This window comes from Microbacterium jejuense (assembly GCF_039544225.1).
Classification (GTDB): domain Bacteria; phylum Actinomycetota; class Actinomycetes; order Actinomycetales; family Microbacteriaceae; genus Microbacterium; species Microbacterium jejuense.
In genome coordinates, this window is the sequence record NZ_BAABLG010000009.1 from 111,795 (window position 1) to 218,797 (window position 107,003).

A 107,003-nucleotide genomic window follows, 5' to 3' on the forward strand; every position below is an offset into this window, starting at 1 on the left:
GGGCTTCCGCACGCTCGAGAAGCGCGTCGGCAAGCCGCTCGTCGACCTCGCCGAGGGGTCGGAGGAGAAGCGGATCACGTTCGCGATGACCCAGGCCGCCCCCGTCCCGGTCATCACCTCGCCGGAATGGTCGGGCTCCGAGACGGGCGGCCGCCGGTACGCGCCGTTCACCGTCAACATCGAGCGCCTGAAGCCCTTCCACACCCTGACCGGTCGCATGCACTTCTATCTCGACCACGCCTGGATGCGCGACCTCGGCGAGGCGCTGCCGATCTATCGCCCGCCGCTGGACATGCACCGCCTGTTCGGCGAGCCCAAGCTCGGCCCGGACGGCTCGCAGCAGGTCGTGGTGCGCTACCTCACGCCGCACTCGAAGTGGTCGATCCACTCGGAGTACCAGGACAACCTGTTCATGCTGTCGCTCTCGCGCGGCGGCCCCACGGTCTGGATGAGTCCGGCCGATGCCGCCGCCATCGGCGCCGCCGACAACGACTGGGTCGAGTGCGTCAACTCCAACGGCGTCCTCGTGGCCCGGGCGATCGTGTCGCACCGCATGCCGACCGGCGTGGTCTACGTGCACCACGCGCAGGAGCGCACGATCGACGTGCCCAAGTCCGAGGCGACCGGCCGGCGTGGCGGCATCCACAACTCCGTCACACGCCTGCTCGTGAAACCGACGCATCTCATCGGCGGGTACGCGCAGCTGTCGTACGCGTTCAACTATCTGGGGCCGACCGGCAACCAGCGCGACATGGTGGCCACGGTGCGCCGCCGCAGCCAGGAGGTGGTGTTCTGATGCGCGTGATGGCCCAGATGGGCATGGTGATGAACCTCGACAAGTGCATCGGATGCCACACCTGCTCGGTCACGTGCAAGCAGGCGTGGACGAACCGGGCGGGCACCGAGTACGTGTGGTTCAACAACGTCGAGACCCGTCCCGGCCAGGGCTACCCGCGCCGGTACGAGGACCAGGAGCAGTGGCGCGGCGGCTGGACGCTCAACAAGCGCGGACGGCTGTCACTGCGCACCGGCAGCCGTGCGAAGCGCCTGTTCTCGATCTTCTCGTCGCCCGTGCAGCCGAAGCTCGAGGACTACTACGAGCCGTGGACGTACGACTACGAGACGCTGATCGACGCGCCGCTCGGCGACGACTTCCCGGTCGCGCGGCCGAAGTCGCTGATCACGGGTGAAGACACGCAGATCACGTGGTCGGCGAACTGGGACGACGACCTCGGCGGCGCGAGCGAGATGGGCCATCTCGACCCGATCGTCCAGAAGGTGCGGCGCGAGTCCGAGGACGCCATCAAGCTGCAGTTCGAGAAGACGTTCATGTTCTACCTGCCGCGGATCTGCGAGCACTGCCTGAACCCCTCGTGCATGGCCTCATGCCCGTCGGGCGCGATCTACAAGCGCGCCGAGGACGGCATCGTGCTCGTCGATCAGGACCGCTGCCGCGGGTGGCGCCAGTGCATCACGGGCTGCCCGTACAAGAAGATCTACTTCAACCACAAGACCGGCAAGGCCGAGAAGTGCACGCTGTGCTATCCGCGCCTGGAGGTCGGCATCCCGACGGTGTGCTCCGAGACGTGCGTCGGTCGCCTGCGCTACCTGGGACTGTTCCTGTACGACGCCGACCGTGTCACCGAGGCCGCGGCCACGCCCGATGAGAAGGACCTGTACGAGGCGCAGCTCGACCTGATCCTCGACCCCGACGACCCCGAGGTGATCGCGGCGGCCCGGGCGCAGGGCGACATCCCCGAGGACTGGATGGATGCCGCCCGCCGGTCGCCGGTGTACGCCCTGGCCAAGAAGTACCGGGTCGCGCTGCCGCTGCACCCCGAGTACCGCACGATGCCGATGGTCTGGTACATCCCGCCGCTGTCGCCGATCGTCGACCTGCTGCGCGATCAGGGTCATGACGCCGAGTCGGCGGGCACGCTGTTCGGCGCGATCGAGGCGCTGCGCATCCCCGTCGAGTACCTGGCGGAGCTGTTCACGGCCGGCGACACCGACATCATCACGGCGGTCCTGTGGCGGCTCGCGGCCATGCGCTCGTACCTGCGCGACATCACGCTCGACCGCGAGCGCGACGAGTCGATCCCCGAGGCGGTGGGCATGACCGGCGAGTCGATCTACGCCATGTACCGCTTGCTCGCGATCGCGAAGTACGAGGACCGCTACGTCATCCCCACCGCGCATTACGAGCGGGCCCATGAGCTGGAGGAGCTCGGCTGCTCGCTCGACTTCGACGGCGGCGCGTACGGATCGGAGTCCGGACCCTTCGGGGAAGCGAGCGGCCGGCCGGTGCCGGTCGCGGTCGAGACGTTCCAGGCGCTGAAGGACCGCCAGACGGCCGATGTCGCCGCCAGCAGCGAGTCGCTGCGCGGCCGCGTCAACCTGCTCAACTGGGACGGCAACGGCACGCCCTCGGGGCTGTTCCCCGCCAAGGGCGCGAAGGACTCCGCCGACGGAGGGTCGCCATGAGCTCCGCGGTGGTGCACCAGGCCGCATCGCTGTGCCTGAGCTATCCCGACGACACCGTCCTCGGCTCGGCACGCCTGGTGGAGCGGGCGCTGCGGGAGTCAGCGCCCCGGGCTGCGGCATCCTTCGCCCCGCTCCTGGAGTGGTGGGCGGGCACGCCTGCATCGCAGGTGCAGGCCGCCTACGTCGACACATTCGACATGTCGCGACGGCACGCGCTGTACCTCAGCTACTGGACCGACGGCGACACCCGGCGCCGCGGCGCCGTGCTCGCCGACCTCAAGCGCCGATACCGCGAGACGGGGCTGCAGCTGGACGGCACCGGCGAACTCCCGGACTACCTGCCGCTCGTGCTGGAGTTCGCCCGGCACGCGCCGCGCGAGGGCACCGCCGTGCTGCAGGAGTACCGCCCGAGCCTGGAGCTGATCCGCATCGCCCTCGCCGAACGCGGCTCCCCGTACGCCGGCGTCGTCGCGGCGGTGTGCGACACGCTTCCCGGCCGCTCCCCCGCCGACCGCCAGCAGGCGATGGCGATGGCCGCCGCGGGCCCCCCACGCGAGACGGTCGGGCTCGACGCGCACGACCCGCGGCTGCTGCCGCTCCACCCGGTCGGAGGACGCTGATGGATCTGTTCCTGTGGGGGATCCTCCCCTACATCATGGTGGCGGTGCTGGTCGGCGGCACCATCTGGCGCTACAGATACGACCAGTTCGGCTGGACCACCCGGTCATCGCAGCTGTACGAATCGCGGCTGCTGCGCATCGGCTCGCCGCTGTTCCACTTCGGCATCCTCGTCGTCGTGATCGGCCACGTCGCGGGCCTGGTGATCCCCAAGGCCTGGACGGACTTCTTCGGCATCTCGGACGAGATGTACCACCTCGCCGCTCTCGGCCTCGGCTCGGTCGCCGGCTTCGCGACGCTCGTCGGCGTCGGCATCCTGATCTACCGGCGCCGCACCACGGGCCCGGTGTTCATGGCGACCACGAAGAACGACAAGACGATGTACGTCGTGCTGGTCGCCGCGATCGTCGCAGGCCTGGCCACCACGGTGCTGGGCGTCATCGGCCCGCACCAGGAGCTCACCTACCGCGACACGGTGGCGCCCTGGTTCCGGTCGCTGTTCGTGTTCCAGCCCGACATCGCGTCGATGAGCCAGGCGTCGCTCGATTTCCAGCTGCACACCCTCATCGGCATGGTGCTGTTCATGCTGTGGCCGTTCACCCGGCTCGTGCACGCGTTCACGGCGCCCGTGCATTACCTCTTCCGCCCCTACATCGTGTACCGCTCGCGCGACGGACGGCCGACCACGGCGCGCGGCATCCAGCGCGGGTGGGCGCCGGTCGGCACGCGCGACCGCACGTCCGACAAGTCCGCGAAGAGCGTCACGAGCGGCAGCACGAACACCAGGAAGCGCTGACGCTCGCTCGCGTCCACCTCAGGAATCGGGGATGCCGCGCCGGGCGTTCAGCGGAATCCGCGGTGCCGCGACACCGAGGACGACAGCATCGCGGTCGACGCGCGCCACACACTCCCACGGGATCAGGCGGGACGCGCGATGAAGCCACTCGATCACGCGGGCCACGACGGCGGGCCCATTGACCCGGCCGCGCTCGTACCCGTACATCGACAGCCGGCTGTGCGGGCTCACGATGAGCGCGATGAGCGCGATGTCGCCCTCGTGGTCCCGGCGTCGGGCGCCGCGGCGGAACCGCACGTCCACGACGGTGCCGAGCCGTGTGCCGTCCGCGTCGATCACCGGCATGTCGAGCAGTTCACTCAGGAGCATGGCGGCCTCCGGGGATGCGGGCGATCACGCGGTCGCGGATCCAGCGCTCGAGCCACGTGGCATCGAGTTCGTCCGCCTGTGCGTCGATGCGGATGACGGTGCCCAGGCGGCGGACGTGACTCCATTCGATGCGGTCCCATCGCGAGCGGGGCATGCTCCCGCCGAACACCCGCGGCAGCACCGCGGCGCCGACGAGGATCGCCGCCACCGTCGGGGGTCGCTCATGATCGACCGGCTCCCCCATCTCCACCCCTTCGATCTCGACGTCGTCGACGGTGCTGACGGGAAGATCGTCGCGGTCGAGCATCTGACGGTCCAGCAGGTGCAGCCGTGCGTCGACGGCGCGGCCGTCCGGGTCCTGGTACCAGTCGAGGGGATGCTGCGGCGCGCGTGCTCGTCTCATGAGCCCATCCCCGTGATGATCATGAGCGGGATCGCTGCGGTCGCGGCGACCAGGATGACCGCGAGGAACACGACGGCCAGTCCGTTGCGCACCCGGCCGTTCACGGCGTCACCCATGTACTCCGGATCGTTCGCGACGACGAGGATCGGGAAGTAGGTCAGCGGCAGCGCCACCGCCGAGAACACGACCGAGACCTCGGTCACCGCCACCGGGTCGACGCCTGTGGCGAGGATCCCGCCGCCGACGAGGAGGCAGATGATCATCGACAGATGGAACCGGGCAGCCTGCGCGGGACGGCGGAACTTGCCCCAGCTCCATCCGAAGAACTGCGCCAGCGTGTAGCCGCTGGAAAGGGTGGTCTCCAGGGCGGCGCCGAACGTCGCGGCGAGGATTCCGACGATCACGAACGCGAGGGCGAGCTTTCCGCCCGCCTCGGCGACCGGCAGGACGAGCTGCGACAGCGAGGTCACCTCGATCGCCTTCGGCAGCAGCACGACGGAGGCGCACGCGGCGATCGCGAGCGAGAGGATGCCGCCGAGCGGGAACCCGACCAGCACGTTGGCGCGCTCCGTGGAGAGGTCCTTCACCGTCCACCCCTCTTCGACCGCCCCCGACGAGAAGAAGAACACCTCGTACGGGGTCATGGCGGCGCCGAACAGCGCGACGGCGAAGTACCAGTACGACAGCGGATGCCCCGACGACTCGGTCCATGGCTGCACCGCCTGCGTGGCCAGCGTCCCCCAGTCGGGCTTGAGCAGGAACAGCGCCACGACGAACACGATGAGGCTGAGGCCGAGGATCCCCGCGACGTTCTCCATGATCGAGAACTTCGTGCGCCAGACCACGATCCACACCGCGAACAGGGCGACAGGGATCCACATCCCCGGCCCCACCCCCGCGGCCAGTTGGAGAGCGAGCGCGATGCCGCCGATCTCGGCGGTGAGGGTCAGCAGGTTGATCAGGAACGACGCCGCAAGGTTGGCGAGACCTGCTCGAGGTCCCAGCCGTTCGCGGATGACCTCGAACGTGGCTCGTCCGCTGACCGCGGCGACGCGCCCTGACATGTCGGCGTAGACGCAGATGCCGACGATCCCGATCAGCACGACCCAGGTCAGTCCCATCCCGAAACGCGATCCGACGACCGCGTTGGTGACGAGGTCGCCGATGTCCACGAAGCCGCCGATGGCGGTCAGGATGCCCAATGCGACGGCGAAGAGCTTCTTCATCACTCCCCCGCCAGCTCGTCCAGCACCGAGATGGCCGCGTTCAGCGCGTCCACGGCGGCCGCTTCATCCCCCTGCTGCGCACGGTGGACGGCGTCGACGGCTTCACGGGAGGCAGCGAGCGCCTGGGTCCGTGCGAGCTCCGCCGCGGCATCCGCCGTCTGCGTCTGCTCCAGCTGCGCGATCACTTCGCCGAGCCGGGCCGCCATGTCGTCGAGCAGGACCCGGGCAGTGGTGGCGAAGGTCCGTCCCGCCTCGTCGATGCGGATGCCGAGCTCCGCGGACCGTGCAGCCGAGAGCGCGTCGGCGGCCATCGGCTGGATGTCCGCCGCGGAGGCCGCGCATCCCGACGCGAGTGCGCCGACGATGACGAGCCCGACCAGCGACCGCCTGATGCGCTTCACTCCACCGGTCCCTTCGTGTGCACCACACACGATGGCACCGGGCGCGCTGACGCGAACCGGTCTTGACGGGGGTCCGGCGGATGGTCTAGTCCCGTCGCCTCGCTGTCGCGCGGTGCCGGATGCGGGGCGTCAGCGGGCGAGCGCGAGCGCGATGAGCCACACGACGAGGCTGAGCACGAGGGCGATCAGCGGGTACCAGAACGCCAGGCGCCTGCGCGAGAGCGCCACGATGCCGCCGATGCTGCCGAGCACGCAGAGCGCGAGCGGCACGTAGCCGCCGAGCACGATCGCGAGCGTGTTGTCGTACGCGCCGACAGCCCACAGCAGCGAGACGAAGAACATCACCACGGCGACGCCCACCGAGAAGCCGATGAGCAGCAGCGTCGCGATGAGGTCGCCGGTGCGCCGTTCCGGCGCAGCGGCCGGCGTGCTGTCGGTCATGCGCCGAGTCCGATCTGGTAGTGGACGTAGCCGGTGTGCGTGGCGACGCTCTCGTACAGCGTCCGCGCCGTCGCGTTCGTCTCCTGGGTGAGCCAGTAGACCTTCGGCGAGCCGTGGGCGTCGGCCCACGCCGCGACGTGCGCGATGAGTGCGCGCCCGGCTCCGGCTCCGCGTGCGGCGGGGTCGACGAACAGATCCTCCAGATAGCAGTACGGCTCGGCCGCCCACGTCGCCGCATGGGTGAGCCAGTGCACGAGCCCGTGGGCGGTGCCGTCGTCGCCGATGGCGAGGGCACCGTGGATCGGGAACTGCGGATCGACGAGCCGGTTCCATGTGAGCGCCGTCTGCTCGTCGGAGAGCTCGGTCTCGTAGAACTCGAGGTACCCGCGCCACAGCGGCAGCCAGGCGTCGCGATCGGCGGGGAGCAGCGCACGGATGGTGGTCACGATCCAGAGGCTAGCGGTCCGGCGGCGCATCGATCCATAACCGGCGCATAGGCACCGGATCGGCCGCTCACGGCGTCCGGTGCTGCGATGGAGTCCTGAGAGAGCGAGGGCATCATGTTCACACACCGCACACCCGAGCCGAGCGCCGACCGCACACCCTCGGCGTCCGCCGCACCGTGGTACCGACGACGCACGGCGCTCGCGTGCGCCGGTCTCGTGATGGCGGGGTCGCTCGCCCTGGCCGCCCCCCTCGCTGCGGCCGCGAGCACCGGGAGCGCCGCTGCGACGACGGTGGCAGCATCCCTCCCCTCCTCTCCGGGCACGGGCAGCTCGCCGTACGGCTCATACGGGTCGCACGGGTCCCGGTACGGCGGCTCGTCGAGCACCGGCGGGTCGACGCAGACACTCGCATCGACGGCGGACTCGTCCGAGGCCACCGGGGTCGTGATCATCGAGACCTCACTCGGGTACGAGGACGCGCAGGCCGCCGGCACCGGCATGGTGCTCACCGCCGACGGGCTCGTGCTGACCAACAACCACGTGGTCGAAGGCTCGACCGAGATCTCGGTGACGGTCGCGGCGACCGGCCAGACCTACACCGCGACCGTGGTCGGCACCGACTCCACGAACGACGTCGCCCTGCTCCAGCTGCAGGGCGCGAGTGGCCTGCAGACAGTCACGATCGACGACGATGCCGAGGCGGTCGGCGATGCCGTGACCGCGGTGGGCAACGCCGAGGGCGGCGGCGTCCTGATGGCCGCCGACGGGCGCATCACCGAGCTCGATTCCACCGTGACGACCTCTTCCGACGGGCTGACGGCGGGCGAGACACTCGACGGGATGATCGAGTTCGCCGCCGATGTGGTCTCGGGCGACTCGGGCGGCGCCCTGCTCGACGACGAGGGAGAAGTGGTCGGCATGACGACGGCGGCCTCGAGCGGCTCGGTGACGACCGTGGCCTACGCGGTCCCGATCGAGGACGCGCTGACGATCGCCGATCAGATCCTCGAGGGCACCGAGACCGACGGCGTGACGATCGGCTACCCGGCGTTCCTCGGCGTGCAGGTGGCGCGCGTGCCCGCCGGGTACCGGTACGGCGGCTCCGCGACGGCGGGCGCGCTGATCGCCGGGGCGATCGACGGCACCCCGGCGGCCGCCGCCGGGCTTACCGCCGGCGACACGATCACCGCGATCGACGGCACCGCCATCGCGGACGCGGATGCCCTGACGGCAGCGCTCGGCACCTCCGAGCCTGGTGCCACCGTGACGCTCACCTGGATCGACGCGTCCGGCGCGTCGCACTCCGCCGCGGTCACGCTGGTGGCGGGTCCGGCGGCCTGAGGCCGGCCGGCCCGCCGCACGGCACCCGCCTCAGACGCCGGCCGCCGACGCGAGCTCGGCGCCGGCATGGGCGAGCTCGGCCAGCGCGGCCTCGCTCGACCCGGGCGCGACGCCGGCCACGAGGTCGGTGAGCACGCGGACGTGGCGGCCGTGCTCGATCGCATCCAGGGCGGAGGCCCGCACGCAGTAGTCCGTCGCGATGCCCACCACATCGACGTCGACCACGCCGTGCGCGTCGAGCAGCTGTGAGACGGTCTCGCCGTCGTCGGTCGTGCCCTCGTACAGCGAGTACGCGGGCTTGCCCTGCCCCTTCTTGACGTGGTGCGTGACCGCGGCGAGGTCGAGTCCCGGGTCGTACTCGGCGCCCTCGGTGCCGGACACGCAGTGGACGGGCCACGTGTCGACGAAGTCCGGCTCGCCGGCGGCGAAGTGCCCGCCGTTGTCGTTGTCACCGTCGTGCCAGTCGCGCGAGGCGATCACCACGGCATAGTCCTCGGAATGCGTCACCAGGAACTGCGAGATGCCTCGGGCGACCGCGTCTCCGCCCTCGACGCCCAATGCGCCGCCCTCGGTGAAGTCGTTCTGTACGTCGACGATGAACAGTGCCTTGCTCATGGTTCGAGCGTACGCCGGTACTCCTCGCGGGTGAGGGGATGGCCGTCGTCGGCCGTCGTCGAGGGCGCATCCGGGGCGCTCTCGGCGGGGACCGCATCCCTTCGCCACAGCCTCGAGGGCCACCAGATCGCCCGGCCGATGTCGTACGACAGCGCGGGCACCAGCAGCGACCTCACCACGAATGTGTCGAGCAGCACGCCGAAGGCGACGATGAAGGCGATCTGCGCGAGGAACAGGATCGGGATCACCCCGAGCGCCGCGAACGTCGCGGCCAGCACGAGACCCGCTGAGGTGATGACCCCGCCGGTGGCGACGAGGCCTCGGAGGATGCCGGGTCTGGTCCCGTGGACGAGCGACTCCTCGCGCACCCGCGACATCAGGAAGATGTTGTAGTCCACGCCGAGCGCGACCAGGAACACGAACCCGTACAGCGGTACGGCGGGATCCGCGCCCGCGAAGTGGAACACGCCGTCGAAGACCAGCGCGCTGACCCCGAGCGCAGTCGCGAACGACAGGATGACCGTCGCGATGAGCAGCACCGGAGCGAGGATCGACCGCAGCAGCAGCATGAGGATCACCAGGATCACCGCGAGGATCACGGGGATGATGAGCGTACGGTCGCGTGTCGAGGTGTCGTTCGTGTCGATGTCGGTCGCCGTCTCGCCGCCGACGAGCGCGGTGCCGGCCCCGAGCTCGTCGTCCAGGTCGACGCGGAGCGCGCGCACGGTCTGCTCGGCGGCCACGGAGTCGGCGGCATCCGTCAGCGTCCCGATCACGAGCACGTCGCCGTCCGAGACGGTGGGCGCAGGCGCCGGGGTGCCGGGCGGCCCGGCCGGGGTGAACACCGGCTCGCCGCCCTCGAGCTCGACCGCCGCCTGTCCGGTCGGCGAATCGGCCGACGCGACCGAGACCGACTCGACGCCGTCGGAGTCGTCGAGCACGCCGACGGTCGCGGCGAGATCGGCTTCGGGCACGACGACGTACACCGGCGACCCCGAGCCCGCCGGGAAGTGCTCGGCGAGCACCGCCTGGCCGTCGCGCGCCTCGGACGTCCCGAGGACCAGGTCGCTGGTCGGCACGCCGTCGGCCTTCAGCTGCGTGATGCCCACGGCGCCGGCCAGGAGCACGATCGTGCACACGACCCACACCGCACGCGCATGGCGCGCGATGAAGCGCGCCTGACGCGGCCAGAGGCCCTTGACCGGCTGCGTCAGGTCGTCGGGGATGCCGGACGCGGCGTGCTTCGGGATGAACGGCCAGAACGCGGCACGGCCGCACAGGGCCAGCAGCGCCGGCAGGAAGGTGAGAGCCGACAGCACCGAGAACGCGATGCCGATCGATGCGATCGGTCCGAGCGCGCGGTTGGTGGCGAGGTCGGACAGCAGCAGGCACAGCAGGCCAGCGATGACCGTTCCGCCGGAGGCGATGATCGGCTCGAAGGCACCGCGCCACGCCGTCAGGGTGGCGTCCCATCTGCGCGCACCGGTGGCGACCGCCTCACGGAAGCGCGCGACGTACAACAGCGCATAGTCGGTCGCTGCGCCGATCACCAGGATGAACAGGATGCCCTGCACCTGCCCGTTGAGCACGAAGATGCCGGCGTAGGCGAGCCACCACACGGTCAGCAGCGCCGCGCACAGGGCGAACATCGACGTCGCGAGCACGAGGACGGGCAGCAACGGCGATCGGTACACGATCACGAGGATCAGGAACACCGCGCCGAGGGCGACTCCCAGCAGCAGCCCATCGATGCCCAGGAAGCCTTCGACGAGGTCCGCGGTGAACCCGGCAGGGCCGGTGACCCACGCGGTGAGGCCGTCAGGCAGATCGTCCGCGGCCATCGCACGGATCTCGGCGACGGTGTCGCCCACCTCGCCGGACGCATCGATCGGCACGAAGACCTGCACCGCCTCCCCGTCCTCGGAGGCGATCGGCGGCGAGACGTCGCCGGTGACATCGTCCAGGGCCGCGACGTCGTCGACGAACGTCTGCACGTCTGCGATGTCCTCGTCCGAGAGCGCGCCGTCGCCGGTCACGACGACGACAGCCGGAATGCTCTCCTCCCCCAGGAAGTCCGCGAGACGCCCATTCACCTGGGTCGCATCGGCGCTCTCGGGCAGGAACGTCGATCTGTCGTTCGACGAGACCTCGTCGACCTTCCCGAAGTACGGCCCGCCGATCGACGCGGCTGCCAGCCAGATGAGAACGAGAAGGACCGGGATGCCGATCCGCAGCCATCTCGTCGGTACTCGTCTCGCGTGGTGAGGCTGCGTCATATCGCTAGCTTATCTAGCTTTCCAGTCCGGCATGCAACTCGCGCGGACATGCCGTCCGAGGGCTCGCCGGCGCACCGTTCGCTAGGCTCCCCCCGATGCTCTCCGCCGCCCTCGCCCTGATCGGCGCCCTCGTCTACGGTTCGGCCGATTTCCTCGGCGGCCTCTCTGCCAAACGCCTCCGCTCGATCGTGGTGACCGCGGTCGCTGCGGCATCGGGACTGGTCGCGCTCGCGCTCGTGCAGCCGCTGATCGGCGGCCAATGGCGCACCGCCGACCTCGTGTGGGGCGTCCTCGGCGGCGTCGTCAGCGTGGTCGCGATCGCGCTGCTGTACGCGTGCCTCGCGATCGGGCCCATGAGCATCCTGTCGCCCCTGACCGCCGTCGTCTCGGCGATCGCCCCCATGCTGTGGGGACTGCTCGTGAAGGGCGACACGCTGGCGCCGATCGGCTACGCCGGACTCGGCCTCGCGCTCGTGGCCGTCGTGCTCGTGGGGTTCATCCCGGGCGAGAAGATCGTGCGCCCCACTGCTCGCGGAATCGCGATGGCCGCCGGCGCCGGCCTGTCGATCGGCGCATTCCTCATCATCATCGATCAGACTTCGCAAGACAGCGGCCTGGCCCCGCTCGTCGCGAGCCGGGCGACGAGCACCGTCGTGACCGCCGTGGTGGTGGGTGTGCTGGCGCTGGCCGCAGTGCGCCGCGGTGCTCGGGCACGTTCGGTCCTGCGGGTGTCGGGTCCACAGCTGGGCGCGACACCCAGCGGCCATGCCGACCTCGAGCACGCGACGACCGGGAGCGTGGCGGCGATCCCGTCACTCGCCCGGGCGTGGTGGCTCGCGATCGCCTGCGGAGTGGCGGATGCAGCGGCCAACGCGCTCATGCTGCTCGCTCTGCGTGAGGGCGACCTGTCGATCGTGTCGGCACTCACTGCGCTCTACCCGGCGGGCACGATCCTGCTGGCTGCCGTCGTGCTGCGCGAACGCGTCGCCGCGGTGCAGTGGGCCGGGCTGACGCTCGCACTCATCGCCGGGGGCTTGCTGGCCGTCGCCTGATCGCGTCGGTCACGCCCGCGCAGCTGCGGCTCAGCCGCGTACGAACAGGAGGATCAGCGAGGTCGCGAGGGCGATCACGCCCAATGCCAGCAGACCGGCCGCGAGCAGCGTCACGGCACGCACCGCGGGCGAACCGGCGGTCAGCCGCATCCGATCGGGGCGACCCGGGCGCACATAGATCTCGGCCGTCTGGGACGCGCCGATCCGATGCTCCTGCTCGTGGGTCAGGTACGCCGACCCGACACCGCCGGCGTGGTCGTCGAACCACCGCACCAGCCGGCCGTGAGGACCGTCGTCGACGACGCCCTGCGTGCGCACCCACGTGCCGTCCGCGAGGCGCATGATCAGCGCGACGACGGCGAGCAGGATGCCGAGGCCGAAACCGATCCACGAGAAGATCTCGGCGATGGCGTCGATCGCGTCGGGCACCGCGCCTCCCCCTCTGGGATACGGAAAACGGCCGCAGATCTGCGGCCGTTTTCACATCGGAGCCACCTGTCAGGATTGAACTGACGGCCTTCCCATTACGAGTGGGATGCTCTACCACTGAGCTAAGGTGGCGCGCTTCGCTTGCGCGATGCACAAGCAACGATCTTACAGGGTTTGCGGAGTGCTCGCGAACCACGGCGGGTCGCGGCATCCCCCTCCCCTCGATGACGGCGCCGCGCCCGCAGGGTGTCGACGTGTTACGCCTCGGTTCGGGGAATCCGGACAGCGCCTCGTACGGTCGAATCGGCCCGCGACGAAGCGTGCGCGGTCCGGTGGATCGCGCGCGCGGTCACAAGCCCCGACGGGCCTCGATCCACAGGAGCACGCACACATGTCCACGCCCAAGAAGCTCATCGGCGCCGCAGCACTCGCACTGCCCCTCGTCGTCGCCCTCGCCGGCTGCGCCGGAACCGGGACGGATGCCGCGGCCGGCACCGCCGGCAGCACCGATGAGCAGAAGCCCGTCCGCATCGGCGTCGTCAACTCCGGCGACCCCTACTGGGAGACCTTCACCGAGGCCGCCGCCGACGAAGGCATCGACGTCGAACTGGTCAACTTCACCGAGTACGCGCAGCCGAACCCCGCGCTGTCGGCGGGCGAGCTGGACCTCAACCAGTTCCAGCACGTCATCTATCTCGCGACCTACAACGTCAACAGCGACGACGACCTGCAGCCCATCGGCGCGACGGCGATCTACCCGCTCGGCCTCTACTCGTCGCAGTACGACTCGGTGAAGGACATCCCCGCCGGCGCGACAGTCGCGGTGCCCAACGACGAGTCCAACCAGGCCCGCGGTCTGCTCGTGCTGCAGTCGGCAGGCCTGATCGAGCTCGAGGACGGCGGCTCGCCCTTCTCGACGGTCGCCGATGTGCTGCCCGACTCGAAGGTGAAGGTCGAGGCGCTGGATGCCTCGTTCACCGCATCCTCGCTGCCCGATGTCGCGGCGGCCATCGTCAACAACGACTTCCTCGAGGACGCCGATCTGACCGCGGAGGATGCGATCGCACAGGACGACCCGTCCGACTCCGCGGCCATCCCGTACATCAACATCTTCGCAGCCAAGGCCGAGGATGCCGACAACCCGACGTACCTCAAGCTCGTCGAGATCTACCAGAACACGCAGGCCGTGCTCGATGGCGTGGTCGAGGCATCCGGCGGCACCGCCGTGCTCGTCAAGACCCCGGTCGACGACCTCGTCGCGTCGCTGTCCGACGTCGAGGACGACATCCGCGCCAACTCGTAACACCCGCACCACCGCCGCGTGCGGCCCGATCGCGTCCGAGCGAACGGGCCGCACACGCGTGTTTCCGGAGGAGCCCGAATGACCCTCATCCGCCTCACCGGCGTGACCAAGACCTTTCCGCCGTCGTCGAAGGACGGCTCCCCTGTCGTCGCCGTCGACGACGTCTCCCTGACCGTCGCCGCCGGCGAGGTGTGCGGCATCATCGGATACTCCGGTGCCGGCAAGAGCACCGTGCTGCGCCTGGTGAACGCGCTGGAGACGCCGACCGCCGGCACCGTCGAGATCGATGGGCGCGACATCACGCACCTGCGCGAGCGCGAGCTGCGCGCGCTGCGCGGCGACATCGGCATGATCTTCCAGCAGTTCAATCTCTTCGACTCGCGGACTGTCGCGAAGAACGTCGCGTACCCGCTCGAGGTCGCCCGGCGTCCTCGGGCCGAGATCGCCGCGCGCGTCGACGAGCTGCTGCGGTTCGTCGGACTCGCCGACAAGGCCGGAAGCTTTCCCGAGCAGCTGTCGGGCGGGCAGAAGCAGCGTGTCGGCATCGCCCGCGCCCTCGCCACGAGCCCCCGCATCCTGCTCGCGGACGAGGCGACCAGCGCCCTGGACCCCGACACCACGCAGGAGGTCCTGGCGCTGCTCAAGCGCGTCAACGACGAGCTGGGCATCACGATCCTCGTCATCACCCACGAGATGGACGTCATCCGCACGCTCGCCGATCGCGTCGTCGTGATGGAGGACGGGCGCATCATCGAGAGCGGCGACGTGTTCGACGTCCTCTCGGCGCCGCAGCACGGCGCCACCCAGCGGTTCGTCGCCAGCATCATCGAGGACGTCCCGTCGGGCCCGCAGCTGCGCACGCTGCGGGAGCGCCACCCGGGCCGCATCGTCACGCTGCAGATCGGCGACGGCGGCAGGATCGGCGACCGCGAGCGCAGCCGGGAGGCGGCGGACCCGCGCCACGCGGCCCCGACGCAGGCTGACGTGTTCGCGGTGCTCGCCGCGCACGGTGTGCGGTTCGAGCTCGTCCACGGCGGCATCAACGACATCCGCGGCCGCGTGTTCGGCCATCTCACGCTGGCGCTGACCGGAGAGGCGGATGCCGTCCAGCGGGCGATCGACGCCGTGTCGGCGTTCGCACCGCTCATCGAGGAGGACGCCCGTGGATAGGCTCATCGACCTGCTCCCCGACCTGTGGGAGGCGACCGCCGAGACCCTCTACGTCGTCTCGCTCAGCCTCGTGTTCGGCGGCATCGCGGGCCTCTTCGTCGGCCTTGCACTGTACGCCACGCGGCCCGGGAGCCTGTTCCCGAACAGGTTCCTGTTCGGCACGCTGAACGTCGTCGTGAACTTCTTCCGGCCGATCCCGTTCGTGATCCTGCTGGCGGCGGTCCAGCCGCTCGCCCGTGCGCTCGGCATCCCCGGCATCGGACCCGAGTTCGGCATCTTCGCGATCACGATCGCATCGCTCTTCGCGATCAGCCGCATCGTCGAGCAGAACCTGCTCACGGTGCGTCCCGGCGTGATCGAGGCGGCGCGCGCCACCGGTGCGAGCCGCTCCCGCATCCTGCTGCGACTGCTGCCGCGCGAGGCGCTGGGCCCCCTCATCCTCGGCTACACGTTCATCGTGGTCGCGCTGGTCGACATGACGGCCATCGCCGGCGCCGTCGCGGCCGGGGGCCTGGGCGAGTTCGCCATCGTCTACGGATTCAAGCAGTTCAATCCGTGGGTGACGTGGGCGGCCGTGCTCGTGATCATCGTCATCGTGCAGGCCGTGCAGTTCCTCGGCAACGGGCTCGCGCGGCGCGTGCTGCGGCGCTGACGAGCCGACGGCTCGACGATGGCGGGTGGATGCCGCGACGGCATCCACCCCCTTCACATGACGGCGATCACTCGCAGCGCAGACCGTCCTCGGGCGGCGTGCCGTCCAGCAGGTAGGTGTTTACGGCGTCGTCCACGCACGAGTTGCCCTTGTTGTAGCCGGTGTGACCCTCGCCGACGCGCGTGACCAGCACGCCCGATGACAGCTGGTCGGCCAGCGACGCGGCCCACTGGTACGGCGTCGCGGGATCGTTCGTGGTGCCGACCACCACGATCGGCGCCGCGCCGTCCGCGGTGATCCGCTCGCGCACACCGGTCGCGGGATAGGGCCACACCTCGCACGGGTCGGGTCCGTCCCAGTAGGGCGCGATGGTCGGGGCCTCGGCCGCGAGCAGCGCGTCGGCGTCGGCCTGCTCCTGGTCGGTCGCGTCGACCGGGTAGTCCATGCAGTTGTAGGCGCGGAAGGCCTCGGTCTGGTTGTCGAGGTACGCCCCGTCCTGGCGGTTGTAGTAGAAGTCGACGAGCTGGAACGCCACCCCGGCCTTGCCCGCGAGCACGTCGGTCAGCGCCTGCGTCAGGTACGGCCAGCTGTCCTGCGAGTACAGCGCCGCCACGATCGCCGTCATGAGCGAGTCGGCGCCGAGCTCGCGCCCGTCGGCGTTGCGGATCGGATCGGCGTCCACGCTCGCCAGCAGCGTGCCGAGGTCGGCCATCGCGTCGTCGACGCTGCCGCGGAACGGGCAGTCCTTGTCGGTCAGGCAGTCGGCCATGTAGGCCCGCAGGGAGGACTCGAACCCGACGGCCTGCGACACGCCGACGTCGAGGCCCGGGATCGACGGGTCGATGGCGCCGTCCAGCACGAGGCGGCCGACCTTGTCGGGGAAGAGCTTCGCGTACGTCGCGCCGAGGAAGGTGCCGTACGAGTACCCCAGGTAGTACAGCTCTTTGTCGCCCAGCACGGCGCGCATGAGATCCATGTCGCGCGCCGAGTTGTCGGTCGTGATGTACGGCAGGATGCCGTCGCTGTTCGCGTCGCACGCCTCGCCGAACGCCTTGTGGTTCGCCAGCAGCTCGTCGGTCCACGCCTGCGTCCCCCGCTTGTTCTGCGGAAGGTCGAACAGGTACGCGTCCATGTCTGACGCGTCGTAGCACGTCACCGCGGTGGACTCGCCGACACCGCGCGGGTCGAAGCCGATCACATCGAACTTGTCACGCACCGGCTGCCCGACGGCGTAGCTGACCGAGTCGCGCACGAGCGCGATGCCGCTCGCGCCCGGGCCGCCCGGGTTCGTCAGCAGCGACCCGATCGGCTCGCCGCCGCCCTCGGCGCGATGGCGGATCAGGGCGAGGTCGATGTCGCCCCGGGACGGGTCAGACCAGTCCAGCGGCGCGGTGATCGTGGCGCAGTCGAACGAGCCGTTGCACGTCGACCAGTCGATCTTCTGCTCGTAGTACGGCAACAGATCGTCCGCGACCCCCTCGGAGTCGGGCGACTTGCTCGTCGTGGGGCGCGGCTCGGCGTCGGGGATCATCGAGTAGAGGCATCCGCTGAGGACGAGGGATGCCGCGACCAGCCCGGCCAGGACCGCTCCGGTGCGGGCGATCAGTCGGGTGCGGGCGCTGCGGGGGCGGGTCGGGTTCACGGGATCCTTCCGCTCGCGACGGTCACGAGCAGGCTCTCGAGTGCGAGAGCCGGGGCGGCGTTGAGTTCGAGGTTCTCGCGCGTGACGCCGATGCGGTCGACGACCGTGAGGGTGCGGTCGGGCGTCCACGCAGCGGCGAGCGCGCGCAGGTCCGGTTCGAGCTCGCGGTTGATGAGTGCGCCGCCGGACGCGTCGTCGCGCCCGAACTGCAGCATCAGCACGTCTCGGTACATCGACTCCAGGTCGGTGAGCACCCGATCGATGCCGTCGCGCAGGCTGCGCGTGGCGCGGCGCTTCTGCTCATCTTCCAGCGCCGACAGCTGGGAGCGCACGGCGGGCGGGATCGCCGCTCCTTCGGCGATGCCGACGGTGCGCAGCAGGGTCGTCCGCTCGGCCTCGTCGCGCTCGGCCGTGAGCGCTTTCGCGTCGTCGGTGGCGGCGGCCACGATGGCCCCGGCGACCTCGACGGCGTCGCCGACGCCGCGGACCCCCAGCACGCCGCGGAGCGTGGCGTCGCGGCGTGCGCGCGCGTCGGCATCCGTCGCCAGTCGCTGAGCCATGCCGATGTGCCGCTGCGCGTGGCGGGCGGACTGCTCGGCGATCGCCGGATCGACGTCGCTGCGGCGGACGATGAGCTCGGCGACATCGGCCACGTCCGGCTCACGCAGGCGCAGCGTCCGCACGCGCGAGCGGATGGTCGGCAGCAGGTCGGCGTCGCTCGGCGCGCACAGCACCCACACGGTGCGCTCCGGCGGCTCTTCGAGCGCCTTGAGCAGCACGTTGGAGGTGCGCTCGGCCATGCGGTCGGCATCCTCCATCACGATGACCCGGTAGCGCCCCAGCGAAGGGGCGAAGTACGACCGCTCGACCAGAGCGCGGGCGTCCTTGATCGAGATGATCACGCCTTCGGTGCGCAGGGCGGTCAGATCGGGGTGGGTGCCGGCGAGCACCTGGTGCATCGTGCGCTCGTCGCCCGGCTCGGCGATCAGCGCCGCGGCGAACGCGTGCGCGAGCGTCGACCGACCGGAACCCGGAGGCCCGGTGATCAGCCACGCGTGCGTCATCGCGGCAGGATCGGATGCCGCCTCCCGCAGCGCGGCGACGGCGGCGTCCTGCCCCCACACGTCGCCCCACGGCGCATCGGCGGACGCGGTCACGGGTGAGGTCGCGGCATCCATCCCGCTCAGCCTAAAGCGTCCCGACGACAATGACGGTCGTCTCCCGGCGCCTCCCGGGTCCCCGACGGCGCCGTCAGCCGAGCAGGTTCTCGACGCGCGCCCGCACGTCCGCGGCGAGCTCGTCCGCGGGGCGCGACGCGTCCAGCACCAGGAACCGCCCGGGCTCCGCCGCCGCGAGGGCGAGGAACTCCTCGCGCACCCGCGCGTGGAAGTTCTCCTTCTCGGCCTCGAGGCGGTCGAAGGGCTTGTCGTCCGCGTCGAGGCGGGCCCGCGCGACGACCGGGTCCAGGTCGAGCAGCACCGTGAGGTCGGGCAGCAGGCCCCCGGTCGCCCAGAGCGACAGCTCGCGCACCTCGTCGCGACCGAGCACGCGTCCCGCACCCTGATAGGCGACGGACGAGTCGAGGTAGCGGTCCTGGATGACGACCTCGCCGCGCGCGAGCGCCGGCCGCACGAGCGTCTCGATGTGGTGGGCGCGGTCCGCGGCGTACAGCAGCGCCTCGGCCCGCGGCGACACCTCGCCGCGGTGGTGCAGCACGATGTCGCGGATGAGGATCCCCACCTCTGTGCCGCCCGGCTCGCGCGTGCGCACGACGGTGCGCCCGGCATCCTTCAGCCACTCCTCGAGGAGCGCCGACTGCGTCGTCTTGCCGACGCCGTCGCCGCCCTCGAGGGTGATGAACAGACCTGCCGCACTCACTTCTTCGCCGCGGGCTTGCGCGTCGTGGTGCGTCGCGCGGCGGGACGCTTGGCGGGTCCCTTCGCGCGCTTGTCGGCGAGCAGCTGCACGGCGCGCTCGAACGTGACCTCCATCGCGTCCTCGCCGCGCGGGATCGTGGCGTTCGTCTCACCGTCGGTGACGTACGGGCCGAAGCGGCCGTCCTTGAGCTTGATCGGCTTGCCGCTGGTCGGGTCGGCCTCGAACTCCTTCAGCGCCGAGCTCGCCCCGCGGGCGCCGTACTTCGGCTGCGCGTAGACGGCCAGGGCCTCTTCGAGCGTGATGTCGAAGATCTGCTGCTCGCTCTGCAGCGTGCGCGAGTCCGTACCCTTCTTGAGGTACGGGCCGTAGCGGCCGTTCTGCGCCGTGATCGGGGCTTCGGTATCGGGATCGATGCCGACGGTGCGCGGCAGATCGAGGAGCTTCAGCGCCGTGTCGAGGTCGATCGTGTCGACCGACATCGACTTGAAAAGCGACGCGGTGCGTGGCTTGGGCGCGACCTCTTTCTTGGCACCCCGCTTCTTCGGCGCGGGCTCCTGCTCGACGACCACGACCTCGCCGGTCGCCTCGTCGACCTCCTCCGCTGCGGGCGGGTCGGCCTCCTGCACATAGGGGCCGAAGCGGCCGTCCTTGACCACGACGAGCTTGCCGTTCGCGGGGTTCTCCCCCAGCACGCGGTCGCCGGCGACGGGGGCGTCGATGAGCTCCTGCGCCTTCGCGGGCGTGAGCTCGTCGGGTGCGAGGTCTTCAGGGATGTTCACCCGGCGCGGCTCACCGGCCGGGTCGGCAGCATCGGGCACCTCGAGGTACGGGCCGTACTTTCCGAACCGCAGCGTCGCCACATCGCCGATGGGGGTCGAGTTCAGCGCACGCGCATCGATCTCGCCCAGGTTGTCGACGATGTTGCGCAGGCCCACGTGATCGGTCGAGCCGAAGTAGAACTCCTGCAGCCAGTCCTGGCGCTTCTGCTCGCCGCGCGCGATGGCGTCGAGGTCGTCCTCCAGCGCAGCGGTGAAGTCGTAGTCCACGAGATCGGCGAAGTGCTGCTCGAGCAGACGGACGACGCTGAACGCCAGCCAGCTCGGAATGAGCGCCTGACCGCGCTTGGTGACGTAGCCCCGGTTGATGATGACGTCGATGATACTCGCGAACGTCGAGGGGCGTCCGATGCCCTTCTCTTCGAGAGCCTTCACCAGCGACGCCTCGGTGTAGCGGGGCTTCGGGCTCGTCGAGTGACCCTTGGGCTCGACCTCGCGCAGCCGCAGCACGTCGCCCACGGCCATCGCGGGCAGCGACTGGTCGTCGGACTTGTCGGCGTCGCTGCGCTTCTCGTCGCGGCCTTCTTCGTACGCCTCAAGGAAGCCCTTGAAGGTGTAGACGGTGCCGGATGCGGTGAACTCGGCGCGGCGGCCGCCCGCCGTGACCTCGAGGGTCACGGTCGTCGTCTCGTACTTGGCGTCGGCCATCTGGCTGGCCATCGTGCGCTTCCAGATGAGGTCGTACAGGCGCAGCTCGTCGCGGTCGAGCTCGCCCGACACCGTCGACGGGGTGCGGAACGTCTCGCCCGACGGGCGGATCGCCTCGTGCGCCTCCTGTGCGTTCTTGCTGTTGTTGCGGTACGTGCGGGGGTTGAGGGGCACCGACTGCGCGCCGTAGAGCGTGACCGCCTGCTCGCGCGCGGCCTGGACCGCCTGCGTCGACAGCGCGGTCGAGTCGGTGCGCATATAGGTGATGAACCCCTTCTCGTACAGTCGCTGCGCGACGCCCATGGCGTGCTTGGCGCTCATCGAGAGCTTGCGTCCCGCCTCCTGCTGGAGCGTCGAGGTCGTGAACGGGGGCTTGGGGCTGCGGGTTCCGGGCTTGGACTCCAGAGCGGTGACGGATGCCTCTGCCGCCGCCTCGATGGCCGCAGCGAGCTCGCGCACCTGGGCCTCGTCGAGGACCAGCACCGCCTTCTTCAGCTCACCGCGGTCGTCGAAGTCGGTGCCGCGGGCGAGGACCGCGCCGTCGACGCGCGCGAGGCGGGTCGAGAAGGACTCGTCGAGGCCCTGCGGGCGGTTGGGCGCGGCGAGCGCCTCGATGTCCCAGTACGACGCCGATACGAACGCCATGCGCTCGCGCTCGCGGTCGACGACCATGCGCGTCGCGGCGGACTGCACGCGCCCGGCGGACGTGCCCTGCTGGACCTTGTACCAGAGCACCGGGCTGACGTCCCAGCCGTACAGGCGGTCGAGGATGCGACGGGTCTCCTGCGCGTCGACCAGTGCGAGGTCGAGCTCGCGCGTGTTGCCGACGGCGGCCTGGATCGCGTCCTTGGTGATCTCGTGGAACACCATGCGCTTGACCGGGACCTTGGGCTTGAGCGTCTGCAGCAGGTGCCACGCGATGGCCTCGCCCTCGCGGTCTTCATCGGTGGCGAGCAGGAGCTCGTCCGCCCCCTTCAGCGCGCGCTTGAGTTCGGCGACGGTCTTCTTGCCGCGCTCGCTCTCGACGTAGTAGGGGTCGAAGCCGTTGTCGATGTCGATCGAGTACTTCCCGTACGCCTCCTTCTTGTCGGCGGGGATGCTCTTCTTGTCTGCCAGGTCGCGGATGTGCCCGACCGAGCTGAGCACCTCGTAGCCATCGCCGAGGTACCCCTGGATCGACTTCATCTTCGTCGGTGACTCGACGATGACGAGCTTCTTGCCTTCTGCCAACGGGGGCGTCCTTTCTTCGACGCAAACCATACACGCCAGTTATCCATGAGCGGACTGTGAGCGACGGATCACGGCGGCGGGCCGGCACGGGCGGTGGCCTGCGCGGCGACGGGGCCGAACCGGATGGCGACGGTCACGGTGGCGATCAGCCCGTCCAGTGCGCACGCGTCGACGCGAGCACCGAAAGTGGCCGCGACCTCGGCCGCACGTTCGCACGGGATGCCGCCCACCGCCCCCGATGCGGCGTCCGCGGCGGCGAGCGCGCCGGCGTCGGCGGACGACGCCAGCCGTTGTCCGACGACCGACGCGGATCCCGCAGCGGCGAGTCCGACGGCGAGGATCGCGGCGCCCGCCACGACGCCCACCGCCGCGATCGAGCCGGCCATCAGCGGTCGCCCTCGGCACACACGGCGCCGTCGCGCCGGAGCGGGCTCACAGCCCGCCCGCCAACGCGCAGCCGGTCGCACTCACGCGCAGTCCGAGCAGTGCGGGCGCCGAGGCGGTGACGCAGACGAGCTCCCCCTGCGAAGAGATGTCGACGGATGCCTCGGCCACCGCCGCGGTCACGGCCCCGGTGACGCGCGACGACTGCTCGCCCCGCGCGCTCAGGCGTGCGGCATCCGCGACGGCATCCTGCAGACGCACCTGACGCGACGCCCCGGCGAGCGCCCCCACACCGACGGCCAGCACGACGGCGACAGCCGGAAGGGCGATCGCGAACTCGGCGACGACGGAGCCTCGATCGTCCGCAGATCGCCGGCGCCGGCCGCCGCCGAGTCGCGCGTGGATCATGCGACGGTGAGGGCTCGGCGCACGAGATCCGTCAGGATGCCGCGCACTTCGTCGGAGCGCATGATGACCACCAGCAGGCCGGCGAAGGCCACCGCGGCCATGGTCGCGATCGCGTACTCGGCCGTCGCGGCGCCGGCGTCGTCGGCCAGCGCGCCCTCCGCAGTCCGCCGCCGGAAGAGGCGTTCAGCGCGACGCCGCGTGAGGCGGGGAAGGGTCGAGGGGTGTCGAGAGGACATGGGTACTCCGTTCGTTCGGTTCTGTGTTCGCGGGCACGTCGTGGTGGGCACGGTCTTCAGAGCGACAGCGACATCGTCGACATGACGCCCAGCAGCATCGGGGCGACGCCGAGCAGCAGGAACGCGGGCAGCGTGCACACGCCGAGCGGCACGAGCAGGCGCGAGGAGAGCTTCGCCGCGCGCAGCCTGCCGTCGACGCGCGCACGGTGGCGGGCGTGGGCCGCGCAGGCCCGCAGCAGTTCGACCGCGGGCACCCCGGCCGAGCGCGAGAGCGACAGCACGGATGCGACGTCGTCGTGCGGTGCGGGCGCCGCGTTCTGTCTGCCCGGCGTGCGCAGGGCACCGGCGTCGGCGACGACGGCCAGGGCGCGGTCGATCGAGACGCCACCGCTCAGCGCGATCGCGACCAGCTCGGCCTCGAGTCCGGGCACTCCCGCCGCGTCGGACGCGGAGCGGACCAGTCGCGCCGTCCAGCGCTGCGCGACGACGATGAGGATGCCGCCGGCAGCCAGGCACGCGATGCCCAGCGGCGACCCGAACAGGGTGCCGAACGTGTCGAATCCCAGCGCTGCGCCGAGCGCGACCGCGAGGAGCGGCAGCCAGCCCATCAAGCGGGCGGTGCCGGCCGGCTCTGCCAGGGCCACCCGCACGTCGTCGGCGGCCTCCTGCGCATCGCTCAGGGCGGTGGCCAGTCCGCGCAGGCATGCAGCCAGCGGCGCTCCGACGGTCGAGGCCACCTGATACGCGACCGCGACCTCTCGCCAGGCGTCGGATCCGACCGCGGCGATGGCGGCCGGCAGCGGCATGTCGTGGGCGGTCGCCGTGACGACCCGCGCCGCCGCAGAGTCGCCCACCCCGGCAAGATGCTCCCATGCCCGCGCCGGGGCGACGCCGGCCTGCAGCAGCACAGCCAGCTGCAGCACTGTCGCGGCGGCCGCCTCCGTCTCGGCCTCCGGGGTCGCCCGCCGAGAGCGGAGGCGCCGCAGCACAGCGGTCACGAGATGCTCCCCGCGTCCGTGTCCATCGCGAGCCGCCCCGCCGCGTCGATCACCGGACACCCGATCGCCGCGATGCGGCGGACGCCGTCCGCGCCGCGCTCGACGTGCACGACGAGGTCGATCGCGCTCGCGACCTGCCGGGCCAGCGCCCGATCGTCGAGCCCGGCCAGCGCGCCGAGGGCCTCCAGTCGCGCCGGGACGTCGAGAAGACTGTTGGCGTGCACGGTGCCGGCACCGCCGTCGTGGCCGGTGTTGAGCGCCGACAGCAGTTCGCGCACCTCGTCGCCGCGGCATTCGCCCACGACGAGGCGATCGGGGCGCATCCGCAGCGCCTCGCGCACCAGTCGGGCCAGCCCGATGCCGCCCGCACCCTCGAGGTTCGGCTGCCGTGCCTCGAGGCGCACATGGTGCGGATGCGCGATGCGCAGCTCTGCGACGTCCTCGATCGTGACGACCCGCTCATACGCCGGCGCCCGGCTGAGCATCGCCGCGAGCAGGGTCGTCTTGCCGGCGCCCGCGGCCCCCGACACCAGCAGGTTGGCGCGGCGCTCGATCGCCTCGTCGAGCCGCCGCCGCGTCGCCGCGTCGAACATGCCGTTCCGGCCGAGTTCGTCCAGGGTCGGGTCGGCCATCCGCGGGACGCGGATCGAGATCGCGGTGCCGCCGGGCGCGATCGGCGGCAGGACGGCGTGCACGCGGATGCCGCCCTCCAGCCGCACATCCACACAGGGCGACGCATCGTCGATGTGTCGTCCGCCATGACCGATGAGCGACACCGCGAGGTCACGCACCTCGTCCTCGGTCGCCCGCCACTCGCGCGCCGGCGCGACGCCGGCCCCGCGGTCGACGAACAGCCCTGCCGCGCCGTTGACGAAGAGATCGGTGACGGCAGGGTCGTCGAGGTAGGCAGCGAACGGGGCGAGCGAGGGATGCCGCTCCCCCGGCTCGACCGTCGGCACCGCGTGTTCACGTCCGGTGCCGGCCGGAGCACGCGACGCCTCGGCATCGGCCGGCGCACCGGACCGCGGCACCCACGCGACACCGCCGACCAGCGGCGCCGGTTCCTGCCGGGGGCGCGGCTCGACAGCCGGCTCGGGGAGCGCCGGGATGCCGGCATCCATTCGTCCGCCCGGAGGCCGCACGACCGCGGCTCCCGGACGGGGTGCGACGGTGAACGGCGTGGCCATGGGTCCGACGCTAGGAGCCCTCGGGCAGCGTCATGGGCCGGGGCAGCGCATCGGTGGAGGAGCGCACCGATGCCGTGGCTGGGGAGGAAGGAGCACCCGGCGCGGAACCGCTCCCAGACGAGTGAAGGCGGCATCCCATGGGGGGAATGGGATGCCGCCGTGCGCGGACCCGAATTCGGGGGGTGACGTCGGGTGCCGCAATGCCAGAATCGAATGTTCGGCCAACGGTCAGCATAGGCGAGGTAAGGGTCCGAACAAAACGAAAAGGAGAGGATTCTCACTGATATATCGGTCGTGTCGCGTGTCGGCCGGGCCACCTACTATCGGGGGTAGTCGTCTGGAGGCGCCGTGGGTACATTTCCTGGCAGACTCGCCGACATCCCTCGGCCTTCCTCAAGCCCGCAAAGGAGCGCGCTCACATGAGCGAACAGAACCCGATCACGCACGCCGGCAGCAGCCAGATCGACCACCTGCTCACCGAGGATCGGCGTTTCGCTCCCTCGTCCGAGTTCGCCGCGAACGCCGTCGCCACCGCGGACCTCTACGACCGTGCGAAGGCCGACCGCGAGGGCTTCTGGGCCGACCAGGCGCGTGAGCTGCACTGGCACAAGCCCTTCACCGAGGTGCTGGACTGGTCGAACCCGCCGTTCGCGAAGTGGTTCGCCGACGGCGAGCTCAACGTCGCCTACAACTGCCTCGACCGTCACGTCGAGGCCGGCAACGGCGACCGTGTCGCACTGCTGTGGGAGGGCGAGCCCGGCGACGAGCGCCGCGTCACCTATGCGGAGCTGACCGACGAGGTCAAGCGCGTCGCCAACGTGCTCGAGGGCCTGGGCGTCGGCGCGGGCGACCGCGTCGCGATCTACCTGCCGATGATCCCCGAGGCTGTCGCCTCGATGCTCGCCGTCGCGCGCATCGGCGCGATCCACTCCGTCGTCTTCGGCGGCTTCTCCGCCGACAGCCTGCGCGCCCGCATCGACGACGCCGGCGCCAAACTCGTCATCACCGCCGACGGGGGCTACCGCAAGGGCAAGGTCTCGCCCCTGAAGCCCGCCGTCGACATGGCGCTCGCCGACCGCGGCACCGGCGTGCAGGAGACCGTCGAGCATGTGCTCGTTGTCAAGCGTGGCGACAACGAGGTCGACTGGGCCGACGGCCGTGACCTGTGGTGGCACGACGTCGTCCCCGCGGCATCCGCCGACCACGAGGCTCAGGCGTTCCCCGCCGAGAACCCGCTCTTCATCCTCTACACGTCGGGCACCACCGGGAAGCCCAAGGGCATCCTCCACACCTCGGGTGGCTACCTCACGCAGGCGACGTTCACGAACAAGGTCGTGCACGACATCCACCCCGAGACCGACGTGTTCTGGTGCACCGCCGACATCGGCTGGATCACCGGCCACAGCTACGTCACGTACGGCCCGCTCGCGAACGGCGCGACCCAGGTGATGTACGAGGGGACCCCGGATGCCCCGCACCCCGGCCGCTGGTGGGAGATCGTGCAGAAGTACGGTGTCACCGTGCTGTACACGGCGCCGACCGCGATCCGCTCGTTCATGAAGCTCGGCCGCGCGATCCCGAAGCAGTTCGACCTGTCGTCGCTGCGCCTGCTCGGCTCGGTGGGCGAGCCCATCAACCCCGAGGCGTGGATGTGGTACCGCGAGATCATCGGCGGCAAGACCGCGCCGATCGTCGACACGTGGTGGCAGACCGAGACCGGCGCGATCATGGTGTCGGCGCTTCCCGGCGTCACCGAGACCAAGCCCGGTTCGGCGCAGGTGCCGCTCCCCGGCATCTCGATCGACGTCGTCGACGAGGACGGTACGCATGTCGGCAACGGCAATGGCGGCCTGCTCGTGATCACCGAGCCGTGGCCGTCGATGCTCCGCGGCATCTGGGGCGACCCGGAGCGTTTCGTCGAAACGTACTGGGAGAAGTTCCAGAAACAGGGCTTCTACTTCGCCGGCGACGGCGCCCGCCTCGACGACGACGGCGACGTGTGGTTCCTCGGCCGCGTGGACGACGTCATGAACGTGTCGGGCCACCGGCTGTCGACCACCGAGATCGAGTCTGCGCTCGTCGGCAACGAGGCGGTCGCCGAAGCCGCCGTCGTCGGCGCCTCCGACGAAACCACCGGCCAGGCGGTCGTGGCCTTCGTGATCATCAAGCAGTCTTACCTCGACGCCCACTCCCCCGACGGCCTGGCGCAGGGCCTGCGCCTGTGGGTCGGCGAGCAGATCGGCCCGATCGCCCGCCCCCGCGACGTCTACATCGTCGGCGAACTGCCCAAGACCCGCTCGGGCAAGATCATGCGCCGTCTGCTCCGCGACGTCGCCGAGGGCCGCGAGGTCGGCGACACCACGACGCTCGCCGACACCGCCGTGATGTCGGTGATCTCGGCGCAGGTCAAGTAAGGACGAGAAGAGGGGATGCCGCAGCCTCGGGCTGCGGCATCCCCTCTGTCGTTCCTGACGAGCGGAGGCTCAGGCGAACGAGAAGACGACCTCGACCTCGACGGGGGCGTCCAGCGGCAGAACGGGGACGCCCACCGCCGAGCGCGCGTGGCGGCCGGTGTCGCCGAAGATCTCGCCGAGCACCTCGCTCGCCCCATTGATGACGCCAGGCTGACCGGTGAACTCGGGCACCGAGGCGACGAAGCCGGTGACCTTGAGCACGCCCGTGAGGCGGTCGACACCGCCGACAGCCGCGGCAGCCGCGGCGATCGCGTTGAGGGCGCTCTGACGCGCGTAGGCCTTGGCGTCGTCGGCGGGCACGAGCCCGTGACCGTCACCGACCTTGCCGGTGGCCGGCAGCGCACCGGCCACCATCGGCAGCTGGCCGGCGGTGTAGACGAGGTCGCCATGCGCCTTTGCGGGAACGTACGCGGCCACCGGCGGCACGACGGACGGAAGCTCGATGCCGAGCTCGGCGAGGCGATCGCTGACGGCCACTGTCACTCCCCCTCGAACTGGCGGGCGGCCTGGGCTGCGGCATCCAGTCCGGCGTTCTGCTGCCCGCCGCCGGAGGGGCGCTTGAAGTATGCGACCAGCCCGCCCTCGGGGCCGGGGACGATCTGGACGAGCTCCCAGCCCTGCTTGCCCCAGTTGTTGAGGATGGCGGCGGTGTTGTGGATCAGAAGGGGCGTGGTGAGGTACTCCCACGTCGTCATCGCGACTCCTCGAGTGTGCGGGAACAGACGGCTGGTGAAGGCTGGGAAACCCCTTTGCGGGCTGAGAGTCCTTGATGGATCGCCCAGGTATCTCCCCTACGATCAAGCCTATGCCTGATACCAAACGCACGGCCACCGGCGTGCTCGGCGGACTCGCCGGACTCGTCGGACTCAGTGCCGCAGCCGGTGTCCTCATCGCCGCGACCGTCACCCCCGCGGTCGCGATCACGAGCACCGCGGCAGAGCGCGCGATCACGATGTTCGACAACCTTCCGAGCGTCCTCGAGATCGACCAGCTCATGCTCCCCAGCAACTTCTACTACACCGATCCGAACACCGGTCAGCCGGCGCTGATGACGAAGTTCCTCGAGCAGGACCGCACCCAGGTCGAGTTCGACCAGATCGCGCCGGTCATGTACGACGCGCTGCTGTCGAGTGAAGACCCCCGCTACTACCAGCACGGCGGCATCGACCTCATCGGCACCGCGCGCGCCCTCCTCTCCAACGCCAAGGGCGGCGCTGAGACGCAGGGCGCCTCGTCGATCAGCCAGCAGTACGTCAAGAACGTCCTGATCCAGAAGTGCGAGCAGGACGCGAAGACCGAGTATGAAGTCGACAAGGATGGCAACACCGTCCTCGACGACAAGGGGAACCCGGTCGTCAAGGTCAGTCGCGAGAAGGCGCTCCTCGACTGCTGGACGGACGCCACGACCGCCGAAGGCCCCGAGGGCTACACGCGCAAGCTGCAGGAGATGCGCTACGCCATCTCGCTGGAGCAGAAGTACTCGAAGAACGACATCCTGCTCGGCTACATGAACATCGCCAACTGGGGCGGCGTCACGTACGGCATCGAGTCGGCGGCGCGACAGTACTTCGGCACCACCGCGGCGAATCTGACCGTCGCCCAGGCCGCCACACTCGCCGGCATGGTGCAGAACCCGAACAACTACCGCATCGACAAGCCGCTCGGCTCCATCTGGAGCCAGGACGGCACCACGAGCTTCAACAAGGCGCCGGACGGCGTGATCGACGAGGGCGCCAACCTCGTCGCCCTCGACAACCTCGTGAAGTCCGGCGAGATCACCGAGGAGCAGAGGTTCGCCGCTGCAGACGGCTACACCTCGACCAAGGTGCGTCAGCTGTACGTGCTCAGCCGCATGCTCGACGACGGCAAGATCACCCACGAGCAGTACGTCGAGGCCGCGGTCTGGCCCATCACGCCGAACGTGGTCGATGCGCAGACCGGATGCGTCAAAGCGGTGGGCATGGAGTATTTCTGCCAGTACGTGAAGGACGTCATCCTGCACGACCCCGCCTTCGGCGAGACGGCCGAGGACCGGCGGCAGCTGCTGGATCGGGGCGGGCTGAACGTGTACACGACGCTCGACCCTCGCGTGCAGGCGGCAGCGCAGCAGTCGATGGCCGCGAACGCGCCGGCCACCATCGAGTTGCGGCAGAGCACGAATCCGGACTTCGCAGGTCAGCCGGGCGTCTTCGGTGCTGCGTCGACCAGCGTCGAAGCATCGACCGGACGGATCCTCTCGATCGCGCAGAACACGATCTTCAGTGAAGATGCCGCCTATGCGAGCACCCCCGGGTACTCGTCGCTCGTCTATGCCGGCAACGAGCAGTTCGGAACCTCCAGCGGTGCGCCCGTCGGATCGACCTTCAAGCTGTTCACCCTCATCGACTGGCTCGAGAAGGGGCACTCCGTCAACGAGACGCTCAATGGCACGCTGCACGTGTTCAAGCGCCTCAAGAACAGCTGCAACAGCGACTTCGGCGGTGAGCCCCACGACTGGGTCAACGGCGGCAACACGCTGATCAACAACTTCAACAAGGCGAAGGGCTACATCGGCACACCGATGCGATTCACCAAGGAGTCGCTCAACACCGGGTACTTCGCGATGGCCGAGAAGCTCGACCTGTGCGACATCAAGAACGTCGCGACCCGCATGGGGGTCACGCTCCCCAACGGCAAAGAGGTCAAGATGAACGACCTCAACTCCATCATCGGCACCAACAACGTTTCGCCCCTCGCGGTAGCCGGTGCGTACGGCACCGTCGCCAACAACGGCACGTACTGCCAGCCGCAGGCGATCGACCGCGTCACCGACTCCAAGGGCGTCGACCTGCCCCGGCCGGAGCGGACGTGCACGCCGGTGATCGCTCCCAATGTCGCCGCCACCGCCGCCTACGCCCTCGCTGGCGTCATGAACGGCGGCACCGGCAGCGGCGGGAACCCGTACGACGGGACCCAGCTCATCGGAAAGACGGGAACCCACGAAGAGCTCCAGACCTGGATGGTCGAGTCCAGCACACGCGTCGCGTCGGCGACCTGGGTCGGCAACGTGCAGGGCGGCGGCGACGTCTTCAAGACGTACAACGGCCGCACGCAACTGTCGACGGTGCGCTATGCCGTCGCGAAGGACGTGCAGCGCGCCGCGAACGAGGCCTACCCCGCCGAGAACTTCGCGGCTCCCGATGACGCGCTCACGAAGGTTCAGCTGATCGACCTTCCCAACGTGCTCGGCATGTCGATGCAGGATGCTCAGGCACAGCTGGAGGACGCCGGCTTCACCGTCGAGGTGGGCTCTGAGACGGCCTCGAACCAGCCTGCGGGCACCGTCGGCGCGCAGAGCCCCGAGGCCGGCAAGGTCGCGGGCGGCACCACTGTCACGATCAGCCCCAGCAACGGCAAGGGCATCTCGGTGCCCGACGTGTCGGGTCGCTCGCTCGACGACGCCAAGCGGGCGCTGCGCGCGGCCGGCTTCGGCAACGTCAACGACGGCCAGTGCACGCCGACCAAGGACGGGTCCAAGGATCCCCGAGCCACGGGCACGAATCCGGCGGCGAACGCCGTCGCGGACCGCAACGCCTCGATCAGCGTCGACTACACCGCCTCCGACTGCGGTGGTGGCGGCGGGGGTCGCGGGAACAACGGCGGCGGCAACGGCTAGTGCCGGCAGCATCCACTCGCACCGCCCTCACCGTGCTCGGCACGGTGGGGGCGGTCGGCGCAGGCGCCGCGATCTGGGGAATCGGCATCGAGCGCTACCTGTTCACCGTCCGCTTCCACGAGGTGCCGGTGCTGCCCGCAGGCGCGGCGCCCATCCGCGTGCTGCATCTGTCCGACGCCCACATGGCGCCGTGGCAGCACCGCAAGCAGCGCTGGATCGCGGCTCTCGCCGAGCTGCAGCCCGACCTGATCGTCAACACCGGCGACAACATGGGCCACGACGACGGGCTGCGAGGGCTCCGCGCCGCCTTCGACCCGCTGCGCGGCATCCCGGGCCTGTTCGTCCACGGGTCGAACGACCATGCGTCGCCGTCGCCGCGCAACCCGTTCAAGTACTTCCTCGGGCCGTCCAAGGCGGAGCCGACGTGGGAGCCGCTGGACACCCAGGCCCTCGACCGCTACCTCACCGACGAACTGGGGTGGCTCGACCTCAACAACCGCACCGGATCGGTGGATGCCGGTGGCCTGCGCATCGGCGCGTTCGGCGTGAGCGATGCCCACCGCGGGTGGGATCGGCTGGAGGTGCTCCCCGACCTCGTGGCGGGACTGCGGGCATCGGAGCCGGACGTGATGCTCGGCGTGACCCACGCGCCCTACCGTCGCGTGCTGGACGACTTCGTCGACCTCGGCGCGGACGCGATCTTCGCAGGCCACACGCACGGCGGGCAGGTGCGCGTGCCGGGCTTCGGCGCACTCGTCGCCAACTGCGACATCCCGCTGAAGCAGGCCCGTGGACTGAGCGAGTGGACCCACCTGGGGCACGCCGTGCCGCTCAACGTGAGCGCCGGACTCGGCCATTCGATCTACGCCCCGGTGCGCTTCGCGTGCCGTCCCGAGGCCTCACTTCTCACGCTGATCCCCCGGCGTGGTCAACAGCACCCCTGACGATCGGTTAGACTCGGAGGGTTGCAAAACGGGGTGTGGCGCAGCTTGGTAGCGCGCTTCGTTCGGGACGAAGAGGCCGCAGGTTCAAATCCTGTCACCCCGACCACAAAGAGGCTCCGCCGGAAGGCGGGGCCTCTTTCATGAAAGGAGCGAGATCGTGACCGACGCTGTCGCTCCCCGTCTGGTCGCCTTCGATCTCGACGACACCCTCGCGCCGTCGAAGAGCCCGATCGACGCTCGCATGGGCGAGCTGCTCATCGCCCTGGCCCGGCGCGTCGACGTCGCGATCATCTCGGGCGGGCAGCTCGCGCAGTTCACGACGCAGGTCGTCGACCGGCTTCCGGATGCCACAGCCGACGTCCGCGCCCGGCTGCACCTGCTTCCCACATGCGGCACGCAGTACTACCGGCTGTCGCCCGACGCCGTCGTGACGGTCTACCAGCGGTCATTGACCGACGACGAGAAGTCGCGCGCCCTGGCCGCCGTCGAGGGCGAGGCGCGCCGCCTCGGGCTGTGGGAGGCCGAGACCTGGGGCGACATCCTCGAGGACCGCGGCTCGCAGATCACCTTCTCCGCCCTCGGCCAGCGGGCCCCCGTCGCCGCGAAGTCGGCCTGGGACCCGACCGGCGAGAAGAAGAGCGCGTTGCGCGCCGCCGTCGCCGCCCTCCTCCCCGACCTCGAGGTCCGCTCCGGCGGATCGACCTCGGTCGACATCACCGAGCGCGGCATCGACAAGGCCTACGGCATGCGTCAGCTCGCCGAGCAGACCGGCATCAGCCTCGACGACATGCTGTTCGTGGGCGACCGTCTCGATCCCGACGGCAACGACTACCCGGTCCTCGCGATGGGCGTGCGGTGCCACGCTGTCGACGGCTGGGAGGACACCGTCGGCTACCTCGAGTCGCTCATCCCCACGCTTCCCGTCCGCGTCTGACGACGCACGTTCCTCGCTCGCTCGACGACCAGGACCTCCCGGGTCGTTGAGCGGAGCGAGGAACGAGCGAAGACGAAACGCGGTGGGACGCCCTCGAGAAGCCAGCCCCGCTCGCCAACGTCGCGGAAGTGGCCGGCTCCGACGGGCGGGCTGCGACGTTTCGACTCGCTCCGCTCGCTCAACGACCAGGAGGTCACACGGCTGTCTCCGTGCGACCGCGAGGACGCGCGTCCGTCAGGCCTTGGCGCGCGCGGCGGCGGGCTTCGCGGGACGGGAGGCTGCGGCATCCCCCTTCGCGACAGTCGATCGCGCAGCGCGCGGCGCCGACGCGGCCGAAGCCGCCGCGACGACGGGCGCGGCCACGGGCACGAGACGCTGCAGCTGCGTGACGTGGCGCGGCTCGAGCTCGGCGATCGACGAGACGCCCAGGAGCTTCATGGTGCGCTCGATCTCGCTGCGCAGGATCGCGATCGTGCGGTCGACACCCTGGCGTCCGCCGGCCATCAGGCCGTACAGGTACGCGCGGCCGATGAGGGTGAACTTCGCGCCGAGTGCGATCGAGGCGACGATGTCGGCGCCGTTCATGATGCCGGTGTCGACCATGACCGTCGCGTCCTTGCCGACCTCGCGGACCACCTCGGGCAGCAGCCGGAACGGGATCGGCGCCCGGTCGAGCTGACGCCCGCCGTGGTTCGACAGGATGATGCCGTCGACGCCCGCATCGATGAGCCGCTTCGAGTCGGCGACGTTCTGCACGCCCTTGACGACGATCTTGCCGGGCCAGATGTCGCGGATGATCGCGAGGTCGTCGTAGCTGATCGTCGGGTCCATGGCGGCGTCCAGCAGCTCGCCGACGGTGCCGCCGGTGGTCGACAGCGACGCGAACTCGAGCTTCGGCGTGGTGAGGAAGTCGTACCACCACCACGGCCGCGGGATCGCGTTGACGATCGTGCCGAGCGTCAGCTGCGGCGGGATCGAGAAGCCGTTGCGCTTGTCGCGCAGGCGGGCGCCGGCGACCGGCGTGTCGACCGTGAACTGCAGCGTGTCGAAGCCTGCCTCGGCGGCGCGGCGCGCAAGCGCGTACGAGATCTCGCGGTCGCGCATGACATACAGCTGGAACCAGTTGCGGCCGTTCGGGTTCGCCGCCTTCACACCCTCGATCGAGGTGGTGCCGAGCGTCGAGAGGGTGAACGGGATGCCGGCGGCACCGGCCGCGCCGGCACCGGCGGTCTCGCCCTCGGTCTGCATGAGGCGCGTGAAGCCCGTGGGCGCGATGCCGAACGGCATGGCCGACGGACCGCCGAGGATCTCGGTGGACATGTCGACGCTCTCGGCGGGGCGGAGGACGTCGGGGTGGAACTCCACGTCCTCGAACGCCTGACGGGCGCGGGCCAGCGACAGCTCGCCCTCGGCGGCGCCGTCGGTGTAGTCGAACGCGGCCTTGGGCGTGCGGCGCTTGGCGATGGTGCGCAGGTCGTAGATCGTGAGCGCGGCGTCGAGGCGGCGCTTGCGCGCGTCGAGCTCGGGCTTCTTGAACTGCATCAGCTCGAGCAGCTCGGCAGGCTTGGGGAATTGGCGGGTGACCATGGGGACCTCTCGTTCGGTCAGGGGTTCGTGGGGAGATGGATGCCGGCGGCCACGGGAGCGAGTCCTGCGGCCTCGTAGTAGCCGGCGATGTGATCGTGGACGAGGGTGCGTGCGCGGGCGCCGTCGCCCGCATCCACGGCGTCGAGGATCGCGTGGTGCTCGTGGCGCAGGCGTGCGGCCGCGGCATCCCAGTCGGCGATGCCGGCGGCGCCGGCCTGCACGTACGACTCGATGGCGGTGCGAAGACCCGCCATCATCGCGGCGATCACGACGTTGCCGGACGCCTCGGCGAGCGCGAGGTGCAGCTGCGCGTCGAGGGCGAGGAACTCGGGGGCGGTGAGGTCGTCGGCATCCATCGCCGCGACGATGTCGCGGGCCGAGCCGACTTCACGGGCCGGGTCCGCGGCGAGGGCGTCGACCACGGCGGATTCGAGCACCAGCCGCGTGGCGACGACGTCGTCGAACGGGAAGCCCTGAGCGGCCACCTGGAGCCGCAGCAGCGCCGACATGCCACCTTGGGGCGTGGCGATGATGATCGCGCCGGAGGTCGGCCCCGAGCCGGTGCCGGTGCGGATCAGCCCCATCACCTCGAGCACGCGCAGCGCTTCGCGCACGCTGGAGCGCCCGACGCCGAGCGTGGCCGACAGCTCGCGCTCGGGAGGCAGACGGTCGCCGGGACGCAGCCTGCCGTCGAGCAGGTCGGTCTCGATCCGCTCGAGCACGACGCGCCAGGCGCGCGCGGCGGGTGGGGTGGGGGTTCCGGTCACGGATCTCCTCATCCATGCTCAGGACACGGCGTCCGCGCCGTGTGGTCAGACCACGATAACGTGTGGTCCGACCACAGGCAACCCGCGTGACGCCAGATGTCCCCGCGGCGCGCTAGCCTGACGTCATGGATCCCCTCCTCCTCGTGCTCATCGTCGCGGGCGTCGCAGCGGCCTTCTGCTGGATCACCTCGCTCGTGACGAACGAGACCTCGTGGATCGACCGGCTGTGGTCGATCGTCCCGGTGATCTACGTGTGGATCTTCGCGGCGGCCGCGCTCATCGCCGGCCTCGACGCGACCCGTCTGGTCGTGATGGCGGTCCTCGTGACGGCGTGGGGCGCGCGCCTCACCTTCAACTTCGCGCGCAAGGGCGGCTACACCGGCATGGAGGACTACCGGTGGGCGATCCTGCGGGGCCGCATGACACGGTGGCAGTTCCAGCTGTTCAACCTGTTCTTCATCGTCCTGTTCCAGAGCGGCCTGCTGGTGCTCATCGCCCTGCCCGCGTACATCGCGTGGCAGCATCCCTCGCCGTTCACCGGATGGGATGCCGTCTTCTCGGCGCTGTTCGCCGCGTTCCTGATCGGCGAGGCCGTCGCCGATCAGCAGCAGTGGCGGTTCCACCAGGCGAAGAAGGCCGCCGGCGGCACGCTGGCGCCCAGGTTCCTCACGACAGGGCTCTTCGCCCACAGCCGCCACCCCAACTTCTTCTTCGAGCAGGCGCAGTGGTGGGCCTTCTACGCGATCGGCGCCGTCGCCCTCGTGGCCGACGGCGGCAGCTGGCTCAACTGGACGATCGTGGGCGCGGTGCTGCTGAGCGTGCTGTTCATCGGGTCGACGGTGTTCACCGAGTCGATCTCGTCGGCGAAGTACCCCGCCTACCGCGAGTACCAGCGCACCACGTCGATGCTGATCCCGCTCCCCCGTCGTCGACGGGGCGAGGCGCCCGAGACCGCCTGACCGCCTACTCCAGGCGCCCGCCCGAGGCGCGGAGATAGTCCTCCGCGCAGAGCGACTCGTACGTGATGCGGTCAGCTGTCAGCTCGTCGATGGCGACCTGGTCGCCGTCGAAGACGAACCGGCCACCGACGAGCCGCGCGTTGAACAGCGCCTTGCGACCGCAGCGGCAGATCGTCTTGAGCTCTTCGAGGCTGTGGGCCAGCTCAAGCAGCCGGGCCGACCCAGGAAACGCCTGCGTCTGGAAGTCAGTGCGGATGCCGTAGGCGAGCACCGGCACCCCGTCGAACACGACGATGCGCAGCAGGTCGTCCACCTGCTCCCGGGTGAGGAACTGCGCCTCGTCGATGAGGAAGCAGGCGACATCGACCTCGTGCTCGAGCGACTCGGGCACGAGGGTGTCGGCGGCCTCGGCTCTGACCCGCGCGCGATGCTCCGCGAACAGGGCACGGATATCGTCGTCGGGACGCACCAGGAAGTCGACGGTGCGCTTGACGCCGAGCCGGCTGTCGATCTGGTCGGCGCCCTTCGTGTCGATGGCGGGCTTCGCCAGCAGCACGTGCTGACCGCGCTCCTCGTAGTTGTACGCGGCCTGGAGGAGCGACGTCGACTTGCCGGAGTTCATCGCGCCGTAACGGAAGTAGAGCTTGGCCACGGATCGAGCGTAGTCGGATCAGCGACCGCCGAAGCCGCCGCCGCCTCCCCCGCCACCCGAGAACCCGCCGCCGAACGATCCGCCCGATGACGACCAGCTGCTGGAGAACGATGACCCCGACGAGCTGGACGAGCTGCCGCTGGACACCGGCGTCGCGGCGAGCCGCCCGATCGAGGACGCCGCGTCCGACAGCGAGTTCGACGTGACCGAGTCGAAGAGCGCGACCCGGGTCGCCGGCACCTCGGCGGGTGCGGCAGCCTGGATCACGCGCACCCACTCCCGCTGCATGCCGAACAGCACGGCATACGGCAGCAGGCGCTCGTAGAGATTGACGACGTCGGCCCCCGGTGCGTTGGGCGCGTCGCCGAAGGGACGACGGCCGGCCGACACCAGGTCCGCCGTCTGCGGAGTCTGCGCGGCGCGCAGGCGGTCCTCCTCGGCCAGGCGGAGGTAGTCGCGGATGCCGTCGAGGTACGTCTTGTGGCGGCCGCCCGCGAGCGTCAGCGTCGTCTTCGGCAGTCCGAACCACGGCAGCACGATGAAGGCGCCGAAGGCGCTCGCGATCGAGAAGAAGTTGATCCAGCCGCCGAGGTATCCGAGGTCGGTGAGCACCGAGGGCACGGCGTCGAGGAAGAAGACCATGATGACGGCGATCGCCAGTCCGCCGAACTGCAGAAGACCGCGGATGCCGCCGACCCAGCCCGGCGTTCGACTGCGATACCCGCGGTCCACCGTCGAGTCCTCGATGCGTCGCACGTACGTCACGGCCCGCACCGGCGGCTTCTGGGCGAAGACCCCCAGGTCGACGCGATCGCCGGGCGCGGCATCCTTTCCGAACAGCGTCGTGACGATGCGGCGGTCGTCATGCTCGAGGCCCTCGGCGTCGCGGAGGACGACATGGAAGTCGTCCGCATCTGAGCGGTCGCCGGATGCCGTGATCTCGACCTTGTCGCGCACGGCGAGGTCGACCACGTGCGCGGCGAGCGCCTTGGCGGGCACCCCGAGGACGCCGGCTGACAGCGTCGGCGACTCGTCGACGGGCGGCGTGTACTGCACGATCACGGGCGACCGGTCGGGGTTGCGGCGCAGGAACTGCTTCATGACGATCACGAAGACGAGTCCGCCGAAGCCCGCGAGCAGACCCAGCACGGGGAGGATCCACTCCCACCACGGGTAGGGCGGCGGAGGCGGCGGGGTCGGCGCCACGAACGTTCCGAGCTCGAAGCCGATCGCGACGGTCACGTTCTCGTCGGGGCCCAGGTCGGTGTCGCCGGCGGTGAACGATGCCCGGGTGTCGGCCGCGCCGGCGATGCCGTGGCCGAGCGCCCACACCGCGACGTCGTCGGGCGGGGCCGCGGCGTCCGCCTGCCGGATGTCGCAGCGGTCGGTGGACTGCGCGGGCCCGGTGTAGCAGAACACGTGGTCGGCCAGCACGGCGTCCGCGGCATCCCCGAGGATGTGGACGTTCGCACGCACCTCGCCGAACGACTGCGCATGGTCGGTGCCCACGGTGTCCCAGTAGAACTCGTCGGCCGCGGTGTCTTCGAACCGCAGCACCACGTCGCGCATCGTGTACGAGATCACGTAGGTCTGCGCGCCGTGGACGTACGTGTCGTCGCCGGTGAGCACGTAGACGAAGTCCTCGTCCTGCTCGGTCCACCACGAGACGGGGCCGCCGTCGGCATCGGTGACGCCCAGGACCTGGGGATCATGCGCGATGCCCGAGTCGGCTCTGGGGATCCACCGGACGATGCCCTTGTTCTGATCGAAGTCGGGGAAGTGCGCGACGATCGTCTCGGTCGTGTACAGCTCGCTCTGACCGCCGGCATCCCGTCCCAGCCAGTAGTCGGCCTCGAACGAGTCGTACGAGAAGTCGTCCACCGAGCCCGCCACGCGCAGCGCGGCGGCACCCGACGACCCGGTGCGCACGGCGACGCCCGCGCTGTCGCTCGCCGAGGTGGTGCGGATGAGCGCGAGGGCGCCCGCGATCGCGAGGACCGCGACGAGGGCGATGGCGATGCCCCCGTTGCGCCAGGTCAGCAGGGTGCGCCAGGTGAGCCGTGCTCGCATGCCCCCACACTAGGGGCGAGCGAGCCGCGCTCTCACGGTTCCACGCCGCCCGGCGCTGCGACGAAGCGCGCGGCAGGTCAGGCCGTGAGGGCGAGCGTCTCTGCGGTCTCGCCCAGCGACTCGCGCGCGACCTCGGGGCGCGGGTTGAGCGTGTCGCCGTAGCTCGGGATCAGCTCGCGCAGGCGCGGCTCCCACTCCGCGATGCGGTCGGGGAAGCACGTCTTGACGAGGCCCAGCATGATCGAGACGGCGGTCGACGCGCCCGGCGAGGCGCCGAGCAGGCCGGCGATCGTGCCGTCGGCGCCGGTGACGACCTCGGTGCCGAACTGCAGCACGCCGCCCTTCTCGGGGTCCTTCTTCATGACCTGGGCGCGCTGGCCGGCCTGGATGAGGGTCCAGTCCCCGTCCTTGGCGGTCGGCATGAACACGCGCAGCGCGTCGACCTTGCGATGGTGGTTCTTGACCAGCTCGCCGACGAGGTACGTGATGAGGCTGGGGTTGTCCCACGCCACCTTCAGCATCGGGCCGAGGTTGCCCCAGCGGACCTGGCCGACGATGTCGAACCACGAGCCGGTCTTGAGGAACTTTGGGCTGAACGTCGCGAACGGACCGAACAGCAGCGACGCCTCGCCGTCGACCATGCGGGTGTCGAGGTGCGGCACCGACATGGGCGGGGCGCCGACCGATGCCTGCGAGTAGACCTTCGCCTGGTGCTGCGCGACGATCGCGGGGTCGGAGGTCTTGAGGAACTGGCCGCCGATCGGGAACACGCCGTAGCCCGAGATCTCGGGGATGCCCGAGCGCTGCAGCAGCTTGAGCGCCCAGCCGCCCGCGCCGACGAACACGAACTTGGCGCGGATCTCGCCCGGCGTGCGGCCGATCGTGCGGCGGTACTTGACCTTCCACGTGCCGTCGGCCAGCCGCTTGAGGCGGCGCACCTCGGTGTTGGTGCGGACGTCCGCACCCTCGTCGGCGAGGCGGTCGAACAGCTGGTGCGTGAGCGCGCCGAAGTCGACGTCGGTGCCGGCCGGCATGCGCGTCGCCGCGAACGGCTCGCCCTTGCGGCGCTTCTGCATGAGCAGCGGCGCCCACTGGTTGATGACGCGCGAGTCCTCGCTGTACTCGATGCCCCGGAAGAGGGGCTCGTCCTTCAGCGCCTCGTAGCGCTTCTTGAGGTACGCGACGTCCTTCTCGCCGCGCACGAAGGTCATGTGCGGCGTCGAGTTGATGAACGTGGTCGGGGCGTCGAGCACGCCGGCGTCCACGAGCGACGACCACAGCTGGCGGCTCTGCTGGAACTGCTCGTTGATCGAGATGGCCTTGGACGGGTCGACCGACCCGTCCTTGCCCTCGGGCATGTAGTTCAGCTCGCACAGCGCCGCGTGACCGGTGCCGGCGTTGTTCCATGCGTTCGAGCTCTCGAGCGCGACGTCGCTGAGCCGCTCGAAGACCGCGATCTTGAGATCCGGCTGCAGCTCGTGCAGCAGCGTCCCGAGCGTCGCGCTCATGATCCCGCCGCCGATCAGCAGCACATCGACGGTCTCGACGTGAGGGGCGTGGGCGTGGACGGACTCAGCGGGCGTATCGGTCACCCGTCAATTCTAGTTCGCCCGCAAAGTCCCGACGTCGCCGCGGCGGCCAGCGCGGCCGCCGCGGGTGTCCACCGTGTACGCCCGCCTCAGTTCGTTCGTCACCTGTGCACGCGAGTCCGCGGTCTCAGCGTGCAGGTGACGAACGAACAGAGAGGGAGGGGACAAAGAGAAGAAGAGAAGGGGATGCCGCGGGCCGCGGCATCCCCTTCACACGATCTTGCGGGTCAGGCGTTGGCGCCCAGCTTCGCGGCGATGACCTCGGCGATCTGCACGGCGTTGAGCGCCGCGCCCTTGCGCAGGTTGTCGTTCGAGATGAACAGCACGAGCCCCTTGCCCTCGGGCGCCGACTGGTCGGCGCGGATGCGGCCGACGTAGCTGGGGTCGGTGCCGGCGGCCTGCAGCGGTGTCGGGACCTCTTCGAGCTTCACGCCGGGCGCGGAGGCGAGCACCTCTCGGGCGCGGTCGGGCGTGATGTCGCGGGCGAACTCGACGTTGATCGACAGCGAGTGGCCGGTGAGGACGGGGACGCGCACGCACGTGCCGGCGACGCGGAGGTCGGGCAGCTCGAGGATCTTGCGGCTCTCGTTGCGGAGCTTCTTCTCCTCATCGGTCTCGTTGGCGCCGTCGTCGACGAGGTTGCCCGCGAACGGGATGACGTCGAACGCGATCGGGGCGATGTACTTCTCAGGCTGGGGGAACTCCAGCGCGGCGCCGTCGCGGGCGAGGCGCTCGACGTCGCCCTGTGCGAGGACGCCTTCGAGCTGGCCGAGGAGCTCCTGGACTCCGGCGAGGCCCGAGCCGCTCACGGCCTGGTAGGTGCTGATGATCAGGCGCTCCAGACCCGCCTCGCCGTCGAGGACCTTGAGGATCGGCATCGCGGCCATCGTGGTGCAGTTGGGGTTCGCGATGATGCCCTTGCGCGCCTCGTCGATCGCGTGCGGGTTGACCTCGCTGACGACCAGCGGCACGTCGGGGTCCATGCGCCACGCGCTGGAGTTGTCGACGACGATCGCGCCGGCCTCGGCGAAGCGGGGCGCGTACGTGCGGCTGCCGGTCGCACCGGCCGAGAACAGCGCGATGTCGATCCCGGCGAAGTCGGCGGTCGCGACGTCCTCGACGGTCACGGCCTTGCCCTGGAAGATCACGTCCGACCCGGCGGAGCGGGCGGTCGCGAACGCCCGGATCTCGCGCACCGGGAAGCCACGCTCCTCGAGGATGTCGATCATCGCACCGCCGACCTGGCCGGTGGCGCCGACGACGGCGACGGAGAGTCCTGAATCGGAGATGCGGGTCATGACGTTGTTCCTCAGCGGGGCGTGGAGCGGACGCGCGGGCACCGTCGGACGCGCGGGGTTTGGGCGATTCTACCGCCGCCCCGCAGCGTCACGACCCGCCGTTACGCCGAGGGACGGGATGCCGCGGCCGCCGGCATCCCCTCGTCCACGGCGGCGCTCAGGCCCGCGGTACGCGCAGCTTGAAGCCGAGGTGCGACGGGGCGTACCCGAGCCGCTCGTAGAAGCGGTGGGCGTCGACGCGCGCGGCATCGGACGTGAGCTGGATCAGCGCGACGCCAAGGGCCGGAGCGGCCGCTTCTTCGACCCAGCGCATCATCGCCGCGCCGATACCCGACGACCGCAGCCCGCTCGCGACGCGGACGGTCTCGATCTGCAGCCGGTCGGCGCCGGCGCGGGCGAGGCCCGGGATGACGGTCAGCTGCATCGTGCCGACGACACTGTCGCCCGACGTCACGACGAGCTGGGTGTTCGCGGGGTCTGCCTCGATGCGCGCGAGCGCACGTGCGTAGGCGGGCCGGTTCTCGACGACGCCGGTGTCACCGCGCGCGGCGCTGATCGGGTCGTCCGACAGCAGCGCCATGAGCGCGTCGAGGTCTTCGGCGCGGGCGGCGCGCAGCGTCACCTCGACGTCGCGCGCCGACAGGACGACAGGAAGATCGAGCTCCGCGAGCACGCGGGTCAGCGACCGGTGCCGGCGTGGACGACGGCCTCGACGTCGCCGTCGAGCCCGTACGCCGAGTGCACGACGCGGGCGGCCTCGGCGAGGTCGTCGCCGCGCACCACGACCGAGATGCGGATCTCGGACGTCGAGATCATCTCGATGTTGATGCCCGCGACGCTGAGCGCCTCGAACAGCGTCGCCGACACTCCCGAGTGGGTGCGCATGCCCGCGCCGACCACCGACAGCTTGCCGATCTGGTCGTCGTGGACGAGGCTCTCGAAGCCGATGTCGGCCTGGTCGCCGGCGAGCGCCTTGAGCGCGGTCGCGGCGTCGGTCTTGGGGAGCGTGAACGAGATGTCGGTGCGGCCGGTGGTCGCCGCCGACACGTTCTGCACGATCATGTCGACGTTGGCGCCCGACTTCGCGATGACCTTGAAGATCTCGGCGGCCTTGCCGGGGACGTCGGGCACGCCGATGACGGTGATCTTGGCCTGGCCGAGGTCGGTGGCGACTCCGGCGACGATGGGCTCTTCCATCTCTTCTCCCTCTTGGCCGTCGGGAGCGGTCATCCCCGGGCCGAGCACGTAGGTTCCCACGCCCGAGCTGAACGTGGAGCGGGCGTGGATCAGCACGCCGTGACGGCGTGCGTACTCGACCGCGCGGATGTACAGCACCTTCGCGCCGTTCGCGGCGAGCTCGAGCATCTCTTCGGCCGACACGACGCCCAGCTTGCGGGCCTTCGGCACGACGCGGGGGTCGGCGGTGAAGATGCCGTCGACGTCGCTGTAGATCTCGCACACGTCGGCGGCGAGCGCCGCGGCGAGGGCGACGGCGGTGGTGTCGGAGCCACCACGGCCGAGCGTGGTGATGTCGCGGGTATCGCGGTTGAAGCCCTGAAAGCCGGCGACGATGACGATCGCGCCCTCGTCGAGCGCTTCGCGCAGGCGGATCGGGGTGACGTCGACGATGCGCGCCGAGCCGTGGTCGGCTGTCGTGATCATGCCGGCCTGGCTCCCCGTGAACGAGCGCGCCTCGAAGCCCATGGAGTGGATCGCCATCGCCAGCAGCGCCATCGAGATGCGCTCGCCGCTCGACAGCAGCATGTCGAGCTCACGCGGCGCGGGGATGGGGGCGACCTGGCCAGCGAGGTCTAGCAGCTCGTCGGTGGTGTCGCCCATGGCGCTCACCGCGACGACGACGTCGTGCCCGGCGCGTCGTGTGTCGACGATCCGCTTCGCGACCCGCTTGATGCTCTCGGCATCCGCGACCGACGATCCGCCGTACTTCTGGACGATCAGCGCCACGATGAAACTCCACGCGTGTGTTGAGGGGCCGGATGCCGCACCCGACGTTCCATCTTACGGAGGGGTTCATGCAGCCTCGGCCATGTGACCGTGGCGTGGCCCGTCAGCTGGGTGCGACCGGTGGAAGATCGCTGTCGGACGCGCGCGAGCGGAAGGTGCCGCCCGTCGCGGCGAGCCAGCAGCCCACGAGAACGAGCGGGAAGCCGATGAGCAGACCCGGCGTGATCGGCTCGCCCAGGATGATCGTGCCCAGCACGATCGCCACCACCGGGTTGACGTAGGTGAACAGCGGCGCACGCACCGGCCCGACGTGCTTGATGAGCGCGAAGAACGTGATGAACGCGATGGCGGTGCACAGCACGGCGAGGGCGACGAGCGACACCGTGCTCGCGACGGTCGGCACCTCGTGCTGCGTCAGGAAGGCGATCGGGGTGTAGAAGATCCCCACCGCGAACAGCGCGAGCGTGATCGACCCGAGCGACGGCACGTCGCGCAGCTTCGTCGCGATGACGAACGGCGCGATCGCGTACAGCAGCGCGACCAGGAGGACCTCGCCCACGGCGAGGAGTCCTCCCCCGCCCTCGACGGCGAGCCCCGGCCCCGCGACGATGACGAACACGCCCGCGAACCCGACGAACAGGCCGATCGCCCGCCACGGGCTCAGCACGGAGCGGTCGCCGCCGCCGAACGCGATGATCGCCGCGAACAGCGGCACGGTCGCCACGAGCAGCCCCGTGAGTCCCGACGGCAGCGTCTGCTCGGCGTGCCCGAGCAGCAGGAACGGCCCGGCCATCTCGATCGCGCCGAACAGCAGCACCCACCCGATCTTCGCGAAGGCCGGGCGCAGCGCTCCGGCGCGGATCGCGAACGGCAGCAGCAGGACGGCGCCGAGCAGCGTGCGCCCCGCCACCACGGCCGCCGGCGAGTACGACTCGACCGCGACACTGATGAACAGGTACGGAACGCCCCACAGCAGCGCCATCGCGGCGAACAGCAGCCACGCGCGCGTGTCGAATCGTTGGACGGGATTCATGCGGTGCCCTTTCTCGCCGTCGAACCAGGGTGCACCGGTCGGGCGGACGGCGCGAGGATCGCGAACGACACTCTACGACCGATCTCGGACATCGCGAGCGGCGGTGCCGCGGCGGCGCGCCCGCGCGCCTCAGACCGAGCGGCGCCCCTCGAAAGCGCGGCCGAGGGTGACCTCGTCGGCGTACTCCAGGTCGCCGCCGACCGGGAGTCCCGAGGCGAGGCGGGTCACCGCGATCTCGAGCGTGTGCAGCAGGCGGCTGAGGTAGGTCGCCGTCGCCTCGCCCTCGAGGTTGGGGTTCGTGGCGAGGATGACCTCCTGCACGGTGCCGTCGGCGAGGCGCTGCATCAGCTGGGCGATGCGCAGGTCGTCGGGACCGATGCCGGCGATCGGACTGATCGCGCCGCCGAGCACATGGTAGAGCCCGCGGAACTCGCGCGTGCGCTCGATGGCCGCGACATCCTTGGCGTCCTCGACGACGCAGATGAGCGTCTGGTTGCGCCGCGGGTCGCGGCAGATCGAGCAGCGCTCCTGCTCGGACACGTTGCCGCACACCTCGCAGAAGCGCACCTTCTCGCGCACGTCGGCGAGCAGTTCGGCGAGGTGCGACACGTCGAAGTTCGGGGTCTGCAGGATGTGGAACGCGATGCGCTGCGCCGACTTCGGGCCGATCCCCGGCAGGCGGCCGAACTCGTCGATCAGATCCTGGACGATGCCGTCGTACATGGGCTAGTTGAACCTCGTCGGGGGCTCGTAGGGCTCTTCGCCGATGAACGTCGCGTCGAGCATCTGCCGCACGACCGCCTCGCCGTACCGCTGCACGCCGTCGTTGCGCGGACGCACGACCGGGGTGATCGGCGGCGCGACAGTGGGCGGAACCGGGGCCTCGACCGGCGCCCCGGACTCGTCGAGGTCGAGATCGTCGTCGGGCTCGTCGTCGCGCTCGACCGCGGGAGCCAGCTCGGCGCGCGGCAGCACGTCGCCGTCGTGCGGCGCCACCTGCGGCGGAGCAAGCGTCGCGACACGCACCCGCTCCGCGTCTTCGGGCTCGTCGTCGACGGCGAACTGGCCCATGCTCGGCATCGCGGCGGGGCCGGGATCGGGCGGCGGGGCATCGTCGTCGGAAGGGATCGGCGCGACGGCCCAGTCCGTGACCGGCGCGGCTGCGGCCGGCGCGGCCTTCGCAGCGGGGGCGGATGCCGCACCCCGCGGCGCCGGAGAACTCGGCGCCGACGCACGCGGCGCCGAGGCGGTCCCGGTGGGTGTGGCCGGAGCGGTCGGGGCCGAGGCGCGCGGCGTCGAGGGAGCAGGCGCCGAGGGCCGGGACGCAGCAGCCGGGGCCGCGACCGCCTCGGGTGCCGTCGCCGCAGGTGCGGAGGGCCGCCCAGCTGCCGACGCGGACGCGGGGGCCGGTCCGCGATCGGACGCTGCGCCGCCGCCGGAACCCGGCTCCGCGAGCCGCGGCAGGAACTTCACCTGGCTGCCGAACACCTGCTCGATCGCGCTGCGCACGTCGAGGAACGCACCCTGCCCCTGCGGCTTGGGCTTGAACTTCGTGAGGTCGCTCGCGCTGGAGAACTCGAGCGCGACGACATGGTCGTCGCCCTTGGTCGTGACGCCGATCGGGCGGGACGCGGTGGCGACCATCCACGACGACCGGCTGATGCCCTCGAGTCGCGTGAGCACGTCGGGCCACGCAGCGACGAGATTCTCGGTCGTCAGCTCGCGAGGGGCGGTGGGCGCCGGCGCCGGCTCGGGCGCAGGAGCCGCAGAAACGGGTGCTGACGCCGGAGCCGTCTCGCGCGCACGCTCGACGACCGGGGCAGCCGCGCCGACCGGAGCCGACGGCACCGCCGGGGCTGCGGCATCCGCGCCCCTCGCCAGCACGCGGGCGACCATGAGCTCGAGCTGCAGTCGCGGCGAGGTGGCGCCGGTCATGTCGTCGAGCGTCGCGATGACAAGGTCGGCGATGCGCGAGAGACGGGCCGTGCCGAACGCGTCGGCCTGGCGCTGCTTGCGCATGAGGTCGTCGGCCGAGACGCCGCGGAGCACCGCGGCGGCGCCCTGACCGGTCGCGGCGGCGACGATGAGATCGCGCAGGCGCTCGAGCAGGTCGTCGACGAAACGGCGAGGGTCCTGACCGGTCTGTACGACGCGGTCGACCGCCGAGAACGCCGCAGCGGCGTCGGACGCGCCGAACGCGTCGATGACCTCGTCGAGCAGCTCGTCAGGGGTGTAGCCGAGCAGCGCGACGGCACGCGCGTAGGTCACCCCGGCATCGTCGGAGCCGGCGATCAGCTGGTCGAGCAGCGACAGCGTGTCTCGCGGCGACCCGCCGCCGGCGCGCACCACGAGGGGCAGCACACCGGGTTCGACCTCGACGCCCTCTTGCACGCAGAGCTGCTCGACGTACTCGAGCATCGCGGCGGGCGGCACGAGGCGGAACGGGTAGTGGTGCGTACGCGAGCGGATCGTGCCGATGACCTTCTCGGGCTCGGTCGTCGCGAAGATGAACTTGACGTGGTCCGGCGGCTCTTCGACGAGCTTGAGCAGGGCGTTGAAGCCCTGCGGCGTCACCATGTGCGCCTCATCGAGGATGAAGATCTTGAACCGGTCGCGGGCCGGGGCGAACACGGCGCGCTCGCGCAGGTCGCGCGCATCGTCGACGCCGTTGTGGCTGGCCGCGTCGATCTCGACGACGTCGAGCGATCCGCCGCCGCCGCGGCCCAGCTCGATGCAGCTGTCGCACTTTCCGCACGGCACGTCGGTCGGGCCCTCGGCGCAGTTGAGGCAGCGGGCGAGGATGCGGGCGGAGGTCGTCTTGCCGCACCCGCGGGGGCCCGAGAACAGGTAGGCGTGGCCGACCCGGTCGCCGCGCAGGGCGGTCATCAACGGCTCGGTGACCTGACCCTGCCCGATCATCTCGCCGAACGACTCGGGCCGGTAGCGGCGATAGAGGGCTGTGGTCACTCCCCCAGCCTACGGCGTGGTCCCGACACTTCGGCAGGCTCGGCGCATCGCATCACGGCGGCCGATCCCGGGCCTGCTAGATTGCTCGGCAGTGACACGGGGTGCCCGCACGGCGGGCTGAGAACACACCCGTCGAACCTGATCTCGATCATGCGAGCGAAGGGATGTCGCGATGAACACGCGCGCCGCCACCGTCCACCTGTCCCCTTCAGAGGCGCTCACGGCGCTGCGGGATGCCGCACCGCTCGTGCAGTGCATCACCAATGCCGTGGTGACCGGATTCACCGCCAATGTGCTGCTCGCGGTCGGCGCAGCACCGGCGATGTGCGACCTGCCCGGCGAGGCGGGCCTGTTCGCCGGCATCGCCGACGGCGTGCTCGTGAACCTCGGAACGCCGGGCGTCGAGCAGCGCGACGGCGCCCGCGAGGCCGTCCGCGCGACCGAGCGCTGGGTGCTCGATCCGGTCGCGGTCGGTGCCCTGCCCGTCCGCACCGCGTTCGCCGCCGAGCTGCTCGAGCACCGGCCCGCGATCATCCGCGGCAACGCGTCCGAGATCCTCGCGCTCGCCGGCGCCGGGGCCGGCGGTCGCGGGGTGGACGCCACGGAGGAGACGGATGCGGCCGCCGACGCCGCCCGCGAGCTCGCACTGCGCACCGGCGGCGTCGTGGCCGTGTCGGGTCCGGTCGACCTCGTCACCGACGGCGTCGAGGTCGTCCGCATCGGCGGCGGGGATGCGCTCCTGACCCGCGTCACCGGCGGCGGCTGCTCTCTCGGCGCCGTGATGGCCGCGTTCCTGGGCGTCTGCCGGCCCTTCGACGCCGCGGTGGCGGCATCCACCCTCTACGCCGCCGCCTCGGAACGCGCGGCCGCCCGCGCGAGCGGACCCGGCTCGTTCGCGGTCGCGCTGCTCGATGCCCTCGCCGAGGCAGCCCCGGCCGACCTCGACGGCCGCGCCGTCGCCACCCTGACGGTAGGCGTGCGATGAGCCTGCAGCTGCACCTCGTGACCGACGACCGGCTGCCCTTCGCGCGCACGCGCGACGTGGTCGCGGCGGCGGTCGAGGCCGGTGTCGACGTCGTCCAGCTGCGCGTCAAGGGCGGCACGGCGCGCGACCTGCTCGCCCAGACGGTGGCTCTGTCGGCGGTCGTCGCGGGGCGCGCGACGTTCGTGGTCGACGACCGCGTCGACATCGTGCTCGCCGCCCGCGGCACCGGGGTCCGGGTGGACGGCGTGCACCTCGGTCAGAGCGACCTGCCGCCCGACGCCGCTCGACGGCTCCTCGGCGCCGAGTCCGTCATCGGATGGACGGCGAACACGCCCGCTCACCTCGGCGCGGCGGCCGCGTTCCCGCCGGGCACCCTCGACTATCTCGGGGTGGGTGTGATCCGTCCCACGTCCACCAAGCCCGACCATCCGCCCGCGCTCGGCGTCGACGGATTCGCCCGGCTGGCCGCGGCGACGCCGTTGCCGTGCGTCGCGATCGGCGGCATCGGGTTGTCCGACGTCGCCCCGCTGCGCGCGGCCGGAGCGGCGGGCGTCGCCGTCGTGTCGCTGCTGTCGGCCGCCGACGATCCGGCCGTGGTCGCCCGGGAGCTGCGCCGGATCGCGGATGCCGCGCCCGTCGAGGTGGGCCGATGAGCGACATCCCCCGCGTCCTCAGCATCGCCGGCACCGACCCCACCGGCGGCGCCGGCATCCAGGCAGACCTGAAGACGATCGGCGCACTCGGCGGCTACGGCATGGCCGTGGTCACCGCGCTCGTCGCGCAGAACACGCGGGGTGTGCGCGACGTGCATGTGCCGCCGGTCGACTTTCTGGCCGCGCAGCTCGACGCCGTGTCGGACGACGTCGAGATCGACGCGGTGAAGATCGGGATGCTGCAGGATGCCGCGATCATCGGCGTCGTCCGCACCTGGCTCGCCTGCGTGCGACCGCCGGTCGTCGTGCTCGACCCGGTGATGGTCGCCACCAGCGGCGACAGGCTGCTCGATGCCGCCGCCGAGGACGCGCTGCGGGCGCTCTGCGCCGACGTCGACCTCGTGACGCCGAACCTCGCGGAGCTCGCCGTGCTGACCGGCCGCCCGCTCGCCGCCACGTGGGACGAGGCGCTCGATGCCGCCCGCCGGCTCCACGAGGCGACCGGCACGATCGTGCTGCTGAAGGGCGGGCATCTCGACGGCGCCGACTGCCCGGACGCCCTCGTCGGCCCGGACGCGCTCATCGGCTCCGGCGGCGTGCACGAGGTCGTGGGTGCGCGTGTCGCGACCCGCAGCACCCACGGCACGGGGTGTTCGCTGTCGTCGGCGATGGCCACCCTGCGCAGCGGGGGCGCCGCCTGGCCCGATGCGCTGGGGCGCGCCAAGGAGTGGCTCACCGGCGCGCTCGAGCACGCAGACCGGCTGCGCGTCGGGCGCGGCAACGGCCCGATCGACCACTTCCACGAATCACGGTCTGCCGCCCGCGGCGCGTGGTCGGACGAGATGAGGGATGCCGCGGCCGACCTCCGGGCGGACATCGAGGCGTGCGCGTTCGTGCGCCGGCTCGGCGACGGCTCGCTGGATCGGCAGGCGTTCACCTGGTACCTCGCCCAGGACGCCCGGTACCTCGGCGAGTACGCGCGACTGCTGGCGCGGGCGAGCGCTCTGGCCCCGACGCCCGACGAGCAGGCGTTCTGGGCGCGGTCCGCGCAGTCGGCCGTCGTCGAGGAGCAGCGCCTTCACGACGCGCACCTCGACGGTCGCGCTCCCGCGGAGCCCGCTCCGGCCACGCTGGCCTACACGAACCATCTGCACGCCTGCGGTCGCAGCTACGGCGAGCTCGTCGCCGCGCTCCTCCCCTGCTTCACGGTCTACGCCGACCTCGGCGCGCAACTGGCCGCGGCACGTCACGACGCCCATCCGTACGACGACTGGCTCGCGGCGTACGGCGACCCCGCGTTCGCCGAAGCGAGCGCGCACGCGGTGAGGATCGTGGATGCCGCAGCCTGCGCGGCGACCGCCGACGAGCGCTCGCGCATGAAGGCCGCGCTCTTGCGGTCGACGGCCCATGAGCTGAGCTTCTTCGAGGCGCCGCTGGAGGTCGACGCGGCGAACGTGTGACGGGAAGCGGGGTTCGCTCAACGACCGGGACGGCTCATGACCAGGGTGTGACGGGCGATGTCCGCCCGGACTGGCAGACTCGGCGCATGGCGACGACGATCGGCACCCCCGGCGGTACCCCGGAACGCCCGGCGGTGTTCTTCTCAGGGCCCGAGGAGTTCCGCGCGTGGCTCGCCGCCCACCACGACACCGAGACCGAGCTGTGGATGGGGCTCTACAAGAAGCACGTCGCCGACCGCCCCCTCACGTGGGAGCAGGCGGTCCCCGTCGCGCTCTGCTACGGCTGGATCGACTCCGTCGCCCAGCGGATCGACGATGACGCGGTGCGCCAGCGCTGGTCGCCGCGCAAGCCGTCGAGCAACTGGTCGAAGGTCAACATCGAGCTCGTCGAGCAGCTCACGGCGCAGGGGCTCATGACCGAGGCGGGACTCGCCGCGTACGCCCGGCGCCGCGAGGACCGCACCGGCGTGTACTCGCATGAGAACCCCGACCAGGAGCTTCCGCCGGAGTGGGCGGCGCGCGTGGCTGCCGATCCCGCGGCGACCGCGTTCCTCGACGCCGCGACGCCGACGTACCGGCGCCAGGTGTACCACTGGGTGCTCTCGGCCAAGCAGGAGTCGACGCGCGAACGCCGGCTCACCCAGCTCATCGAGGGCAGCGCCGCCGGCGAGATCATGCCCTTCCAGCGCTACGGCGAGCTGCCCAAGTGGGTCGCGCGGGCGGCCGAGGCCGCCCGCGCCGCGGCCGCCGCCGAAGCCTGAGCGGCGGCATCCCCCTCGACCGGCGCGAGCCGGAGGCGCGTCAGTCCTGCGCGGCTGTCTCGACGTCGGGCACGATGATCGGGATCGTCGAGGTGACGGTCGGCACCGAGGCCGACAGCAGCGAGCCGTCCTCGCGTCGCGCCTCGCCGAGCGTGCGCAGCGTGGGGCGGCCCGGGATCACCGGTCCCTGACCGTCGAGCGGCACCACGACTTCTTCGTCCGCGCCGACCACATAGCCGACGCCGCGAACGCTGAACCCGATCGGGTCGCCGTCGCCGGCGTTCACACGCAGCTCGTCACGCGTGACCGTGACCGTCAGCGGGGTGCCGTGCCAGTGCAGCGTGAACTCCAGCGAGGGCCAGGCCGCCGGGAGCCGCGGATCGAAAGACAGCTCGCCGAAGTGGTCGCGCATGCCGCCGAAGCCCGACACCAGCGCCGTCCACACGCCGCCCGCCGACGCGACGTGCACGCCGTCGGACGCGTTGTGGTGCAGGTCGGCGAGGTCGACGAAGATCGACTGCCGGAAGTAGTCCAGCGCGAGGTCCTGGTACCCGACCTCGGCCGCCAGGATCGACTGCACCACCGCCGACAGCGTCGAGTCGCCGGTGGTCAGCGGGTCGTAGTACTCGAAGTCGGCCAGCTTGTCTTCGGGCGAGAAGTGGTTGCCCTGCAGGAACAGCGCGAGCACCACGTCGGCCTGCTTGAGCACCTGGTACCGGTAGATCACCAGCGGGTGGAAGTGCAGCAGCAGCGGCCTCTTGTCGGCTGGGGTGTTCTCGAGATCCCACACCTCGCGTTCGAGGAACACGTGATCCTGCGGATGGATGCCGAGGTTCGGGCTGAACGGGATGTGCATGGCCTCCGCCGCACGGTCCCACGACTCGGGCTCACCCGGCTCCAGGCCGAGGCGGTCGACCATCTGCCGGTACACCTCGCCGTCGACCTCGGCCATCTCGCGCACGGTGCGCGCAGCGAAGCGGAGGTTGAAGCGGGCCATGACGTTCGTGAACAGGTTGTCGTTGACGACAGTCGTGTACTCGTCGGGGCCGGTCACGCCGTGGATGTGGAACACCTCGCCCTCCCCGGCCTCGTTGCTGGCGGCCACGCCGTCGCTGGAGCGCCAGAAGCCGAGCGTCGCCCACAGGCGCGCCGTCTCGACCGCGATGTCGACGCCTTCGCGGTAAAGGAACTCGTCGTCGCCGGTGGCCCGCACGTACTTCGCCAGCGCGAAGCTGACGTCGGCGTTGATGTGGTACTGAGCGGTGCCGGCGGCGTAGTAGGCCGACGCCTCTTCGCCGTTGATCGTCCGCCACGGGAACAGCGCTCCCGCCTCATTGAGCTGGAACGCCCGCCGGCGCGCCGCAGGGAGCATGAGGTACCGCATGCGCAGCGCGTTGCGCGCCCACAGCGGCGTCGTGTACGCGAGGAACGGGAGCACGTAGATCTCGGTGTCCCAGAAGTAGTGGCCCGAGTACCCGGATCCGGTCATGCCCTTCGCGGGGACGCCCTGGCCGTCGGCGCGGGCGGCGGCCTGCGCGAGCTGGAAGAGGCACCAGCGGGTCGCCTGCTGCAGGTCGTCGTGCCCGCCGATGCGGACGTCCGAGCGCTCCCAGAACCCGTCGAGCCACGCACGCTGCCGGGTGCGGATCGCGTGGACGCCCTCGCTGAGCGCCCGGTCGAGCGTCCGGCGGCAGCGGTCGATCAGCTCGCGCGCCGGCACGCCCCGGGACGTGTGGTAGCTGACGAGCTTGGTGACCCGGACCGGTACACCGGCCTTCGCCTGCACGCGGAACACGTTCTTGGCGATGTCGGGCTCGATGAGCGAGCGGGCGCTGTACGCGTTCTCGGTCTCGACGAGGTGGTCGGCGATGACCGCGAGCGACATGCCGGACTCGGTGACGCGGTACGACAGCGCCGCCCGCGTGTCGTCCTGCCAGTACTCCTCCGGCTGCATCACGCGCTCCTGGATGCGCTCCGCCTTGCGGGGATCGAAGGCGGCCTTGGCGCGGCGCGTCGGCGGCGTGCCGCCGTAGACGTCCTCGCCGTCCTGGCGGTTGATCATCTGGCAGCTGATCGTGACCGGCGCGTCGGCGTTGAGCACCGTGACGTCGACCGACATGACCGCCAGGTGCTTCTCTTCGAATGACACGAGGCGCTCGAACTCGATCCGCACCTCCTTGCCCGACGGCGTCATCCACAGGATGTGGCGGCGCAGCACGCCGTCGCGGAAGTCGAGCTCGCGCTCGTACTCGCGCACGTCCGCCACGTCGAGCGACAGCGGCTCGTCGTCGACGTACACGCGCATCACCTTCGCGTCTGGCGCGTTGACGATCGTCTGCCCGACCTCGGCGAACCCGTACGCCTGCTCGGCGTGACGGATCGGGAACGTCTCGTGGAAGCCGTTGATGAACGTGCCGTGCTCGTGTGCGAAGCGTCCCTCAGGGTGGTTGCCGCGCAGTCCGAGGTAGCCGTTCGCGACGGCGAACAGGGTCTCGGTGACACCGGCATCGTCGACGTCGAACGATTTCTCGACGAGACGCCACGGGTCGACGGGGAACCGATCGCGATCGATCATCGTACGAACTCCTCCAGGTCCTTCACCACCACATGTGCTCCGGCATCCGCCAGATCCTGCGCACCGACTCCGCGGTCGACGCCCACCACCAATCCGAAGCCGCCGGCCGAAGCCGAGCGCACCCCGCTGATCGCGTCTTCGACGGCCGCGCTGCGTGCGGGCTCGACGCCCAGCATCCGCGCCGCCTCGACGAACACGTCGGGAGCCGGCTTCGACGCGAGGTGGTCGCGCTCGGCGATCACCCCGTCCATGACGACCGTGAACCGGTCGCGCATGCCCGCGGCTGCCAGCACCTCTTCGGCGTTCTTCGAGCTCGAGACGACCGCGACCGGGGTCCCGGCCGCCGCCAGCACGTCGAGCAGGCGCAGCGATCCAGGATACGCGGCGATCCCCTCGGCGCGGAGCACACGCTCGAACACGGCGTTCTTGCGGTTGCCGATGCCGCACACCGTATCGGCGGTGGGCGGATCGGACGGATGACCCCACGGCACCTCGACGTCGCGCGAGCGCAGCAGGCTCGCCACCCCGTCGTACCGCTTCTTGCCGTCGAGGTGGTCGAAGTAGTCGCGCTCGATGTACGGCGGGGTGATGTCCCACGCGGCGAACAGCTCTTCGAACATCGTCTGCCACGCGTGCATGTGCACCTCGGCGGTCGGGGTCAGCACGCCGTCCAGGTCGAACAGCACGGCGTCGTAGGCGGTGAGGTCGGGTAGGGCGTCCATGGGCTTCAGGGTACGTGGGGCAGGTTACGCGCGGGAGACGGACAGTGTCTGTCGCGCGATCTCGAGCTCTTCGTCGGTCGGGACGACGAGCACCGTCACGCGTGAGGCATCCGTCGAGATGACGCGGATGCCGCGGTCCGGGCTCTCGTTGCGCTCGTGGTCGATCTCGACGCCCGCGAACCCGAGCGTCTCGAGCGCGCCGGCGCGCACGTGCGGGGCGTTCTCGCCGACGCCGGCCGTGAACGAGATGACGTCCGCGCCGCCGAGCTGCGCCAGGTACGCCCCGGCGTACCCGCGCAGCCGATGGACGTACACCTCGAACGCCAGGATGGCGCGCTCGTCGCCGCGCTCGATCGCGGCGCGGATGTCGCGCAGGTCGTTGGACCCGGCCAGTCCCAGCAGCCCGCTGCGCTTGTTGAGCAGGTCGTCGAGGTCATCGATCGACAGACCGCCGCGCCGGGCGAGCTGGAAGAGCACGGCCGGGTCGATGTCGCCCGACCGCGTGCCCATCACGAGCCCCTCCAGCGGGGTGAAGCCCATCGACGTGTCGACCGAGCGGCCACGGTCGATCGCGGTCACCGAGGCGCCGTTGCCCAGGTGGAACACGATCTGCGTGAGGTCCTCCACGGGGCGCCCGAGGAACGCCGCGGCCGCCTCGCTCACGAACTTGTGCGATGTGCCGTGGAATCCGTACCGGCGGATGCGATGGGATGCCGCCACCTCGGTGTCGATCGCGTACGTGTACGCCGCGGGGGCCAGGGTCTGATGGAAGGCGGTGTCGAACACCGCGACGTGCGGCACATCGGGGAACGCGCGCCGCGCGGCGACGATGCCCGCGAGGTTGGCCGGATTGTGCAGCGGCGCCAGCACCGACAGCTCGTCGATGTTGATCTCGACGAGCGGCGTGATCAGCGTCGGCTCGAAGAACCGCGCGCCGCCGTGCACGACACGGTGCCCGACCGCGACCGGCGGGCTGTCGTGCAGCGAGGGGCCGTCGGAGGCGAACGCCTCGAGCATCACGGCGAACCCCGCCGTGTGGTCGGGGATCGGGAGCTCTCTCGTGCGGGTGGCGTCCAGGAACGCGGGCGCCGCGCCGTCGGTCGGCGTGGCGTACACGGTGTGCCGCGCGACCCCGACCGGCTCGCCGATGCGCTCGACGAGGCCCGACGCGAGCGTGCGCTCGGTGGCCATGTCGAGCAGCTGGTACTTGAACGACGACGAGCCGCTGTTGATGACGAGCACCGGGATCACCGACATGATCACTCCCCCTGCGCCTGGATCGCGGTGATCGCGATGGTGTTGACGATGTCTTCGACGAGGGCGCCGCGGGACAGGTCGTTGATCGGCTTGTTGAGGCCCTGCAGCACGGGGCCGATCGCGACCGCGCCCGCCGAGCGCTGCACGGCCTTGTACGTGTTGTTGCCGGTGTTCAGGTCGGGGAACACGAACACCGTCGCACGGCCGGCGACCTGGGATCCGGGCATCTTCGCCGCCGCCACCGCCGCGTCCGCGGCCGCGTCGTACTGGATCGGCCCTTCGACGAGCAGCTCGGGCGCTCTCGTGCGGACGAGGGCCGTGGCATCCCTCACCTTCTCGACGTCGGCACCCGACCCCGATTCGCCGGTCGAGTACGACAGCATCGCGACCCGCGGATGGATGCCGAACTGCGCGGCCGTCGCCGCCGACGAGATCGCGATGTCGGCGAGCTGCTCGCTGGTGGGATCGGGGATGACCGCGCAGTCGCCGTAGACCAGCACGCGGTCGGCCAGCGCCATCAGGAAGACGCTGGAGACGACCGAGACCCCCGGCTTCGTCTTGATGATCTCGAACGCGGGCCGGATGGTGTGCGCCGTGGTGTGCACGGCACCCGAGACCATGCCGTCCGCGAGGCCCAGGTGGACCATCATCGTGCCGAAGTACGACACGTCGGTCACGGTGTCGGCGGCCTGCGTGACGGTCACGCCCTTGTGGGCGCGCAGGCGCGCATACTCCTCGGCGAACTTGTGCACGTGGACGGCGTCCAGGGGCGAGAGCACTTCGGCGCCCTGCAGGTCGATGCCCAGCTCGATCGCCCGCGCGCGCACCTCGAACGGCTCGCCGAGGATCACGAGGTCGGCGATCCCGCGCTTGAGCACGGTGGCCGCGGCGCGGAGCACGCGGTCGTCGTCGCCTTCGGGCAGCACGATGCGCTTGCGCTGCGCACGTGCCCGCTCGATGAGCTGGAACTCGAACATCAGCGGAGTCACGACGGTGGCCCGCGCGACGCCGAACGCGGTGAGCAGCTCATCGATGTCGACGCTCTGCTCGAACAGCGCGAGCGCGGTGTCGTAGCGGCGCTGCGAATCGGCGGCGAGGCGTCCGCGCGTGCTCATGATGCGCACCGCGGTCTCGTACGTGCCGAGCTCGGTCGTGATCACCGGCACCTTCGAACCGAGTCCGTCGAGCAGGCGCGTGACAGGCTCCGGCAGCTCGAAGCCGCCGTTGAGGACGATCCCCGAGATGGACGGGAACGTGCCCGACGCGTTCGCCAGCAGCGTGGCCAGCAGCACCTCGGAGCGGTCGGCGGGGATGATGACGACGCCGCCCTCCAGCAGGCGCGGCAGCACGTTCACCATCGACATGCCCGCCACGACCACCGCGAGGGCCTCGCGCGTCAGGCGGTCGGGGTCGCCGGTGAGCAGCTCGCCGTCGACCGCGCGCATGATGCCGCGGATCGAGGGGGCGACGAGATACCGGTCCTCGGGGATGGCCCACACCGGCACCGGTGCGGTGCCGGGCGCGGGTGCGGACGCCGAGGCCGCGACGGCGTGACGGATGGCCGCGACGGTCTCGTCGACCCGCTCGGGATCGGCGCGGTTGGCCACGACCGCGAACAGCTTGGCACGGCCGTGCCGCAGCTCGGCGAGCGCGAGCTCGGCGAGCTGCCCCACCTCGGCGGGCGTGCGGGCGAGCGAGGACCCGAGCTGCTCGGGCTGCGTCTGGTTCTGCGACGACCGGCCGCCCACCACGAGCAGCACCGGCGCGCCCAGATTGGCGGCGATGCGGGCGTTGTAGGCGAGCTCGGCGGGGCTGCCGACGTCGGTGTAGTCGCTGCCGACGATCACGACCGCATCGCACTGGGCCTCGACGGCCTTGTAGCGCTCGACGATGGTCGCCAGCGCCGCGTCGGGGTCGTGCCGGACGTCGTCGTACGTGACGCCGACGCACTCGTCGTACGGCAGGTCGACGCCGTCGTGGTCGAGCAGCATCTCGAGCACGTAGTCGCGCTCGATCGTCGATCGCGCGATCGCCCGGAACACCCCCACTCGCGGCGCCGCGTGGCTCAGCGCATCGAGGACGCCGAGTGCGACGGTGGATTTGCCCGAGTGCCCTTCGGCCGACGTGATGTAGATGCTCTGCGCCACCCACTCAGCCTATGGGCGGGTCGCGACACCGCGACAGGGAGCCGGCCGGGAAAAGTAAGACTCTCCGCGAACCCGGCAGAGCCTGGTTACCCTTGCTACGTTTCCGTCCTGGGGGAGTTGGCCTGGATGCCGCCTCGCGGAGAGCTGCGTCCAGTCTAACCCGATCCGCACGGGCCTCCGTGCGCCGGGGTCCGCGGACGGCGCCCGCTGGCGGCATCCAGCGATCTCCCAGTGCCGACGGTCCCGCGCCGTGGTTAGTATCGAGCCGTGGGCGAGGACGCCCGCGCTCACCCGCCGGATCGCCTGATGGGAGGCGGAACAGGAGGCCTCGATGGTCGATACCGCTACGGATGCTCAGGTGGCGGGGACGGATGCCGCATCGCAGGCTTCCGGCACGCTCACCGCGGAAGGGTTCGCGCGGGTCACAGACGCGATCCTCGATGCGGTCGGCAGCGTCATCGACGGCAAGCCCGACGCGGTGCGCAGCGCCCTGGTGTGCCTCCTGGCCGAGGGGCACCTGCTGATCGAGGACGTCCCGGGTGTCGGCAAGACGATGCTCGCGCGAGCGCTCGCCACGTCGGTCGACGCGACGGTGCGCCGCATCCAGTTCACGCCCGACCTGCTTCCCGGCGATGTGACGGGCGTGAGCGTGTTCAACCCGGTCGAGCGCGAGTTCGAGTTCAAGCCCGGAGCGATCTTCGCGAACATCGTGATCGCGGACGAGATCAACCGGTCCTCCCCCAAGACGCAGTCCGCGCTGCTGGAGGCCATGGAGGAGCGCCAGGTCACCGTCGACGGCCGCACCCATTACGTGCCCGAGCCGTTCCTCGTCGTCGCGACGCAGAACCCTCTCGAGATGGAGGGCACGTATGCGCTCCCCGAGGCACAGCGCGACCGCTTCATGATGCGCATCTCGATGGGATACCCGGATGCACGCTCCGAGGCGCTCATGCTCCGCCAGCGCGACACCGTCAACCCGCTCGATCGGCTCGCACCGGTCGTGTCGGCCGAGCAGGTCACCGGCCTCATCGCGTGGGCGCGCGCCGTGCACGTTGCACCTGCGATCGAGGACTATGCGGTCGCGCTGTCGCAGGCGACCCGGACGCACGCCGACCTGCGCCTGGGCGCGAGCCCTCGCGCGACGCTGCAGCTGGTGCGCGCCGCGAAGGTGTGGGCGGCCCTCGACGGACGCGCGTTCGTCATCCCCGACGACATCACGGCGCTGCTGCTGCCGGTGTTCGCGCACCGGCTGATCCCGACCCGTTCGGCCGGCGGCGCCCGGGCCGGCACCGCGGCGGACGCCATCACGACCATCCTGGAGCGGGTCGCGGCGAGCGTCCGCGTGCCCATCGCCGCGCGGCAGTGAGATCGGGGCAACGGGAGGAAGCAGACGGGGACGCGAGCATGGGGCGAGGGCGAGGCCGCGGCAGCGGCCGAGGAGTGATCGGGGGGTCGCGATGAGACGCGCCTGGCCCCTCACCGTGCGCGGCACGGGAGCCGTCGTGCTCGCCGTGGTGTGCTTCATCGTCGCGAACGAGGCCGGCATCGTCGAGCTCATCTACTTCGGCGTGCTGATGCTGGCGGCGGTCGGCGCGAGCGTCGCCTCGCTGTACCTCGGCCGCCGCACCGACGTCGTGACGCGCTCGCTCGTGCCCGATGTCGCCTCCGTCGGCCGCGAGACCATGGTCGCGGTGCGGGTGGGGGTGCGCACTGCTCTGCCGACGCCGCCGGGCACGTGGCGCGACGCCCTGCCGAAGGGCCTGCGCGGCAAGACCGAGGGTGCCTTCCCTGCGCTCGGCTCGGGTCTGCGCGGCGGTGCGGGCGGCGGCGAGCGCGTGGTCGACCTGACCTACACGATCACGGGCGCCCGGCGCGGCGTGCACACCATCGGGCCGCTGACTGTCACCTCGTCCGACCCGTTCGGGCTCGCGCGGCGCACCATCGCGTTCTCGGGGCGCACACCCGTCACCGTCGCCCCGGCGGTCGTCGACCTCTCCCCCCTGATTGACTACGCGGGGGCCACCGGAGGCACCCTTCACACCACGACGAACCAGATCGGACAGGGCGCCGACAATCTGGTCGCGCGACCGTACGCGCCGGGCGACTCGATGCGTCGCATCCACTGGCGGGCCACCGCGCACCGCGACGAGCTGATGGTGCGGCAGGAGGAGCAGGAGTCCACGCCCGAGGCGACTGTCGTGCTCGACCGGTCGGCGCTGCGCTGGTCGATGGACGCGGTGCGCGAGCCCGGGGCCGACCCCGCCTTCGAGACGGGGGTGTCGGCGTGCGTGTCCGTCGTCGCGCGGCTCGTGCACGACGGGTACGCGGTCGAGGTGATCGACAGCGAGGGCCACGTGCTGACCGAGCGCATCGACGGCGGCGACATGACCGAGGTCGACCGCATGCTCGCGCAGTTCGCCACGGTGACCGCGCAGCGCGACGACCTGCTCGGCCGCATGCCGCGCCTGTTCACGGGCGTGTCGACCGGCCCGGTGGTGCTGATCGTGGGCCGTCTGGACCCCGCGGACGCCGACGCCATCGGCCCGGTCGCGCATCACAGCACCATGCCGCTCGTGCTGTCGACGGCGCCGATCGACGATGCGCTCGACCGTGCCGCCGACCACGGCTGGCATGTCGCCCGGATCGACCCCGACCGCGACCTGTCGATCGCGTGGGGCAATGCGGTCGGGCGCGGAGTGAGTCATGTCCTCGGCTGACGTCGACCGCGGTGCCCGCCGCGTCGGGCAGCGGCTGCTCGCGTTCGCGATCCTCGCCGCGCTGCTCGCGGCCCTTCTCCCGGTCGCCCGCGTGGTGCAGTCCGGTGCGTGGCTCATCGGGGCTCTCGCCCTGGCCGCGCTGATCCTCGCGGCGGGCTACAACGCCCGTCGACTCCGGATGCCGGCGGTCGCGGTGACGCTCATCGAGCTGGCCGTGTGGGTCGTGTTCATGACCCTGGTGTTCCTGCGCGAGACGGCGCTGCTGTGGGTGATCCCGACGCTCGAGACGTTCCGGGCGGTGCCGATCCTCGTCGGCACCGCGATGGAGGAGATCACCCTCGGCGCGGCGCCGTTGGATCCCACGCTGTCGCTCGGATTCGTGGTGGTCGGCGCGATGGGGCTGCTCACGGTCATCGTCGACCACGTGGTCGTCACTGCGCGCCTGCCGCTCCTCGGCTCGGTCGGGATCATCGCGGTCTCGCTCATCCCGGCCATCGCGGTGCCCGGCGACGTGGACGTCATGGGCTTCGTGTTCCTCGCCATCACGATCCTCTTCCTCATCCGCGCCGAGACGCGCGCGCGGGAGAAGCCACTCGAGCGCGAGGCCGAGCGCACCGCCGGAGTCCCTGCCACCGCGGTCGGCATCGCCGCGATCGCCATCGTGGTCGCCGTGGTCGTCACCCCGACGCTGCCGACGCCGATGCGCGCAGGCACCGGCGTCGGCGCGGGTGCGGGCATCGATGCGACGCTGCAGCTGGGCGACGATCTGCGACGCCCGCAGGACAGCGTGGTCATCAAGCTCCGCACCGACGCGCCATCGGTGCCGTACCTGCGGGCGACGACGCTCAGCAGGTTCGAGGGCGATTTGTGGGAGCCCGATCGCTCGCAGACAGTGGCGCTCACGAGCGATCGCGCATTCGGCAAGATCGACCTCTCCGACGACATCGAGACCACCGAGTACACGACCAAGATCGACGTCGTGAACCTCGAATCGGTGTGGGCTCCGGTGCCCTACCCCGCCGAGACCGTCACCGGACTCGACGGGCTGTGGGGCGCCGTGCCGTACAACCGCACCGTCGCCACGGCGAGCGGCTCGACGCAGGGCCAGTCGTACGAGGTCGTGTACGACCCGCCGCGCCCGTCGCTGGAGCAGATGCGCGCCCTCGTCCCGGGCGGCGAGCAGGTCCGCGACGACACCACGCAGCTGCCGACGGATCTGCCGCCGGTCATCGCCGAGACCGCGGCGCAGGTGACCGCCGACGCCGCGACCGACTACGACAAGCTGATCGCGCTGCAGCGCTGGTTCCGCGGCGGCGACTTCACCTACTCGCTCGAAGCGCCCGTCGAGGACGGCTTCGACGGCAGCGGAGCCGATGCGGTCGCCCAGTTCCTCCAGGTGCGCAAGGGCTATTGCGTGCACTTCGCGTCGGCGTTCGCGCTGATGGCGCGCACCCTCCACATCCCGTCGCGGATCGTCGTGGGTTACCTGCCTGGCGAGGCCACGAGCGAGACGATCGAGGGCCAGACCGTCTACGCCGTGAAGAGCTCGCAGCTGCACGCGTGGCCCGAGGTCTACTTCGCGGGGGTGGGCTGGATCCCGTTCGAGCCGACGGTGAGCCTCGGTGTTCCGACGACGTTCTCGCCTGCCGCCGCGCTTCCGGGGCAGGGCCAGGGCGCCGACACCCCGACGCCCGGTGCGAGCCCGGCCCCGAGCCGCTCGATCGACCCGAGCCGCCTCGACCCCGACCAGCAGCGCGACTCCTCGGCCTCCGGCCCGACCCGCACGGCGATCGATCCTGTCCCGCTGACGGGCGTGGTGCTGCTGGTGCTGTTCGTGCTGGCTCTGCCGTTCCTGCTGCGCGAACTGCGGCGCCGGCAGCAGGATGCCGCCGCCCGCCGTGGCGATGCGGCAGCCGCCTGGCAGGCCGTGCAGGACGCCGCGATCGACGTCGGCATCGAGGTGCCGTCGAGCGAGACGCCGCGCGCGTTCGCACAGCGGTTGATCTCGCAGCACGGGGTGGCGGCATCCGAGATGAACACCGTCCTCATCGCGATCGAGCGGGTCAGCTATTCGAAGGCCGGCACGCGTTCGTACTGGATGGGGGATGCCTCCGCCGACGCCGCCACGGCGGTCCGTGCCGCGCTCCTCGCGTCGGTGCCGCCGTCACGACGCATCCTGGCGCTGCTCGCACCGCGGTCGCTCGTGATCCGTCCGGGCAGCGTGTACGCCGGGACCGCGCCGGTGCGGGGACGGTAGCGGCGCAGGGTAGGATGTTCTCTGGCCCTCCGGGGCCGCCCGGAGGATTCGCCTAGTGGCCTATGGCGCACGCTTGGAAAGCGTGTTGGGGATGAAACCCCTCGGGGGTTCGAATCCCCCATCCTCCGCACCTGCGATCCCAGTGTTTTCAAGGGATCGCGACTCGATTTGGATCCCGTGGCACAGTTGGTGGCACAGTTGAGGGTCGGGATTGACATAATTCGTGGTCCGCGACGGAGGTTTCGACCGCCCTCCGACCGCGAGATCGTAGCGAACAGACGATGCTCCGTGCCGGGCTTTCGCGGCATAGCCTCGTCGCTGCGCTCCTCGTTATTCCACGGTCCCGGCACTGCGCACCGCCTGCCCGCTGAGTTCGCTGATGTCGGCGTTGGCCGAGGTGTGAGTACGAACGAATTAGGTGACGGGATCGAGCTCGGGCAGCTCCGTCGACACCGGCGCGAGCAATTCCCCCACGAGATCCGCGGCGCCACGCTGTAGCGTCCGAACGGCATGCGAGTACGTGTTCAGCGTCGTCTGGATGTCGGCATGGCCGAGCCGTTCCGAGACGATCTTCGGGTGCACGCCGGCGCGCAGAAGCAGTGTCGCATGCGTGTGGCGCAGCTCGTGCAGGTGTAGAACATCGAGATCCGGATGCTCCGCGACGGCCCTCGCTACCCGTTCACGCCACTGGCGCGAGAACTGCGTGGGGTTGTGCGGCGCCCCGTAGCGATTGCAGAAGATGAGCTGCTCGCCACGCGCCAGTTCCGGAGAGACCGCGCGGAGCACGTCATGGCGCGCGCGGAACGCATCGGTGAGCCGGCGATCGATGTCGACGTTGCGAACGCGACCACTCTTCGTGGCGCGGAAATCGATCACCGGACGCCTGCCGGCTTCCTTCACGTACGACATTGCGCGAGCGACAGTGACCACCTGATTGTCGAGATCGACGTCCTTCCAGCGAAGGCCAAGGAGCTCGCCACGTCGCATGCCAGTGCCGAGCAGCGTGAGCCACGCCAGCCACAGGTAGTCGCCTGACGACTCCGACCACTCCAGAAACAGGCGCGCGTCCTCGGCGGACCACGTCGTCATCTCGGGCGGCGCGGCTTCGAGCTTCGTCGGGGGCGAGGCTCGCTTGGCAGGGTTGAAGCGGATCAGCCCATCCTCCAGAGCGTGCTGGAGCACCTGCGAGACCAGTACGTGCACGTGCCGCACCGTCGCCGCGCCCAGCGGCTCGCCGATGTGACCTCGATCCTTCCTGCCGGTAAGTTCCAGCTGTCGGTAGAAGCGATTGAGTTGGTCCTTGGTGATGTCGGCGATCGGCGCGCGCCCGATCGACGAAGGCAGGACGTGAACGCGGAAATGCTTGCGATAGCCGGCAAGGGTCGACGGCCGCACGCGCAGCGAGTCGAAGTACTTCTCCGCGTAGGCGTTGAACGTCTCGCGAGTCTCGTCGACGTGCACGCCCCGGCGGATGTCGACCTGCACCTCGCCGAGCGCGGCGAGGGCCTCGCGCTCGGATGCGAAGCCCCGTCGGAATCTGCGGACAGCGTCACCGTCGGGGCGGTCGACCCAGTACGCGACTCGGTACCGCATCTCGCCCGACTTTGTGGTGTACGGCGAGACGGTGCCGTCCTGATTCGATCGTCTGGGCATGCCATCGCTCCTCTCAGTTGAGAGTCGGACCGCCCGTAGTCGGAGCGATCACCGGCCCAGAGAGTTCCTGCTCGGGGCCCGTAAGTCTCGGCGCGAGCCCCTCCGACCGCGCGCGGTTCATCAGCCGGGTCGCGGTGCTCTGGCTGATGCCCAGGCTGTCGGCCACCGCCTTCAGCGGCGGCAGGTTGATCGCGCCTGCGAGCGCGTACGTCCGCGATGCATCCACGACACTCGCCGTGAGATCACGATCCTTCCGGCTCTGCATGCGGCGAATGTAGTCCCCACCCGAGCACGTTGTCTCGCCGGGCTCCGAAACTGTGGATAGTTTCAGGCCGCTCACCTGGAGCGCAGCCTGCACGCGGACCTCGCGCAGCGTGAGGCTGGTCACCTCATCGCCGACCCCGCTGCGCGCGACGCTCACCTCGGTTGCGACCACACGACCCAGGCTTCGGTCGTACGCCGCATGCACACGGATGTCGCCGGGCACACCTGGCTCCCCCCGCACCACCACCGTCCAGGCCGCGGGAACGCTCACCCCACCGCCGACAGTCACCCGTTCGTCACTGATGTCGACGGCCTCGAGTTGCACCATGCCGCCAGTATTACAGGCCGGAATCCTCTGAACAACGTACGACATGACGCATTCATGACATAACTGGCTCTGAATCGTGCTACGGTGTGCATGCGTGATGACAATGGTGGCTCACGAAGGAGATGCAGGATGAACCGCTCGCCGAACTCACTCGCTCTCACCTACAAGGACGCGGCCGTGCTGGTCGGTGTCGAGTACCGCACCATCAGGCTCGGCGTCGAACGCGGCACGATCCCTACCGTCCAGCTCGGACCGCGCCGGATGATCCCCCGCGCCGCCCTGCTGCGGGTGTTCGGGGTCGAATCCTAAGTCGCGGCTGCACCTGAGCGTCATGCTCGACGCACGCCTTCCTGCCGAATGGCTCGGGAGCATTCGCATCGACAATCTCAGTGACCGCGCCTTCCGAGTCCTCGTCAGCGCCCTCATGTGGTGCAGCAGTCAGGGCACGGACGGGTCGGTGCCGACCCGCTACACGAAATACCTGCACCCGGAGGGCGACGACCCTGCGGCGTTTGACGAACTGGAACGCGCCGGCCTCTGGAAGCGCGTCGACGACGGCTACCGCCTCGTGGGTTGGACGAGCACCTTGCGGCAGTCGACGGCTGAGGAGGTCGAACGCTACCGCGAGGGCGCGAGACGACGCCAGAAGGAGTACCGCGACCGGCAGCGAGCCGCTATTGCGGACCACCCCGGGCCGCGCGTGATGCACAGGCAAGCCATCAGTGACGGGACGCCTGACAGCACGCGTGACATGACAGCGAACGTAGGGCCAGGCTCCTCTGATCAATCGAAGAGCGGAGCCAACGCGACGCGTGAGAAGACGGCCCACGTCACGCATAACGCGGACTCACCCTTCTGCACGAAACACCCGACCGGCACTCCGAAGCCCTGCAGCGCCTGCGCACGCGCCAGAGCGGTGCTGGAAGCCCGGCAGGGCCGTCTCACGATCCCCGGCTGGGACTGCACGGTAGATGGGCACAAGCCCTCTACCGATGGCACGTGCGCAGTCTGCGCAAATCGGCCCGGTCGATCCGTTGCGTAGCGCGCACAAGCCGACTCTGGCTGACGCCGCGGCTCGCTTCCAGTCCTCGTTTGTCAGACGAGCGCCTCCGGACTCCGACAATCCCTCTCGCGGTGCGCCGCAGGCGCTGTCCGTCGCGCCCGCATGCCGGGGACGCTCGACCGAGCTGGAGCAACCAGCCAAGAGGTCGCCCGCTATCCGCTCACGCCAATAGTCTGCGTCTTGCCGGAGGCAGCCCGTGCGACCACACTGAGGGCAGGGACTGGGAGGCAGAGAGATGGCGGCAGGGACCGACTCCGATCCATGGGTGCTGCGCACGGCGCCGGGCACCTCGGAGTACACGATGTACCGGGACGGCGAGCAGCTTGTGTGCCAGGTGGGCAGCACACGCCTGACTTACCAGGCACGCGCGATCAATGACCTCCACGAATGGCTTCTCGAACAAGCCGACTGGGTGCCACTCGGCGCAGCCGACGAGCAGAAGCCTGCGAGCGAGGGCACGGTGGAAGCGTGGGGTCGTGCGGGGAACAACCCGGTCGGAGGCTGGTACGGCACGCGAAAAGGCTATCGAGGCCGGTTCGGGATGTACCTTCCACCCCTCCTGGAGGAACTCGGTCTGGTCGAACTGGAGCACAACGCACGTAACAACCGCGTGAGAGCACTTGCACCGAGCTGACGCATCGTCACGCGGGATGGGATGTGTGACCTGTGGCGACTGTGCGCGTCTGAGGCCCGCGGGAGCCCCAGAACGGGCTCGCGATCCGGAGCCGAACGGGCGGTGACGGGCACCCAACTTGGCGCCGAAGGGACCTGCGTCGCCTGAAAGACCGCTTCCGGTCGCTTCTTAGAGTCGCCTTAGACGGCGGTGCGTACCGTCCGCTGTGTGATGGAGACAGTCGACCTGACGCCCGTGGCACGCCGCCGGCGCGAGATGCTCAGCAAGGTGCCCGAGGTCACCCTCTGGTTCTGGATCATCAAGATCCTCTGCACGACCGTCGGCGAGAGCTTCGCGGACTGGATCAACATGACCCTCGGCGTGGGGCTGGAGATGACGGCCGTCATCTTCACCGTGGTCCTCGCCCTGGTGCTGACATGGCAGCTCGCGCTCCGACGATACGTGCCGTTCGTGTACTGGCTCACCGTCGTCGTCGTCAGCGTGACTGGCACCCTGTACACCGACATCCTCACCGACAGCCTCGGGGTTCCCCTCGCGCTGAGCACGACGGTGTTCGCGGCCCTGCTCGCGGTGGTGTTCGGCGTGTGGTGGAGCACGCAACGCACGCTCTCGATCCACAGCATCACCACGACGCCGAGGGAGCTGTTCTACTGGCTCGCCATCCTGGTCACCTTCGCGCTGGGTACCGCCGCGGGCGACTGGATCCTCGAGCTCACCGGGTGGGCGCCGGGAATCTCCGTGCTCCTGCCGGCCGGACTCATCGTGGGCGTCGTGATCGGGTGGCGCCTGGGCGCCAACTCGGTGCTCGCCTTCTGGCTCGCCTACATCCTCACCCGCCCGCTGGGCGCGAACCTCGGCGACTGGCTCGGGCTGCCGGCCGACCAGGGCGGTATCGGCCTCGGGGTGGGCTGGACGAGCGTCCTGTTCCTCGGCGCGATCCTCGCCACCGTGATCTTCCTGACGGTGTCGCGCTCCGACGTCATCCATGCGGACCAGGGCGGTCCGAAGCAGCAGCGGCACGCCGTCCGCAGCAACCCGCGGCGGGAGCGACTGGTCCTGGCGGGGTACGGCGTGCTGGCCCTCGCCACCGCGGGGCTGCTCATCGGTGCGGCCGCGCAGCCGCACGGGACCGCCCCGGCGAGTGAAGAGGAGGGCCCGGTGGTCGCGGCCACGCTCGCGCCGGGGCAGTCGGCCACCGAGCACTTGCCTGCGGCGAAGGTCGCCGCGTTCCGCGCGATCGTGCAGGATGCTTCGGATGCCGTCGCCGCAGGCGATCAGGGCGCCGCGACAGCGAAGGCCAAAGAGCTGGAGAGGGCCTGGGACGATGCCCAGTCCACGCTGGAGCCTCTGGACGAGACCGGGTGGACTGTGCTCGACGGCCAGATCGACGACGTGCTCTCGGCCATCCGCGCCAGCACCCCCGACGCCGCGCAGGAGAAGGCCGCACTAGCGACGCTGCAGGAGACGCTCGGATGACGGATCCGCTTCGTCGCGCCGCGTCCGCGCACGACGACGCGAACGGCACTGTGGGCGCGGTCCGCGCCCGCCCTGGAAGCATGTGGCCGATTCTGGCGATCGCCGCCGTCACGATCGCCGCGGTCATCGGCGCAGGGCTGGCGATCGTGGCTTCGCCGACGTGGTCGGCTGACGAGATGCGCATGGTCGAGGCTGTCCACGGTGCGCACAACGCGGTCTTCGACCTCGTCGCGTTGACGATCAACACGGTGTTCGGGCCCGCCGGGGCGGTGCTGGTCGTGGCGATCAGCCTGGCATGGGCGCTCCTCCTGACCAGATCCTGGCGTCCTCCGCTGCGGATCTTCGTCGTGCTGGGGGTCCCCTGGGTGCTCGCCGAAGCCATCAAGCCGGTCGTGGAGCGACCTCGCCCCGACCCCGCGCTGCTCTCGCCGGCGGTCATCCCCGATCCCGCGACCTTCAGCTACCCCAGCGGTCACACCGCGTTCGCTGCGGCTCTGGTCTGCGCGCTGATCGTCGTCCTCGCGCCGGCAGGTTCTCGGGGCGGTCCCATCGCCGCCGGGGCGGTGATCGTGCTGATCACCGCGTGGTCACGGATATACCTCGGAGTGCACTATCCCACCGACGTCGCAGCATCCATGCTGCTCGTTCCCGTGGCCGCCCTCGCGGTCGACCGTGTCGTCAGCATGTGGAGCTGGTTCGCCGCCCCCAGGGATCAGGGCGGTGCGGCGGCAGCGACGGACTGACGGCGACCGACTGGCCGGCGAGCCGGTCTGCGAGCAGACTCGGCTCGGGATACCGCGAGTCGGTCGCCGTCGAGGGTCCCCGCCGTACCCTTGGGCATCGAGGGCGGATGCGGGAAGGAGAGCGTGATGTCGGATGATCGGCCGAGGCTGCTGCTCGCTGAGGATGACCCCCAGCTCGGTCCGCTGATGGTGCGGGTGCTCAGCGAGGTCTACGACGCCGAGCTGATCGTCGACGGGAACGCCGCTCTCGAGAAGGCTCTCGAGAGCAGGTTCGACGTGCTCGTCGTCGACCGCCGACTGCCGGGGATCGACGGGGTGTCGATCGTCGAGACCCTGCGCCGAAGCGGGACGACGACGCCGATGCTCATGCTCACGGCGCTGGGCACCGTGCAAGACAAGGTGCGGGGCCTGGATGCGGGTGCGAACGACTACCTGGTGAAGCCGTTCGACTTCGACGAGCTGTTCGCACGCCTTCGCGCGATCCGCCGTGTCGCCGACGGCGAGGGCCCGTTCGTGCGCATCGGGCCCTGGGAGTTCTACCCGGACTCGCGCTCCGTCTATTCGCCGTACGACGGGCGCACGATCCTCACGGAGCGTGAATCCGCTCTGCTGAAGCTGCTCGCCGGGCATCCGCAGAAGACCTTCGGGCGGGATGAGATCCTCCGCAGCGTCTTCGACGCGACGGACTCTCCCGGCACGGTCGACACGTACGTGCACTATCTTCGCCGCAAGACGGAACCCGACATCGTCACGACTGTGCGCGGCCTCGGATATCGGCTGGGGATGCTGTGACCCGTCGGTCGCAGGCGATGGACGCGGACGCGCTGCTCGTGCGGCGTACGGCGGTCCGCGTCGGGGTGTGGCTCACCATAGCCGTGTCGCTCCTGGTGCTCGCGGTGCTCGCAGCCGGGCTGACGTTCGTGCTCACCCAGGTGCCGCTGAGGGAGGTGTTCGACCCGAGCCGCCATGAAGAGATGGTCGACGTCGGGGGACTCGACATCATCGTCGGCGGTGTCTCCATCGGAGTGCTCGCGGTCGCGTCGGCAGGGCTGCTCGGGCTGCTCGCCACTCGCCGTGCGGTGGCTCCGCTCGTCGACGCACTGAGCAGGCAGCGCCGCTTCGTGGCCGACGCCTCGCACGAGCTGCGCACACCACTGGCCGTGCTCGACACCCGGCTGCAGGTGCTGGAGCGGTCGCTCGCCGCGGACGACCCGCATCGTGCACTGGTGGGCGAACTGCGCGACGACTCGCGCAACATCATCAACGTGGTCAACGACCTCCTCGACTCGGTCGACACCACGGCCACCGGCGACGCGAAGCCCATCGCGATCCGGCCGGTGATCGACGGCGCCGTGGCGGCCATGCGGCTCCTCGCGCAAGAGAAGCAGGTGACCCTCGAGACGGTCGCCGTACCCGACGACCTCGCCGCCGCGATCCCCGACACCAGCCTGCACCGCGCGCTCGTGGCGCTGCTCGACAACGCCGTGAAGCACTCGCCGGCAGGCTCCGTGGTGAGGGTGACCGCGGCCGGCGATCGCCGTTGGACGCTCATCTCTGTCTCGGATCAGGGCGGCGGCATCAGCGGGATCGATCCCGGCCGCATCTTCGACAGGTTCGCCCGCTCCTCGTCGACTGTGGACGGCGGCGGCAGCAGCAGCGTCGGGTTCGGGATCGGGCTGAACCTCGTGCAGGACACGGTCGGCAGGTTCGGGGGGAGTGTCGAGGTCACCGCCACCTCGGGCGACGGGACTACCCTCACGCTGCGACTGCCACGGCCCCGACGCTGAGCGCGTCGTTCGCCGCGCGAGAGGGGCCGCCGCAGATCGGCAAGCCCCTCTCGGAGCAGTCGTGGCCGGATTCAGTCGTCAGCGGTCTCGCCATCGCCGTCTCCCTGCGGGCCTTCATTGTGGTTGCTGCTGTCGTCGGCGCCCTTGCCGTGGTCGTCGCCCTGCTCGTCGTTGGACGAGACCCCCGTGACCGTGAACGAGCTGTCCAGCCGCACGTCGACGGAACCGCCCGCGTCGAGCTTCAGCTCGATCTCATACGCCGCTTCGTCTCCGCCCGCCTCCGACTCGGTGACAGTCCCAGGTCCTGCCGCCGCGATGGCCGCAGCCGTTGCTCTATCGAGTGCCGGGCCGGTGATCGCCGTGGAGGAGTCGTCGTTACCCCCTCCCGACAGGCCGCCGGTGGCGGCGATCGCGGTGACTGTGCCCCCCGCGACGAGGGTGAGCGCTGCGGCGGTGCTGACGATGCCGATCATTCGCTTACGCATGAGTTCGGCTCCTTTCCTTCGAGACCCCTTCAGTGTCGATCCGCGGGGCTGAACCGCCGCTGAACCGTTCCTCAGAGCTGTCCCCGCCCGGCCGCGGCGGGTCAGGACGCAGCGGCGGGCAGCTCCACGATCACCCGCGCGCCGCCGAGCTCCGGGTCCGCGTCGATCCGCACACGGCCGTGGTGGGCCCTCGCGATCTCGTCGACGATCGACAGCCCCAGTCCGCTGCCGCCCTCTCCGCGAGCTCGTCCAGAGTCGAGACGCACGAACCGCTCGAGCACCTGCAGCCGGTCGGCCTCGGGGATGCCGGGACCGTCGTCGCTGACCGTGATGACGGCCAGATCCCCCTCATCCCTGGCCGCGAGCGCGACCCGCGACCGGGCGTGACGCGCGGCGTTGTCGATCAGGTTGCGGACGAGCTGCCGCAGGAGTGCGGGATCGCCGATGACCCGCGTGGCACCGACACGGGTGGCATCCGTCGTCACGGATCCGAGCGTCTTCAGCCGTGCTGCCTCTCCGAGCAGGATGTCGTCCAGGTCGACCTCTCGGGCTTGCAGGCTGAGGGCGGCCTCATCGGCCTTGGCGAGCAGCAGTAGACCCTGCACCAGCTCCTCCATGCGCGCGCCTTCACTCAGCACGGCTGCCGACAGCTCCGCATGGTCGACACGATCCGGGTGATCTCGGGCGAGCTCCGCATACTGGCGCAACGTGGTCAACGGGGATCTCAACTCGTGCGACGCGTCGGAGATGAAGCGCCGCTGAGACGCCGACGCCACGTCCAGCCGGGCGAGCATGTCGTTCAGCGTCGACGCCAGCCTGTCGATCTCGTCGCGCGTGCCCGGCTCATCCACCCGGCGACCGAGGGTCCGGGAGGTCACCTCCCCCACCTGACGACGCAGCCGCTCCACCGGCGCCAGGGATCGGCCGACGCCTGCCCACGTCACCACCGCGACAAGGGCGACGAGGACCGGAACACCGACGGCCAGGGCCACTGCCACCGTGGCGAGCGTCGTGTCGGCCGTGGAAGTGGGGCGACCGGCTATGACTGCGCGGTCGCTCGTCGCCTGCTCCACCGCCACCACGTACGTCGTCCCGCCGACCTGCACCGTCTGCGCGGGTCGTGTCACCGACGTCACCGGGCTCAGCGGCGCCCCCTCGCTGCGCACGACCACGATGCCGTTCGCATCGAGCACCTGCAGCAGGCGGTCATCGTCCAGCTCCCCGAATCCGGTGCCGGCGCCCTCCTCCATCTGGGAGGAGATCGCCGACGCGTCCTGTGCAGCCCCTTCGCGGAGTCCGCCGTAGAGCGAGAATCGGACCAGGAACCACAGTGCGAGCGCACCGACCACCAGTGCGATCGCGACGACGCCCGTGGCGACCGCAGTGACCCGGACCCGCACGCCGACGGGGCGGCCAGCCGTTTGCCCGTCAACCGGCATCGTCCACCATCCGATAGCCCGCACCCCTGAGCGTCTCGATGCTCTCTCGCCCGAACGGACGATCCACCTTGTTGCGCAGGTGGCGGATGTAGACCTCGACGATGTTTGGATCGCCGTCGAACCCGAAGTCCCAGACGCCGTCGAGGATGGCGCGCTTGCCGACGACCTGTCCCGGACGTCGACACAGGAACTCGAGCACCGCGAACTCCCGCGCGGTGAGCTCTATCACCTGCCCGGCGCGATCGACCCGCCGGGTGAAGGGGTCCACCGTGAGATCGCCGACCTGCAGGGCGCGCGGTCGTGGTGAGGATCCTCGGCGAATCAGCGCGCGCAGCCGAGCCACGAGGATCGCGAATGTGTACGGCTTGGTGAGATAGTCGTCAGCACCCGACTCCAACGCTTCGACTTCGTCGAACACGCCGTCCTTGGCCGTCACCACAAGCACCGGCGTCCAGATGCTCTGCTGTCGCAGCCGACGGCACACCTCGAAGCCGCTGGCACCGGGAAGCATGAGGTCCAGCACGATCGCGGCATACGGCTGCTGTTCGGCCAGCCACAGTCCATCCGTGCCCGTCGCGGCGATGTCGACGGCGAAGCCCTCGGCCTCCAGGCCGCGCTTCATCCCCTCCGCCAGCCGTCGCTCGTCTTCGACGATCAGAACCCTCACGCGCCCCTCCTCCTCACAGCGTGCCCACGCGTGCTGAATCCCCGCTGAACACAGCAAGTGCGCGATGAGAAGAACATGAACCGCTCGTCGAACTCACTCGCTCTCACATACAAGGATGCGGCCGTCCTCGTCGGCGTCGAGTACCGCACGATCCGGTTGGGTATCGAGTGAGGAACGACCCCGACCGTTCAGCTAAGGCCGCACAGGAGGAAAGGCGAGCGGAAAGGCGAGAGCGGAAAGACGAGAGAGGAAAGGCGAGAGAAGAGAGACGACAGGCGAGAGACAAGAGGCGAGAGACAAGAGGAATGAGCAATGCACGCAGGCACTCTTGAGTGGCACGCTCAGATCCCTTGAGAACACTGGGATCGCGTGTCAACCTGGTTACATGGCCCGCGGACGTCGGAGTGCCAAGCGTGAATCTGCGATCGCACGCGCAATCGAAGCTGAGGAACGGGCAGCGGTTGAACTCGCCGCCGCTCAGCAACGGGCAGCAGTCGGGAAGCAACTGCTCAAGCGGTGGGGCGGCGCACGTGGCGCGCTCGACAGGCTCGGAGCCGTGTCTCGCGACCTCGAGGAAATCCATCGCGAGGAGTCGAAGCTCCTGCGTGAGCGGGATGATCTGGTCACTCTGCTTCGAAGGGAGGGCCAGAGTTGGAACGCGCTCAGCGCGCGGACAAGACTCAGTCGTCAAGCGCTCATGAAGCGACCCCCCAGGATGTAGTCGACCACTCGCCTGCTCCGCCCTCAGGTGCGCAAGGGCGCATTGAGGCGCTTGCGAGCGAGTCCATGCACGGCGATCGAATAGACGAAGCCGACCACGCCAACCCGACTGCGTCGCTCGCCCGTGTTTCGCGTGGTTGCGGCGAGCACTGCTCGTCTTGCGGTACAGATACGATTCCTATCGCGCACGCGCCAGGTTGGCGGCGTTGACGAGGTAGGACCCTCGGATGGCGAGCATGTACTTTGCCTCACTCGGGAGGTCTGCGGGATCACTCAGCGCCTTCTTCAGGTCACCAAGATCCAGCTGAGTCAACCGGGAGATGTTCTCGAGGGTTAGTCCCACGACGCTCGTCAGAGACTCCAGGATCCCCTGAAGACGCTCGTCATCGTCGATGTCCAGCCCGTATGTCAGCTGCGCCACAAGGGTCGATACGCGAGCACTCTCCTCGGGAGAAAGCACCGCCCCGTGCACAGTCACGCCTGTCGAGGCTGATGAATCGTCGGCGAGAAGAGCCGCCAATTTTCCGAACTCAATTCCGGTAACTGCATGTAGAGCACTTTCTGAGATACGGCCCCCTGCGATCAGTCGTTTCAAATCAGCCGCGACGCTCTGCCCGTGTGTCATCATCATCAGTCCATTCTGGCTCGCCGCCGGTTCGACAAGGAAGGGCGGTGGCCGAAACCACTCGCCCTCCCCCGGCACCAGGAATCAGCCTTTGTACGTGTACAGCGTGTTGTTCGGCATGGTGTACGCGCATGGGCCCCAGAAGTTGGACACGGTGGCGTTCAACGTTCCCGAGTATCTGTGATTCATAAGCTTGCTCGTCGTAGCTGAGCCCGAGAAGTCGTTCGCCAGGGCGAATCCGCCGCTCAACCCACTGGTGAGGTCGGTGATGGAAAAGGACCCGAGAACGTTGCCCACACATGGTGTGGCGATGGTCCAGTAGTAGACACCGTGGCTGGCCGTAACCACGAGCGTTCCTCCGTTCCCGGGGTACACCACATTGGGAGAGACAATGCCCGCGGCGGCTGTCGGTTGGGCGAGCTGCATGGGGATCGTGATCGACTGCCCCTCACCCAGGGTTGTTGTCTCGCCGTTAACGACGAGGTCGTACGCGTCTTCTCCGGCTCCGCCCGGCTCAGCGGCCGTTGCGGCAGGCGCGATCACTCCGACCGACACCAGCATCGCCAACGTCGCCACCACCGCGCCGAGACTGCGCTTCGAACGGATCGCCGGTCGGATTCTCTTCACACTGATTTCCATGCCTGATTCACCCTTCTAGAACACGAGCGCGCAACGTGGCGCATCGCACTCGTGAGGCTAACCAGCCGTCTTTGCGGGCACCAGAAACCAAAGTTGCTTGCGCGCAGTCGCAACAAGAGTTGCTACTCCGTCTGGCTGTTGGAGTCGCTACGTCAGCCTGGGCGGCTCTACTCCCAGAGCGATTAGCACGCGCAGAAGAATGGAACTCGATGAACAGGAAGTACTCGCCGGAGATGCGTGAGCGGGCGTTGCGGATGCTCGCGGAGGCGCGGCCGGAGCACGCGACGATGATGCCCAGCGGTCGAGCTGTCCGAAAAGTACAGCCCGACCGCTGAGCAGTGCGGCGATATCAGAACGCATCGCCCATTAGTGGTTATTCTCGCTCGGAACCGCGGGTTCTACGAGTTCACGAGCTCGCACTAATTCTGGAGATCGTTGGCAGTCAATTTGCCCGGCAAGGTGTCGCCCTCGGTGAATGGGCCGTGCACGAAGGCATTGCCCTCGATTGAGTAGATGCCGGCGGAGCCTCCCGTGATGTAGAGCTGGGTCGCCTTCTCACCCTCCAGCATCGAGGGCGAAAGGAAGAGCAAGTACCGCTGGCCCGGCTCGAGAATCGGGTAAGGAAGCTCCGTACCCGCCGCGCCCATTTGACGAACCACCACCTCGCTCCCCTCGATCTTCGGCGCGCCAGCTGGTACATCGCGTCCCAAAACAGCCGGAGAGAACTCACGCTCAATGGCGAAGGTTGAGAGCGTGTAGGGAATGTCTTCCTGTACCACCTCTTGTTCCGTGACCTCGCCGACCGCGATCAGCGAAGCATCGGCCGCGATGCCTCGAACGGAGTCATACAGTTCGACGCGGGAGCCATCCATGTGTCCGGTTGGATCTCCACCAGCGCACCCCGCTAGGCCGAGAGCCAGAGCGATGAGCGCCGTCGCGGCGAAGACTGATTTATGCTTCATGATTTCTCCTCCTCGCTCACTCAGTACAACGAGTTGATGCCACTGATATCGTCGGGCTGCGGCTGCGTGAATCCTGTGCTCTGGACGGGGGTGTACATGATCGCGTAGGACCCCGAGTGGTTCAGGCCGAGCCCATGACCGAGTTCGTGGAGCCAGACTTTCTTCTTGTTGGCGTAACTGTAGCCGTTTGTGTAATACGGGTTCAGAGTCGCGTTGGCGTAGACCGTCTTGTTTCCGTTGCACTGCCAGTCGGTCCACCCGGAGTACATGTTGGCACCTTTGTTGTCGAGGTACCCGACCAGGAGGCCATTGTTGGGTGACATCCCGTTGATGTCGGTGGTCGCGGCCCAGGAATATCCGGCTGCGAGTCCGGTGTCGTAGTAGTCACCCGCCGGGGCATTAAGTTGCCACGTGACGGTGGTGCCATACGGCCCCCAGGAGCAGCCGGTGAGTGTGTAGGCGGATGCAGAACTGGCCGAGAACAGAACACTTCCACTGATCAGAGCGAATCCCGCCGCCGCCGCGATTGCCTTGCGACGCCATCTACGTATGTGCATGCGTATCCCCATCTCTCGAAAAGCGATTCGGGAATAAACGCAGCGGTGCGTCTCGCTGAGGAATTTCTACAGCACAGCGCCCGATTGACACAAGGAAATGTTGCGCTTCGCCAGTGATATACCAGTCGCGACCACACGTAGGCGGAGGCCTGCAGTCGGTTATTGTGAATGGCCGTTCACGACGATCATCACGGCGGCCGCGTCGTCGACGTCGGCCAGGTGTGCGACATGCAGACGAACGGCCCGCCGAAACCACGGCGATCAAGTACTTTCGTGTCGTAATACGCAGCGGCCTGAGGGCGTGCCGCGCGGTCTGGCCTTCGAGCACGTGCACTTGGAGACTTATGTACTTAGTTCTGCAGGCGAGACCGCAACTGGCCCCTTGCGTGCTTATCGCGCTGAGCAGGAACGTCGTTCTTGCCAGCAGGCCACTGCGCCGACCGCGACACCGCTGATGAGCTTCACCCGGCGTCCTCCGCGGTGATCTGCATGGCGTCATCGCTATCCGCCAACTCACCCGCAAATGGGCTGATGGACGTGGAGGACTCGATCGACTGAGTGCGGTGAGCCGCGAACTCGAAAGACTCCACGCGGACGAGGCGTCTTCTATGGGAACGAGACCAAATCGTACCGTGGCTCCGCAGTCGCGGGGCGGAGCTGGACGACCCTCAGCGCCCGAACTAATCTGAGCCGTCAGGCTCTGATGAAGCACGTTTCAGTTTTGCCCTCGAGCCGCCCGAGCGAGTAGTCCCTCTCCGCGCGGGTTGTGGAGAGAATGGTGAGGGTAACCCCACAGATTGGCGAGTGGCCGTCGTCGGTGGCACAGTTAAGGCACATTAACCGGTGACACGCCGTGTATTTCGATGCAGGAGAACGCCGCCATCCCGACCCGGAGAGTCCCGAAAACCGCGGAATCACGCGGCAAAACAGGTGAGTTGTATTCACGGACATGAGAGTTCGAATCCCCCATCCTCCGCACCTGCGATCCCAGTGTTCTCCAGGGATCGCGACTCGATTCAGATCCCGTGGTCATCACCTTCGAGGATCATGCCGACCGAAGTTGCGCAGGCGTCGCCACGCCACGCTTCGATGCCCTCGCGTACGGCGAAGCCGGCGATGACCAGTCCGGCGACGGCATCGGCCCACCACCAGCCGAGCAGGCTGTTGAGGAGCAAGCCGGCCAGGACGGCGGCCGACAGGCAGGTGCAGATCAGCGTCTGCTTCGAGTCGGCGACGGCCGTGGCCGAGCCGAGCTCGCGACCCGTGCGACGTTCCGCGAGCGAGAGGAACGGCATGATGACCACACTCATCGCGGTGACGATGATGCCGAGGGTGCTGTGCTCCGCTTCGACGCGACCGATCAGGGCGAGCAGCGACGTGGCGATGACGTAGACCGCGAGGGCGAAGAACGCGATTGCGATCACGCGGAGAGTGGGCTTCTCCCACCGCTCCGGATCACGGCGCGTGAACTGCCACGCCACCGCGGCCGCGGAGAGCACCTCGATCGTGGAGTCCAGGCCGAATGCGATCAGCGCGCCCGAGGACGCGATGGATCCGGCGGTGATGGCAACGACGGCTTCGAGCACGTTGTATGCGATCGTCGCCGTCACGATCCAGCGGATGCGGCGCTGCAGCCCACGACGACGATCCGCGGTCAGTGTGACGGCGGTCATGCGCAGCAGCAGCCTTCCCCGTCGCAGCAGTCGGGTTCGACGAGGAGAACCACCTGCAGCAGCTCGTTCAGCGCGGGCGCCAGGTGAGGATCCGTCAACCGGTACCGGCTGCGACGACCCTCCGGAGAGGCTTCGACGAGCCCGCACCCGCGCAGACACGCGAGCTGGTTCGACATCACCTGTCGCGACACCCCGAGGCAGTCCGCCAGATCGGACGGGTAGGCCGGCTCATCCCGCAGCGCAAGCAGGATTCCCGCTCGCGTCGGGTCCGACAGCGCGTGGGCGAGGCGGGCGAGCGCAGCGGTGTGCGTGACCGTCGCGGTGGGGGTGGCGGCAAGCATATCCAGGACAGTACACGCTCTTATGAATTAACGGAACCGTGAACCGGACGGCGCCCTTCTCCGACCGCTCGCCCCCATTCGCCCGCTTCGGCGTCGACATCTTCGGCATCGCGCCGCCGTTGCGTCAGCCGGGGTCGCCCAGGGGCTGCGTCCCGGTACCGTCGGGAACCTTGTCGATGCCCACGAGTTCTTCCCGCCCACCCGGGGCTCCGGCGGCATCCAGCGCGAGCACGGGCCCGACGCCCGGCGCGTAGAACTTCAGCTCGGCGACGTCCGGTTCGAGGGCATCGGTGTCCATGGTGAGCAGCACGTCGGTGTAGTGGCCCGCCGGCGCGTCCGCCATCGCGTCGGTGGTGAGCACCTCGCCGTTGTCCTCCGCGTGGCCGGCGTAGTACTCCTGCCGATACTTCATTCCCGGCGCGGGATCGCCGGGAATGAGGATGCCGGGCGATGCTCCGTCGACGCCGGCCTCGAACGATCCCTCTCGTGAGGTGATCTCGCCGTTCTCGAACTCCGCGGTGTCTTCGCCCAGGTACCAGACGGCGCCGTCGCCGTCCTGCGCGTACCAGTCGAACGTGTCCTCGATGATCTCGTCGCCGCGGAACACGGTGTCGCGCACGACCCGAGCGGTGACCCCGTTGGCGACCTTGTGAGTCTGGGATGTCGCCACCACCGTGACGCGCAGCTCTTCGCCATCGGGGTCGACCTCCCGATACGTCCAGCGCGTGCCCGGCGTCATCGGCCAGTACGCGTTGTCGATGTCGGACGTGAAGTCCGCGGGATCCAGCGTGATGACATCATCGCCCTGCGGCATCGAGGTGGCCGTTCCCGCCGGAGACTCGGGCATCGCGCTGCACGCGGTGAACACCGCCGCGCCGCAGGCGATTGCAGCGGTCGCCAGGAACGCCCGAGACCTCGCGTCCATGCGCTGATTCTCCTCGCTCTGACGGGCGGTCGGTAGTGGCGGACCAACGTCCGCATCTTGTCGAGGATCACGCCCGGGGCCAGACTGAGAGACGCGGGATCCGGCACCAGAAGGAGTCGTCATGTTGGGCACGGGCACGATGTCAGACCCTTGGATGCTGCGGACGGCGCCCGGCACGTCGGAGTACTCCATGTACCAGGACGGCGATCAGCTCGTCTGTCAGGTCGGCAGCACCCGACTCGCGTATCAGGCTCGTGCGATCGACGATCTGCGCACCTGGCTGACCGAGCAGGGCGACTGGGTCCCGCTCGGCGCCGCGGACGAGCAGAAACCCGCGGCCGAGGGCACCGTGGAGGCGTGGGCACGTTCCGAGTCCAACCCCGTCGGCGGGTGGTACGGCACACGGAAGGGCTACCGCGGGCGCTTCGGCATGTACCTGCCCCCGCTCCTCGAAGAGCTGGGGATGGTCGAGCTCGAACACAATCCGCGCAACAACCGCGTACGCGCTCTCCCTGCCCAGTGACGTCGGAGCCGCCACGGCGTTCCGGCCTGGCACCGCTGTACCTCGCCGGCTTCACGACCGCGTTCGGCGCGCACGGCGTGGCCAGCGTGCTCGGATCTGAGTCCGAAGACATCGGGCTGTCGTTGCTCGGCCTGGGTGCCGTGCTCGCCCTCTACGTGGCCCTCGGTGCGCTCGCCGCCGGCGGGGCGGTCTGGGGTGCTGCTCGCCATGGCCGCCCTGCCGGTGGTGCCGCGGCCCCGTTACACGCGGGGTGACGGGGCCGGGCTCTCCGGTCACCCCGCGCTGGAGCTCGACGGCGTCGGCGCGGGAGCCTCCGGCGTCGGCTGCGTGAGCTCTTCGAGCGCCTTCTCGAGCGCGCTGACGGTGGCCGCGTCGACCGCACCCGTCGGCTCGACCCCGAGCTGTGTCTGGAGCTCGACCACCGCGTCCGTGAGCTCCGGCGTCCAGACGCCGTCCACCGGACCGTCCCAGAACCCGAGCAGCGCGAGGGTCTGCTGCACGGCGGCGGTGCTCGCGATCGATTCCTGCGCGGCGGCGCCGCCGAGGGCCAGCAGGTCGGCCTGCAGCGCGGTCGCCGTCGCGTCGTCGACGGTTCCCGTCACCGCCAGTCCGTGGGCGCGCTGCAGATCCTCGACCGCGGCGACGGTCTCCGGGCCGTAGATCCCGTCGACCGTGCCGGCGTAGTAGCCGGCATCGGCGAGGTTCTGCTGCAGGGCCGACGTGTACGCGCTGACGGCCTGCTGAGCCTGCAGCACCTGGTCGTCGGCGAGGCAACCCGCGTCGGCGTACAGCTGCAGCCAGGAGAACTCGAGGGCGACGACGGCGCTGTTGAACTGCTCGGATGCGTCAGCCAGCGCAGTGTCGTCGGTGATCGCCCCCTGGGCGTCCGCGAAGTCCGACTCGGCCTGTTCGACCCGCTCCACGACGGCGTCGGGAACGACATCCGCGGGTGTCGGCTGCGGCGTCGCCGCCGTCGTGGCGGACGCCGACGGGCCGGCCTTCGCCTGCTCGAGCGCCGCCTGCGCATCTGCGAGCTCCGCCTGCGCGACCGCGACCTGCTGACGGGCGTCGATCGCGGCCTGTGCCCCGTCGAAGGCGTCATCGCGAGGCGCCGCCAGGTCGGCGCCCGCCTCGCGGACGTCTCCGACCGTCGGCTGCGTCTCGTGGAGCACGTCGCCATATCGATCCAGGGCGAGGATGTAGTCCTTGCTCGCCTCGCAGAACGCGTTCGCCGTGTCGGCGGCATCCTGCTCCGCCTGCGTGAGCGCCTTCTCCTTGGCCGCGACGCGGCTCTCGGCCCGGTCGACCGCCGAGGTCTCGCTCGCGCAGCCGCCGAGGCCGATCCCCAGGATCGCGACGCCGATCACCGCGCCCGTCGTCAGAGCCCATCTCTTCGCCAGCTCGTTGCGCACCGCGTCCTCCCTCACACCGGTGGCGCACACGCTACCGGGCGGCTGCGTGGGGCGGCTCACCCGCAGCGGATGATGTGGCCGCCTTCGTCTGACGAGGCTGCGCTGCTCCCCCGCGACAGGACCGATCTCACCGTCGGCCATCGCCGCCCCGCTCATGATCGAGCGACGCGCCGGTCGATACGATCGAGGCATGCCCGGCGCCATCCACCTCCTCGCGGGCCTGAACGGTGCGGGCAAGACCACGCTGGCGAAGCAGCTCGCCGCCACGCTCCCGGCGGTCCGGTTCAGCCTTGACGAATGGATGCTGCGGCTCCACGGAATCCGCTTCGACGACGAGAAGTACCCCGGGCTGGCCGAACGCTGCCGCGGGCTGATCTGGGATACCGCCGCACAGGTCGTGGCCGCCGACGTCGATGTCGTCCTCGACGGGAACATGTGGAGCCGTGAGCGTCGTGCAGAGGCCGCGCACCGCGCGGCCGCGCTCGGCGCCACGCTCCACCTGCACCACGTCGTCGTGTCGCTCGAGGTCGCCGTGGCGCAGGCGGCCGAGCGCGACGACCCGGACTCGCATCGACTGAGCGCTGGCGGCATCGCACATCTGGCAGAGCTCTTCGAACCGCCCGGGCCGGACGAGGGCTTCGCCCTCCACGTGGTCACGCGCTCGTGACCGGCCGGCGACTGCCCCGCTAGAGTCGCGGCATGCGGATCGTGGTCTCGGGAACCCATGCGAGCGGCAAGAGCACGGTGATCTCGGACTTCGCCGTCCGTCACCCCGGCTACCTCGTGCTCTCCGACCCGTTCGATCTGCTCGACGAGGCATGGGACGCTCCGGGTGCCGGATCGTTCGCGGCCCAGCTGCGGATCGCCGCAGACCGGCTCGTCGCCGATGATCTCGGCGACGACGTGATCGCCGAACGGGGTCCTCTCGACTTCCTCGCGTACCTCCTGGCGCTCGGCGACCTGACCGGCGACTCGGTCTCGCACGAGCTGCGGGAACGCGCGATGGCGCTCACTGCGGAGGCACTGCGCACCGTGGACCTGCTCGTCGTGCTGCCGCTGGACGAACGCCATCCGCTGGTGCACGACTTCGACGAGCATGCCGAGCTGCGAGACGCGATGAACGGCGTGCTGCTCGACCTCATCGAGGACCCGGACCTCGTCGGGGAGCTGCGGGTGATCGAACTCGCGGGCGATCGCGCAGCACGGCTCGCCGTGCTCGAGTCCGTCACGGAACCGGCAGCATAGGCCCCGCATCATGGACCACGCCGATCCGGCCGGTCGTTGCGCAGTGTCGGAGGCCCCTGCGATCGTGTTCTGCGACGCAGGAGGCTGACGATGGCGATACTCGGCAACATCACGTTCTACGCGGACGACCCGCGCGCGCTGGCGCACTTCTGGTCGGCGGTCTTCGGCTATCCGGCCTCGGAATGGGAGGACCCGCTGCGCCAGGAGCTGCTGGATTCCGGCTTGACGGCGGAGGAACTCGACAAGCGCGCCCTGGCCGAGGATCCCGAGGGCCGAGGACCGCGTCTGTTCTTCCACCACGCGGTGGGTCCGAAGGCCGGGCGGAACCGCATCCATCTCGACGTCAACCTCCCCCGCGACGCCGACGACGCGCGCACGCACGATGAGCGGCTCGATGCCGAGAAGGACCGGCTCGTCGCACTGGGGGCGACCGTCGTGAGGGTCGTCGACCAGCAGTGGGGGCCGTGGGGCGAGCACTACTACCAGCTGCAGGACCCCGAGGGCAACGAGTTCTGTCTGCAGTGAGGCACCGACGCTGACGCCGCGGTGCGGCACCTGCGCCTCGGGATGAAAGGATCGAGGCATGAGCGCACGCACCCCGCAGCCCGTCGCGTACCAGCGCAATGCGCTCGCCCCGGGCGTGCTGGCGGCGATCGCACTGTTCCTCGCTCCGCTGCTGATCGGCAACGACTGGTTCCTGCTGATCCGGTTCGTGGTGGCCATCTTCGCGGTCATCGTGGGATGGTTCGCGATCCAGGCCAAGCAGTGGTGGTGGCTGCCGGTGTTCGCGGCGATCGCGGTGATCTGGAACCCGATCTATCCCTTCGAGTTCAGTGGTCCGTTCTGGGTAGCCGCGCAGCCGATCGCCGCTGTCGTGTTCCTCGTCGCGGGCGGACTGATCAAGTACCGGCCGGCCGAGGACGGCGCCAAGAAGCGCTGACACACGTCGGCACGTCGTCGGCGCTCGACCACGCCACGTCGCTCATCGACGCCGACTCGGGAACCCCCGTGTCCGCACGCCGCGCCCTAGGCTCGCGCTGTGAGCACGTTCGACGCCGACGATCTGGCGCAGCTGCGACCGCGTCTCCTCGCGTTCTGCTACCAGATGCTCGGCTCGCCGTTCGAGGCCGAGGATGCCGCGCAGGACGCACTGGAACGCGTCTGGAAGGCGCGCGCGTCGTTCGATCCCGCGAAGGCGGGCCTGGCGACGTGGGCGTTCCGCATCGCGCGGAACGTGTGCGTGGACCGGCTGCGCGAGACGCCGCGCCGCCCGCTCCCCCGTGATCTGCAGGCGCCCGGGATCGAGGTCGGGGCGCCCTTGGTCCCCGCGTCCGACGTGCCGTGGCTCATGCCGGCGCCCACCAGCTGGGTGGCGGCATCCGAGGTCGAGACGGCAGCCGAGCGACGCAGCGACGTCCGCCTCGCCGTCACCGCGATGCTGCAGTCCCTCTCGCCGCTGCAGCGGGGCGCGTACGTGCTGCGCGACCTGATCGGGCTCTCGGCCGCCGACACCGCGGCCGTGCTGGAGGTTTCGGTCGCCGCCGCGAACTCGGCACTGCAGCGTGCCCGCGCAGCGATCACGACCGGGACACAGCGCCCGCACGACCTCGCGCCCGCGGCCGTCGAGGGTTACGCGCGCGCGATCGAGCGGGCCGATGTCGAGGCGCTGGCCGCACTCGTGTCGGACGACCTCGTGTTCGAGATGCCGCCCGTCCCCGCGTGGTCGACGGGCCGGTCGACGTACCGCGCGTTCATGGCGGACTTCTTCGAGCGCCGCGGAACCGCGTGGCGGACGGCCCCGATCTCGGCGAACGGGCAGCGCGGGATCCTGCTCTCGCGCGTGACGCCGGACGGCGACGAACCGCACACCGTCCAGCTGTTCGACGGCGACGCAGCGGGCGCGATCCGGCACGTGCTCGTCTACCAGGATCCGCGCCTGTTCGCGCTGCTCGCGAACGGATCCGCCGCGCAGCGATGAGTTCGCGGCATCCCGTCCGTATATACGTGTGAACCCGCCGGAGCGGGCGAACAAGGAGGACGACATGGGACGACTGATCGTCGTGCAGTACATCACGCTCGACGGCGTGGTCGAGGACCCCGACGGCCGCGGCGGCACGCCGTTCGGCGGATGGGCGATGGCCTACGGGCCGGAGGGCGTGGCGGGTGACAAGTTCCGGCTCGGGAGCATCTTCGACACCGGCGTGCTGCTGTTCGGCCGGCGGACGTGGGACCACTTCTCGACGCTGTGGCCGGCGCGCGACAACCCGTTCGCACAGCTGATGAACCGCGCCGAGAAGGCGGTCGTGACCAGCCGTCCGCTTCCGGACGAGGTCTGGGCGAACTCGCATGCCGTGCCGGGCGACGTGGTCGACTGGGTGACCGCGACCACCGCGGACCGCGACGTCGTCGTGATCGGCAGCCACACCGTGGTGGACGCGCTGCGCGCCGCCGGCCTCGTCGACGAGTACCGGCTCATCACCTTCCCCACCGCCGTCGGCGACGGACGCCGGCTGTTCGGGGATGCGGTGCAGCTCGATCTCGTCTCGTCGGAGCTCGTCGGCCCCGCGAGCCTCACCGTGCACCGCTCGCGCCGGGCCGCTTGACGCGGTCGCATCGGCGCCTGAGACGGCGCGTCCGTCTCAGGCGCCGATCCCCCGGCTGAGCGCCGCGAGCCCGTAGTCGAACGCCGCATCCACGTCCCCGCCGAGGCGGAACGAGCCGGCCAGCTCCATGTGGACGAACCCCGTGGCCCACGCGGTGACCAGGCGCGCAGCATCCAGTGCGTGCGCCTCCCCCGCGAGCTCGCCCGCGCTGCGCACGATCAGGAGCCCGGCTCGATCGAGCGAGTCCTGCGGCGCCGTCCCGCCGAACATCAGCCGGAACCCCTCCGGCCGGTCGTGCGCGAACGCCCGGTAGGCGCGCGCCAGGCTGTCCAGAGAGTGATCGGATGCCGCCAGCCGCGCGGTCAGGTCGGCCACCGTCGCCTCGGCCACCGCCGCGATGAGCGCGTCGCGGTCGCGCACCCGCTTGTACAGCGACGGCGCCCGCACGCCGACGCGCTGCGCGACGCTCTGCATCGTGAGTCCGGGAAGCCCCGCCTCTTCGAGCAGGTCGCGCCCGGCGGCGATGATGTCGGCGGTCGTCGTGCGCTCGGGGGTCGGCATGAGGATTCCTCTCGATGGCTATTGACAATAGCCATGATAGCTACGTACCGTAGCTATGCCAACCCCCACGGACCGCTCGAGAAGGACCCGCCATGAAGCTCGCACCGCACCTGCACCGCATCGGCAACGACATCGTCGCCGCCTACCTGATCGTCACGGACGAGGGGGTCACCGTGGTCGACGCCGGCCTCCCCGGCCACTACGCCGACCTCGTGCGCGAGCTGAAGACGCTCGGCCTCACCCCCGCCGACGTCAAGGGCGTCGTGCTGACCCACGGCGACAGCGACCACATCGGGTTCGCCGAACGCCTGCGCCGCGACCACGGCGTTCCCGTGTACGTGCACGAGGCCGACGCCGAGCGCGCCCGCACCGGCCAGAAGGGCAAGGTCGAGATGCCGCCCATGAAGCTCGGGCCGACGACCGGGTTCTTCGCCTACGCGCTGCGCAAGCGCGCCATGCCGACGAAGTACGTGACCGAAGTCGTCGAGGTGCACGACGGCGATGTGCTCGACCTGCCGGGCACCCCCGTGATCGTCGGGATGCCGGGCCACTCCGAGGGCAGCATCGCGGTGCACTCCGCCCTGGCCGACGCGGTGTTCGTCGGCGACGCGCTCACCACCCGCCATGTCCTGACCGGGCGCACCGGCCTGCAGCCCGCCCCGTTCACCGACGACCCCGCGCTCGCGTCGGCGTCGCTCGACCGGCTCGCCGGCCTGCAGGCGTCGTGGGTGCTCCCCGGCCACGGCACCCCGTGGCACGGCTCGCCCGCCGACGTGCCGGCCGCGGTGCGCAAGGGCGCCGCCTGACCCGCGCCCTTGCGCACCGCGCCGCGAACCCCGGTCAGACCGGGCGTGCGGCGGCGAACAGGTTCGCCGGGTCGTAGTCGAGCTTCAGCTGGCGCAGTCGCGCCCGCGCCTCGCCGAACGCGAGCGAGCGATCGGCGCCGGGCGCATCGATGAACGTCAGCGCGAGCGCGCCGATGTGCCACGGTGCGAGGGCCGCGACGCCGGCGCGGACGGCCGCGGTCGCAGCGGGCGCCGCCTCGGGCACCGGCACCATCGCCACCGAGTGCAGCGCGTACTGACCCGCAAGCGACGCGATCGCGCCGCCGCCCTCGGGCCGACGGTTCAGCGCACCGCCCAGGTGGCGCAGCTCCTGGACGAACAGCCCGGGCTCGTCGGCCGCGGCGACGAACGCGTCGACGGCGGCGGCGGGCAGCTCGCCCAGCATCGCGTGCCAGGTCGCGGACGGCGACGGCTCGGGCGGGTCCATGTGCACCTGCACCAGCGCGGGCGCGGGGATGCGGGCGAACGTGTCCATCTCGGGCTGCAGCGCGCGCAGCGGTGCGAGCAGAGCGGATGCCGCGGCATCCGTCTCTTCGATGGCGCCGTCGATCACCACGAGCGATCGTCCCGACAGGAACGGCGGCAGCTCGGGCAGCGGCGGAAGATGCAGGATGCGCAGCGCGGTCGTCGCGGACTCCGGCGCGGTCGCGGTCCACCGCGCCCACGCGTGGGCGACCTCGCTCGCGTGCGAGGCATCCCACAGCAGCATGCCGGCGAAGATGTCGGCGATGGGCAGCAGGTCGATCTCGATCGCCACGACGACGCCGAACGCGCCGGAGCCGCCGCGCAGCGCCCAGAACAGGTCCGCGTGCTCATCTGCGGTCGCCCGGACGATCACGCCATCGGCGGTGACGACCTCGACGGCGCGGACGGTGTTGACGGCCAGGCCGTGCGCCCGCCCGTAGAACGACAGGCCGCCGTTGAGCAGGTATCCCACGACCGACACATCACCGGCGCTGCCGTGCGGTGCGGTCAGGCCGTGCGGTGCGGCGGCGTCGAGCACGTCGTTCCACAGCGAACCGCCGTGCACGCGCGCCGTGCGGGCTGCGGCGTCGACCTCGACGCCGCGCAGACCGCGCAGCGACACGATCACGGTGTGGGTCAGGTCGGTCTCGCTGAGCGCGCCGGCGCCGTGACCGGTGGACTGCGGTGCGACACGCAGTCCCGACAGCGCCGCGGCGCGGACGACTGCGACGACGTCATCGGCAGACTCCGGGACGGCGACAGCGAAGGGATGCTGCGCGACGGCCAGATTCCAGGGCGTCCGGGCGGCGTCGAACCCGGCGTCGCCGGGCAGGAGCACCTTGTCGCCGAGGGCTGCGCGCAGGTCTGCGGCGGCAGCGCCGGCGGCGGCGAGCGGGACGTCGATGGCGAGGTCGTTCAAGGACATGGGAAGCCTTTCGGTCAGTGGTCCGCGCCCCCTGCGCAGCACACACCCCGTGAAGGAGCGGCCTTGCGTCCCCCTGATACGTCAGCCGTCGAAGTCCTCGGGCTCGACATCGTCGAGGAACTTCTTGAACTCGTCGAGCCGCTCCGCCGCGTCCGTGTCGGTGAGGACGTCGGGCACCCCGGCCTCGGCCATGACCTCGTCCGCCACCCACATGGCGGCGCCCACCCGGGAGGCCAGGGCGATCGCGTCGGACGGACGCGCGTCGACCACGCGATCGCCGAGCGCCGTCGACAGCGTCACCTCTGCGTAGAACGTGCCGTCCTCGACGCGGGTGACCTCGACCCGCGTCGCGACAGCGTCCAGGGCGACGAGCATGGCCCGCATCAGGTCGTGCGCGAGCGGACGCGGCACGTCGGCGTTCTCGACGGCGACGAGGATCGACGTGGCCTCGAGCTGACCGATCCAGATCGGCAGCACGAATCCGTCCCCCGGCATCTGGTCGACGGGCTTGAGCAGCAGCACGTGCTGCCCCGAGGCGTCGAGGGCGACGCCGGCCACACGAACCTGGACCATGTGCGTCTCCTTTCGAGGGGCCGGCATCCTCCACCGCCATCGTAGGCACGGCGCGCGCACCCGGGACAGGGGTGCGCGCGCCGTGTCGGACCTGCCGATCAGACGACGCGGACCGGCACCGTGCTGGTGGTGGCGGGGGTGCTGCGACGAGGAGCCGCCACGACGGGGCGGGCACGACGGGCCGCCACCGCGGCGACGACCATCACCACGAACCCCGCTGCCGAGATCGCCGCGCCGATCCACACCGGCGCCGTGTAGCCGAGGCCCGCGCTGATGCCGACGCCGCCCGCCCAGGCGCCGAGCGCGTTGCCGACGTTGAACGCACCGATGTTGGCGCCCGAGGCGAGCGTGGGCGCACCGCCCGCGTAGTCCACGATCCGGCTCTGCAGCCCGGGAACGGTGCCGAAGCCGAAGGCGCCCATGAGCACCAGCGCGACGACGGTCGCGAGCTGCGAGCCCGCGAACAGGGCGAACGCCACCAGCGCGACCACGAGCGCGCCGATGAACACCACGAGCGTCGCGTCGAGCCGCCGGTCGGCCAGGCGGCCGCCGAGCCAGTTGCCCGCCACGAGACCCGCTCCGAAGAGCACGAGCAGCCACGGCACGGCCCCGGCGGCGAACCCACTCACCTCCGTGAGCGTGTACGCGATGTAGGTGAACGCGCCGAACATGCCGCCGAAGGCCAGCACCGTCACGACGAGCGAGAGCCACACCTGGGTCGAGCGGAAGGCCCGCAGCTCGGTGCGCAGGCTGATGCCCTCCTGCTCGCCCTTGCTCGCCGGAACGAGCGCGGCGATTCCGGCGAGCGCCAGCACCCCGATGCCCGAGATCACCCAGAACGTGGCGCGCCAGCCGAACTGCTGACCGATGAAGGTGCCGAAAGGCACGCCGAGCACGTTCGCCGCGGTGAGACCGGTGAACATGATCGCGATCGCGCGGGCGCGCTTCTCGGGCGCCACGAGACTCGCGGCGACGACCGAGCCGATGCCGAAGAACGCACCGTGCGAGAGGGCGGCGAGGATGCGGCCGGTCATGGCGAGCGTGTAGTCCGCAGCGACGGCGGTCAGCAGGTTGCCCGCGATGAACATCACGATGAGGCCCACGAGCACCGGCTTGCGCGGCAGTCGGGTGGTGGCCGCGGTGAGTCCCAGCGCGCCCACCACGACCCCCAGCGCGTATCCCGAGATGAGCCAGCCGGCGGCCGCCTCGCTCACCGCGAAGTCGCGTGCGACCTCGGGCAAGAGGCCCATGATGACGAACTCGGTGAGTCCGATGCCGAATGCGCCCACGGCGAGCGCGATGAGTCCGAGTGGCACGGGGGTTCTCCTGTTACACTGACGATTAGTTGCACACGCGGGATATTGCGTGAGCGAGATATATAGTTGCACACGCCTGGTATTGGCGCAAGCAACTATCTCTTCGCATCGATCCAGGAGGACTTCATGGGCATCGCCGACGACGCCGTCGAAGTGCGCGCGCAGGGCTGGCGCACCCTCGCCGCGCTCCACGGACTCATCGAGGCAGAGCTCGAACGCGCCCTGGCGGCATCCGTCGATCTGTCGGTCGTGGAGTACACGGTGCTCGACGCGCTCAGCCGGCAGGACGGCTGGCACATGCGCATGCAGCAGCTCGCCCGGGCGACCGCGCTCAGCCCGAGCGCGACCACGCGCCTGGTGAACCGCCTCGAGGACCGCGAGCTCATCACGCGCATCCTGTGCGCGGACGACCGCCGCGGCATCTACACCGAGCTCACTCCGGCCGGCCGCGAGCTGTACGAGAGCGCGCACCCGATCCACGACGAGACCCTCGCCCGCGTGCTGGCCGAGGCAGCCGAGCAGCCGGAGCTCGCCCCCGTGGTCGAGGTGCTGCAGGCGGGCGTCGTCCAGCCCGCCTGACATCGGCCGCCCGTCATTCATTCACCGGAATGGATGCCGCGAGCGTACGGTTGCAGACGACATGGAACGATTCGGAACCCTCTCGTTCGGCCACTACGGCCCGCTGGGCGGCGGACGCCAGCTGACCGCCGGCGACTCGCTGCGGCAGGCCATCGATCTCGCGCAGGGCATGGACGAGCTCGGCGTCAACGGCGCGTACTTCCGCGTGCACCACTTCGCGCGGCAGCAGGCGTCGCCGATGCCGCTGCTCGCCGCGATCGCGGCGCGCACTCAGCGCATCGAGGTCGGCACGGGCGTCATCGACATGCGCTACGAGAACCCGCTGTACCTCGCCGAGGAGGCGGCGGCCGTCGACCTGCTCTCGGACGGCAGGCTCGCCCTCGGCGTGAGCCGCGGTTCACCCGAGTCCGTCGTGCGCGGCTACGAGGCGTTCGGCTACACCGGCTCGGAGGACCCGCGCGGCGCCGACATCGCCCGCGAGCACTTCGACCTGTTCCTGCGGGCGATCGACGGCGAGGGCCTGGCCGAACGCGACGCCGACTCGCCGTTCGGCGGCGGCTCCGGGCTGCAGCGGATCGAGCCGCACTCCCCCGGTCTGCGCTCGCGCGTGTGGTGGGGCGCCGGCAACCGCGACAGCGCCGAGTGGGCCGGCCGCACCGGGGTGAACCTCATGTCGTCGACGCTGCTCACCTCCGCCGACGGCCGCCCGTTCGACATCCTGCAGGGCGAGCAGATCGACGCCTTCCGCGCCGCGTGGCGCGAGGCCGGGCACGCCGGCACGCCCCGCGTGTCGGTGAGCCGCTCGATCTTCCCGATCACGACCGCCGAAGAGGAGATGTACTTCGGCGGCCGGCAGGACGGCGACCAGATCGGCATCATCGACGGCATCCGCTCGACCTTCGGCAAGACCTACGCCGCGGCGCCCGATGTGCTCGTCGAGCAGCTCAAGGACGACGCCGCGATCGCCGCGGCCGACACCCTGATGCTCACGATCCCGAGCCAGCTCGGGGTCGAGTTCAACCTGCGCGTCGTCGAGTCGTTCGCGAAGTACGTCGCCCCCGAACTCGGCTGGAAGTCCACGCTCGGCTGAGTCGGGCCTCCGGCCCGATGCACGGAGTCGGCGGCGCATGCCGACACTCTTGACCGGGTGGTCAGTCAGGTCTACCGTGGAGTCGACCCCCGACCGGGAGCCGTCACTTCTCGCAAGGAGGAGATTCGAATGAAGAAGTGGATGCGTTGGGAGGACTGGGTCGCCGTCGGCGTCGGCCTCGTCGCCGCGATCTGCGCATTCGTCATGCCGCAGATGGGTGCGTCGATGCCCTGGATGCTGATCGTCGGCGTCCTGCTGATCGCCGCGGGCATCGCGAACCTCGCGATGCCGGGCATGGTGGCGATGGAGTACGTGCAACTCGCGCTCGGCGCGGTGCTGTTCGTCGCTCCGTGGCTCGGCGGCTATGCCGACATGCAGTCCGGCGTCGCCTGGGTCAGCTGGATCGGTGGGGCGGTCGCTGTGATCGTCGCGGCCCTCGCCGTCAGACCGGCCATGCACATGCACGATCGCACTCTCCCGCACTGATTCACGAACGCAGACGAGGGCGCCGGTCCCCATCGACGCCCTCGTCTTCGTTCCCGGAGGACCCTCATGACCCGCGACCGTGAGAGCCGCACACGGATCCTCGACGCCGCCGAGCGGCTGTTCGCCGAGCGCGGCTTCGATGCGACGCCGACGGCGGCGATCGCCGAACTCGCCGGCGTGCCCAAGGGGCTGCTCTTCTACTACTTCCCGACCAAGACCGATCTGCTGCGCGCGCTCGTCGGCGAACGCCTCGACCTCGCCGCCGTCGACACGTCCGCCCTCGTCGCGAGCGGCGACCCGGCGCAGGCGCTTCTGAACGTGACCCGCCGGCTGCACGAACTGCAGGAGGAATCGGAGGTGCGCCGCGTCATCGTGTGGCGCGAGCACCGCACGCATCCCGAGGTGCGCGCGAAGCTGCGCGACTACCGCCGGCAGCTGCAGTCGGTCGTCGAGCGCGTGCTGGGAGCCAGCATCCTGCACCCCATCGCCGCACGCCGGGTGCGCGTCGCGGCCGCCGCATGGGTGGCGATCATCACGACGCCGCCGCTGGCAGACGATGCGGCGGACGATGCTGCAGGTGACGCGGGCGAGGATGCCGCGGAGGTCGCCGATCCGGCCGCGATCGCAGATCTGCCCGCGCTGGCAGACCTCATCTCGGCGGGACTGCGGGCGGCGCCGGCGGCCTGATGATCACCGGGTTCAGTCGAGGATCTCGACGCCCGTGATCCGCAGCTCCTCCACGTCGAGCCGGGTCTGGATCTGCGTGACGACCGCGTCGTCCACCGCTCCCTCCCGCCGCAGGCGGTAGAGCACCTCGCGCTTGCGGTCGAGCACCGCGATCCGCAGCTTCGAGTACTCCTCGTCGCGCTCACGCGGCGAGGGCAGCGGGTCGGGCGCGGCCACCATCACCGCGGTGGCGTCGAGGGATGCCTCGGCGGCGGCATCCGGTTCTCCGATGCGGCGGTCCAGATCTGCGATCTGTCGGTCGACCTCGGCCTGCTGCCGGGCCTGCACGCGCTCGTTGTTGCGCTCGAGGAACTCGTAGTAGTCGCGCGTGAGGCGGTCGCGCGTCTCTTCGCTGATGCCGTGGTCGTGGGCGAGCTCCTTCACGGCGGTGAGCGCGGCACCGGTGATCGCCCGCTCAGCGAGCTCGAGCTCCTGCTGCATGGCGAGGTCCTCGGGGAACCGCGCCCATCGCACCACCGACGGCAGCAGCGGCCCCTGCACGAGCAGCGTCAGCACGATGACGCCCGCCGTGACGAACACGATCTCGTCGCGTCCGGGCAGGGCGTCCCCCGCCGTCGTGGTCAGCGGCACCGACAGGGCGATCGCGAGCGACACGGCGCCGCGGAACCCGGCCACGGCGCTCACCATGCGCGAGCGCCATGTGGTGCGCCTGAGGCGCTGCGACGGTCTGCGATCCAGCATCCGGATCACCATCACCGACGTCGTCTGCACGACGAAGCGGGTCACCAGCAGCCCCAGCCACACCGCGACGGTGACGAGCACCAGCCAGCCGATCTCGCGGCCCGGGATCTCGTGGGCCACCGCCTGCACCTCGAACCCGATGATGACGAACAGCGACCCGTTCAGCAGGAACGAGCCGAGCGGCCACGTCCACTGCGCCTGCCGACGGGACGATGCCGTGCTGATGCGCGGCATGATGTACGCGACGATGAGCCCCGCCACGACGACGGCCAGCACGCCCGAGGCGTGGATGAGCTCGGCCAGCAGGAACGCCGTGAACGGCACCAGCAGCAGCGCGATGTTGAGGTTGAGGGTGTTGCGCACGCGTCGCATGACGAGATACGCCGCCCCGGCCACCACGAGCCCGGCTGCCGCGCCGCCGATGTACGACACGAGCACGAGCCACGTGATGTCGAGGGGGGTGTACTGGCCGCCCACCGCGACCCCCACGGCGACCGCGTACAGCACGAGCGCCGTGCCGTCGTTCGTGAGGCTCTCGGCCTTCAGGTTCATGAAGTTGCGGCGCGGCAGCATGCGGCCGAGGGCGGCGACGGCGGTGGCATCGGTCGGGGCGACGGCGGCGCCCAGGATCAGCGCCGCGTTCCACGGCAGTCCGAGCGCCCACGCGACGCCCGCGACGGCGAACGCGGTGGCCACCACGAGCACCGTGCTCGACAGCACGATGCCGCGGAAGTCCCGCCGGATCGACCGCAGCGACGTCGTCAGGCTCTCCCAGAACAGCAGCACCGGGAGGAACAGCAGCAGCACAGTCTCGGGCGGCAGCACGATCTCGCGCACCTCGGGGATGAAGCCGAGCGCGAGCCCGGCGACCAGGAGCAGGAGCGGCACGGCCACGCGCAGCTTGGGCGCGAGGATGGCGCCGGTGAGCACGGTGATCCCGACCAGGACGGTGACCTCGAGTCCGTTCATATGGCGGCTCCCTTCGGTGCAATGATCCTCGCAACCGTGAGGAACGCGCGAGGATTCCCTGATGCCGGTTCCGGTCTGTCTTCGGGGCGGCCCGCGCCGGTAGACTCCGGGCCATCCGACGACGAAGGCGATGCCGATGGACAGCACGGATCTGGCCGACCTGATCGACGAGCTCACCGCGACGGCGAGGGATGCCTCCAGCGGCCGCGCCGCGCGCACCATCCGCGGCGGTCATGAGCACGCGCTGCGCGAGACCGTCATCGCGCTGCGCGCCGGCCATGAGCTGGCGGAGCACGAGAGCCCCCACGAGGCGACACTGCAGGTGCTGCGCGGACGTGTCCGGCTCGTCGCGGGCGACGAGTCGTGGGACGGGGTGTCGGGCGACCACCTCACGGTGCCGCCGAGCCGGCACAGCCTCGAGGCGCTCGATGACTCCGTGGTGCTGCTGACGGTGTCGAACCGGATGCCCTGACCGGTCTCAGGCGAGCGCGGCGGCGAGCGCCTCCAGCGCATCGCCGGTGAGGCGCTGCGTGGTCCACTCCCCCATCGGCACGGCGCCGATCGAACGGTAGAAGCCGATCGCGGGCTCGTTCCAGTCCAGCACCGTCCACTCGAAGCGCGAATACCCGCGTTCGACGCAGACGGCGGCGAGCGACGCGATCAGCGCCTTTCCGTAGCCCGCGGCGCGGTGCTCGGGCAGCACGATGAGGTCTTCGAGCCAGATCCCGTGGCGACCCGTCCAGGTCGAGTAGGTGACGAACCAGAGCGCGATGCCGGCGACGGCACCGTCGTGCTCGACCACATGGGCGAAGGCCTGCGGCGTCTCGCCGAAGAGCGTCGTGTGGAGCGCCTCGACAGTGTTCTCGACCGCGTCCGGCTCGCGCTCGTAGTCGGCGAGCGCCTGGATGCAGGCGAGGATGCCGGGCTCATCACCCGGTCGGGCTTCACGGAGGACGGCGTCGTGGGCGAGGAGGCGAGATAGCACCCGTCGAGCGTACGTCGTGATCCGCCGCGGCCCCGCCGTCACTGCAGTCCCGACACCCCGACACCGAGCCATTCGGCGAGGTCGGCGATCTCGGCGCGCACCATCTCCATCTCTTCGGGCTCGAACGGCAGGAACTCGTGGATCGCGTTGACCCGCAGCACCTCCTGCGCGCGGTCGAGCTCGGCGTCCAGCATCCCGACGAAGCGGTCGCCCAGCAGGATCGGATGCGCGAAGTAGCCGTACACGCGCTGGGCCTTGGGCTTGAACTGCTCGAGCACGTAGGTGAACTCGAACACCTCCTCCAGCCGCCGGCGGTCGAACAACAGGCTGTCGTAGGGGTTGAGGAACGCGACCCGGCCCCCGGTGTTGTCGTCCAGCGCCGCGAGAGCCTCGGGGTCGACGCGGTACTTCGCGCCGTCGACGAGCGCGGGCTCGCCGGCGTCCTTCGCGACGCCCGACCACCACCAGTGCGCGCGGGCGACGCCGCCGGCCTGCAGCCGCCGCGTGGACAGCAGGCGTGCCGCCTCCTCGTCGTCGTATTCGGGCAGGTCCTTCGGGTAGACGCGTTCGGCGAGATCCCAGCGCCGGTGCCGCCCTTCGCGGCCGACGACGGCGACCTCGCCCTGCCGCAGCAGGAAGTCGAGCATGTGGGGCACCTGGTTGGCGCCGTACCAGCCGTCTGGCGCCCGGCTCACCTGTGCGGTGTCGGGGATGTCGCTCGTGAGCAGCGGGCCTTCACCGCGCAGTCGCGCCAGCACCTCGCCGCGGAACCCCTCGTTCGCTTCGATCCATCGCCGGCTGCTCTCGCGCTGCGGCCACTTCCGCATGCCGGGGAGCATGAGCGGCAGCAGGCTGATCGGGCGGAAGGCACCGTCGAACTCGAACAGCAGCCGGTCCTGCTCGGCGGCCTTGCGCAGCTGCCCGGGCTCGTACGACCAGCCGATGCGCGACCACGGCACGGTCTGCTCGCACGGCGCGATCGTCGCCGTGGGGTCGATCTTGATGTACGTCAGCTGCTCGGCGACCTCAACGACGTCTCCTGGCCGGTCGGCGTCGAGCAGCTGGGCGCGCACGATGAGGCGGCGCGCCTGGTCGCGCGTGAGCTCGTGAGGCGTCACTGCGCCGGCGCCGCGGCGGCGTCCGCAGGCAGCACGCGATACCGCACGTGCGTGACGAGGGATGCCGAACGCCCGGCGATCTGCTCCAGCCGGAGCGGCCCGACCCCGTCGAACAGGCGAAGACCGTCGCCCAGGACGCCGGGCGAGATCTGCAGCGCGAGCTCGTCGACCAGCCCTGCGGCGAGGTAGGCGTTGGTCGTCGACGGCCCGCCCGCGATGTGGACCGGCAGGTCGCCCGCGGCATCCTTCGCGCGCTCGAGCGCGGCATGGATGCCGTCGGTGACGAAGTGGAACGTCGTGCCGCCCTCCATCTCCAGCGGTTCGCGCGCGAAGTGCGTGAGCACGAACACCGGCCGGTGGTACGGCGGGTTCGACCCCCACCAGCCCCGCCAGTCGCGGTCCCACTCGCCGCGCACCGGGCCGAACATGTTGCGCCCCATGATGAAGGCCCCGGCCGCGACGATCGCGTCGATCTCGGCCTGGTTCTCATCGGGCGTCTCGAACATCCAGCGATGCAGCACCCCTTCGGGCACATCGCCGAACGGCCGCTCCTCGGTCTGGTTGTGGCCGGAGCCGATCCCGTCGAGCGAGATCGACATCGTGGCGACGACGGATGACATGCGCACCTCCGTGGGGCTGGGAGCGGGTTGGGCCCCACGCTATCCCCGTGGCCCGACAGCGCGACAGCCCCGGGACGCGCCGGCCGCGTCAGCTCCGACGGAGCACGAGGGCCGCCGGCATCCTGCGCACGACGAACCGGAAGAACGGCCTGGCAAGCGGAGCGGCCTCGTCGCATTCGACGATGCGGGCGTCGGTCGTCGTCACGTCACGGCCACGCCAGGTCAGCACCGCACCGCCCGCGGCGACGACGTTGCGAGCCCAGTTCGTGTGCGCGCCCCACGGCAGCCCGATCAGGACCGTCGCCGGATCCGTCGTCGGCACGATCGCGATCGGCGTCTCGAACGCGGTGCCGCTCTTGCGTCCGCGATGGTGCACGACGGCCCACAGCGGGAACCACCGGCGCCCGGCCAGGGCCTTCGCGACCGGCTCGAACGCGCGCTGGGCCGCTCGCGGCGGTCCGGGAGTGCGATCGGCGGAAGACATCTCAGCGATCCACGATGTCACGCGCGTGGGCGCCGATCCAGGCCATCAGCGGCATCATCCGCTCCATCAGCTCGTCGCCGAGCGGTGTGAGGGAGTACTCGACGCGCGGAGGCACCTCGGGGTACGAGGTCCGCGCGACGAAGCCGTCCTTCTCCAGGGCGCGCAGCGTCGAGGCGAGCATCTTCTCGCTGATGCCGTCGACGCGGCGTCGCAGCTCGCCCCAGCGGGTCGTCCCCTCGGTGAGCGCCATCAGGACGAGCACGCCCCACTTGCTCATGACGTGGTCGAGGACGACGCGTGTCGGACACGCCTCGTCGAAGGCTCCCGGGACTTCTGCCCGGATTTCCGCAAAACTCACCACCACGTGGGTACCTTACCTCAAAGTGGGTACCTGCGGTTCGGAATGTTCGTGTCCGAGGGCGGCGTTGGCCTCGGTGAGCGCGCGACGCGTAGCTCCCCACCGAAAGGACCCCCATGACCATCCTCGTCACCGCGGCCGGCGGACAGCTCGGCCACCTCGTCATCGACGCACTCATCGACCGCGGCGTCGCGCCGGCCGAGATCGTCGCCGGCGCCCGCACCGTCGCGAAGGCCGTCGACCTCGCGGAGCGCGGCGTACGCGTCGTGCCGCTGGATTACACCGCGCCGGAGTCCGTCGCCGCCGCTCTCGAGGGCGTCGACGCCGTGCTGCTGGTCTCGGGCTCCGAGCCCGGCACGCGCTACGAGGGCCACAAGAACGTGATCGACGCGGCCTCTGCCGCGGGCATCTCGAAGCTCGTCTACACGAGCCTGTCGCACGCGGACGCCGTCGACTTCGTGCTCGCCCCCGAGCACAAGGCGACCGAGGAGTACCTCGCCGCGAGCGGCGTACCCGCCGTCGTGCTGCGCAACAACTGGTACACCGAGAACTACACGCCCGACGCGCTGCGCGCCGCCGAGACCGGCGTGATCGCCGCATCGGTCGGCGACGCCGTCGTCGCCGCCGCCAGCCGCGCCGACTACGCCGAGGCCGCTGCCGTCGTGCTCCTCGAGGACGGCCACGTCGGCAGCACCTACGAACTGTCGGGCGACACGGCGGTGTCGTACGCCGACCTCGCCGCAGCAGCCGCCGAGGCGCTCGGCCGCGATGTCGCCTATGTGCCGGTGTCGCGCGAGCAGCTCGAGGCCGCACTCGCCGAGGCGGGCCTCGACGCGGGCACCGTCGGCTTCGTCGCCGAGATGGAGGCCGGCATCGCCCGCGGCGTGCTGGCCGACGCCGACCCCGCTCTCGCCCGTCTGCTCGGTCGCCCCACGACCCCGGTCGCCGAGGGACTGCGCACCGCCGTCCAGGCGGCACGCGTCGACGCCTGACGCACCCGACCGCCCACGACAGAGGGAGGGATGCCGCGGGCCGCGGCATCCCTCCTTCTGTCGTTCGTGCGGGGCCGACTACTGCGCGGTCGCGCGCTCCACCGACATCACGAGGATCACGCGGTCGGCCTTGTCGCGCGGCGGCGTCGTGCTGGGGTTGCCGTAGCGGTTCTGCAGGCGCACGTAGAAGTCGCCCTCGGGGTCGGGGATGACCTCGACCAGTCGGCCCGCCACCTCCAGGTAGTGGAAGGGCTGCTCGGGGTCGATGATCGACAGCGCCATCGACGGGTTGTGCTGCAGGTTGCGGTACTTCTGGCGGTAGTTGGTGTGCGTGAAGCGCACCTGGTCGCCGTCGACCTCGAACCACATCGGGTTCACCTGCGCGGTGTCGTTGGGCCGGATCGTGCCGAGGTGCCCGTACACGGGCAGGTCGAGCAGATGGCGGCGGTCGGCGGGGACGAGTTCGTCGATCGAAGGCATGGCCCCAGTCTGCCGTGGCCGTGAGGAGCGGGGGCCGATCCCGGCGGATCCACCCGCCCGGCACCGCCACGAACTACCCTCGGAGCATGGCGACGCAGCCCGCACCTGGGTGGTACGACGACGGCTCCGGCAAGCAGCGCTGGTGGGACGGCGCGCACTGGACCGATCAGTTCATCGATCTGCGCGAGGCCGACGTCGAACTGCGCACCGACGCCGGCCTCCTGGGCACCGGTCCGGCACAGCCCGGCTGGTACGACGACCAGCGCGGCCGCACCCGCTGGTGGGACGGCCGGCGGTGGACCCGCGACGTGCGCTACAGCGGTCAGGAGCAGGACTTCGCCGGCGTCGTCGTCGACGGACGCTGGATCCACTTCGGCGATCTCAGCCAGCCGGTGAGCGAGGTCACGGCGAGCGTCGCGACCGGCGACGCGCTGCTGCGCGACCAGGCGTTCACCCGCGCGGCCGTCGAACGGCGCATGTACGGCCCGGCCGGCCCGATCACGCCGCGCACCCTCAACCGCGCAGTGGACAGGTCACTGCCGCACCTCGTGATCGGCAGCACCGCACAGGTGTGGGTCTCCCGCTTCGCACCCGGGCAGGAGACGGCGGCCGAGCGCTTCGCGACGTGGGTGCGCTCCAGCGCCGATCACTACCGCTACCGCTGAGCGCTCAGTCCCGGTAGCGCGGGTCGAGCGGCAGCTCGCGCCGGTCGTCCCACGGCTCGGTCCAGCCGAGGCGGTCGAACAGCCCGTCGAGCAGCATCGCCGTGAATCCCCACACTAGGTGCTCGCCGGACGTATGCCGCACGAGGAATCCGGGGCCGCGCCACTCCTGCCCGTCGCGCCGGATGACGGTGGCGCCGCGGTTCGCGGGGTCGAGCAGGTCGGCGACGGGGGCGCGGAACACGTCGGCCGACTCAGCCTCGTCGACGACGCGGACGGGAGAGGGATGCCGCCACCACCCCAGCACGGGCGTCACGAGGTGCCGCGAATACACGAGCGGGATCGGTGCGAGCGCGCCCAGCACGTCGACGCCGGAGGTGTCGAGCCCGGTCTCTTCCCGCGCCTCGCGCAACGCGGCGGCCACGGGACCGTCATCGCCCGGGTCGAGCCGGCCGCCGGGGAACGCCACCTCGCCCGCATGCGCCCGGAGCGTCGGCGCACGCGACAGCAGCAGCACGTCGAGATCGCGCGACACGGCGTGCGCCTGGGCGTCGTGATCGCTCGGCAGCCCGTCGAGCACGCCGAAGAGCATGAGGACTGCCGCCGGCCGGGAGTCCTCGGGCGCGGGGAGGCTGACGAGGGGCCCCGCCGACGTCTCGGCGAACGTCGCGAGCTGGGCCCGCGCGCCGAGCGCCGTTCCTGGAGTCGTCTGCGGCACGTGTTCAGGCTACGCCCGCCCGCCGACACCGGCGCCTCGGGCGTGCACAGCGCAAGAGGTGTTCGCGACACCCCGGTGGGCGGCATCCATTCTCCGGCGCGTCGGCCGGCACCTCCTGCGCGGTGGCGGGGCTCAGCCGCGGAAGTACGTCTCGGCGACCCGGGCGAGGTCCCACAGGTCGCTCACGCCGGCGAGCTCGCGGGCGGAGTGCATCGACAGGATCGGGATGCCGACGTCCACGGTGCGGATGCCCAGTCGCGTGGCGGTGATCGGGCCGATGGTCGAGCCGCAGGGCACGGAGTTGTTCGACACGAACTCCTGGCTCGTGACGCCCGCGGCCTCGCACCAGCCGTTCCACGCCGCAGCGCCGGGCGCGTCCGTCGCGTACCGCTGGTTCGCATTGATCTTGAGGATCGGGCCCGACCCGAGCACGGGCTGCACGACCGGGTCGTGCTTCTCGGCGTAGTTGGGGTGCACCGAGTGGCCGACGTCGCTCGACACGCACCACGACGCGGCCAGCGCGCGCAGCTGCTGCTCGCGGTCGGCGCCGAGGGCGATCCACAGCCGCTCCAGCACGTCCGCGAGGAACGGCCCGGCCGCGCCCGAGCGCGTGCCCGAGCCGACCTCCTCATGGTCGAACACCGCGAGCATCGCGATGTGGTCTGCGTTGTGTCCGTCGGCGACGCGCTCGAGGGCCACCACGCCGGCGTGCACCGAGGCCAGGTCGTCGAGGCGGCCCGACGCGAAGAACACGTCGTCGCGCCCGAACGTCGCGCCCCGCGCCGAGTCGGCCGTCACGATGTCGTAGCCGCGGATGCGCGCCGCGTCGACGCCCGCCTCGCGCGCGAGCTCGCCGAGGACGTCGGCCGAGTCCGCCTCGCCGAGCCCCCACACCGGCTGCGTCTGCGACTGCTTGTCGAGCGCGAGATGGTCGTTGGCCTCACGGTCGAGGTGGATCGCGAGCTGCGGCAGTCGCAGCAGCGGCCCGGTCGCCGCGAGCACGCTCGACCCGTCATCGAGGACGAGACGCCCGGCCAGTCGCAGCTCACGATCGAGCCACGAATTCAGCAGCGGTCCGCCGTACACCTCGACGCCGGCCTGCAGCCAGCCCAGCCGGCCCGTGGTGGGCTTCGGCTTCAGCTTGAAGCCGGGAGAGTCGCTGTGCGCACCGAAGATCCGCACCGGCGTCGACGCCGTCGCCCCGGCCGGGACCACCCATGCGATCGCCGCGCCGTCGCGCACGACCACGAACCTCCCGCCCGCGGGAGCCGGCCACCCCTCGCTCTCGTCGAGGCGCGTGAAGCCGTCGTCCTCCAGGCGGCGGGCGACTTCGGCCGCCGCGTGGAAGCTCGACGGGGATGCCGCAACGAACGCCGCGAGATCCTCGGCGTGCGCGCCGGCGGCAGGGGCGATGGCAGGGGTGGATGAGGGCACGGATGAGCCTCCTCGATCGGGTGCGGACGGTGCTTCGATCGTAGTTCGGAGGGGGTTCCCAGGCGTCGCGCACAACCCGATCCGACCTCGTGATCTGGCCTTTTCGAGAGAACCACTCACATGTAACGTTCAGGTAACGCACCGGAACCGTCCAGAAAGCCTCGGAAGACTCTGGGACTTGTGCCCGCCCGAACGGGTGCGAAGCGCCTCCCGATGGCGCACTTCGCTGATACGGAACTCGGTCTTTCATGCGCTCCCATACGACTTTCCTGCCCGCCCGCCGCACGCTCCGCCGTGCCGAACGCCGCCTTCGCCGCCGCCCCGTGCTGATCGTCGCGACCCTCGCACTGGGTCTCGTCGCCACCGCCGGATTCACCACGGCGGCCCCTGCTTCGCAGGCCGAGGCATCCGGCTCCACGCCGGACTTCGCGCTCGCCTCGTACTCGACGCCGATCGTCGCGCAGATCTCGGGCACGGACGCCCAGAGCGAGGCCGACGACGCCGTCACCGCCGCGAACGCCGCCATGACCGCGGCATCGACGGTCGCCTCCGACATCACCGCGTCCGGACTGGACGTCGGCACCCCCGACACCACTGTCGACACGACCGAGCTGTCGACGGCCGTCGAGCAGCTGCAGCGCGCACAGGCGCTCCCGGCGATGTACTCCGCCGACTTCGAAGACACCGTGACGACGCTCACCGCCTCCGTGAGCGAGCAGGCCGCGGGGCTGCGTGGCAAGCTCGACGCCGCCGTCGCCCTCAAGGCGCAGCAGGAGGCCGAGGAGAAGGCCCGCCAGGAGGCGGAGGCCGCAGCCGCCGCCCAGGCCGCCGCGGACGCGGCCGCCGCCAAGAAGAAGTCCAGCAGCACGTCGAAGTCGTCATCGTCGTCGTCGTCCGCCCCGAGCCCCTCGTACGCGTCCAGCGGCACGAGCGCCGGCGAGGCGCAGGCGACCGCGCGCTCGATGATCGCCGGCTACGGCTGGGGCGACGACCAGTTCGCGTGCCTCGTGTCGCTGTGGAACCGGGAGTCGGGCTGGCGCTACAACGCCGGGAACGCGAGCGGCGCGTACGGCATCCCCCAGGCGCTCCCCGGCAGCAAGATGTCATCGGCCGGTGCCGACTGGGCCACCAACCCCGCGACGCAGATCGCGTGGGGCCTCGGCTACATCTCGGGCCGCTACGGCAGCCCGTGCGGCGCGTGGGGTCACTCGCAGTCGACCGGCTGGTACTGACACAGAAGTCTCATAGGCGCTCCATAGGAGCGACCCGCTTCGTTCGGAGGGGGCACGTCCACACTGAGGACGTGCCCCCTCCGTCGTCCTCCCCCGTCGCCCCACGGCTGCTGTACGTGGAGGACGAGACCGAGATCGCCGCGATCGTCGTGGAGATGCTCGGCGACGAGTACCGCGTCGACCACGCCGCGACCGGCGAGGAAGGACTGCGGCTGGCGCTCGGCCGCCGCTACGACGTCATGGTGGTGGACCGCCGCCTGCCGGGGCTGTCGGGGGTCGAGCTGGTCGACGCCGTCCGCACGGCCCGCATCGCGACGCCCGCCCTCATGCTCACGGCCCTCGGCTCGGTCGCCGACCGCGTGGCCGGCCTCGACGCCGGCGCGGACGACTATCTCGTCAAGCCGTTCGACGTCGACGAGCTGCGCGCGCGCCTGCGCGCCCTGCGGCGCGGACGCGGCGCGGGCGATCGCCGCGAGCTCGGCGACTGGGTGTTCACGCCCGCCTCGCAGGCGCTGTACTCCCCCGCCGACGGCCGCATCCCGCTGACGCCCGCCGAGACCGAACTGCTGGAGCTGCTCACCTCCAGCCCCGAGCACGTGTTCACGCGCGATGAGATCCTCGAGAGCGTCTTCCCCGGCGGATCGGCGACCACCGTCGACACCTATGTGCACTACATCCGCCGCAAGTCGACGCCCGAGATCATCGAGACCGTGCGCGCCCGCGGCTATCGCAGCGGGGAACCGCGATGAGAAGAGTGGATGCCGCCACCGCCGCCGACCGTCGGCGCGTGCAGCACGCGGCAGTGCGGGCGGGGCTGTGGGTGGGCGCCGCCTCTGCGGCAGTCGTCGCCGTCGTCACGATCGTGATCGTTTCGGTGATGTTCGCGACGGCCCGCCCGGAGCATCGGCCGCCGCACGGATACGACGGCGGCGACGGCGGAGGCGGACCGGGGCCGCAGGTGGTCGACATCGACGATGTCGTGCCGGTGGCCATCGTGGTCGGGCTCATCGGGGTCGTGGCACTGGGGTTCATCGCCTGGTACGCATCGCGCCGCGCCGCGCAGCCGCTGGCGGACGCGCTCGAGGTGCAGCGCACGTTCGTCGCCGACGCGAGCCACGAGCTGCGCACGCCGCTGACGACCCTGACCAGCCGCATCCAGCTCGCGCAGCATCGCGCCGAGCGCGGCGGCGACGTGGACGAGGTGCTCGCGCGGCTGCGCCACGATGCGGCAGTGATGGATGCCGTCCTCACCGACCTGCTCGTGAGCGCCGAGTCGGCGGGCACCCGCACCGGCGACGCGACGGCGAGCGCGCTGGTCGCCCAGGCGGCGCACGACGCCATCGCCGTCATCGAGCCGCGCGCCACCGAGCGCGGCGTCGGCCTGGTGGCCGAGGCATCCCCCGCTCTCGACGCGGCCGCCGACGGGACCTCGCTCACGCGCGCGCTCATCGCGCTGCTCGACAATGCGGTGCGGTACTCGCCCGCCGGGTCGACGATCGCGGTGCGTGCGCACGCCGTGGGGCGCCGCGTCGAGATCCGCGTGACCGACCAGGGCTCGGGCATCGCCGGGATCGACCCCGAGCGGCTGTTCGAGCGCTTCGCCCGGTCGGCCGAGGTCAGCGGCACGGACGGACGCCGCGGATTCGGACTGGGGCTGGCCCTGGTGAGCGATATCGCGACGCGCTTCGGCGGATCGGTGAGGGTCGAGAGCACGTCTTCTCAGGGCACCACGTTCCTGCTCGAGCTGCCGGCCGCCGCCGCGCGCCGCGCCTGACGTCGCTCGACTGGGCGTTCGCCGGGCGAACCTATGAGAACGCCCAGATCGCCGGACTCTTTGAACAGTCTTGGAACCGCCGCGGGAGGGTGTGGGCATGTCCGACAGCACCCCTGACAACATCCCCGCCGCGGGCGAGCCGGCTGCACCCGCGGCATCGCCTGCCGCGGCCACGACGCCGCTGCCGCCGCAGCCGCCCGTGCCCGCCCCCGCCGCGCCTGCGGCGAACGACGCGGCCCCGGCCGCCG

At 70.4% G+C, this 107,003-nt stretch carries 108 protein-coding genes, 3 tRNA genes, 1 other RNA gene and 1 riboswitch (1 of these 113 only partly in view); of the genes, 49 read left to right on the forward strand and 63 right to left on the reverse strand.

All coding sequences use genetic code 11. From position 1 onward, the window contains the following. The 4 genes in view from ABEA46_RS16375 to narI are tightly spaced (each overlapping or abutting the next) and all read left to right on the forward strand, a layout consistent with a single transcriptional unit that may run on beyond the window. Positions 1-796, forward strand: partial view of a nitrate reductase subunit alpha gene (locus ABEA46_RS16375; protein WP_345545952.1) — the 3' portion only. 2,909 nt of this gene lie to the left of the window's left edge; only the last 796 of its 3,705 coding nucleotides appear in the window; its start codon lies beyond the left edge, outside the window; its stop codon occupies positions 794-796. Further along, a complete protein-coding gene (gene narH, locus ABEA46_RS16380) occupies positions 796-2,484 on the forward strand; it encodes a nitrate reductase subunit beta (RefSeq protein ID WP_345545954.1) in 1,689 nt (562 codons plus the stop codon). Before ABEA46_RS16375 ends, narH begins: the two co-directional genes overlap by 1 nt. Beyond that, entirely contained in the window at positions 2,481-3,104 is a 624-nt protein-coding gene (gene narJ, locus ABEA46_RS16385; protein ID WP_345545955.1) for a nitrate reductase molybdenum cofactor assembly chaperone, read from the forward strand. Before narH ends, narJ begins: the two co-directional genes overlap by 4 nt. Next, positions 3,104-3,898, forward strand: a complete 795-nt coding sequence (narI, locus tag ABEA46_RS16390; protein WP_345545957.1) for a respiratory nitrate reductase subunit gamma — start codon at positions 3,104-3,106, stop codon at positions 3,896-3,898. Before narJ ends, narI begins: the two co-directional genes overlap by 1 nt. Before the next feature lie 18 nt (positions 3,899-3,916). Here the strand turns inward: narI and ABEA46_RS16395 are convergent, their stop codons facing one another. The 6 genes from ABEA46_RS16395 to ABEA46_RS16420 all read right to left on the reverse strand — a co-directional run bounded on the left by ABEA46_RS16395 (position 3,917) and on the right by ABEA46_RS16420 (position 7,184). Beyond that, a complete protein-coding gene (locus ABEA46_RS16395) occupies positions 3,917-4,267 on the reverse strand; it encodes a PRC-barrel domain-containing protein (protein ID WP_345545958.1) in 351 nt (116 codons plus the stop codon). After that, the gene (locus tag ABEA46_RS16400; protein ID WP_345545959.1) at positions 4,254-4,670 is read right to left on the reverse strand and encodes a hypothetical protein; all 417 of its coding nucleotides are present in this window, start codon (positions 4,668-4,670) and stop codon (positions 4,254-4,256) included. The genes ABEA46_RS16395 and ABEA46_RS16400 overlap by 14 nt, the downstream gene beginning before the upstream one ends. Beyond that, positions 4,667-5,896 carry an NRAMP family divalent metal transporter gene (locus tag ABEA46_RS16405; protein WP_345545961.1) on the reverse strand — a complete coding sequence of 410 codons (1,230 nt, stop codon included), beginning with the start codon at positions 5,894-5,896 and terminating at the stop codon, positions 4,667-4,669. The genes ABEA46_RS16400 and ABEA46_RS16405 overlap by 4 nt, the downstream gene beginning before the upstream one ends. Next, a complete protein-coding gene (locus ABEA46_RS16410) occupies positions 5,896-6,297 on the reverse strand; it encodes a hypothetical protein (RefSeq protein WP_345545963.1) in 402 nt (133 codons plus the stop codon). Before ABEA46_RS16410 ends, ABEA46_RS16405 begins: the two co-directional genes overlap by 1 nt. 129 nt (positions 6,298-6,426) lie before the next feature. Further along, the gene (locus ABEA46_RS16415; RefSeq protein WP_345545964.1) at positions 6,427-6,738 is read right to left on the reverse strand and encodes a hypothetical protein; all 312 of its coding nucleotides are present in this window, start codon (positions 6,736-6,738) and stop codon (positions 6,427-6,429) included. Beyond that, entirely contained in the window at positions 6,735-7,184 is a 450-nt protein-coding gene (locus tag ABEA46_RS16420) for a GNAT family N-acetyltransferase (protein WP_345545965.1), read from the reverse strand. Before ABEA46_RS16420 ends, ABEA46_RS16415 begins: the two co-directional genes overlap by 4 nt. Before the next feature lie 114 nt (positions 7,185-7,298). Here ABEA46_RS16420 and ABEA46_RS16425 point away from each other — a divergent pair, with 114 nt between their 5' ends. Next, entirely contained in the window at positions 7,299-8,525 is a 1,227-nt protein-coding gene (locus ABEA46_RS16425; protein ID WP_345545967.1) for a S1C family serine protease, read from the forward strand. A gap of 30 nt (positions 8,526-8,555) precedes the next feature. Here ABEA46_RS16425 and ABEA46_RS16430 read toward each other — a convergent pair whose 3' ends face one another. Together ABEA46_RS16430 and ABEA46_RS16435 are read right to left on the reverse strand one after the other, a co-directional pair. Beyond that, complete coding sequence (locus ABEA46_RS16430; RefSeq protein WP_345545968.1) at positions 8,556-9,140, reverse strand: isochorismatase family protein; 585 nt, start codon at positions 9,138-9,140, stop codon at positions 8,556-8,558. Continuing rightward, positions 9,137-11,416 carry an MMPL family transporter gene (locus ABEA46_RS16435; protein WP_345545969.1) on the reverse strand — a complete coding sequence of 760 codons (2,280 nt, stop codon included), beginning with the start codon at positions 11,414-11,416 and terminating at the stop codon, positions 9,137-9,139. The genes ABEA46_RS16430 and ABEA46_RS16435 overlap by 4 nt, the downstream gene beginning before the upstream one ends. 95 nt (positions 11,417-11,511) lie before the next feature. Between ABEA46_RS16435 and ABEA46_RS16440 the strand changes: the two genes are divergently transcribed. Beyond that, entirely contained in the window at positions 11,512-12,468 is a 957-nt protein-coding gene (locus ABEA46_RS16440; RefSeq protein WP_345545970.1) for an EamA family transporter, read from the forward strand. Between the two features lie 30 nt (positions 12,469-12,498). Here ABEA46_RS16440 and ABEA46_RS16445 read toward each other — a convergent pair whose 3' ends face one another. Together ABEA46_RS16445 and ABEA46_RS16450 are read right to left on the reverse strand one after the other, a co-directional pair. Continuing rightward, the gene (locus tag ABEA46_RS16445; protein WP_345545971.1) at positions 12,499-12,897 is read right to left on the reverse strand and encodes a hypothetical protein; all 399 of its coding nucleotides are present in this window, start codon (positions 12,895-12,897) and stop codon (positions 12,499-12,501) included. A 60-nt stretch (positions 12,898-12,957) separates the two neighbouring features. After that, a tRNA-Thr gene (locus tag ABEA46_RS16450) sits at positions 12,958-13,029 on the reverse strand. Between the two features lie 259 nt (positions 13,030-13,288). Between ABEA46_RS16450 and ABEA46_RS16455 the strand changes: the two genes are divergently transcribed. The 3 genes from ABEA46_RS16455 to ABEA46_RS16465 all read left to right on the forward strand — a co-directional run bounded on the left by ABEA46_RS16455 (position 13,289) and on the right by ABEA46_RS16465 (position 16,022). Further along, entirely contained in the window at positions 13,289-14,200 is a 912-nt protein-coding gene (locus ABEA46_RS16455; RefSeq protein ID WP_345545972.1) for a MetQ/NlpA family ABC transporter substrate-binding protein, read from the forward strand. 78 nt (positions 14,201-14,278) lie between these two features. Then, the gene (locus ABEA46_RS16460; protein WP_345545974.1) at positions 14,279-15,370 is read left to right on the forward strand and encodes a methionine ABC transporter ATP-binding protein; all 1,092 of its coding nucleotides are present in this window, start codon (positions 14,279-14,281) and stop codon (positions 15,368-15,370) included. Then, the gene (locus tag ABEA46_RS16465) at positions 15,363-16,022 is read left to right on the forward strand and encodes a methionine ABC transporter permease (protein WP_345545976.1); all 660 of its coding nucleotides are present in this window, start codon (positions 15,363-15,365) and stop codon (positions 16,020-16,022) included. Before ABEA46_RS16460 ends, ABEA46_RS16465 begins: the two co-directional genes overlap by 8 nt. A 67-nt stretch (positions 16,023-16,089) precedes the next feature. On the opposite strand, the gene ABEA46_RS16470 is transcribed toward ABEA46_RS16465, so the two are convergent. From ABEA46_RS16470 to ABEA46_RS16510, 9 genes are all read right to left on the reverse strand, one after another. Then, positions 16,090-17,664: an alpha/beta hydrolase gene (locus ABEA46_RS16470; protein WP_345545977.1), complete on the reverse strand. Its 1,575-nt coding sequence runs from the start codon at positions 17,662-17,664 to the stop codon at positions 16,090-16,092. Next, positions 17,661-18,842 carry a DNA polymerase III subunit delta' gene (locus tag ABEA46_RS16475; RefSeq protein WP_345545978.1) on the reverse strand — a complete coding sequence of 394 codons (1,182 nt, stop codon included), beginning with the start codon at positions 18,840-18,842 and terminating at the stop codon, positions 17,661-17,663. Before ABEA46_RS16475 ends, ABEA46_RS16470 begins: the two co-directional genes overlap by 4 nt. Positions 18,843-18,915: 73 nt before the next feature. Further along, positions 18,916-19,542, reverse strand: coding sequence for a dTMP kinase (tmk, locus tag ABEA46_RS16480; RefSeq protein ID WP_345545979.1), 627 nt, complete (start codon positions 19,540-19,542; stop codon positions 18,916-18,918). Continuing rightward, the gene (topA, locus tag ABEA46_RS16485) at positions 19,539-22,256 is read right to left on the reverse strand and encodes a type I DNA topoisomerase (RefSeq protein WP_345545981.1); all 2,718 of its coding nucleotides are present in this window, start codon (positions 22,254-22,256) and stop codon (positions 19,539-19,541) included. Before topA ends, tmk begins: the two co-directional genes overlap by 4 nt. A 68-nt stretch (positions 22,257-22,324) precedes the next feature. Continuing rightward, positions 22,325-22,642: a helicase gene (locus tag ABEA46_RS16490; RefSeq protein WP_345545982.1), complete on the reverse strand. Its 318-nt coding sequence runs from the start codon at positions 22,640-22,642 to the stop codon at positions 22,325-22,327. Positions 22,643-22,688: 46 nt separating this feature from the next. Beyond that, the gene (locus tag ABEA46_RS16495; RefSeq protein WP_345545985.1) at positions 22,689-23,048 is read right to left on the reverse strand and encodes a TadE family type IV pilus minor pilin; all 360 of its coding nucleotides are present in this window, start codon (positions 23,046-23,048) and stop codon (positions 22,689-22,691) included. Next, positions 23,045-23,284, reverse strand: coding sequence for a DUF4244 domain-containing protein (locus tag ABEA46_RS16500; RefSeq protein ID WP_345545986.1), 240 nt, complete (start codon positions 23,282-23,284; stop codon positions 23,045-23,047). The genes ABEA46_RS16495 and ABEA46_RS16500 overlap by 4 nt, the downstream gene beginning before the upstream one ends. Before the next feature lie 56 nt (positions 23,285-23,340). Beyond that, positions 23,341-24,282, reverse strand: coding sequence for a type II secretion system F family protein (locus tag ABEA46_RS16505; RefSeq protein WP_345545987.1), 942 nt, complete (start codon positions 24,280-24,282; stop codon positions 23,341-23,343). Beyond that, positions 24,279-25,469 carry a TadA family conjugal transfer-associated ATPase gene (locus ABEA46_RS16510; protein WP_345545989.1) on the reverse strand — a complete coding sequence of 397 codons (1,191 nt, stop codon included), beginning with the start codon at positions 25,467-25,469 and terminating at the stop codon, positions 24,279-24,281. The genes ABEA46_RS16505 and ABEA46_RS16510 overlap by 4 nt, the downstream gene beginning before the upstream one ends. A 419-nt stretch (positions 25,470-25,888) precedes the next feature. On the opposite strand from ABEA46_RS16510, the gene acs reads away from it, so the two are divergent. Beyond that, the gene (acs, locus tag ABEA46_RS16515) at positions 25,889-27,883 is read left to right on the forward strand and encodes an acetate--CoA ligase (RefSeq protein WP_345545991.1); all 1,995 of its coding nucleotides are present in this window, start codon (positions 25,889-25,891) and stop codon (positions 27,881-27,883) included. Between the two features lie 69 nt (positions 27,884-27,952). Here acs and ABEA46_RS16520 read toward each other — a convergent pair whose 3' ends face one another. Continuing rightward, a complete protein-coding gene (locus ABEA46_RS16520) occupies positions 27,953-28,420 on the reverse strand; it encodes a RidA family protein (RefSeq protein ID WP_345545993.1) in 468 nt (155 codons plus the stop codon). A gap of 2 nt (positions 28,421-28,422) precedes the next feature. Further along, positions 28,423-28,638 (reverse strand): Sp36 family protein, encoded by a 216-nt coding sequence (sp36, locus tag ABEA46_RS16525; protein ID WP_141893777.1) that lies wholly within the window; start codon positions 28,636-28,638, stop codon positions 28,423-28,425. A 110-nt stretch (positions 28,639-28,748) separates the two neighbouring features. On the opposite strand from sp36, the gene ABEA46_RS16530 reads away from it, so the two are divergent. The 4 genes from ABEA46_RS16530 (at position 28,749) to ABEA46_RS16545 (ending at position 33,476) form a co-directional block, all read left to right on the forward strand. Then, entirely contained in the window at positions 28,749-31,598 is a 2,850-nt protein-coding gene (locus ABEA46_RS16530) for a transglycosylase domain-containing protein (RefSeq protein ID WP_345545996.1), read from the forward strand. Continuing rightward, a complete protein-coding gene (locus ABEA46_RS16535; RefSeq protein ID WP_345545997.1) occupies positions 31,598-32,542 on the forward strand; it encodes a metallophosphoesterase in 945 nt (314 codons plus the stop codon). Before ABEA46_RS16530 ends, ABEA46_RS16535 begins: the two co-directional genes overlap by 1 nt. A 29-nt stretch (positions 32,543-32,571) precedes the next feature. After that, positions 32,572-32,648, forward strand: a tRNA-Pro gene (locus ABEA46_RS16540). A gap of 51 nt (positions 32,649-32,699) precedes the next feature. Then, positions 32,700-33,476 carry an HAD-IIB family hydrolase gene (locus ABEA46_RS16545; protein WP_345545999.1) on the forward strand — a complete coding sequence of 259 codons (777 nt, stop codon included), beginning with the start codon at positions 32,700-32,702 and terminating at the stop codon, positions 33,474-33,476. Positions 33,477-33,710: 234 nt separating this feature from the next. On the opposite strand, the gene ABEA46_RS16550 is transcribed toward ABEA46_RS16545, so the two are convergent. Then, positions 33,711-35,063, reverse strand: coding sequence for an alpha-hydroxy acid oxidase (locus tag ABEA46_RS16550; RefSeq protein ID WP_345546001.1), 1,353 nt, complete (start codon positions 35,061-35,063; stop codon positions 33,711-33,713). A gap of 17 nt (positions 35,064-35,080) precedes the next feature. Beyond that, positions 35,081-35,830 (reverse strand): FadR/GntR family transcriptional regulator, encoded by a 750-nt coding sequence (locus ABEA46_RS16555; RefSeq protein ID WP_345546003.1) that lies wholly within the window; start codon positions 35,828-35,830, stop codon positions 35,081-35,083. A gap of 125 nt (positions 35,831-35,955) precedes the next feature. Between ABEA46_RS16555 and ABEA46_RS16560 the strand changes: the two genes are divergently transcribed. Beyond that, positions 35,956-36,789, forward strand: a complete 834-nt coding sequence (locus ABEA46_RS16560; RefSeq protein ID WP_345546005.1) for a DUF1295 domain-containing protein — start codon at positions 35,956-35,958, stop codon at positions 36,787-36,789. 4 nt (positions 36,790-36,793) lie between these two features. On the opposite strand, the gene ABEA46_RS16565 is transcribed toward ABEA46_RS16560, so the two are convergent. From ABEA46_RS16565 to ABEA46_RS16605, 9 genes are all read right to left on the reverse strand, one after another. After that, positions 36,794-37,441 carry a thymidine kinase gene (locus ABEA46_RS16565; protein WP_345546006.1) on the reverse strand — a complete coding sequence of 216 codons (648 nt, stop codon included), beginning with the start codon at positions 37,439-37,441 and terminating at the stop codon, positions 36,794-36,796. Positions 37,442-37,459: 18 nt separating this feature from the next. Then, positions 37,460-39,511 (reverse strand): DUF2207 domain-containing protein, encoded by a 2,052-nt coding sequence (locus ABEA46_RS16570; RefSeq protein ID WP_345546008.1) that lies wholly within the window; start codon positions 39,509-39,511, stop codon positions 37,460-37,462. Between the two features lie 77 nt (positions 39,512-39,588). Continuing rightward, positions 39,589-41,103, reverse strand: coding sequence for a malate:quinone oxidoreductase (locus ABEA46_RS16575; RefSeq protein WP_345546010.1), 1,515 nt, complete (start codon positions 41,101-41,103; stop codon positions 39,589-39,591). Between the two features lie 224 nt (positions 41,104-41,327). Further along, entirely contained in the window at positions 41,328-42,398 is a 1,071-nt protein-coding gene (locus ABEA46_RS16580) for an aspartate-semialdehyde dehydrogenase (protein ID WP_345546011.1), read from the reverse strand. Between the two features lie 157 nt (positions 42,399-42,555). Continuing rightward, the gene (locus ABEA46_RS16585; protein WP_345546013.1) at positions 42,556-43,071 is read right to left on the reverse strand and encodes a GNAT family N-acetyltransferase; all 516 of its coding nucleotides are present in this window, start codon (positions 43,069-43,071) and stop codon (positions 42,556-42,558) included. A gap of 5 nt (positions 43,072-43,076) precedes the next feature. After that, complete coding sequence (locus ABEA46_RS16590) at positions 43,077-44,363, reverse strand: aspartate kinase (RefSeq protein WP_345546014.1); 1,287 nt, start codon at positions 44,361-44,363, stop codon at positions 43,077-43,079. Between the two features lie 103 nt (positions 44,364-44,466). Then, positions 44,467-45,396, reverse strand: coding sequence for a DMT family transporter (locus ABEA46_RS16595; RefSeq protein ID WP_345546016.1), 930 nt, complete (start codon positions 45,394-45,396; stop codon positions 44,467-44,469). Positions 45,397-45,525: 129 nt separating this feature from the next. Beyond that, on the reverse strand, positions 45,526-46,119 hold the full coding sequence (recR, locus tag ABEA46_RS16600) for a recombination mediator RecR (protein ID WP_345546018.1): 594 nt from the start codon (positions 46,117-46,119) through the stop codon (positions 45,526-45,528). Between the two features lie 3 nt (positions 46,120-46,122). Continuing rightward, the gene (locus tag ABEA46_RS16605; RefSeq protein ID WP_345546020.1) at positions 46,123-48,363 is read right to left on the reverse strand and encodes a DNA polymerase III subunit gamma and tau; all 2,241 of its coding nucleotides are present in this window, start codon (positions 48,361-48,363) and stop codon (positions 46,123-46,125) included. Positions 48,364-48,450: 87 nt separating this feature from the next. Then, positions 48,451-48,545, forward strand: a riboswitch (TPP riboswitch). Here ABEA46_RS16605 and thiM point away from each other — a divergent pair. From thiM to ABEA46_RS16625, 4 genes are all read left to right on the forward strand, one after another. Next, a complete protein-coding gene (gene thiM / locus ABEA46_RS16610; protein WP_345546022.1) occupies positions 48,536-49,348 on the forward strand; it encodes a hydroxyethylthiazole kinase in 813 nt (270 codons plus the stop codon). It overlaps the preceding riboswitch by 10 nt. Continuing rightward, positions 49,345-50,001: a thiamine phosphate synthase gene (thiE, locus tag ABEA46_RS16615; RefSeq protein WP_345546023.1), complete on the forward strand. Its 657-nt coding sequence runs from the start codon at positions 49,345-49,347 to the stop codon at positions 49,999-50,001. Before thiM ends, thiE begins: the two co-directional genes overlap by 4 nt. Continuing rightward, positions 49,998-51,461, forward strand: a complete 1,464-nt coding sequence (gene thiD / locus ABEA46_RS16620; protein WP_345546025.1) for a bifunctional hydroxymethylpyrimidine kinase/phosphomethylpyrimidine kinase — start codon at positions 49,998-50,000, stop codon at positions 51,459-51,461. Before thiE ends, thiD begins: the two co-directional genes overlap by 4 nt. 86 nt (positions 51,462-51,547) lie before the next feature. Further along, positions 51,548-52,222 (forward strand): YdeI/OmpD-associated family protein, encoded by a 675-nt coding sequence (locus tag ABEA46_RS16625; RefSeq protein ID WP_345546027.1) that lies wholly within the window; start codon positions 51,548-51,550, stop codon positions 52,220-52,222. 40 nt (positions 52,223-52,262) lie between these two features. Here ABEA46_RS16625 and ABEA46_RS16630 read toward each other — a convergent pair whose 3' ends face one another. The 5 genes from ABEA46_RS16630 to ffs all read right to left on the reverse strand — a co-directional run bounded on the left by ABEA46_RS16630 (position 52,263) and on the right by ffs (position 59,072). Further along, on the reverse strand, positions 52,263-54,797 hold the full coding sequence (locus ABEA46_RS16630) for a glycoside hydrolase family 65 protein (protein WP_345546030.1): 2,535 nt from the start codon (positions 54,795-54,797) through the stop codon (positions 52,263-52,265). Further along, complete coding sequence (locus ABEA46_RS16635; protein ID WP_345546031.1) at positions 54,794-55,519, reverse strand: HAD family hydrolase; 726 nt, start codon at positions 55,517-55,519, stop codon at positions 54,794-54,796. The genes ABEA46_RS16630 and ABEA46_RS16635 overlap by 4 nt, the downstream gene beginning before the upstream one ends. A 24-nt stretch (positions 55,520-55,543) precedes the next feature. Then, positions 55,544-56,776 (reverse strand): acetate/propionate family kinase, encoded by a 1,233-nt coding sequence (locus ABEA46_RS16640; protein WP_425563208.1) that lies wholly within the window; start codon positions 56,774-56,776, stop codon positions 55,544-55,546. 2 nt (positions 56,777-56,778) lie between these two features. After that, entirely contained in the window at positions 56,779-58,923 is a 2,145-nt protein-coding gene (gene pta / locus ABEA46_RS16645; protein WP_345546032.1) for a phosphate acetyltransferase, read from the reverse strand. A 52-nt stretch (positions 58,924-58,975) separates the two neighbouring features. Beyond that, an RNA gene (gene ffs, locus ABEA46_RS16650) (signal recognition particle sRNA small type) lies at positions 58,976-59,072 on the reverse strand. A gap of 182 nt (positions 59,073-59,254) precedes the next feature. On the opposite strand from ffs, the gene ABEA46_RS16655 reads away from it, so the two are divergent. The 4 genes from ABEA46_RS16655 (at position 59,255) to ABEA46_RS16670 (ending at position 64,025) form a co-directional block, all read left to right on the forward strand. Next, on the forward strand, positions 59,255-60,289 hold the full coding sequence (locus ABEA46_RS16655; protein ID WP_345546034.1) for an AAA family ATPase: 1,035 nt from the start codon (positions 59,255-59,257) through the stop codon (positions 60,287-60,289). Between the two features lie 91 nt (positions 60,290-60,380). Next, positions 60,381-61,640 carry a DUF58 domain-containing protein gene (locus ABEA46_RS16660; protein WP_345546036.1) on the forward strand — a complete coding sequence of 420 codons (1,260 nt, stop codon included), beginning with the start codon at positions 60,381-60,383 and terminating at the stop codon, positions 61,638-61,640. After that, positions 61,627-63,897, forward strand: a complete 2,271-nt coding sequence (locus tag ABEA46_RS16665) for a transglutaminase TgpA family protein (protein ID WP_345546038.1) — start codon at positions 61,627-61,629, stop codon at positions 63,895-63,897. Before ABEA46_RS16660 ends, ABEA46_RS16665 begins: the two co-directional genes overlap by 14 nt. 41 nt (positions 63,898-63,938) lie before the next feature. Continuing rightward, positions 63,939-64,025, forward strand: a tRNA-Ser gene (locus ABEA46_RS16670). Between the two features lie 286 nt (positions 64,026-64,311). Here the strand turns inward: ABEA46_RS16670 and ABEA46_RS16675 are convergent. Continuing rightward, positions 64,312-65,550: a tyrosine-type recombinase/integrase gene (locus ABEA46_RS16675; protein WP_141893754.1), complete on the reverse strand. Its 1,239-nt coding sequence runs from the start codon at positions 65,548-65,550 to the stop codon at positions 64,312-64,314. Positions 65,551-65,563: 13 nt separating this feature from the next. Further along, positions 65,564-66,142 (reverse strand): helix-turn-helix domain-containing protein, encoded by a 579-nt coding sequence (locus tag ABEA46_RS16680; protein WP_141893753.1) that lies wholly within the window; start codon positions 66,140-66,142, stop codon positions 65,564-65,566. Between the two features lie 129 nt (positions 66,143-66,271). Between ABEA46_RS16680 and ABEA46_RS16685 the strand changes: the two genes are divergently transcribed. The 7 genes from ABEA46_RS16685 to ABEA46_RS16715 all read left to right on the forward strand — a co-directional run bounded on the left by ABEA46_RS16685 (position 66,272) and on the right by ABEA46_RS16715 (position 71,845). Next, positions 66,272-66,451, forward strand: coding sequence for an excisionase family DNA-binding protein (locus ABEA46_RS16685; protein WP_141893752.1), 180 nt, complete (start codon positions 66,272-66,274; stop codon positions 66,449-66,451). 22 nt (positions 66,452-66,473) lie between these two features. After that, positions 66,474-67,184: a hypothetical protein gene (locus tag ABEA46_RS16690; protein ID WP_345546043.1), complete on the forward strand. Its 711-nt coding sequence runs from the start codon at positions 66,474-66,476 to the stop codon at positions 67,182-67,184. 256 nt (positions 67,185-67,440) lie between these two features. Next, entirely contained in the window at positions 67,441-67,839 is a 399-nt protein-coding gene (locus ABEA46_RS16695) for a DUF6855 family protein (RefSeq protein WP_141893750.1), read from the forward strand. 210 nt (positions 67,840-68,049) lie between these two features. After that, positions 68,050-69,315, forward strand: a complete 1,266-nt coding sequence (locus ABEA46_RS16700) for a COG4705 family protein (RefSeq protein ID WP_345546045.1) — start codon at positions 68,050-68,052, stop codon at positions 69,313-69,315. Then, positions 69,312-70,058, forward strand: a complete 747-nt coding sequence (locus ABEA46_RS16705) for a phosphatase PAP2 family protein (protein ID WP_141893749.1) — start codon at positions 69,312-69,314, stop codon at positions 70,056-70,058. Before ABEA46_RS16700 ends, ABEA46_RS16705 begins: the two co-directional genes overlap by 4 nt. 126 nt (positions 70,059-70,184) lie before the next feature. Next, positions 70,185-70,850, forward strand: a complete 666-nt coding sequence (locus ABEA46_RS16710) for a response regulator transcription factor (RefSeq protein ID WP_141893748.1) — start codon at positions 70,185-70,187, stop codon at positions 70,848-70,850. Then, entirely contained in the window at positions 70,847-71,845 is a 999-nt protein-coding gene (locus ABEA46_RS16715; RefSeq protein ID WP_246093398.1) for a sensor histidine kinase, read from the forward strand. Before ABEA46_RS16710 ends, ABEA46_RS16715 begins: the two co-directional genes overlap by 4 nt. A 71-nt stretch (positions 71,846-71,916) precedes the next feature. On the opposite strand, the gene ABEA46_RS16720 is transcribed toward ABEA46_RS16715, so the two are convergent. The 10 genes from ABEA46_RS16720 to ABEA46_RS16765 all read right to left on the reverse strand — a co-directional run bounded on the left by ABEA46_RS16720 (position 71,917) and on the right by ABEA46_RS16765 (position 80,878). Continuing rightward, a complete protein-coding gene (locus ABEA46_RS16720; RefSeq protein ID WP_141893747.1) occupies positions 71,917-72,330 on the reverse strand; it encodes a PepSY domain-containing protein in 414 nt (137 codons plus the stop codon). A 101-nt stretch (positions 72,331-72,431) separates the two neighbouring features. Continuing rightward, positions 72,432-73,769 (reverse strand): sensor histidine kinase, encoded by a 1,338-nt coding sequence (locus ABEA46_RS16725; RefSeq protein WP_141893746.1) that lies wholly within the window; start codon positions 73,767-73,769, stop codon positions 72,432-72,434. After that, entirely contained in the window at positions 73,759-74,436 is a 678-nt protein-coding gene (locus tag ABEA46_RS16730) for a response regulator transcription factor (protein WP_141893745.1), read from the reverse strand. Before ABEA46_RS16730 ends, ABEA46_RS16725 begins: the two co-directional genes overlap by 11 nt. A gap of 898 nt (positions 74,437-75,334) precedes the next feature. Beyond that, entirely contained in the window at positions 75,335-75,787 is a 453-nt protein-coding gene (locus ABEA46_RS16735; RefSeq protein WP_141893744.1) for an HTH domain-containing protein, read from the reverse strand. Positions 75,788-75,865: 78 nt separating this feature from the next. Then, entirely contained in the window at positions 75,866-76,420 is a 555-nt protein-coding gene (locus ABEA46_RS16740; protein ID WP_141893743.1) for a hypothetical protein, read from the reverse strand. A 419-nt stretch (positions 76,421-76,839) separates the two neighbouring features. Next, positions 76,840-77,382 (reverse strand): hypothetical protein, encoded by a 543-nt coding sequence (locus ABEA46_RS16745; RefSeq protein WP_141893742.1) that lies wholly within the window; start codon positions 77,380-77,382, stop codon positions 76,840-76,842. A 20-nt stretch (positions 77,383-77,402) separates the two neighbouring features. Continuing rightward, positions 77,403-77,939 (reverse strand): matrixin family metalloprotease, encoded by a 537-nt coding sequence (locus ABEA46_RS16750; protein ID WP_185842994.1) that lies wholly within the window; start codon positions 77,937-77,939, stop codon positions 77,403-77,405. Between the two features lie 1,016 nt (positions 77,940-78,955). Continuing rightward, positions 78,956-79,612: a cation efflux transmembrane domain-containing protein gene (locus ABEA46_RS16755; protein ID WP_345546054.1), complete on the reverse strand. Its 657-nt coding sequence runs from the start codon at positions 79,610-79,612 to the stop codon at positions 78,956-78,958. Beyond that, positions 79,609-79,953: an ArsR/SmtB family transcription factor gene (locus ABEA46_RS16760; protein ID WP_345546055.1), complete on the reverse strand. Its 345-nt coding sequence runs from the start codon at positions 79,951-79,953 to the stop codon at positions 79,609-79,611. The genes ABEA46_RS16755 and ABEA46_RS16760 overlap by 4 nt, the downstream gene beginning before the upstream one ends. Positions 79,954-80,077: 124 nt before the next feature. After that, positions 80,078-80,878 (reverse strand): hypothetical protein, encoded by an 801-nt coding sequence (locus ABEA46_RS16765; RefSeq protein WP_345546056.1) that lies wholly within the window; start codon positions 80,876-80,878, stop codon positions 80,078-80,080. 139 nt (positions 80,879-81,017) lie between these two features. On the opposite strand from ABEA46_RS16765, the gene ABEA46_RS16770 reads away from it, so the two are divergent. Continuing rightward, on the forward strand, positions 81,018-81,401 hold the full coding sequence (locus ABEA46_RS16770) for a DUF6855 family protein (RefSeq protein WP_345546058.1): 384 nt from the start codon (positions 81,018-81,020) through the stop codon (positions 81,399-81,401). Then, on the forward strand, positions 81,398-81,655 hold the full coding sequence (locus ABEA46_RS16775) for a hypothetical protein (protein ID WP_345546060.1): 258 nt from the start codon (positions 81,398-81,400) through the stop codon (positions 81,653-81,655). Before ABEA46_RS16770 ends, ABEA46_RS16775 begins: the two co-directional genes overlap by 4 nt. 18 nt (positions 81,656-81,673) lie before the next feature. Here the strand turns inward: ABEA46_RS16775 and ABEA46_RS16780 are convergent, their stop codons facing one another. Further along, entirely contained in the window at positions 81,674-82,813 is a 1,140-nt protein-coding gene (locus tag ABEA46_RS16780; RefSeq protein ID WP_345546062.1) for a peptidoglycan-binding protein, read from the reverse strand. A gap of 190 nt (positions 82,814-83,003) precedes the next feature. Between ABEA46_RS16780 and ABEA46_RS16785 the strand changes: the two genes are divergently transcribed. From ABEA46_RS16785 to ABEA46_RS16810, 6 genes are all read left to right on the forward strand, one after another. Next, positions 83,004-83,480, forward strand: a complete 477-nt coding sequence (locus tag ABEA46_RS16785; protein ID WP_345546063.1) for a P-loop nucleotide/nucleoside kinase family protein — start codon at positions 83,004-83,006, stop codon at positions 83,478-83,480. Positions 83,481-83,512: 32 nt separating this feature from the next. After that, on the forward strand, positions 83,513-84,058 hold the full coding sequence (locus ABEA46_RS16790; RefSeq protein ID WP_345546064.1) for a DEAD/DEAH box helicase family protein: 546 nt from the start codon (positions 83,513-83,515) through the stop codon (positions 84,056-84,058). Between the two features lie 90 nt (positions 84,059-84,148). Continuing rightward, positions 84,149-84,583, forward strand: a complete 435-nt coding sequence (locus ABEA46_RS16795) for a VOC family protein (protein WP_345546066.1) — start codon at positions 84,149-84,151, stop codon at positions 84,581-84,583. 58 nt (positions 84,584-84,641) lie between these two features. After that, positions 84,642-84,998, forward strand: a complete 357-nt coding sequence (locus ABEA46_RS16800) for a DUF6804 family protein (protein WP_345546068.1) — start codon at positions 84,642-84,644, stop codon at positions 84,996-84,998. 99 nt (positions 84,999-85,097) lie between these two features. Beyond that, positions 85,098-86,036 carry an RNA polymerase subunit sigma-70 gene (locus ABEA46_RS16805; RefSeq protein ID WP_345546070.1) on the forward strand — a complete coding sequence of 313 codons (939 nt, stop codon included), beginning with the start codon at positions 85,098-85,100 and terminating at the stop codon, positions 86,034-86,036. Between the two features lie 64 nt (positions 86,037-86,100). Continuing rightward, entirely contained in the window at positions 86,101-86,661 is a 561-nt protein-coding gene (locus ABEA46_RS16810) for a dihydrofolate reductase family protein (RefSeq protein WP_345546071.1), read from the forward strand. Between the two features lie 36 nt (positions 86,662-86,697). Here the strand turns inward: ABEA46_RS16810 and ABEA46_RS16815 are convergent, their stop codons facing one another. Further along, the gene (locus ABEA46_RS16815; protein WP_345546073.1) at positions 86,698-87,222 is read right to left on the reverse strand and encodes a TetR/AcrR family transcriptional regulator; all 525 of its coding nucleotides are present in this window, start codon (positions 87,220-87,222) and stop codon (positions 86,698-86,700) included. A gap of 92 nt (positions 87,223-87,314) precedes the next feature. Here ABEA46_RS16815 and ABEA46_RS16820 point away from each other — a divergent pair, with 92 nt between their 5' ends. Beyond that, entirely contained in the window at positions 87,315-88,028 is a 714-nt protein-coding gene (locus ABEA46_RS16820) for an MBL fold metallo-hydrolase (RefSeq protein ID WP_345546076.1), read from the forward strand. Between the two features lie 34 nt (positions 88,029-88,062). Here ABEA46_RS16820 and ABEA46_RS16825 read toward each other — a convergent pair whose 3' ends face one another. From ABEA46_RS16825 to ABEA46_RS16835, 3 genes are all read right to left on the reverse strand, one after another. Next, positions 88,063-89,457, reverse strand: a complete 1,395-nt coding sequence (locus ABEA46_RS16825) for an FAD-binding oxidoreductase (protein ID WP_345546078.1) — start codon at positions 89,455-89,457, stop codon at positions 88,063-88,065. Between the two features lie 81 nt (positions 89,458-89,538). Then, a complete protein-coding gene (locus ABEA46_RS16830) occupies positions 89,539-90,030 on the reverse strand; it encodes a bifunctional nuclease family protein (RefSeq protein WP_345546079.1) in 492 nt (163 codons plus the stop codon). A 98-nt stretch (positions 90,031-90,128) separates the two neighbouring features. Then, the gene (locus tag ABEA46_RS16835) at positions 90,129-91,346 is read right to left on the reverse strand and encodes an MFS transporter (RefSeq protein WP_345546080.1); all 1,218 of its coding nucleotides are present in this window, start codon (positions 91,344-91,346) and stop codon (positions 90,129-90,131) included. Positions 91,347-91,472: 126 nt separating this feature from the next. Here ABEA46_RS16835 and ABEA46_RS16840 point away from each other — a divergent pair, with 126 nt between their 5' ends. From ABEA46_RS16840 to ABEA46_RS16855, 4 genes are all read left to right on the forward strand, one after another. After that, the gene (locus tag ABEA46_RS16840; RefSeq protein ID WP_345546082.1) at positions 91,473-91,925 is read left to right on the forward strand and encodes a MarR family winged helix-turn-helix transcriptional regulator; all 453 of its coding nucleotides are present in this window, start codon (positions 91,473-91,475) and stop codon (positions 91,923-91,925) included. 61 nt (positions 91,926-91,986) lie between these two features. Further along, positions 91,987-93,015: an LLM class flavin-dependent oxidoreductase gene (locus tag ABEA46_RS16845; RefSeq protein ID WP_345546083.1), complete on the forward strand. Its 1,029-nt coding sequence runs from the start codon at positions 91,987-91,989 to the stop codon at positions 93,013-93,015. 129 nt (positions 93,016-93,144) lie between these two features. Continuing rightward, entirely contained in the window at positions 93,145-93,501 is a 357-nt protein-coding gene (locus ABEA46_RS16850; RefSeq protein ID WP_345546084.1) for an SPW repeat domain-containing protein, read from the forward strand. 66 nt (positions 93,502-93,567) lie between these two features. Then, the gene (locus ABEA46_RS16855) at positions 93,568-94,188 is read left to right on the forward strand and encodes a TetR/AcrR family transcriptional regulator (RefSeq protein WP_345546086.1); all 621 of its coding nucleotides are present in this window, start codon (positions 93,568-93,570) and stop codon (positions 94,186-94,188) included. Between the two features lie 12 nt (positions 94,189-94,200). On the opposite strand, the gene ABEA46_RS16860 is transcribed toward ABEA46_RS16855, so the two are convergent. After that, complete coding sequence (locus ABEA46_RS16860) at positions 94,201-95,898, reverse strand: Na+/H+ antiporter (RefSeq protein WP_345546087.1); 1,698 nt, start codon at positions 95,896-95,898, stop codon at positions 94,201-94,203. 136 nt (positions 95,899-96,034) lie between these two features. Between ABEA46_RS16860 and ABEA46_RS16865 the strand changes: the two genes are divergently transcribed. After that, positions 96,035-96,370: a cupin domain-containing protein gene (locus ABEA46_RS16865; protein ID WP_345546089.1), complete on the forward strand. Its 336-nt coding sequence runs from the start codon at positions 96,035-96,037 to the stop codon at positions 96,368-96,370. Positions 96,371-96,376: 6 nt separating this feature from the next. On the opposite strand, the gene ABEA46_RS16870 is transcribed toward ABEA46_RS16865, so the two are convergent. The 5 genes from ABEA46_RS16870 to ABEA46_RS16890 form a co-directional block, all read right to left on the reverse strand. Beyond that, positions 96,377-96,883, reverse strand: coding sequence for a GNAT family N-acetyltransferase (locus ABEA46_RS16870; RefSeq protein WP_345546091.1), 507 nt, complete (start codon positions 96,881-96,883; stop codon positions 96,377-96,379). 38 nt (positions 96,884-96,921) lie between these two features. Further along, positions 96,922-98,001 carry a DNA glycosylase AlkZ-like family protein gene (locus ABEA46_RS16875; RefSeq protein ID WP_345546093.1) on the reverse strand — a complete coding sequence of 360 codons (1,080 nt, stop codon included), beginning with the start codon at positions 97,999-98,001 and terminating at the stop codon, positions 96,922-96,924. Further along, complete coding sequence (locus tag ABEA46_RS16880) at positions 97,998-98,621, reverse strand: dihydrofolate reductase family protein (protein WP_345546095.1); 624 nt, start codon at positions 98,619-98,621, stop codon at positions 97,998-98,000. The genes ABEA46_RS16875 and ABEA46_RS16880 overlap by 4 nt, the downstream gene beginning before the upstream one ends. Positions 98,622-98,709: 88 nt before the next feature. Beyond that, complete coding sequence (locus ABEA46_RS16885; RefSeq protein ID WP_345546096.1) at positions 98,710-99,105, reverse strand: nitroreductase family deazaflavin-dependent oxidoreductase; 396 nt, start codon at positions 99,103-99,105, stop codon at positions 98,710-98,712. A gap of 1 nt (position 99,106) precedes the next feature. After that, on the reverse strand, positions 99,107-99,469 hold the full coding sequence (locus ABEA46_RS16890) for a winged helix-turn-helix transcriptional regulator (protein ID WP_345546098.1): 363 nt from the start codon (positions 99,467-99,469) through the stop codon (positions 99,107-99,109). Positions 99,470-99,579: 110 nt separating this feature from the next. Between ABEA46_RS16890 and ABEA46_RS16895 the strand changes: the two genes are divergently transcribed. Further along, positions 99,580-100,455 (forward strand): SDR family oxidoreductase, encoded by an 876-nt coding sequence (locus ABEA46_RS16895; protein ID WP_345546099.1) that lies wholly within the window; start codon positions 99,580-99,582, stop codon positions 100,453-100,455. 78 nt (positions 100,456-100,533) lie between these two features. Here the strand turns inward: ABEA46_RS16895 and ABEA46_RS16900 are convergent, their stop codons facing one another. Next, entirely contained in the window at positions 100,534-100,935 is a 402-nt protein-coding gene (locus tag ABEA46_RS16900) for a PPOX class F420-dependent oxidoreductase (protein ID WP_345546100.1), read from the reverse strand. 86 nt (positions 100,936-101,021) lie between these two features. On the opposite strand from ABEA46_RS16900, the gene ABEA46_RS16905 reads away from it, so the two are divergent. After that, positions 101,022-101,600, forward strand: a complete 579-nt coding sequence (locus tag ABEA46_RS16905; RefSeq protein WP_345546101.1) for a DUF2510 domain-containing protein — start codon at positions 101,022-101,024, stop codon at positions 101,598-101,600. Between the two features lie 4 nt (positions 101,601-101,604). Here the strand turns inward: ABEA46_RS16905 and ABEA46_RS16910 are convergent, their stop codons facing one another. Then, positions 101,605-102,315 carry an NUDIX hydrolase gene (locus tag ABEA46_RS16910; RefSeq protein WP_345546103.1) on the reverse strand — a complete coding sequence of 237 codons (711 nt, stop codon included), beginning with the start codon at positions 102,313-102,315 and terminating at the stop codon, positions 101,605-101,607. Positions 102,316-102,447: 132 nt separating this feature from the next. Then, positions 102,448-103,749, reverse strand: a complete 1,302-nt coding sequence (locus ABEA46_RS16915) for a M18 family aminopeptidase (RefSeq protein WP_345546105.1) — start codon at positions 103,747-103,749, stop codon at positions 102,448-102,450. A gap of 248 nt (positions 103,750-103,997) precedes the next feature. Here ABEA46_RS16915 and ABEA46_RS16920 point away from each other — a divergent pair, with 248 nt between their 5' ends. From ABEA46_RS16920 to ABEA46_RS16930, 3 genes are all read left to right on the forward strand, one after another. Continuing rightward, on the forward strand, positions 103,998-104,981 hold the full coding sequence (locus ABEA46_RS16920; RefSeq protein WP_425563209.1) for an aggregation-promoting factor C-terminal-like domain-containing protein: 984 nt from the start codon (positions 103,998-104,000) through the stop codon (positions 104,979-104,981). Between the two features lie 71 nt (positions 104,982-105,052). Continuing rightward, positions 105,053-105,730, forward strand: a complete 678-nt coding sequence (locus tag ABEA46_RS16925) for a response regulator transcription factor (protein WP_345546109.1) — start codon at positions 105,053-105,055, stop codon at positions 105,728-105,730. A gap of 5 nt (positions 105,731-105,735) precedes the next feature. Continuing rightward, a complete protein-coding gene (locus ABEA46_RS16930; protein ID WP_345546111.1) occupies positions 105,736-106,755 on the forward strand; it encodes a sensor histidine kinase in 1,020 nt (339 codons plus the stop codon). Positions 106,756-107,003: the final 248 nt, after the last annotated feature.

What these genes read in the sequence shown, in the direction of transcription:
- narH (WP_345545954.1), top strand. Translation starts at nt 796, where the DNA reads ATGCGCGTGATGGCCCAGATGGGCATGGTGATGAACCTCGACAAGTGC.
- narJ (WP_345545955.1), top strand. Translation starts at nt 2,481, where the DNA reads ATGAGCTCCGCGGTGGTGCACCAGGCCGCATCGCTGTGCCTGAGCTAT.
- narI (WP_345545957.1), top strand. Translation starts at nt 3,104, where the DNA reads ATGGATCTGTTCCTGTGGGGGATCCTCCCCTACATCATGGTGGCGGTG.
- ABEA46_RS16395 (WP_345545958.1), bottom strand. Translation starts at nt 4,267, where the DNA reads ATGCTCCTGAGTGAACTGCTCGACATGCCGGTGATCGACGCGGACGGC.
- ABEA46_RS16400 (WP_345545959.1), bottom strand. Translation starts at nt 4,670, where the DNA reads ATGAGACGAGCACGCGCGCCGCAGCATCCCCTCGACTGGTACCAGGAC.
- ABEA46_RS16405 (WP_345545961.1), bottom strand. Translation starts at nt 5,896, where the DNA reads ATGAAGAAGCTCTTCGCCGTCGCATTGGGCATCCTGACCGCCATCGGC.
- ABEA46_RS16415 (WP_345545964.1), bottom strand. Translation starts at nt 6,738, where the DNA reads ATGACCGACAGCACGCCGGCCGCTGCGCCGGAACGGCGCACCGGCGAC.
- ABEA46_RS16425 (WP_345545967.1), top strand. Translation starts at nt 7,299, where the DNA reads ATGTTCACACACCGCACACCCGAGCCGAGCGCCGACCGCACACCCTCG.
- ABEA46_RS16430 (WP_345545968.1), bottom strand. Translation starts at nt 9,140, where the DNA reads ATGAGCAAGGCACTGTTCATCGTCGACGTACAGAACGACTTCACCGAG.
- ABEA46_RS16435 (WP_345545969.1), bottom strand. Translation starts at nt 11,416, where the DNA reads ATGACGCAGCCTCACCACGCGAGACGAGTACCGACGAGATGGCTGCGG.
- ABEA46_RS16440 (WP_345545970.1), top strand. Translation starts at nt 11,512, where the DNA reads ATGCTCTCCGCCGCCCTCGCCCTGATCGGCGCCCTCGTCTACGGTTCG.
- ABEA46_RS16455 (WP_345545972.1), top strand. Translation starts at nt 13,289, where the DNA reads ATGTCCACGCCCAAGAAGCTCATCGGCGCCGCAGCACTCGCACTGCCC.
- ABEA46_RS16460 (WP_345545974.1), top strand. Translation starts at nt 14,279, where the DNA reads ATGACCCTCATCCGCCTCACCGGCGTGACCAAGACCTTTCCGCCGTCG.
- ABEA46_RS16475 (WP_345545978.1), bottom strand. Translation starts at nt 18,842, where the DNA reads ATGGATGCCGCGACCTCACCCGTGACCGCGTCCGCCGATGCGCCGTGG.
- ABEA46_RS16490 (WP_345545982.1), bottom strand. Translation starts at nt 22,642, where the DNA reads ATGGCCGGCTCGATCGCGGCGGTGGGCGTCGTGGCGGGCGCCGCGATC.
- ABEA46_RS16495 (WP_345545985.1), bottom strand. Translation starts at nt 23,048, where the DNA reads ATGATCCACGCGCGACTCGGCGGCGGCCGGCGCCGGCGATCTGCGGAC.
- ABEA46_RS16500 (WP_345545986.1), bottom strand. Translation starts at nt 23,284, where the DNA reads ATGTCCTCTCGACACCCCTCGACCCTTCCCCGCCTCACGCGGCGTCGC.
- ABEA46_RS16510 (WP_345545989.1), bottom strand. Translation starts at nt 25,469, where the DNA reads ATGGCCACGCCGTTCACCGTCGCACCCCGTCCGGGAGCCGCGGTCGTG.
- acs (WP_345545991.1), top strand. Translation starts at nt 25,889, where the DNA reads ATGAGCGAACAGAACCCGATCACGCACGCCGGCAGCAGCCAGATCGAC.
- sp36 (WP_141893777.1), bottom strand. Translation starts at nt 28,638, where the DNA reads ATGACGACGTGGGAGTACCTCACCACGCCCCTTCTGATCCACAACACC.
- ABEA46_RS16530 (WP_345545996.1), top strand. Translation starts at nt 28,749, where the DNA reads ATGCCTGATACCAAACGCACGGCCACCGGCGTGCTCGGCGGACTCGCC.
- ABEA46_RS16550 (WP_345546001.1), bottom strand. Translation starts at nt 35,063, where the DNA reads ATGGTCACCCGCCAATTCCCCAAGCCTGCCGAGCTGCTCGAGCTGATG.
- ABEA46_RS16560 (WP_345546005.1), top strand. Translation starts at nt 35,956, where the DNA reads ATGGATCCCCTCCTCCTCGTGCTCATCGTCGCGGGCGTCGCAGCGGCC.
- ABEA46_RS16570 (WP_345546008.1), bottom strand. Translation starts at nt 39,511, where the DNA reads ATGCGAGCACGGCTCACCTGGCGCACCCTGCTGACCTGGCGCAACGGG.
- ABEA46_RS16580 (WP_345546011.1), bottom strand. Translation starts at nt 42,398, where the DNA reads ATGACCCGCATCTCCGATTCAGGACTCTCCGTCGCCGTCGTCGGCGCC.
- ABEA46_RS16595 (WP_345546016.1), bottom strand. Translation starts at nt 45,396, where the DNA reads ATGAATCCCGTCCAACGATTCGACACGCGCGCGTGGCTGCTGTTCGCC.
- recR (WP_345546018.1), bottom strand. Translation starts at nt 46,119, where the DNA reads ATGTACGACGGCATCGTCCAGGATCTGATCGACGAGTTCGGCCGCCTG.
- thiM (WP_345546022.1), top strand. Translation starts at nt 48,536, where the DNA reads ATGAACACGCGCGCCGCCACCGTCCACCTGTCCCCTTCAGAGGCGCTC.
- thiE (WP_345546023.1), top strand. Translation starts at nt 49,345, where the DNA reads ATGAGCCTGCAGCTGCACCTCGTGACCGACGACCGGCTGCCCTTCGCG.
- thiD (WP_345546025.1), top strand. Translation starts at nt 49,998, where the DNA reads ATGAGCGACATCCCCCGCGTCCTCAGCATCGCCGGCACCGACCCCACC.
- ABEA46_RS16625 (WP_345546027.1), top strand. Translation starts at nt 51,548, where the DNA reads ATGGCGACGACGATCGGCACCCCCGGCGGTACCCCGGAACGCCCGGCG.
- ABEA46_RS16630 (WP_345546030.1), bottom strand. Translation starts at nt 54,797, where the DNA reads ATGATCGATCGCGATCGGTTCCCCGTCGACCCGTGGCGTCTCGTCGAG.
- ABEA46_RS16635 (WP_345546031.1), bottom strand. Translation starts at nt 55,519, where the DNA reads ATGGACGCCCTACCCGACCTCACCGCCTACGACGCCGTGCTGTTCGAC.
- ABEA46_RS16640 (WP_425563208.1), bottom strand. Translation starts at nt 56,776, where the DNA reads ATGTCGGTGATCCCGGTGCTCGTCATCAACAGCGGCTCGTCGTCGTTC.
- ABEA46_RS16655 (WP_345546034.1), top strand. Translation starts at nt 59,255, where the DNA reads ATGGTCGATACCGCTACGGATGCTCAGGTGGCGGGGACGGATGCCGCA.
- ABEA46_RS16660 (WP_345546036.1), top strand. Translation starts at nt 60,381, where the DNA reads ATGAGACGCGCCTGGCCCCTCACCGTGCGCGGCACGGGAGCCGTCGTG.
- ABEA46_RS16665 (WP_345546038.1), top strand. Translation starts at nt 61,627, where the DNA reads ATGTCCTCGGCTGACGTCGACCGCGGTGCCCGCCGCGTCGGGCAGCGG.
- ABEA46_RS16675 (WP_141893754.1), bottom strand. Translation starts at nt 65,550, where the DNA reads ATGCCCAGACGATCGAATCAGGACGGCACCGTCTCGCCGTACACCACA.
- ABEA46_RS16680 (WP_141893753.1), bottom strand. Translation starts at nt 66,142, where the DNA reads ATGGTGCAACTCGAGGCCGTCGACATCAGTGACGAACGGGTGACTGTC.
- ABEA46_RS16685 (WP_141893752.1), top strand. Translation starts at nt 66,272, where the DNA reads ATGAACCGCTCGCCGAACTCACTCGCTCTCACCTACAAGGACGCGGCC.
- ABEA46_RS16690 (WP_345546043.1), top strand. Translation starts at nt 66,474, where the DNA reads ATGCTCGACGCACGCCTTCCTGCCGAATGGCTCGGGAGCATTCGCATC.
- ABEA46_RS16695 (WP_141893750.1), top strand. Translation starts at nt 67,441, where the DNA reads ATGGCGGCAGGGACCGACTCCGATCCATGGGTGCTGCGCACGGCGCCG.
- ABEA46_RS16700 (WP_345546045.1), top strand. Translation starts at nt 68,050, where the DNA reads ATGGAGACAGTCGACCTGACGCCCGTGGCACGCCGCCGGCGCGAGATG.
- ABEA46_RS16705 (WP_141893749.1), top strand. Translation starts at nt 69,312, where the DNA reads ATGACGGATCCGCTTCGTCGCGCCGCGTCCGCGCACGACGACGCGAAC.
- ABEA46_RS16710 (WP_141893748.1), top strand. Translation starts at nt 70,185, where the DNA reads ATGTCGGATGATCGGCCGAGGCTGCTGCTCGCTGAGGATGACCCCCAG.
- ABEA46_RS16720 (WP_141893747.1), bottom strand. Translation starts at nt 72,330, where the DNA reads ATGCGTAAGCGAATGATCGGCATCGTCAGCACCGCCGCAGCGCTCACC.
- ABEA46_RS16725 (WP_141893746.1), bottom strand. Translation starts at nt 73,769, where the DNA reads ATGCCGGTTGACGGGCAAACGGCTGGCCGCCCCGTCGGCGTGCGGGTC.
- ABEA46_RS16735 (WP_141893744.1), bottom strand. Translation starts at nt 75,787, where the DNA reads ATGATGATGACACACGGGCAGAGCGTCGCGGCTGATTTGAAACGACTG.
- ABEA46_RS16740 (WP_141893743.1), bottom strand. Translation starts at nt 76,420, where the DNA reads ATGGAAATCAGTGTGAAGAGAATCCGACCGGCGATCCGTTCGAAGCGC.
- ABEA46_RS16745 (WP_141893742.1), bottom strand. Translation starts at nt 77,382, where the DNA reads ATGAAGCATAAATCAGTCTTCGCCGCGACGGCGCTCATCGCTCTGGCT.
- ABEA46_RS16750 (WP_185842994.1), bottom strand. Translation starts at nt 77,939, where the DNA reads ATGCACATACGTAGATGGCGTCGCAAGGCAATCGCGGCGGCGGCGGGA.
- ABEA46_RS16755 (WP_345546054.1), bottom strand. Translation starts at nt 79,612, where the DNA reads ATGACCGCCGTCACACTGACCGCGGATCGTCGTCGTGGGCTGCAGCGC.
- ABEA46_RS16760 (WP_345546055.1), bottom strand. Translation starts at nt 79,953, where the DNA reads ATGCTTGCCGCCACCCCCACCGCGACGGTCACGCACACCGCTGCGCTC.
- ABEA46_RS16765 (WP_345546056.1), bottom strand. Translation starts at nt 80,878, where the DNA reads ATGGACGCGAGGTCTCGGGCGTTCCTGGCGACCGCTGCAATCGCCTGC.
- ABEA46_RS16770 (WP_345546058.1), top strand. Translation starts at nt 81,018, where the DNA reads ATGTCAGACCCTTGGATGCTGCGGACGGCGCCCGGCACGTCGGAGTAC.
- ABEA46_RS16785 (WP_345546063.1), top strand. Translation starts at nt 83,004, where the DNA reads ATGCCCGGCGCCATCCACCTCCTCGCGGGCCTGAACGGTGCGGGCAAG.
- ABEA46_RS16790 (WP_345546064.1), top strand. Translation starts at nt 83,513, where the DNA reads ATGCGGATCGTGGTCTCGGGAACCCATGCGAGCGGCAAGAGCACGGTG.
- ABEA46_RS16795 (WP_345546066.1), top strand. Translation starts at nt 84,149, where the DNA reads ATGGCGATACTCGGCAACATCACGTTCTACGCGGACGACCCGCGCGCG.
- ABEA46_RS16800 (WP_345546068.1), top strand. Translation starts at nt 84,642, where the DNA reads ATGAGCGCACGCACCCCGCAGCCCGTCGCGTACCAGCGCAATGCGCTC.
- ABEA46_RS16810 (WP_345546071.1), top strand. Translation starts at nt 86,101, where the DNA reads ATGGGACGACTGATCGTCGTGCAGTACATCACGCTCGACGGCGTGGTC.
- ABEA46_RS16815 (WP_345546073.1), bottom strand. Translation starts at nt 87,222, where the DNA reads ATGCCGACCCCCGAGCGCACGACGACCGCCGACATCATCGCCGCCGGG.
- ABEA46_RS16820 (WP_345546076.1), top strand. Translation starts at nt 87,315, where the DNA reads ATGAAGCTCGCACCGCACCTGCACCGCATCGGCAACGACATCGTCGCC.
- ABEA46_RS16825 (WP_345546078.1), bottom strand. Translation starts at nt 89,457, where the DNA reads ATGTCCTTGAACGACCTCGCCATCGACGTCCCGCTCGCCGCCGCCGGC.
- ABEA46_RS16830 (WP_345546079.1), bottom strand. Translation starts at nt 90,030, where the DNA reads ATGGTCCAGGTTCGTGTGGCCGGCGTCGCCCTCGACGCCTCGGGGCAG.
- ABEA46_RS16840 (WP_345546082.1), top strand. Translation starts at nt 91,473, where the DNA reads ATGGGCATCGCCGACGACGCCGTCGAAGTGCGCGCGCAGGGCTGGCGC.
- ABEA46_RS16845 (WP_345546083.1), top strand. Translation starts at nt 91,987, where the DNA reads ATGGAACGATTCGGAACCCTCTCGTTCGGCCACTACGGCCCGCTGGGC.
- ABEA46_RS16850 (WP_345546084.1), top strand. Translation starts at nt 93,145, where the DNA reads ATGAAGAAGTGGATGCGTTGGGAGGACTGGGTCGCCGTCGGCGTCGGC.
- ABEA46_RS16855 (WP_345546086.1), top strand. Translation starts at nt 93,568, where the DNA reads ATGACCCGCGACCGTGAGAGCCGCACACGGATCCTCGACGCCGCCGAG.
- ABEA46_RS16860 (WP_345546087.1), bottom strand. Translation starts at nt 95,898, where the DNA reads ATGAACGGACTCGAGGTCACCGTCCTGGTCGGGATCACCGTGCTCACC.
- ABEA46_RS16865 (WP_345546089.1), top strand. Translation starts at nt 96,035, where the DNA reads ATGGACAGCACGGATCTGGCCGACCTGATCGACGAGCTCACCGCGACG.
- ABEA46_RS16880 (WP_345546095.1), bottom strand. Translation starts at nt 98,621, where the DNA reads ATGTCATCCGTCGTCGCCACGATGTCGATCTCGCTCGACGGGATCGGC.
- ABEA46_RS16885 (WP_345546096.1), bottom strand. Translation starts at nt 99,105, where the DNA reads ATGTCTTCCGCCGATCGCACTCCCGGACCGCCGCGAGCGGCCCAGCGC.
- ABEA46_RS16895 (WP_345546099.1), top strand. Translation starts at nt 99,580, where the DNA reads ATGACCATCCTCGTCACCGCGGCCGGCGGACAGCTCGGCCACCTCGTC.
- ABEA46_RS16900 (WP_345546100.1), bottom strand. Translation starts at nt 100,935, where the DNA reads ATGCCTTCGATCGACGAACTCGTCCCCGCCGACCGCCGCCATCTGCTC.
- ABEA46_RS16905 (WP_345546101.1), top strand. Translation starts at nt 101,022, where the DNA reads ATGGCGACGCAGCCCGCACCTGGGTGGTACGACGACGGCTCCGGCAAG.
- ABEA46_RS16920 (WP_425563209.1), top strand. Translation starts at nt 103,998, where the DNA reads ATGCGCTCCCATACGACTTTCCTGCCCGCCCGCCGCACGCTCCGCCGT.